At 68.5% G+C, this 112,686-nt stretch carries 116 protein-coding genes and 1 pseudogene (2 of these 117 only partly in view); 69 read left to right on the forward strand and 48 right to left on the reverse strand.

Translation table 11 applies throughout. The features are described from left to right. The 14 genes from ftsH to clpC1 all read left to right on the forward strand — a co-directional run. Positions 1-480: the final stretch of an ATP-dependent zinc metalloprotease FtsH gene (gene ftsH / locus W7S_RS02225; protein WP_014378980.1), read on the forward strand. The gene continues 1,953 nt to the left of window position 1, outside the view; the window shows 480 of its 2,433 coding nt (coding positions 1,954-2,433); the start codon falls outside the window, past its left edge; its stop codon occupies positions 478-480. Between the two features lie 16 nt (positions 481-496). Then, the gene (gene folE, locus W7S_RS02230; protein ID WP_036458135.1) at positions 497-1,111 is read left to right on the forward strand and encodes a GTP cyclohydrolase I FolE; all 615 of its coding nucleotides are present in this window, start codon (positions 497-499) and stop codon (positions 1,109-1,111) included. Next, complete coding sequence (gene folP / locus W7S_RS02235) at positions 1,108-1,959, forward strand: dihydropteroate synthase (RefSeq protein WP_085976422.1); 852 nt, start codon at positions 1,108-1,110, stop codon at positions 1,957-1,959. Before folE ends, folP begins: the two co-directional genes overlap by 4 nt. After that, a complete protein-coding gene (gene folB, locus W7S_RS02240; protein WP_008263472.1) occupies positions 1,952-2,341 on the forward strand; it encodes a dihydroneopterin aldolase in 390 nt (129 codons plus the stop codon). Before folP ends, folB begins: the two co-directional genes overlap by 8 nt. Before the next feature lie 64 nt (positions 2,342-2,405). Then, positions 2,406-2,924, forward strand: a complete 519-nt coding sequence (gene folK / locus W7S_RS02245; RefSeq protein ID WP_008263487.1) for a 2-amino-4-hydroxy-6-hydroxymethyldihydropteridine diphosphokinase — start codon at positions 2,406-2,408, stop codon at positions 2,922-2,924. After that, positions 2,924-3,400, forward strand: a complete 477-nt coding sequence (locus W7S_RS02250) for a DUF3180 domain-containing protein (RefSeq protein WP_008263488.1) — start codon at positions 2,924-2,926, stop codon at positions 3,398-3,400. The genes folK and W7S_RS02250 overlap by 1 nt, the downstream gene beginning before the upstream one ends. A gap of 86 nt (positions 3,401-3,486) precedes the next feature. Then, the gene (locus W7S_RS02255; protein ID WP_014381726.1) at positions 3,487-4,911 is read left to right on the forward strand and encodes a DUF6779 domain-containing protein; all 1,425 of its coding nucleotides are present in this window, start codon (positions 3,487-3,489) and stop codon (positions 4,909-4,911) included. A 114-nt stretch (positions 4,912-5,025) separates the two neighbouring features. Then, on the forward strand, positions 5,026-5,937 hold the full coding sequence (locus W7S_RS02260; protein ID WP_008263492.1) for a Rossmann-like and DUF2520 domain-containing protein: 912 nt from the start codon (positions 5,026-5,028) through the stop codon (positions 5,935-5,937). Further along, entirely contained in the window at positions 5,934-6,872 is a 939-nt protein-coding gene (gene panC, locus W7S_RS02265; RefSeq protein WP_008263493.1) for a pantoate--beta-alanine ligase, read from the forward strand. The genes W7S_RS02260 and panC overlap by 4 nt, the downstream gene beginning before the upstream one ends. Further along, positions 6,872-7,291 (forward strand): aspartate 1-decarboxylase, encoded by a 420-nt coding sequence (gene panD / locus W7S_RS02270; protein ID WP_008263496.1) that lies wholly within the window; start codon positions 6,872-6,874, stop codon positions 7,289-7,291. Before panC ends, panD begins: the two co-directional genes overlap by 1 nt. A 2-nt stretch (positions 7,292-7,293) precedes the next feature. Next, a complete protein-coding gene (locus W7S_RS02275; RefSeq protein WP_008263499.1) occupies positions 7,294-8,109 on the forward strand; it encodes a type III pantothenate kinase in 816 nt (271 codons plus the stop codon). A gap of 50 nt (positions 8,110-8,159) precedes the next feature. After that, positions 8,160-9,656: a lysine--tRNA ligase gene (gene lysS, locus W7S_RS02280; protein WP_008263500.1), complete on the forward strand. Its 1,497-nt coding sequence runs from the start codon at positions 8,160-8,162 to the stop codon at positions 9,654-9,656. Between the two features lie 127 nt (positions 9,657-9,783). Further along, positions 9,784-10,122, forward strand: a complete 339-nt coding sequence (gene lsr2 / locus W7S_RS02285) for a histone-like nucleoid-structuring protein Lsr2 (protein WP_008263502.1) — start codon at positions 9,784-9,786, stop codon at positions 10,120-10,122. A 336-nt stretch (positions 10,123-10,458) separates the two neighbouring features. Continuing rightward, on the forward strand, positions 10,459-13,002 hold the full coding sequence (clpC1, locus tag W7S_RS02290; RefSeq protein WP_008263504.1) for an ATP-dependent protease ATP-binding subunit ClpC: 2,544 nt from the start codon (positions 10,459-10,461) through the stop codon (positions 13,000-13,002). A gap of 24 nt (positions 13,003-13,026) precedes the next feature. Here the strand turns inward: clpC1 and W7S_RS02295 are convergent, their stop codons facing one another. Together W7S_RS02295 and mhuD are read right to left on the reverse strand one after the other, a co-directional pair. Beyond that, positions 13,027-14,391, reverse strand: coding sequence for a serine hydrolase (locus tag W7S_RS02295; RefSeq protein ID WP_014710848.1), 1,365 nt, complete (start codon positions 14,389-14,391; stop codon positions 13,027-13,029). Further along, positions 14,366-14,686: a mycobilin-forming heme oxygenase MhuD gene (mhuD, locus tag W7S_RS02300; protein ID WP_036454488.1), complete on the reverse strand. Its 321-nt coding sequence runs from the start codon at positions 14,684-14,686 to the stop codon at positions 14,366-14,368. The genes W7S_RS02295 and mhuD overlap by 26 nt, the downstream gene beginning before the upstream one ends. A gap of 61 nt (positions 14,687-14,747) precedes the next feature. Here mhuD and W7S_RS02305 point away from each other — a divergent pair, with 61 nt between their 5' ends. After that, entirely contained in the window at positions 14,748-15,518 is a 771-nt protein-coding gene (locus tag W7S_RS02305; protein WP_014710850.1) for an alpha/beta fold hydrolase, read from the forward strand. Positions 15,519-15,522: 4 nt separating this feature from the next. Here W7S_RS02305 and W7S_RS02310 read toward each other — a convergent pair whose 3' ends face one another. After that, a complete protein-coding gene (locus tag W7S_RS02310) occupies positions 15,523-16,434 on the reverse strand; it encodes an A/G-specific adenine glycosylase (protein ID WP_008263517.1) in 912 nt (303 codons plus the stop codon). Here W7S_RS02310 and W7S_RS02315 point away from each other — a divergent pair. Further along, positions 16,433-17,050: a carbonic anhydrase gene (locus W7S_RS02315; protein ID WP_008263518.1), complete on the forward strand. Its 618-nt coding sequence runs from the start codon at positions 16,433-16,435 to the stop codon at positions 17,048-17,050. The genes W7S_RS02310 and W7S_RS02315 overlap by 2 nt on opposite strands. A 138-nt stretch (positions 17,051-17,188) precedes the next feature. Continuing rightward, entirely contained in the window at positions 17,189-17,992 is an 804-nt protein-coding gene (locus W7S_RS02320; protein WP_085976473.1) for a hypothetical protein, read from the forward strand. Between the two features lie 12 nt (positions 17,993-18,004). Here the strand turns inward: W7S_RS02320 and disA are convergent, their stop codons facing one another. Genes disA through W7S_RS02335 form a run of 3 tightly spaced genes read right to left on the reverse strand, consistent with a single transcriptional unit; the run spans position 18,005 to position 21,123 of the window. Then, positions 18,005-19,087: a DNA integrity scanning diadenylate cyclase DisA gene (gene disA, locus W7S_RS02325; protein WP_008263522.1), complete on the reverse strand. Its 1,083-nt coding sequence runs from the start codon at positions 19,085-19,087 to the stop codon at positions 18,005-18,007. 16 nt (positions 19,088-19,103) lie between these two features. Further along, complete coding sequence (gene radA / locus W7S_RS02330) at positions 19,104-20,516, reverse strand: DNA repair protein RadA (protein ID WP_008263524.1); 1,413 nt, start codon at positions 20,514-20,516, stop codon at positions 19,104-19,106. Between the two features lie 49 nt (positions 20,517-20,565). Next, positions 20,566-21,123: a hypothetical protein gene (locus tag W7S_RS02335; protein ID WP_008263526.1), complete on the reverse strand. Its 558-nt coding sequence runs from the start codon at positions 21,121-21,123 to the stop codon at positions 20,566-20,568. Positions 21,124-21,401: 278 nt separating this feature from the next. Between W7S_RS02335 and carD the strand changes: the two genes are divergently transcribed. The 6 genes from carD to W7S_RS02365 are packed head-to-tail and all read left to right on the forward strand — an operon-like array spanning position 21,402 to position 26,399. Then, entirely contained in the window at positions 21,402-21,890 is a 489-nt protein-coding gene (carD, locus tag W7S_RS02340; RefSeq protein ID WP_003419482.1) for an RNA polymerase-binding transcription factor CarD, read from the forward strand. Positions 21,891-21,906: 16 nt separating this feature from the next. After that, positions 21,907-22,596: a 2-C-methyl-D-erythritol 4-phosphate cytidylyltransferase gene (ispD, locus tag W7S_RS02345; RefSeq protein ID WP_008263535.1), complete on the forward strand. Its 690-nt coding sequence runs from the start codon at positions 21,907-21,909 to the stop codon at positions 22,594-22,596. Continuing rightward, positions 22,593-23,081, forward strand: a complete 489-nt coding sequence (gene ispF / locus W7S_RS02350) for a 2-C-methyl-D-erythritol 2,4-cyclodiphosphate synthase (RefSeq protein WP_008263536.1) — start codon at positions 22,593-22,595, stop codon at positions 23,079-23,081. The genes ispD and ispF overlap by 4 nt, the downstream gene beginning before the upstream one ends. 49 nt (positions 23,082-23,130) lie before the next feature. After that, positions 23,131-24,540 carry a cysteine--tRNA ligase gene (cysS, locus tag W7S_RS02355; RefSeq protein ID WP_008263537.1) on the forward strand — a complete coding sequence of 470 codons (1,410 nt, stop codon included), beginning with the start codon at positions 23,131-23,133 and terminating at the stop codon, positions 24,538-24,540. An 11-nt stretch (positions 24,541-24,551) separates the two neighbouring features. Beyond that, complete coding sequence (gene rlmB, locus W7S_RS02360) at positions 24,552-25,484, forward strand: 23S rRNA (guanosine(2251)-2'-O)-methyltransferase RlmB (RefSeq protein WP_008263538.1); 933 nt, start codon at positions 24,552-24,554, stop codon at positions 25,482-25,484. Further along, entirely contained in the window at positions 25,485-26,399 is a 915-nt protein-coding gene (locus W7S_RS02365; protein ID WP_008263539.1) for a glycerophosphodiester phosphodiesterase, read from the forward strand. Here W7S_RS02365 and W7S_RS02370 read toward each other — a convergent pair. The 7 genes from W7S_RS02370 to W7S_RS02400 are packed head-to-tail and all read right to left on the reverse strand — an operon-like array spanning position 26,396 to position 32,683. Beyond that, positions 26,396-27,637, reverse strand: coding sequence for an SLC13 family permease (locus W7S_RS02370; RefSeq protein ID WP_008263541.1), 1,242 nt, complete (start codon positions 27,635-27,637; stop codon positions 26,396-26,398). The genes W7S_RS02365 and W7S_RS02370 overlap by 4 nt on opposite strands. Before the next feature lie 3 nt (positions 27,638-27,640). Continuing rightward, positions 27,641-28,567 carry an MBL fold metallo-hydrolase gene (locus W7S_RS02375; RefSeq protein WP_008263542.1) on the reverse strand — a complete coding sequence of 309 codons (927 nt, stop codon included), beginning with the start codon at positions 28,565-28,567 and terminating at the stop codon, positions 27,641-27,643. Further along, positions 28,567-29,325, reverse strand: a complete 759-nt coding sequence (locus tag W7S_RS02380) for a LamB/YcsF family protein (protein WP_014710851.1) — start codon at positions 29,323-29,325, stop codon at positions 28,567-28,569. Before W7S_RS02380 ends, W7S_RS02375 begins: the two co-directional genes overlap by 1 nt. A 22-nt stretch (positions 29,326-29,347) precedes the next feature. Beyond that, positions 29,348-30,058 (reverse strand): sensor domain-containing protein, encoded by a 711-nt coding sequence (locus W7S_RS02385; protein WP_008263553.1) that lies wholly within the window; start codon positions 30,056-30,058, stop codon positions 29,348-29,350. Between the two features lie 44 nt (positions 30,059-30,102). Then, positions 30,103-30,963, reverse strand: a complete 861-nt coding sequence (locus tag W7S_RS02390; protein WP_008263555.1) for a metal ABC transporter permease — start codon at positions 30,961-30,963, stop codon at positions 30,103-30,105. Further along, positions 30,963-31,784 carry a metal ABC transporter ATP-binding protein gene (locus tag W7S_RS02395; protein ID WP_008263556.1) on the reverse strand — a complete coding sequence of 274 codons (822 nt, stop codon included), beginning with the start codon at positions 31,782-31,784 and terminating at the stop codon, positions 30,963-30,965. Before W7S_RS02395 ends, W7S_RS02390 begins: the two co-directional genes overlap by 1 nt. After that, positions 31,781-32,683, reverse strand: a complete 903-nt coding sequence (locus W7S_RS02400) for a metal ABC transporter solute-binding protein, Zn/Mn family (RefSeq protein ID WP_014710852.1) — start codon at positions 32,681-32,683, stop codon at positions 31,781-31,783. Before W7S_RS02400 ends, W7S_RS02395 begins: the two co-directional genes overlap by 4 nt. 127 nt (positions 32,684-32,810) lie before the next feature. Here W7S_RS02400 and W7S_RS02405 point away from each other — a divergent pair, with 127 nt between their 5' ends. Beyond that, on the forward strand, positions 32,811-33,890 hold the full coding sequence (locus W7S_RS02405; protein WP_008263558.1) for a LacI family DNA-binding transcriptional regulator: 1,080 nt from the start codon (positions 32,811-32,813) through the stop codon (positions 33,888-33,890). A gap of 6 nt (positions 33,891-33,896) precedes the next feature. Here the strand turns inward: W7S_RS02405 and kstR are convergent, their stop codons facing one another. Then, a complete protein-coding gene (gene kstR / locus W7S_RS02410; RefSeq protein WP_008263559.1) occupies positions 33,897-34,496 on the reverse strand; it encodes a cholesterol catabolism transcriptional regulator KstR in 600 nt (199 codons plus the stop codon). Between the two features lie 371 nt (positions 34,497-34,867). On the opposite strand from kstR, the gene W7S_RS02415 reads away from it, so the two are divergent. Continuing rightward, entirely contained in the window at positions 34,868-37,015 is a 2,148-nt protein-coding gene (locus W7S_RS02415) for an acyl-CoA dehydrogenase (RefSeq protein WP_008263560.1), read from the forward strand. Here W7S_RS02415 and W7S_RS02420 read toward each other — a convergent pair. After that, positions 37,012-37,584 (reverse strand): TetR/AcrR family transcriptional regulator, encoded by a 573-nt coding sequence (locus W7S_RS02420; protein ID WP_008263561.1) that lies wholly within the window; start codon positions 37,582-37,584, stop codon positions 37,012-37,014. The two genes, W7S_RS02415 and W7S_RS02420, sit on opposite strands and share 4 nt — an antisense overlap. Positions 37,585-37,669: 85 nt before the next feature. On the opposite strand from W7S_RS02420, the gene W7S_RS02425 reads away from it, so the two are divergent. Next, on the forward strand, positions 37,670-38,563 hold the full coding sequence (locus W7S_RS02425; protein ID WP_008263568.1) for an SDR family oxidoreductase: 894 nt from the start codon (positions 37,670-37,672) through the stop codon (positions 38,561-38,563). A gap of 4 nt (positions 38,564-38,567) precedes the next feature. Here W7S_RS02425 and W7S_RS02430 read toward each other — a convergent pair whose 3' ends face one another. Then, positions 38,568-39,101: a hypothetical protein gene (locus tag W7S_RS02430; protein ID WP_008263570.1), complete on the reverse strand. Its 534-nt coding sequence runs from the start codon at positions 39,099-39,101 to the stop codon at positions 38,568-38,570. A gap of 52 nt (positions 39,102-39,153) precedes the next feature. Beyond that, positions 39,154-40,248 carry a ferredoxin--NADP reductase gene (locus tag W7S_RS02435; RefSeq protein ID WP_008263571.1) on the reverse strand — a complete coding sequence of 365 codons (1,095 nt, stop codon included), beginning with the start codon at positions 40,246-40,248 and terminating at the stop codon, positions 39,154-39,156. A gap of 158 nt (positions 40,249-40,406) precedes the next feature. On the opposite strand from W7S_RS02435, the gene hsaA reads away from it, so the two are divergent. The 5 genes from hsaA to W7S_RS02460 all read left to right on the forward strand — a co-directional run bounded on the left by hsaA (position 40,407) and on the right by W7S_RS02460 (position 44,931). Further along, positions 40,407-41,591 carry a 3-hydroxy-9,10-secoandrosta-1,3,5(10)-triene-9,17-dione monooxygenase oxygenase subunit gene (gene hsaA, locus W7S_RS02440; protein ID WP_008263572.1) on the forward strand — a complete coding sequence of 395 codons (1,185 nt, stop codon included), beginning with the start codon at positions 40,407-40,409 and terminating at the stop codon, positions 41,589-41,591. Positions 41,592-41,644: 53 nt separating this feature from the next. Next, complete coding sequence (gene hsaD / locus W7S_RS02445; RefSeq protein WP_008263573.1) at positions 41,645-42,517, forward strand: 4,5:9,10-diseco-3-hydroxy-5,9,17-trioxoandrosta-1(10),2-diene-4-oate hydrolase; 873 nt, start codon at positions 41,645-41,647, stop codon at positions 42,515-42,517. Then, a complete protein-coding gene (hsaC, locus tag W7S_RS02450; protein WP_008263574.1) occupies positions 42,517-43,419 on the forward strand; it encodes an iron-dependent extradiol dioxygenase HsaC in 903 nt (300 codons plus the stop codon). The genes hsaD and hsaC overlap by 1 nt, the downstream gene beginning before the upstream one ends. A 2-nt stretch (positions 43,420-43,421) precedes the next feature. Further along, a complete protein-coding gene (hsaB, locus tag W7S_RS02455) occupies positions 43,422-43,985 on the forward strand; it encodes a 3-hydroxy-9,10-secoandrosta-1,3,5(10)-triene-9,17-dione monooxygenase reductase subunit (protein ID WP_008263575.1) in 564 nt (187 codons plus the stop codon). A 115-nt stretch (positions 43,986-44,100) separates the two neighbouring features. Then, the gene (locus W7S_RS02460; protein ID WP_008263577.1) at positions 44,101-44,931 is read left to right on the forward strand and encodes an arylamine N-acetyltransferase; all 831 of its coding nucleotides are present in this window, start codon (positions 44,101-44,103) and stop codon (positions 44,929-44,931) included. Between the two features lie 11 nt (positions 44,932-44,942). Here W7S_RS02460 and W7S_RS02465 read toward each other — a convergent pair whose 3' ends face one another. From W7S_RS02465 to fadD3, 5 genes are all read right to left on the reverse strand, one after another. Then, positions 44,943-46,109, reverse strand: a complete 1,167-nt coding sequence (locus tag W7S_RS02465) for a pyridoxal phosphate-dependent aminotransferase (protein ID WP_008263579.1) — start codon at positions 46,107-46,109, stop codon at positions 44,943-44,945. Beyond that, a complete protein-coding gene (locus W7S_RS02470) occupies positions 46,106-47,056 on the reverse strand; it encodes an acyl-CoA dehydrogenase family protein (RefSeq protein WP_008263602.1) in 951 nt (316 codons plus the stop codon). The genes W7S_RS02465 and W7S_RS02470 overlap by 4 nt, the downstream gene beginning before the upstream one ends. Positions 47,057-47,156: 100 nt before the next feature. Then, positions 47,157-48,101, reverse strand: a complete 945-nt coding sequence (locus W7S_RS02475) for an acyl-CoA dehydrogenase family protein (RefSeq protein ID WP_008263610.1) — start codon at positions 48,099-48,101, stop codon at positions 47,157-47,159. Next, positions 48,098-49,243 (reverse strand): acyl-CoA dehydrogenase family protein, encoded by a 1,146-nt coding sequence (locus W7S_RS02480; protein WP_008263612.1) that lies wholly within the window; start codon positions 49,241-49,243, stop codon positions 48,098-48,100. The genes W7S_RS02475 and W7S_RS02480 overlap by 4 nt, the downstream gene beginning before the upstream one ends. Next, positions 49,243-50,787, reverse strand: a complete 1,545-nt coding sequence (gene fadD3 / locus W7S_RS02485) for a 3-((3aS,4S,7aS)-7a-methyl-1,5-dioxo-octahydro-1H-inden-4-yl)propanoate--CoA ligase FadD3 (protein ID WP_008263614.1) — start codon at positions 50,785-50,787, stop codon at positions 49,243-49,245. The genes W7S_RS02480 and fadD3 overlap by 1 nt, the downstream gene beginning before the upstream one ends. Positions 50,788-50,846: 59 nt before the next feature. On the opposite strand from fadD3, the gene ipdE1 reads away from it, so the two are divergent. The 5 genes from ipdE1 to W7S_RS02510 all read left to right on the forward strand — a co-directional run bounded on the left by ipdE1 (position 50,847) and on the right by W7S_RS02510 (position 55,610). Further along, positions 50,847-51,995 carry an acyl-CoA dehydrogenase IpdE1 gene (ipdE1, locus tag W7S_RS02490; RefSeq protein WP_008263616.1) on the forward strand — a complete coding sequence of 383 codons (1,149 nt, stop codon included), beginning with the start codon at positions 50,847-50,849 and terminating at the stop codon, positions 51,993-51,995. Then, positions 51,992-52,780, forward strand: a complete 789-nt coding sequence (ipdF, locus tag W7S_RS02495; protein ID WP_008263618.1) for a (5R,7aS)-5-hydroxy-7a-methyl-1-oxo-2,3,5,6,7,7a-hexahydro-1H-indene-carboxyl-CoA reductase — start codon at positions 51,992-51,994, stop codon at positions 52,778-52,780. The genes ipdE1 and ipdF overlap by 4 nt, the downstream gene beginning before the upstream one ends. Before the next feature lie 47 nt (positions 52,781-52,827). Next, on the forward strand, positions 52,828-53,430 hold the full coding sequence (kstR2, locus tag W7S_RS02500) for a TetR family transcriptional regulator KstR2 (RefSeq protein ID WP_008263620.1): 603 nt from the start codon (positions 52,828-52,830) through the stop codon (positions 53,428-53,430). Between the two features lies 1 nt (position 53,431). Continuing rightward, positions 53,432-54,592 carry a steroid 3-ketoacyl-CoA thiolase FadA6 gene (fadA6, locus tag W7S_RS02505; RefSeq protein WP_008263622.1) on the forward strand — a complete coding sequence of 387 codons (1,161 nt, stop codon included), beginning with the start codon at positions 53,432-53,434 and terminating at the stop codon, positions 54,590-54,592. A 109-nt stretch (positions 54,593-54,701) separates the two neighbouring features. After that, positions 54,702-55,610 (forward strand): endonuclease domain-containing protein, encoded by a 909-nt coding sequence (locus tag W7S_RS02510; protein WP_050989406.1) that lies wholly within the window; start codon positions 54,702-54,704, stop codon positions 55,608-55,610. Positions 55,611-55,631: 21 nt separating this feature from the next. Here W7S_RS02510 and W7S_RS02515 read toward each other — a convergent pair whose 3' ends face one another. Genes W7S_RS02515 through echA20 form a run of 6 tightly spaced genes read right to left on the reverse strand, consistent with a single transcriptional unit; the run spans position 55,632 to position 60,526 of the window. Then, positions 55,632-56,372 (reverse strand): hypothetical protein, encoded by a 741-nt coding sequence (locus W7S_RS02515; RefSeq protein WP_008263627.1) that lies wholly within the window; start codon positions 56,370-56,372, stop codon positions 55,632-55,634. Continuing rightward, complete coding sequence (locus W7S_RS02520; protein ID WP_008263628.1) at positions 56,369-57,016, reverse strand: SatD family protein; 648 nt, start codon at positions 57,014-57,016, stop codon at positions 56,369-56,371. Before W7S_RS02520 ends, W7S_RS02515 begins: the two co-directional genes overlap by 4 nt. A gap of 60 nt (positions 57,017-57,076) precedes the next feature. Continuing rightward, positions 57,077-58,150, reverse strand: coding sequence for a (3aS,4S,5R,7aS)-5-hydroxy-7a-methyl-1-oxo-octahydro-1H-indene-4-carboxyl-CoA dehydrogenase (ipdC, locus tag W7S_RS02525; protein WP_008263630.1), 1,074 nt, complete (start codon positions 58,148-58,150; stop codon positions 57,077-57,079). Beyond that, complete coding sequence (gene ipdB, locus W7S_RS02530) at positions 58,150-58,893, reverse strand: cholesterol ring-cleaving hydrolase subunit IpdB (protein ID WP_008263635.1); 744 nt, start codon at positions 58,891-58,893, stop codon at positions 58,150-58,152. Before ipdB ends, ipdC begins: the two co-directional genes overlap by 1 nt. 2 nt (positions 58,894-58,895) lie before the next feature. Then, positions 58,896-59,771: a cholesterol ring-cleaving hydrolase subunit IpdA gene (ipdA, locus tag W7S_RS02535; RefSeq protein WP_008263637.1), complete on the reverse strand. Its 876-nt coding sequence runs from the start codon at positions 59,769-59,771 to the stop codon at positions 58,896-58,898. Next, on the reverse strand, positions 59,768-60,526 hold the full coding sequence (gene echA20, locus W7S_RS02540; protein WP_008263639.1) for a (7aS)-7a-methyl-1,5-dioxo-2,3,5,6,7,7a-hexahydro-1H-indene-carboxyl-CoA hydrolase: 759 nt from the start codon (positions 60,524-60,526) through the stop codon (positions 59,768-59,770). The genes ipdA and echA20 overlap by 4 nt, the downstream gene beginning before the upstream one ends. 98 nt (positions 60,527-60,624) lie before the next feature. On the opposite strand from echA20, the gene W7S_RS02545 reads away from it, so the two are divergent. Then, on the forward strand, positions 60,625-61,383 hold the full coding sequence (locus W7S_RS02545) for an SDR family oxidoreductase (RefSeq protein ID WP_008263641.1): 759 nt from the start codon (positions 60,625-60,627) through the stop codon (positions 61,381-61,383). A gap of 14 nt (positions 61,384-61,397) precedes the next feature. Continuing rightward, entirely contained in the window at positions 61,398-62,303 is a 906-nt protein-coding gene (locus tag W7S_RS02550) for an SDR family oxidoreductase (protein WP_008263643.1), read from the forward strand. A 25-nt stretch (positions 62,304-62,328) separates the two neighbouring features. On the opposite strand, the gene W7S_RS02555 is transcribed toward W7S_RS02550, so the two are convergent. From W7S_RS02555 to W7S_RS02570, 4 genes are read right to left on the reverse strand one after another with little or no spacing between them, the layout of a single operon-like run. Then, entirely contained in the window at positions 62,329-62,826 is a 498-nt protein-coding gene (locus W7S_RS02555; protein WP_008263645.1) for a nitroreductase family deazaflavin-dependent oxidoreductase, read from the reverse strand. A gap of 39 nt (positions 62,827-62,865) precedes the next feature. Next, on the reverse strand, positions 62,866-63,318 hold the full coding sequence (locus W7S_RS02560) for a nitroreductase family deazaflavin-dependent oxidoreductase (RefSeq protein WP_008263646.1): 453 nt from the start codon (positions 63,316-63,318) through the stop codon (positions 62,866-62,868). A 17-nt stretch (positions 63,319-63,335) separates the two neighbouring features. After that, on the reverse strand, positions 63,336-63,722 hold the full coding sequence (locus W7S_RS02565; protein ID WP_008263647.1) for a hypothetical protein: 387 nt from the start codon (positions 63,720-63,722) through the stop codon (positions 63,336-63,338). 7 nt (positions 63,723-63,729) lie between these two features. Beyond that, positions 63,730-64,893, reverse strand: coding sequence for a steroid 3-ketoacyl-CoA thiolase (locus W7S_RS02570; RefSeq protein WP_008263648.1), 1,164 nt, complete (start codon positions 64,891-64,893; stop codon positions 63,730-63,732). Between the two features lie 159 nt (positions 64,894-65,052). Here W7S_RS02570 and W7S_RS02575 point away from each other — a divergent pair, with 159 nt between their 5' ends. The 7 genes from W7S_RS02575 to W7S_RS02605 all read left to right on the forward strand — a co-directional run bounded on the left by W7S_RS02575 (position 65,053) and on the right by W7S_RS02605 (position 72,023). Continuing rightward, the gene (locus tag W7S_RS02575; RefSeq protein WP_009956913.1) at positions 65,053-66,303 is read left to right on the forward strand and encodes a cytochrome P450; all 1,251 of its coding nucleotides are present in this window, start codon (positions 65,053-65,055) and stop codon (positions 66,301-66,303) included. 19 nt (positions 66,304-66,322) lie between these two features. Continuing rightward, positions 66,323-67,336 (forward strand): acyl-CoA dehydrogenase family protein, encoded by a 1,014-nt coding sequence (locus tag W7S_RS02580; RefSeq protein ID WP_008263657.1) that lies wholly within the window; start codon positions 66,323-66,325, stop codon positions 67,334-67,336. Further along, positions 67,327-68,490, forward strand: a complete 1,164-nt coding sequence (gene fadE29 / locus W7S_RS02585; protein ID WP_008263658.1) for an acyl-CoA dehydrogenase FadE29 — start codon at positions 67,327-67,329, stop codon at positions 68,488-68,490. The genes W7S_RS02580 and fadE29 overlap by 10 nt, the downstream gene beginning before the upstream one ends. Next, positions 68,487-69,449: a bifunctional MaoC family dehydratase N-terminal/OB-fold nucleic acid binding domain-containing protein gene (locus W7S_RS02590; RefSeq protein ID WP_008263664.1), complete on the forward strand. Its 963-nt coding sequence runs from the start codon at positions 68,487-68,489 to the stop codon at positions 69,447-69,449. Before fadE29 ends, W7S_RS02590 begins: the two co-directional genes overlap by 4 nt. Beyond that, complete coding sequence (locus W7S_RS02595) at positions 69,446-69,847, forward strand: MaoC family dehydratase (RefSeq protein ID WP_008263666.1); 402 nt, start codon at positions 69,446-69,448, stop codon at positions 69,845-69,847. Before W7S_RS02590 ends, W7S_RS02595 begins: the two co-directional genes overlap by 4 nt. Continuing rightward, positions 69,848-71,029 carry a lipid-transfer protein gene (locus tag W7S_RS02600; RefSeq protein ID WP_014710854.1) on the forward strand — a complete coding sequence of 394 codons (1,182 nt, stop codon included), beginning with the start codon at positions 69,848-69,850 and terminating at the stop codon, positions 71,027-71,029. A 118-nt stretch (positions 71,030-71,147) separates the two neighbouring features. Next, a complete protein-coding gene (locus W7S_RS02605; protein WP_014710855.1) occupies positions 71,148-72,023 on the forward strand; it encodes a hypothetical protein in 876 nt (291 codons plus the stop codon). A gap of 46 nt (positions 72,024-72,069) precedes the next feature. Here the strand turns inward: W7S_RS02605 and W7S_RS02610 are convergent, their stop codons facing one another. Next, positions 72,070-72,930, reverse strand: a complete 861-nt coding sequence (locus W7S_RS02610) for a MaoC/PaaZ C-terminal domain-containing protein (protein WP_014710856.1) — start codon at positions 72,928-72,930, stop codon at positions 72,070-72,072. 1 nt (position 72,931) lies between these two features. Continuing rightward, on the reverse strand, positions 72,932-74,614 hold the full coding sequence (kstD, locus tag W7S_RS02615) for a 3-oxosteroid 1-dehydrogenase (protein ID WP_014710857.1): 1,683 nt from the start codon (positions 74,612-74,614) through the stop codon (positions 72,932-72,934). A 73-nt stretch (positions 74,615-74,687) separates the two neighbouring features. Here kstD and W7S_RS02620 point away from each other — a divergent pair, with 73 nt between their 5' ends. The 7 genes from W7S_RS02620 to W7S_RS02650 all read left to right on the forward strand — a co-directional run bounded on the left by W7S_RS02620 (position 74,688) and on the right by W7S_RS02650 (position 81,082). Then, complete coding sequence (locus tag W7S_RS02620; RefSeq protein WP_008263676.1) at positions 74,688-75,473, forward strand: 2-keto-4-pentenoate hydratase; 786 nt, start codon at positions 74,688-74,690, stop codon at positions 75,471-75,473. Between the two features lie 51 nt (positions 75,474-75,524). Beyond that, a complete protein-coding gene (locus W7S_RS02625; protein ID WP_014710858.1) occupies positions 75,525-76,457 on the forward strand; it encodes an acetaldehyde dehydrogenase (acetylating) in 933 nt (310 codons plus the stop codon). Next, positions 76,454-77,512 carry a 4-hydroxy-2-oxovalerate aldolase gene (gene dmpG / locus W7S_RS02630; RefSeq protein ID WP_008263680.1) on the forward strand — a complete coding sequence of 353 codons (1,059 nt, stop codon included), beginning with the start codon at positions 76,454-76,456 and terminating at the stop codon, positions 77,510-77,512. Before W7S_RS02625 ends, dmpG begins: the two co-directional genes overlap by 4 nt. A 62-nt stretch (positions 77,513-77,574) precedes the next feature. Continuing rightward, on the forward strand, positions 77,575-77,877 hold the full coding sequence (locus W7S_RS02635) for a hypothetical protein (protein ID WP_008263682.1): 303 nt from the start codon (positions 77,575-77,577) through the stop codon (positions 77,875-77,877). A gap of 88 nt (positions 77,878-77,965) precedes the next feature. Continuing rightward, the gene (locus W7S_RS02640) at positions 77,966-79,105 is read left to right on the forward strand and encodes a hypothetical protein (protein ID WP_014710859.1); all 1,140 of its coding nucleotides are present in this window, start codon (positions 77,966-77,968) and stop codon (positions 79,103-79,105) included. Further along, a complete protein-coding gene (locus tag W7S_RS02645; protein WP_014379034.1) occupies positions 79,102-79,884 on the forward strand; it encodes an SDR family oxidoreductase in 783 nt (260 codons plus the stop codon). Before W7S_RS02640 ends, W7S_RS02645 begins: the two co-directional genes overlap by 4 nt. 52 nt (positions 79,885-79,936) lie before the next feature. Further along, positions 79,937-81,082 (forward strand): sulfotransferase, encoded by a 1,146-nt coding sequence (locus W7S_RS02650; RefSeq protein ID WP_014710860.1) that lies wholly within the window; start codon positions 79,937-79,939, stop codon positions 81,080-81,082. A gap of 194 nt (positions 81,083-81,276) precedes the next feature. On the opposite strand, the gene W7S_RS02655 is transcribed toward W7S_RS02650, so the two are convergent. Both W7S_RS02655 and W7S_RS02660 read right to left on the reverse strand, forming a co-directional pair. Further along, on the reverse strand, positions 81,277-81,729 hold the full coding sequence (locus tag W7S_RS02655; protein WP_008263689.1) for a hypothetical protein: 453 nt from the start codon (positions 81,727-81,729) through the stop codon (positions 81,277-81,279). 5 nt (positions 81,730-81,734) lie between these two features. Further along, positions 81,735-82,892 carry a Rieske 2Fe-2S domain-containing protein gene (locus W7S_RS02660; protein ID WP_014710861.1) on the reverse strand — a complete coding sequence of 386 codons (1,158 nt, stop codon included), beginning with the start codon at positions 82,890-82,892 and terminating at the stop codon, positions 81,735-81,737. A 114-nt stretch (positions 82,893-83,006) separates the two neighbouring features. Here W7S_RS02660 and W7S_RS02665 point away from each other — a divergent pair, with 114 nt between their 5' ends. Next, positions 83,007-83,531, forward strand: a complete 525-nt coding sequence (locus W7S_RS02665; protein ID WP_014710862.1) for a gamma carbonic anhydrase family protein — start codon at positions 83,007-83,009, stop codon at positions 83,529-83,531. Here W7S_RS02665 and W7S_RS02670 read toward each other — a convergent pair. Genes W7S_RS02670 through W7S_RS02685 form a run of 4 tightly spaced genes read right to left on the reverse strand, consistent with a single transcriptional unit; the run spans position 83,528 to position 87,215 of the window. Further along, a complete protein-coding gene (locus tag W7S_RS02670) occupies positions 83,528-83,935 on the reverse strand; it encodes a nuclear transport factor 2 family protein (protein WP_014710863.1) in 408 nt (135 codons plus the stop codon). The genes W7S_RS02665 and W7S_RS02670 overlap by 4 nt on opposite strands. 8 nt (positions 83,936-83,943) lie before the next feature. After that, positions 83,944-85,143: a thiolase domain-containing protein gene (locus W7S_RS02675; RefSeq protein ID WP_041297700.1), complete on the reverse strand. Its 1,200-nt coding sequence runs from the start codon at positions 85,141-85,143 to the stop codon at positions 83,944-83,946. Continuing rightward, positions 85,143-86,207 (reverse strand): thiolase domain-containing protein, encoded by a 1,065-nt coding sequence (locus W7S_RS02680; RefSeq protein ID WP_014710865.1) that lies wholly within the window; start codon positions 86,205-86,207, stop codon positions 85,143-85,145. The genes W7S_RS02675 and W7S_RS02680 overlap by 1 nt, the downstream gene beginning before the upstream one ends. A 15-nt stretch (positions 86,208-86,222) precedes the next feature. Continuing rightward, on the reverse strand, positions 86,223-87,215 hold the full coding sequence (locus tag W7S_RS02685) for a Zn-ribbon domain-containing OB-fold protein (RefSeq protein ID WP_014710866.1): 993 nt from the start codon (positions 87,213-87,215) through the stop codon (positions 86,223-86,225). Positions 87,216-87,279: 64 nt separating this feature from the next. Between W7S_RS02685 and W7S_RS02690 the strand changes: the two genes are divergently transcribed. Then, entirely contained in the window at positions 87,280-88,320 is a 1,041-nt protein-coding gene (locus W7S_RS02690) for an LLM class F420-dependent oxidoreductase (protein WP_014710867.1), read from the forward strand. Between the two features lie 149 nt (positions 88,321-88,469). Here the strand turns inward: W7S_RS02690 and W7S_RS02695 are convergent, their stop codons facing one another. Then, positions 88,470-89,192: an acetoacetate decarboxylase family protein gene (locus W7S_RS02695; RefSeq protein WP_014710868.1), complete on the reverse strand. Its 723-nt coding sequence runs from the start codon at positions 89,190-89,192 to the stop codon at positions 88,470-88,472. Positions 89,193-89,234: 42 nt separating this feature from the next. On the opposite strand from W7S_RS02695, the gene W7S_RS02700 reads away from it, so the two are divergent. After that, positions 89,235-90,458, forward strand: a complete 1,224-nt coding sequence (locus tag W7S_RS02700; protein WP_014710869.1) for a cytochrome P450 — start codon at positions 89,235-89,237, stop codon at positions 90,456-90,458. A 57-nt stretch (positions 90,459-90,515) separates the two neighbouring features. Here W7S_RS02700 and W7S_RS02705 read toward each other — a convergent pair whose 3' ends face one another. Both W7S_RS02705 and W7S_RS02710 read right to left on the reverse strand, forming a co-directional pair. Then, positions 90,516-91,352, reverse strand: coding sequence for a DUF559 domain-containing protein (locus W7S_RS02705; RefSeq protein WP_014710870.1), 837 nt, complete (start codon positions 91,350-91,352; stop codon positions 90,516-90,518). Positions 91,353-91,456: 104 nt separating this feature from the next. After that, the gene (locus W7S_RS02710) at positions 91,457-92,269 is read right to left on the reverse strand and encodes a crotonase/enoyl-CoA hydratase family protein (RefSeq protein ID WP_014379043.1); all 813 of its coding nucleotides are present in this window, start codon (positions 92,267-92,269) and stop codon (positions 91,457-91,459) included. 64 nt (positions 92,270-92,333) lie between these two features. On the opposite strand from W7S_RS02710, the gene W7S_RS02715 reads away from it, so the two are divergent. Genes W7S_RS02715 through W7S_RS02730 form a run of 4 tightly spaced genes read left to right on the forward strand, consistent with a single transcriptional unit; the run spans position 92,334 to position 97,192 of the window. Beyond that, positions 92,334-93,986: an acyl-CoA synthetase gene (locus W7S_RS02715; protein ID WP_014710872.1), complete on the forward strand. Its 1,653-nt coding sequence runs from the start codon at positions 92,334-92,336 to the stop codon at positions 93,984-93,986. 30 nt (positions 93,987-94,016) lie between these two features. Then, positions 94,017-94,784, forward strand: a complete 768-nt coding sequence (locus tag W7S_RS02720) for a fructosamine kinase family protein (protein ID WP_014710873.1) — start codon at positions 94,017-94,019, stop codon at positions 94,782-94,784. Positions 94,785-94,820: 36 nt separating this feature from the next. After that, positions 94,821-95,645 carry an amidohydrolase family protein gene (locus W7S_RS02725; RefSeq protein ID WP_014710874.1) on the forward strand — a complete coding sequence of 275 codons (825 nt, stop codon included), beginning with the start codon at positions 94,821-94,823 and terminating at the stop codon, positions 95,643-95,645. Next, positions 95,642-97,192 (forward strand): acetolactate synthase large subunit, encoded by a 1,551-nt coding sequence (locus W7S_RS02730; protein ID WP_008263726.1) that lies wholly within the window; start codon positions 95,642-95,644, stop codon positions 97,190-97,192. Before W7S_RS02725 ends, W7S_RS02730 begins: the two co-directional genes overlap by 4 nt. On the opposite strand, the gene W7S_RS02735 is transcribed toward W7S_RS02730, so the two are convergent. From W7S_RS02735 to W7S_RS02755, 5 genes are all read right to left on the reverse strand, one after another. Then, positions 97,178-97,891, reverse strand: coding sequence for a hypothetical protein (locus W7S_RS02735; RefSeq protein WP_008263728.1), 714 nt, complete (start codon positions 97,889-97,891; stop codon positions 97,178-97,180). The genes W7S_RS02730 and W7S_RS02735 overlap by 15 nt on opposite strands. Positions 97,892-97,982: 91 nt before the next feature. Beyond that, positions 97,983-98,201 (reverse strand): hypothetical protein, encoded by a 219-nt coding sequence (locus tag W7S_RS25805; RefSeq protein WP_008263729.1) that lies wholly within the window; start codon positions 98,199-98,201, stop codon positions 97,983-97,985. Positions 98,202-98,260: 59 nt separating this feature from the next. After that, positions 98,261-99,772, reverse strand: a complete 1,512-nt coding sequence (gene fadD17 / locus W7S_RS02745; protein WP_008263731.1) for a long-chain-fatty-acid--CoA ligase FadD17 — start codon at positions 99,770-99,772, stop codon at positions 98,261-98,263. 5 nt (positions 99,773-99,777) lie between these two features. After that, a complete protein-coding gene (locus W7S_RS02750) occupies positions 99,778-100,875 on the reverse strand; it encodes an acyl-CoA dehydrogenase family protein (protein ID WP_008263732.1) in 1,098 nt (365 codons plus the stop codon). 29 nt (positions 100,876-100,904) lie between these two features. Continuing rightward, positions 100,905-102,086, reverse strand: coding sequence for an acyl-CoA dehydrogenase (locus W7S_RS02755; RefSeq protein ID WP_008263734.1), 1,182 nt, complete (start codon positions 102,084-102,086; stop codon positions 100,905-100,907). A 212-nt stretch (positions 102,087-102,298) separates the two neighbouring features. Between W7S_RS02755 and W7S_RS02760 the strand changes: the two genes are divergently transcribed. The 10 genes and pseudogenes from W7S_RS02760 to W7S_RS02805 form a co-directional block, all read left to right on the forward strand. Further along, positions 102,299-102,490, forward strand: a complete 192-nt coding sequence (locus tag W7S_RS02760; protein ID WP_003877155.1) for a ferredoxin — start codon at positions 102,299-102,301, stop codon at positions 102,488-102,490. A 110-nt stretch (positions 102,491-102,600) separates the two neighbouring features. Further along, positions 102,601-103,506 (forward strand): annotated as a pseudogene (locus W7S_RS02765) (3-oxoacyl-ACP reductase); the annotation flags it as partial. 235 nt (positions 103,507-103,741) lie between these two features. Next, positions 103,742-104,506: an ABC transporter permease gene (locus W7S_RS02770; RefSeq protein ID WP_014379050.1), complete on the forward strand. Its 765-nt coding sequence runs from the start codon at positions 103,742-103,744 to the stop codon at positions 104,504-104,506. Positions 104,507-104,525: 19 nt separating this feature from the next. Then, positions 104,526-105,368 carry an ABC transporter permease gene (locus W7S_RS02775; protein WP_008263742.1) on the forward strand — a complete coding sequence of 281 codons (843 nt, stop codon included), beginning with the start codon at positions 104,526-104,528 and terminating at the stop codon, positions 105,366-105,368. Positions 105,369-105,387: 19 nt separating this feature from the next. Continuing rightward, positions 105,388-106,590 (forward strand): virulence factor Mce family protein, encoded by a 1,203-nt coding sequence (locus W7S_RS02780; RefSeq protein WP_014710875.1) that lies wholly within the window; start codon positions 105,388-105,390, stop codon positions 106,588-106,590. Continuing rightward, positions 106,590-107,645 carry a virulence factor Mce family protein gene (locus tag W7S_RS02785; RefSeq protein WP_008263746.1) on the forward strand — a complete coding sequence of 352 codons (1,056 nt, stop codon included), beginning with the start codon at positions 106,590-106,592 and terminating at the stop codon, positions 107,643-107,645. The genes W7S_RS02780 and W7S_RS02785 overlap by 1 nt, the downstream gene beginning before the upstream one ends. Then, the gene (locus W7S_RS02790; protein WP_014381763.1) at positions 107,635-108,699 is read left to right on the forward strand and encodes a virulence factor Mce family protein; all 1,065 of its coding nucleotides are present in this window, start codon (positions 107,635-107,637) and stop codon (positions 108,697-108,699) included. The genes W7S_RS02785 and W7S_RS02790 overlap by 11 nt, the downstream gene beginning before the upstream one ends. Continuing rightward, positions 108,696-110,135: a virulence factor Mce family protein gene (locus W7S_RS02795; RefSeq protein ID WP_014710876.1), complete on the forward strand. Its 1,440-nt coding sequence runs from the start codon at positions 108,696-108,698 to the stop codon at positions 110,133-110,135. The genes W7S_RS02790 and W7S_RS02795 overlap by 4 nt, the downstream gene beginning before the upstream one ends. Then, complete coding sequence (locus W7S_RS02800) at positions 110,132-111,286, forward strand: virulence factor Mce family protein (protein WP_014710877.1); 1,155 nt, start codon at positions 110,132-110,134, stop codon at positions 111,284-111,286. Before W7S_RS02795 ends, W7S_RS02800 begins: the two co-directional genes overlap by 4 nt. A gap of 11 nt (positions 111,287-111,297) precedes the next feature. Then, positions 111,298-112,686, forward strand: partial view of a virulence factor Mce family protein gene (locus tag W7S_RS02805; protein WP_014710878.1) — the 5' portion only. Its footprint extends 333 nt past the window's final position; only the first 1,389 of its 1,722 coding nucleotides appear in the window; the start codon lies at positions 111,298-111,300; its stop codon lies beyond the right edge, outside the window.

A 112,686-nucleotide genomic window follows, 5' to 3' on the forward strand; every position in this document is an offset into this window, starting at 1 on the left:
AAGGCGGCCATCGCGCGGGCCAGCGAAGCGGCACGGCTGGAGGCCGACCGAAACGCCAACGGCGGCAACGGTTCTCACGGCGGTCAGGCCAGCGGTAAGGGTGCGCCGCACGGGCCCACCCAGCCGGACTACGGCGCGCCGGCGGGCTGGCGCGCGCCGGGATGGCCGCCGCAAGCGCAGCAACCGCAGCAGCAGCCGAACTATTGGCATCCGCCGGCGCAGCCGCCACAGCAGCCCTATTGGCAGCAACCGGCGCCCAGTTATCCGGGCCCGCAGCCCTATCCCGGTCAGCAGGGCCACGCCGGCCACCAGCAGGGCTATCCGGGCGGGCAGGGTCGTTCCGGCCAGCAGGGCCAGGCGCAGCCGTCGTACCCGCCGTACCCGCCGTATCCCCCACCGGGACAGCCCGCCCAGGAGGGTGGCTCGCCCGACCGGCAGGATGACGACGTGAGCCGGTCCAATCCGCCGGCCCACGGCTGAGCAAACGGAGGATTCGATGGCTTTAAGCGGTTTGGAGCCGGACACCGCGATGTCCAAGATGCGGGTCTTCGACCAGGACCGTGCCGAGGCCGCGGTCCGCGAGTTGCTGTGCGCGATCGGCGAAGACCCGGACCGGCACGGGCTGCGGGAAACCCCGGCCCGCGTCGCCCGCGCCTACCGGGAGATGTTCGCCGGGCTCTACACCGATCCGGACAGCGTGTTGAACACCATGTTCGACGAGGATCACGACGAGTTGGTGCTGGTCAAGGAAATCCCGCTGTACTCCACGTGCGAACACCACCTGGTGTCGTTCCACGGGGTGGCCCACGTCGGCTACATCCCGGGCAACGACGGCAGGGTCACCGGCCTGTCGAAGATCGCGCGACTGGTCGATCTGTACGCCAAGCGGCCCCAGGTGCAGGAACGGCTCACCAGCCAAATCGCCGACGCCCTTGTGAAAAAGCTCAATCCGCGCGGTGTGATCGTCGTGGTCGAGGCCGAGCACCTGTGCATGGCGATGCGCGGTGTCCGCAAGCCCGGAGCGACGACCACGACCTCGGCGGTGCGCGGAATATTCAAAACGAACGCCGCTTCTCGAGCCGAGGCGCTCGACCTCATCCTGCGGAAGTGAGCCTGGCGCCTGTGCAGGTAATGGGAGTTCTGAACGTCACTGACGATTCGTTCTCCGACGGCGGCCGCTATCTCGACCCCGACAAAGCCGTGGCACACGGATTGGCGCTGGCCGCCGACGGCGCCGACATCGTCGACGTCGGGGGAGAATCCACCCGTCCCGGTGCCACGCGCGTCGACGCCCGTGTCGAGGCCTCCCGGGTCGTCCCCGTGGTCAAAGAGCTTTCCTCGCAAGGCATTACGGTGAGCATCGATACCATGCACGCCGACGTCGCGCGGGCGGCGCTGTGCAGCGGCGCGCGGATCGTCAACGACGTGTCCGGCGGCCGGGCCGATCCCGCCATGGCGCCGCTGCTGGCCGAGGCGAAAGTGCCTTGGGTGCTGATGCATTGGCGCTCCGTGTCGGCGCAGCGTCCGCACGCGGCCCCGGACTATCGTGACGTGGTCGCCGAGGTGCGCGCCGAGTTGCTTGCCAGTGTCGACGCCGCGGTGTCCGCCGGTGTCGATCCCGCTCAGCTGATGATCGATCCGGGGCTGGGATTCGCCAAGACGGGACAACACAATTGGGCGCTGCTGCATGCGCTGCCGCGATTGGTCGCCACCGGGATCCCGGTGCTGCTGGGCGCGTCGCGCAAACGGTTCCTCGGTACGTTGCTGGCCGGGCCCGACGGTTCGCCGCGGCCCCCCGACGGGCGTGAGACGGCGACCGCGGTGATTTCCGCGCTCGCCGCGCTGCACGGGGCCTGGGGGGTACGGGTGCACGATGTGCGCGCCACGGTCGATGCGCTCAAGGTCGTGGCGGCGTGGAACGACGAGACGCACACTGGGCTGGCTGAACACGATGGCTGATCGAATCGAGTTGCGCGGGTTGAAGGTTCGCGGGCAACACGGGGTTTTCGACCACGAACGCGCGAGCGGGCAGGACTTCGTCGTCGACGTCACCGTGTGGATCGATCTGGCGTCGGCCGCCGCCACCGACGACCTGACCGACACCTACGACTACGGCGCGCTGGCCCGGCTGGCGGCCGACGTCGTGGCGGGACCCGCGCGAAACCTGATCGAGACCGTCGCCGCCCAGATCGCCGATGAGGTGATGGACGACGAACGCGTGCACGCCGTCGAGGTGGTGGTGCACAAGCCGCAGGCCCCGATCCCGCAGCAGTTCGCCGACGTCTCGGTGGTGGTGCGGCGGTCCCGGCGCGGTGGCCGGGGTTCGGTGGTGCCGTTATGACGCGTGTTGACGACGATGATGCCGGCTCGGTCCTGTGCGGAGCCGGGATCGAGGAGTGGCGCGGATGACCAGAGTGGTGTTGTCCATCGGGTCCAACCTGGGGGACCGGCTGGCGCGGTTGCAGTCGGTCGTCGACGGGCTGGGGGACGCGGTGCTCGCCGTGTCACCGGTGTACGAGACCGACCCCTGGGGCCGGGTCGATCAGGCGCCGTTCCTGAACGCGGTGCTGATCGCCGACGACCCGGCCTGCGACGGGCAGGGCTGGCTGGCCCGGGCGCAGGAGTTCGAGCGCGCGGCGGGCAGGGTCCGCGGCGAGCGCTGGGGGCCGCGCACCCTCGACGTCGACCTGATCGCCTGTTACGGGCAAGCTGAGGTGACCTCGCGGGAGAACAACCTGACGCTCCCGCATCCGCTGGCCCATTTGCGGGCCTTCGTGCTGATCCCCTGGCTGGCGGTCGACCCGGACGCTCGGCTGACGGTCGCCGAAGGGCCGCGTCCCGTCGCGCAGTTGCTGGCCGAACTGGAGCCCGCCGACCGTGCCGCCGTACGGCGCTCCGACCTGACGCTCGAGCTCACAACCTGATGGGGCCCACCCGCAAGCGTGACCTGACGGCCGCGGTGGTCGGCGCCGCCGTGCTGGGTTACCTGCTGGTCAACGGCCTGTACCGGTGGTTTCCCCCGATCACGGTGTTGACCGGCCTGTCGTTGCTGGCGGTGGCCATCGGCGAGGCGCTGTGGGCGCGCTACGTGCGCGCCAAGATCGCCGACGGCGAAATCGGCCCCGGTCGGGGCAGGTTGCATCCGCTTGCGGTGGCACGCAGCCTGATGGTCGCCAAGGCGTCGGCCTGGGTGGGGGCGTTGATGCTGGGCTGGTGGGTGGGACTGCTGGTGTACTTCCTGCCGCGCCGGTCCTGGCTGCGGGCCGCCGCCGAGGACACCACCGGAACGGTGGTGGCGGCCATCAGCGCGCTGGCATTGGTGGTCGCCGCGCTGTGGCTGCAACATTGCTGCAAGTCCCCGTACGACCCGACCGAGCGCGGCGAGGGCGCCGAAACCTAGCGCCGATCGATCGGCGGATCAACCCAGGTGAGAATCGCCGGAGTAGGGCGACACGCGGATTGACCTCGCGCAGGTACAGTCAGGCCATGACCGTTCTGTCCCGCGGCGCCCGGGTGCGGCGCGGCGGCCGCAGGCCGGGGTGGGTGCTCTTGACCGCGTTGCTGGTCCTCGCGATAGGTGCCAGTTCCGCATTGGTTTTCACCAATCGGGTGGAACTCCTCAAGCTCGCTGTAATCCTGGCGCTGTGGGCCGCAGTCGCCGGCGCCTTCGTTTCCGTGCTCTATCGCCGCCAAAGCGACGCCGATCAAGCCCGCGTCCGCGATCTCAAGCTGGTCTACGACCTCCAGCTCGACCGGGAGATCTCGGCCAGGCGCGAATACGAACTGACCGTGGAGTCCCAGCTGCGTCGCGAGCTGGCCTCCGAGTTGCGCGCCCAGGCCGCCGACGATCTGGCCGAACTGCGCGCCGAGCTGAGCGCCTTGCGCACCAGCCTGGAAATCCTGTTCGACACCGACCTCGCGCACCGCCCCGCGCTCGGGACCGTCGAGAGCGAGCCGCAACCGGAGCGCGCCTACAGCGAGTGGGATCGCAACGGCGAGACCCCCCGCGACAACCCCGTCGATTGGGTGCCCAGCGATCGGGTCACTTCGGTGCCCCAGGACAACCCGCGCGGCCGCGCCGACGAGACGGCCATCATCGACGTCCCCGAAGAACCCCTACTGCCGCCCCGCCAACCGCCGCCACCCCGTCGGGAACGGCCCCGCTACCAGTACGAACCGCCCCAAGAACCCGCGTATCCGGCGCCGGAGCCGGCCTACGCCCCACCGCCGCCGGAGCCCCGGTTCGAACCCCGCCAGCAACCGCCACCGCAACCCGAACCCGAACCGCAGGCTCCGCCGGAGCCCGAACCACAGCCTGCGCCCCGGGCGGAGCGGCACCGCCAGGACTGGCAGCCGACGGCCGCGGAAGGCCAGTGGTTGCCACCCGGGACACCGGGCAGCAACTGGACCGGCGCCGACGCCCCCGGGGAACCGGCGGGCGGGCGGCGGCGCGCCCGGCATTCGGGCCCCGACGAGTCCCGAGACGAACCTCGGGACGAAGCCCGGGACGAATACCGAGACGAAGCCTGGGACGGCCTGCCCGTCGAGCCCCTGCCCCAACCGCCCTACGCCGAGTCCGGCCGCCGGGCACGGTCACGCCATTCGGCGGAGTACCGCGACTACGGGGTGCGCAGTTTCGCCCCCGGCACCGAGCCACCGGCCCCGGCGCCGCCCCCGCCGCCCGAGCCCCCGGTGCAGCAGGGCCCGCCCGCCGGCGCGCCCCCGCCGCCGCGGCTGGCGCCGCCGCCGGCACCGGAGCACACGCCCCGGCACGGCGGTGATCCCCAGCGCGAGGACGCCGGCGCCGCCGGAGAGACCACCGCCACGGGCGGCCAGTCGGTGGCCGACCTGCTGGCCCGCCTGCAGGTGCAGCCCTCCGAGGGCGGCCGGCGTCGCCGCCGCGAAGGCTGAGCTGGGAGCTTCCTCACATTGGGAAACGCCTGGTGATCGACTAGAGTCTTGGTGACCGAACGGTACCCACCTGGTGGGACCGGAACGAACAAGAAATCTGTGAGGTCGTCTGCGATGGTGCAGTTCGACGGTCTGCGCCCGGCCAGGCTCAAGGTGGGAATCATCTCCGCCGGCCGGGTGGGCACCGCGCTCGGTGTCGCGCTGGAGCGCGCGGACCACGTCGTGGTGGCGTGCAGCGCCATCTCCCATGCGTCGCGGCAGCGGGCGCAGCGCCGCCTGCCCGACACCCCGGTGGCGACGCCGCCCGACGTCGCCGCCGGCGCCGAGCTGTTACTGCTCGCGGTTCCCGACAGCGAACTCGCCGGCCTGGTATCCGGGCTGGCCGCGACGTCGGCCGTGCGGCCCGGGACCATCGTGGTCCACACGTCCGGCGCCAACGGGGTGAGCGTCCTGGCGCCGCTGGCCGCGCAGGGCTGCATCCCGCTGGCGATCCACCCGGCCATGACGTTCACCGGCTCCGACGAGGACATCAGCAGGCTGCCGGACACCTGCTTCGGCATCACGGCGGCCGACGAGGTCGGGTACGCGATCGGTCAATCGCTCGTCCTGGAGATGGGCGGGGAGCCGTTCTGCGTCGCCGAGGACGCCCGCGTCCTCTACCACGCGGCGCTGGCCCACGCGGGCAACCACATCGTGACCGTGCTCGCCGACGCCCTGGAGGCGCTGCGCGCCGCGCTGCGGGGCAGCGAGCTGCTCGGCCAACAGTCCGTCGACGACCAGCCGGGCGGCATCGCCGAACGCATCGTCGGCCCGCTGGCCCGGGCGGCGCTGGAGAACACCCTGCAACGCGGGCAGGCCGCGCTCACCGGCCCGGTCGCGCGCGGCGACGCCGCCGCGGTCGCCGGGCATCTGGCGGCCCTGGCCGGGGTCGGACCCGAACTGGCGCAGGCGTATCGGGTGAACGCCCTGCGAACCGCGCAGCGCGCGCACGCCCCCCAGGACGTCGTGGAGGTGCTGGCGCCATGACCCGAGCAAAACCCCCGGCCTTCAAGGCGGGCGAACTCAACCTGTACCCGAACCCGCGTGATGTCACCGACGTCAGCCGCGCCCTGCGCCACACCGGCCGCCGGGTGATGCTGGTGCCCACCATGGGCGCGCTGCACGACGGCCATCTGGCGTTGGTGCGGGCGGCCAAGCGGGTGCCCGGCTCGGTGGTCGTGGTCTCGATCTTCGTCAACCCCCTGCAATTCGGCGCCGGTGAGGATCTCGACGCCTATCCCCGCACCATGGACGACGACCTCGCGCTGCTGCGCGCAGAAGGCGTCGAAATCGTCTTCGCCCCAACGGCCGCCGCGATGTATCCCGACGGGCTGCGCACCACGGTGCAGCCCGGACCGCTGGCCGCCGAGCTCGAGGGCCGCCACCGGCCCACCCATTTCGCGGGCGTGCTCACCGTCGTGTGCAAGCTGCTGCAGATCGTGCGCCCGGACCGGATCTTCTTCGGCGAGAAGGACTATCAGCAGCTGGTGATGATCCGCCAGATGGTCGCCGACCTCAACATCGACGCCCAGGTCGTCGGGGTGCCGACCGTCCGGGAATCCGACGGCCTGGCGATGTCGTCGCGCAACCGCTACCTCGACCCCACGCAACGCGAACTGGCGGTGACGCTTTCGGCCGCGCTGACTGCTGGCGCCCACGCCGCGCACCACGGCGGCGCGGCCGCGCTGGACGCGGCGCGCGCGGTGCTCGACGCCGTCCCCGCGCTCACGGTCGACTACCTCGAGCTGCGCGACGCCGGGCTCGGGCCGGCGCCCGCCCACGGTTCGGCCCGGCTGCTGGTCGCCGCCCGGCTGGGCACCACCAGGCTGCTGGACAACATCGAAATGCAGATCGAAACACCCGCCGGCACCTCAGGGCCGGACGGCAATCACGAATACGCCCAATCACCTTGGAGGAATTGATGCTACGGACGATGCTCAGGTCGAAGATCCACCGGGCCACCGTCACGCAGGCCGACCTGCACTACGTGGGCTCGGTGACCATCGACGCCGATCTGATGGACGCGGCGGACCTGCTCGAAGGCGAACAGGTGACCATCGTCGACATCGACAACGGCGCCCGCCTCGTCACCTACGCCATCACCGGCGAACGCGGCAGCGGCGTGATCGGGATCAACGGTGCCGCAGCGCATCTCGTCCACCCGGGCGACCTGGTGATCCTGATCGCGTACGGGACCATGGAGGAGGCGGAGGCCCGGGCGTATCGGCCGCGGATCGTCTTCGTCGACGCCGACAACAAACCGGTCGACCTCGGCCACGACCCGGCGTTCGTGCCCGAAGACGCGGCCGAGCTGCTGGATCCCCGGATCGTTGCGCGGTAGCCGTGCTGCTGGCGATCGACGTCCGTAACACCCACACCGTCGTCGGGCTCATATCGGGCGCCAAGGAGCACGCAAACGTCGTGCAGCAGTGGCGGATCCGCACCGAATCGGAGATCACCGCGGATGAATTGGCGCTGACCATCGACGGATTGATCGGCGACGACTCCGAGCGGCTCACCGGCGCCGCCGCGCTGTCGACCGTCCCCTCGGTGCTGCACGAGGTGCGGCTCATGCTCGACCAGTACTGGCCGTCGGTGCCCCACGTGCTGATCGAGCCCGGGGTGCGCACCGGCATCCCGCTGCTGGTGGACAACCCCAAAGAGGTGGGCGCCGACCGAATCGTCAACTGCCTGGCGGCCTTTCACAAGTTCGGTCAGGCCGCCATCGTCATCGACTTCGGGTCCTCGATCTGCGTGGACGTCGTGTCGGCCAAGGGCGAATTCCTCGGCGGCGCGATCGCGCCCGGGCTGCAGGTTTCCTCCGATGCCGCGGCGGCCCGCTCGGCCGCGCTGCGCCGCGTCGAGCTGACCCGGCCCCGTTCGGTGATCGGCAAGAACACGGTCGAGTGCATGCAGGCCGGTGCGGTGTTCGGGTTCGCCGGTCTGGTCGACGGCCTGGTCGGACGCATCCGTGACGACGTGGACGGCTTTGCCGGTGACGACGTCGCCATCGTGGCCACCGGACACACCGCGCCCCTGCTGCTGCCCGAGCTGCAGACCGTCAGCCATTACGAACAGCACCTGACCCTGCACGGCCTGCGGCTGGTCTTCGAACGCAACCGCGACGCCCAGCGCGGCCGGCTGAAGACCGCCCGCTAGGGCGCCCGCCGGTCAAGGGCACCACGAGAGTTGATTTAAGCTGGCACGTCGTGAGTGCCGACGAGCCAGATATTCCCGAGCAGTACCGGATCCGCCGGGACAAGCGCGCTCGGCTGCTCGCCGAGGGGCGCGACCCCTACCCGGTCGCCGTCGAACGCACCCACACGTTGGCGCAGGTCCGCGCCGCCCACCCCGACCTGCCGGTCGACACCGCGACCGACGACGTCGTCGGCGTCGCCGGCCGGGTGATCTTCGCCCGCAACTCGGGAAAGCTCTGCTTCGCCACGCTGCAGGAGGGCGACGGCACCACGCTGCAGGTGATGGTCAGCCTCGACAAGGTGGGCCGCGAATCCCTCGACGCGTGGAAGGCCGACGTCGACCTGGGCGACATCGTCTACGTGCACGGCAACGTGATCAGCTCACGGCGCGGCGAATTGTCCGTGCTGGCCGATTCGTGGCGGATGGCGTCGAAGTCGTTGCGTCCGCTACCGGTCGCGCACAAGGAGATGAGTGAAGAGGCGCGGGTGCGGCAGCGCTACGTCGACCTGATCGTCCGCCCGCAGGCGCGCACGGTCGCCCGGCAGCGGATCGCGGTCATCCGCGCCATCCGCAACGCATTGGAGCGCCGCGGCTTTCTCGAAGTCGAAACCCCGATGTTGCAGACGCTCGCCGGCGGCGCGGCCGCGCGGCCCTTCATCACACATTCCAATGCGCTGGACATCGATCTCTACTTGAGGATCGCACCGGAACTGTTCCTCAAGCGGTGCGTGGTCGGCGGTTTCGACAGAGTTTTCGAACTAAATCGCGTGTTTCGAAACGAAGGTGCGGATTCCACGCATTCTCCCGAATTCTCCATGCTCGAGACCTACCAGGCGTACGGAACGTATGACGATTCGGCGGTTGTGACGCGCGAGCTTATTCAAGAGGTCGCCGACGAGGCGATCGGAACCCGACAACTACCGCTGCCCGACGGCAGTGTCTACGACATAGACGGAGAATGGGCTTCGATCGAAATGTACCCGTCGTTGTCGTCGGCGCTCGGTGAAGAGATCACGCCGGAGGCGACGGTGGAAAAGCTGCTCGGCATCGCCGATCGCCTCGGCGTCGAGATCCCGCGCGACCGTGGTTACGGACACGGAAAGATCGTCGAGGAGCTGTGGGAGCACACGGTGGGCAACGCGCTCGTCGCACCCACGTTCGTGCGGGACTTCCCGGTCGAGACAACACCTTTGACGCGCCAGCACCGCAGCATCGCCGGCGTCACCGAGAAGTGGGACCTGTATGTGCGCGGGGTCGAGCTGGCCACCGGTTACTCGGAATTGAACGACCCGGTCGTGCAGCGGGAGAGGTTCGCCGCCCAAGCGCGCGCGGCGGCCGCCGGCGACGACGAGGCCATGGTGCTCGACGAGGATTTTCTTGCCGCACTCGAGTATGCGATGCCGCCATGTACCGGAACGGGAATGGGTATCGACCGGTTGTTGATGACATTGACCGGACTGTCAATTCGGGAGACAGTTTTGTTCCCCATTGTTCGGCCACACTCGTAGTCGAAAAGCTCAACCCTGCAACGCCCGTACAGATTGAGTATGCTGCGTTGTTATGGCAGATTGGTGACCGGGGAGGTCGATCCAATCTGCTCAGCAACTGCTCAGGACGAAATGCGAGGGTGAGCCAATGGCAAAAAAAGTGACCGTCACCTTGGTCGATGATTTCGACGGTGCCGGCGCAGCCGACGAAACGGTCGAATTCGGGCTTGACGGGGTGACCTATGAGATTGATCTTTCGTCCAAGAATGCCGCGAAACTTCGCGGGGATCTGAAGCAGTGGGTGGAAGCCGGTCGCCGCGTCGGCGGCCGCCGGCGGGGGCGGTCCGGCTCGGGACGCGGGCGCGGCGCCATCGACCGTGAGCAGAGCGCGGCGATCCGCGAATGGGCTCGCCGGAACGGGCACAACGTGTCGACGCGCGGCCGCATCCCGGCCGACGTCATCGACGCGTTCCACGCCGCAACCTGACAGTCTTCAAACCGGCGCCCGGGCCCCAAGCCCGGGCGCCGGTTTGTCATTTCGCTCGGCGCGAAACGATGGTCGGGCGTCCCGGGAAACGAATTGGGACATTGCAACGTTTCTTGGGATACGGCGGGTAAAGCCCCAGGCAGTCGCAAGTGAGATCAGGGCCGGAACGACCGAGTTGCGTCGACAGCGAACGAGGCCGCACAAGGTTAGGTCCGCCGGCAAGCCGACCATTACAGTGGATGGCAGGTACGCGATTCCGGCCACAGGGGACCGGCAGGGTTGTTCGAAGGGCCGCTAACTAGTTTGTACCGATGTTGAGGGAGAGCAGGTAACCCGATGTTTGAAAGATTTACCGACCGTGCCCGCAGGGTCGTCGTCCTGGCGCAAGAAGAGGCCCGGATGCTCAACCACAACTACATCGGCACCGAGCACATCCTGCTGGGTTTGATTCACGAGGGCGAAGGCGTCGCGGCGAAGTCGCTGGAGTCGCTGGGCATCTCGCTCGAGGGCGTTCGCAGCCAGGTCGAGGAGATCATCGGCCAGGGCCAGCAGGCGCCGTCGGGCCACATCCCGTTCACCCCGCGCGCCAAGAAGGTTCTCGAGCTGAGCCTGCGCGAGGCGCTGCAGCTCGGCCACAACTACATCGGCACCGAGCACATCCTGCTGGGCCTGATCCGTGAGGGTGAGGGCGTGGCCGCGCAGGTGCTGGTGAAGCTGGGCGCGGAGCTGACCCGGGTGCGCCAGCAGGTCATCCAGCTGCTGAGTGGCTACCAGGGCAAGGAGGCCGCCGAGGCGGGCACCGGTGGCCGCGGTGGCGAGTCCGGCAGCCCCTCGACGTCGTTGGTGCTCGACCAGTTCGGCCGCAACCTGACGGCCGCCGCGATGGAAGGCAAGCTGGACCCGGTCATCGGCCGCGAGAAGGAAATCGAGCGGGTGATGCAGGTGCTGAGCCGGCGCACCAAGAACAACCCGGTGCTGATCGGCGAGCCCGGCGTCGGCAAGACGGCCGTCGTCGAGGGCCTGGCGCAGGCCATCGTGCACGGCGAGGTCCCGGAGACACTCAAGGACAAGCAGCTCTACACGCTGGACCTGGGCTCGCTGGTCGCGGGCTCGCGCTACCGCGGTGACTTCGAGGAACGCCTCAAGAAGGTGCTCAAGGAGATCAACACCCGCGGCGACATCATCCTGTTCATCGACGAGCTGCACACCCTGGTGGGTGCGGGCGCCGCCGAGGGCGCGATCGACGCCGCGTCGATCCTCAAGCCCAAGCTGGCCCGCGGCGAGCTGCAGACGATCGGCGCCACCACGCTCGACGAGTACCGCAAGTACATCGAGAAGGACGCCGCCCTGGAGCGCCGCTTCCAGCCGGTGCAGGTCGGGGAGCCGACGGTGGAGCACACCATCGAGATCCTCAAGGGCCTGCGCGACCGCTACGAGGCGCACCACCGGGTCTCGATCACCGACCCGGCGCTGGTCGCGGCGGCCACCCTGGCCGACCGCTACATCAACGACCGGTTCCTGCCGGACAAGGCGATCGACCTGATCGACGAGGCGGGCGCCCGGATGCGGATCCGCCGGATGACCGCGCCGCCAGACCTGCGCGAGTTCGACGAGAAGATCGCCGACGCGCGCCGGGAGAAGGAATCGGCGATCGACGCCCAGGACTTCGAGAAGGCGGCCAGCCTGCGGGATCGGGAGAAGCAGCTGGTGGCCCAGCGCGCCGAGCGCGAAAAGCAGTGGCGCTCCGGCGATCTCGACGTGGTCGCCGAGGTCGACGACGAGCAGATCGCCGAGGTGCTGGGCAACTGGACGGGCATCCCGGTGTTCAAGCTCACCGAGGCCGAGACCACGCGGTTGCTGCGCATGGAGGACGAGCTGCACAAGCGGATCATCGGCCAGGAGGACGCCGTCAAGGCCGTCTCCAAGGCGATCCGCCGCACCCGCGCCGGGCTGAAAGACCCCAAGCGCCCGTCGGGTTCGTTCATCTTCGCCGGCCCGTCCGGTGTCGGTAAGACCGAGCTGTCCAAGGCGCTGGCGAACTTCCTGTTCGGCGACGACGACGCGCTCATCCAGATCGACATGGGCGAGTTCCACGACCGGTTCACCGCGTCGCGGTTGTTCGGCGCCCCGCCGGGATACGTCGGCTATGAGGAGGGCGGCCAGCTCACCGAGAAGGTGCGCCGCAAGCCGTTCTCCGTGGTGCTGTTCGACGAGATCGAGAAGGCGCACCAGGAGATCTACAACAGCCTGCTGCAGGTCCTCGAGGACGGTCGGCTCACCGACGGTCAGGGACGCACGGTGGACTTCAAGAACACCGTGCTGATCTTCACCTCGAACCTCGGCACGTCCGACATCTCCAAGCCGGTCGGCCTGGGCTTCACCCAGGGTGGCGGTGAGAACAACTACGAGCGGATGAAGCAGAAGGTCAACGACGAGCTGAAGAAGCACTTCCGCCCGGAGTTCCTCAACCGCATCGACGACATCATCGTCTTCCACCAGCTGACCCGCGACGAGATCATCCGGATGGTCGATCTGATGATCCAGCGCGTCGGCAACCAGCTCAAGAGCAAGGACATGGCGATGGAGCTGACCGACAAGGCCAAGGCATTGCTGGCCAAGCGCGGCTTCGACCCCGTGCTGGGTGCCCGTCCGCTGCGGCGCACCATCCAGCGCGAGATCGAGGACCAGCTCTCGGAGAAGATCCTCTTCGAGGAGGTCGGTCCCGGCCAGGTTGTCACGGTCGACGTCGACAACTGGGACGGCGAGAGCGCCGGCGAGGACGCGAAGTTCACCTTCACCGGCACCCGCAAGCCGCCGGCCGAGCCGGACCTGGCCAAGGCCGGGGCGCACGCCGCGCCGCAGGGGCCGGACCCGCAGTAGCGAGCGGTTCTCGCGGCGCCGGCGCTATCGCGGCGCGATCAACGCGAAGGCCTGCTTGGCGACCTGCAGCATCCAGCCGGTCACGGTCGGCCCGTGGTCGCGCGGCCAGGTCAGCTGGAAGCTGACCACCCAGGGCTGCCGCGTCTTGTCGACGGCATACCAGCTGAACGTCAAATCACCCGGCAGGCCACCGGCTTTCGCGCCGATGTAGGGCCACACGTTGCGGTCCAGCTGGATACCCGCCACCGCGGAGAGGATTTCGCGCACCGGCGCGGCCTCGCCGACGGCGTCGGCCTGCAGCGCCGCGTGGACCCGGCAGATGTCCTCGGCGTTGCCGTACCACTCCGCGCCGTACGAGGACGCGGGTGAGTGGGCGCGCATCGGATCCGGGTCGTACGGCGTGGAATTCGCCTGCTGAAGCAGTTGGGCCCGCACCTGGGGGGACCCGTGCTCCCATTGGCCGCGCAGGTCGGGTCTGCCCCAGCCGACCGAGAAAAGCTCGTACATGGTGGGGAAGGGCGTCATGCTGGCCGGGTCGTGATGGCCGGCCGTGGCGAGCGCTTCGGAGATGGCCTGCGTGCCCAACTTTCCGATCAGCAGATCGGTGGCCATATTGTCGCTGGTGGCGATCATCTTCTCGGCGGCCTTGCGAACCGAGACGTGGGCCCCGGCGGGCAGCGCCAAACCCGACGAGCCGACGGCCCGGCTCTTGTCGGTGACGGTCAGTTGGTCATCCCAGGACACCGTGCCGTTCTTGATGGCGCTGGCCAGGGCATGCAACACGTACAGCTTGAAAATCGATGCCAGCGGCAGGGATTCGCGGGCGTTGGTGCCCGCCACCGGGTTGCAGTGGCCGTCGTCGACCTTGGCGACCTGATAGGAGTAGCGCGCGCCGGTCTTGCTCAGCACCGCGTCGATGTCCTGCCACGACTTGACCGTCGGCGCCCGGGTGTCCAGGTCGAACCGGTCCACCCACCCGCCGTCGTCGGTGTGGATCCGGATGTCTTGGCGGGCACCGTAGGACGACGTCAGGTGAAGCGTGGCCACGCTCGCACCGATGTCGACGCCGTCGAGGGTGAACGGGCGATCCCACCACAGCGCCTCCATGGTGGTCTGCACCGACTCGACCTTGTCGGCGGCGGCCAGCGTGCCGACCCCGACCGGCCCGATGGGCCAGTCCGAGTTGAGCATGTCCAACGTCTGCTGGGCGCGAATGCCGGGCGGGGTCCGGGTGTCGATCTGCCGTCCCGGATTTGCCGCGTTCGCCTGCGGTGAGGGGGAGGGGGCGCAGCCGGGCGCCGAGGTGACGATCAGTGTGGTGGCGGCGCTCAGCGCCAGCGCGCGGCGCCAGGCCGACCGCCCGCTAGCCAGCCTGCTTGTTTGCGGCAACGTCCAGCACAACCTCGAATTCCAGCAGGGACGCCCCGGTCGCCACCGGGTTGGCCCGATGGCCGGCGTGGGCCTCGATGGCCGGACCCTTCGCCCACGCCTGGAACGCCTCGTCGGACTCCCAGTGCGTCACCACGAAGTAGCGCTCCTCGCCCTGGACCGGGCGCAGCAACTGGAAGCCGAGGAAGCCGGGCTGATTCTCCACCGCGTGCGCGCGGTGGGCGAACCGCTTCTCCAGTTCGGGGCCGGCGTCGGCGGGAACTTCGATTGCGTTGATCTTCACCACAGGCGGCATGCCGCTAGGCTACCCCGCCCCCCGCGCCGTTCAACTAGGGCGGTCCACGCAAGATGGTGGCATGCCCGGCGATTTGTTGACGCGTCACGGGGGACGCGGCGAGCCGTTGGTGCTGGTGCACGGCCTGATGGGGCGCGGGACCACGTGGACGCGTCAACTGCCGTGGCTGACCCGCTTGGGCACCGTCTACAGCTACGACGCGCCATGGCATCGGGGACGCGACGTCGACGATCCGCACCCGATCAGCACCGAGCGGTTCGTGGCCGACCTGGGTGACGCGGTGGGCGAGTTGGGCGGTCGAGCCAGGATCGTCGGGCATTCGATGGGTGCCCTGCACGCGTGGTGCCTGGCCGCGCAGCGCCCCGAACTGGTTTCCGCGCTGGTGCTCGAGGACATGGCTCCAGACTTCCGCGGCCGCACCACCGGCCCGTGGGAGCCTTGGCTGCACGCGCTTCCGGTCGAATTCGATTCCGCGGAGCAGGTATTCGCCGAATTCGGGCCCGTCGCCGGGCAGTATTTCCTGGAGGCGTTCGACCGCACCGAAACCGGGTGGCGGCTGCACGGTCACACCTCACGATGGATCGAGATCGCCGCGGAGTGGGGCACCCGCGACTACTGGGCGCAGTGGCGGGCGGTGCGCGCCCCGTCGCTGCTCATCGAGGCCGGCAACTCGGTCACCCCGCCGGGCCAGATGCGGCAGATGGCCGAAAGCGGCGATGCCGCAACGTATTTGCGTGTTCCGCAAGCGGGTCACCTGATCCACGACGAAGCGCCCGGCCAATACCGCGAAGCGGTGCAGGCTTTCCTGGCCGCGCCGCATCCGCGGGCCTGATCCGCTACCCCTCGCCGGCCAACGCGAACCGGCCGTCGCGGGTCTGTGTCACCAGGCCGTCGGCGAGCAGCGAATACAGCGCCCGGTCGCGCTGCGCGGTGTCGGTCAGCCACGCCACGTCCAGCTCGGCCCGACTGGCCGGGGAATCCTTGGCGCGCAACACATCCAGCAGGCGGCCGCGAACCTGGCGGTCGGTGCCGGCATAGGTCTGGACGCGTCGCGGCGGTCCTTGCGCGGCGGGATAACCCGCGCGCCGCCAGGCGCATTGGCCCAGCGGGCACAGCCCGCATCGCGGGGTGCGCGCGGTGCACACCGTCGCTCCCAGCTCCATCAGCGCGACCGAGAACTGCGGTGCGGTCGCGTCGTCGGGTAGCAGAGCCGACACGTCGCCGTGGTCGCGGGTCGCGGACGGCGCGCCCGCGTCGGCCAGGCCGTGCACGACGCGCGCCACCACCCGGCGCACGTTGGTGTCGACCACCGGCACCCGCCGGCGATAGGCGAAGCAGGCGACGGCGCGCGCGGTGTAGCTGCCGACGCCGGGCAGCGTCAGCAGGGTATCGACGTCATCGGGGACGACGTCGTCGTGATCGCGCGCGATCACGGTGGCGCACTCGTGTAATCGCTTGGCCCGCCGCGGATAACCGAGCTTGCCCCAGGCGCGCAACACGTCCGCGGCGCTGGCCGCGGCCGTCGCCGACGGGGTCGGCCAGCGCCGCACCCAATCCGACCAGATCGGCAACACCCGGGCCACCGGCGTCTGCTGCAACATGAACTCGCTGACCAGGATCTGCCAGGCGCTCACCCCGGGTTCGCGCCAGGGCAGGTCGCGGCGTGAGGTCTCGTACCAGGCCAAAAGATTGGTAACTGATATGTATGCCGGACCCGGCGTTGCTTGTTCCGGCATGATGGCAGCCATGCCTAACACCAGTCCGGTAACAGCGTGGAAGTCACTCAAAGAGGGTAACGAGCGATTCGTCGCCGGTAAGCCGCAGCATCCCAGCCAAAGTGTTGAGCATCGAGCCAGCCTGGCCGCCGGGCAGAGTCCCACCGCGGTCGTGTTCGGCTGCTCGGACAGCCGGGTCGCCGCCGAGCTCATCTTCGACCAGGGCCTGGGCGACATGTTCGTGGTGCGCACCGCCGGGCAGGCCATCGACACCGCGGTCCTGGGTTCCATCGAGTTCGCGGTGAGCGTGCTCAACGTGCCCCTCATCGTCGTCCTGGGTCACGACAGCTGCGGCGCGATCAAGGCCGCCCTGGGCGCGATCGAAGAGGGATCCATCCCGGGCGGTTTCGTGCGCGACGTGGTGGAGCGGGTCGCGCCGTCGATCCTGATGGGCCGCCGTGACGGCCTGAACCGCGTCGAGGAGTTCGTGGAGCGACACGTACGCGAAACCGTGGCGCAGCTGGTGTCGCGGTCCACGGCGATCGCCGAGCGGATCGCCGACGGCACGGTCGCGGTGGCCGGTGTCACCTACCACCTTGCCGACGGGCGCGCGGCGTTGTGTGACCACGTCGGCGACATCGGCGAATAGCGGGCCGAATAGCGGGGCCGATCGCGGGCGAATGGGCCGCGCGGTCGGCCGCCACTAACACGGCGATTGGCCGGCAAACCTAGCGACACGCCGAGGCGGGTCAACCGAATCGGCGTGACCTGGGCCTACGCTGCGAACGTGCTCGATCTGGAACCGCGTGGCCCGCTACCCACCGAGATCTATTGGCGGCGCAGAGGCCTGGCCGTGGGCATCGCGGTCGTCGTGATCGGGATCGTGGCCGCCACCGTCATCGCGTTCATGGGGCACAGCTCGGGAGCCAAGCCCACCACCGCCGACAAGCCGAACTCGGCGCAGAGCAAGCCGGGATCGCCCGCGCCCCAGGCGCCGCCACCGGCGGGGCCCGAAAGCCCCGCCCCCGGGGCGCCGCCGGCGCAGGGCCAGAACCCCGAGACGCCCACCCCCACCGCCGCGGTGCAGCCGCCGCCGGTGCTGAAGGAGGGTGACGACTGCCCCGACTCGACGCTGGCGGTCAAGGGCCTGACCAACGCTCCCCAGTACTTCATCGGTGACCAGCCGAAGTTCACCATGGTCGTCACCAACATCGGGCTGGTCGCGTGCAAGCGCGACGTCGGGGCCGCGGTGCTGGCGGCCTACGTCTACTCGCTGGACAACAAGCGGCTGTGGTCGAACCTGGACTGCGCGCCGTCCAACGAGACGCTGATCAAGACCTTCACGCCGGGCGAGCAGGTGACCACCGCGGTGACGTGGACGGGCATGGGATCGGCGCCGCACTGCCCGTTGCCGCGGCCGGCGATCGGGCCGGGCACCTACAACCTGGTCGTCCAGCTGGGCAATCTGCGCTCGATGCCGGTGCCGTTCATCATGAACCAGCCCCCGCCGCCGCCGGGCCCGGTGCCCGGCCCGGGCCAGCCCGGCGCCGTGCCGCAGCCGGAGGCGCCGCCGATGCCCCCGGCCGGCTGACCTCAACGAGCATTAGCTCAGTGAGTCGGTGATCGTCGACTCCGCCAGCTGCGACAGCCCCTCCCGCACGTGGCGCGCCCACATCGCGCCGATGCCGTCGACCGATTGCAGGTCGCTGGCGCTGGCCGCCAACACGTTCTGCAGCGTCCCGAACGAGCGGACCAGCAGATCGGCGTGGGCGAACTGCAGCCGGGGGATGCCGGCCAGCGCGCGGTAGCCGCGCGGGCTGACCGCCGAATCCTGCGCCTCCGTCGTCGTCGGGTAGCCGAAAACCTTTGCCAGAGCGGTGAAGTCGAGCAGCTCGGTGTCCGAGAGCGCGTCCAGCTCGTCCAGCGTCGCGGTCAGCTGCGCTTCGGACAGCGGCTCCGGGCTGGCGTGGTAGTCCCGCACGATCAGCTCCCGGGCGATGTCGTTGCCGCCGAGCAGCTCGTCGAGCTGCAGCCGCAGCTGGCGCCCGTCGGTGCCGAGTTCGACGACGTCGTTGTCGATCACCTGGCCGATCCGCCGGACCAGCTCGAGGCGCTGCACCACCGTCAGGACGTCGCGCAGGGTGACGAAGTCCTCGATCTCGGCCCGCGACAGCTGCCGGCTGACCTCGTCGAGCCTGATCTTGTACCGCTCCAGGGTGGCGATGGCCTGATTGGCCCGCGACAGGATCGTCGCGGAATCGGCGACCACGTGGCGCTCCCCGCCCACGTAGACGGTCACGATGTTCATCGAGTGGCTCACCGAGATCACCGGGTATCCGGTCTGGATCGCCGCCCGCTCCGCCGACCGGTGTCGAGTCCCCGATTCGTCGGTGGCGATCGACGGGTCCGGCACCAACTGCACGTTGGCGCGCACGATGCGGCTGCCGTCGGTGGACAGCACCACGGCGCCGTCCATCTTTGCCAGCTCGCGCAGCCGGGTCGGCGCGTAGCGCACGTCCAGCGCGAAGCCGCCGTCGCAGATGGCTTCGACGTTTTCGTCGTTGCCGAGCACGATCAGCGCGCCGGTGCGGCCGCGCAGGATGCGTTCCAGGCCGTCACGCAGCCCGGTCCCCGGCGCCAGGCGGGCAACGGTGTCACGCAACGTCGGTCGGGTCACAGCGTGCATTCTGCGGCCCATCGCGTCACGCGTCCAGCCGGTACGGGTTTGCGGGGCCGCCCCGGCGCTCGGCGATGTCGATCATGTGCTGGAGCGCCGCGACGATGGTGGGCGCGCGCAGCGCGCGCATCCCGCGGGGCACGATATCGCGCCGGGGGTCGTCGCCGTCCGGGATGAGCGCGACGGTGAATCCCTGGCGCGCGGCCTCGGACAGCCGCCGCTCCATGCCGCTGACCCGCCGCAGGTCGCCGGCCAGGCCCACCTCCCCGATCATCACCGCCGTGGTGGGCAGGGGCAGATCGGCCAGCGCGGACGCCAGCGCGACCGCGACCGCCAGGTCCGATGACGGGTCGGTCAGCCGCATGCCGCCGACGGTGGACAGGTAGATGTCGTGGGCGGCGACGGGCAACTTGGCGTGCTTTTCCAGCACGGCGGTGATCATGGCGGCCCGCGAATGGTCGATGCCGCTGACGGCGCGGCGCGGCGAACCGCCCGACGGCGAGGCCAGCAGGGCCTGCACCTCGCCGATGAGCGGACGTTTGCCGTCGAGGGTCACCGTGATCGCGGTGCCCGGAACCGGCGCGGGGCGCTGGTCCAAGAACAGGTTCGACGGGTCGGCGACCCCTTCGATCCCGTTGTCGTGCAACAGGAAACACCCGACCTCGTCGGCGGCGCCGAACCGGTTCTTGATGCCCCGGACCATCCGCAGCGAGCCGTTGCGGTCACCCTCGAAGTGCAGGACCACGTCGACGAGGTGCTCGAGGGAACGCGGCCCGGCGATGGCCCCGTCCTTGGTGACGTGCCCGACCAGGATCAGCGCGACCCCGTTGGTCTTGGCCGCCGCGGTCAGCGCCGACGTCACCGCCCGCACCTGCGTGACGCCGCCGGCGACGCCGTCGGCCTCGGTGGTGGACATGGTTTGCACCGAGTCCACGATCACCAGCGCGGGCTTGACCGTGGCGATGTGCTCGAGCACGGTGTGCAGGTCGGATTCGGCGGCCAGGTACAGCTCGTCGCCGCCGCAGCCGATGCGGTCGGCGCGCAACCGGATCTGGCCGGCGGACTCCTCGCCGGAGATGTACAGCGCGCGGCGGCCGGATTCCGCCCAGCGGTGGGCGACCTCGAGCAACAGCGTCGACTTCCCCACGCCCGGATCGCCCGCCAGCAGCGTGACCGAACCGGGCACCACGCCGCCGCCGAGCACCCGGTCGAGTTCGCCTACGCCCGTCGTGCGGTGCTGGCTGGCGCCCGGCTCGATGGACGTGATCGGCACGGCCTGCGACGCCGCGGCACGAACGGCGCGGCGCCCGGCGACGGTACTGAGCACCGGGACCTCGTCAACGGTGCCCCAGGTGCCGCACTCGAGGCAGCGGCCGACCCATTTCGCGGTGACGTGCCGGCATTCCGAGCAGCGGTATTGCGAGCGCGCGGTTGCCACGTGATGACGGTATCGAGCCGCTACGACTAGCCCCCGTCACGACAGGCGGTTACCCCGCGTGATTTTGGTGCGGCGGGGTCACTCCGGCCGAAATCGGGACCAGCACGGTGGCCTGCCCGGCCTTCTCGAAGTTGAACGTGAAGTTGTAGGTCAGGCCGTTCGAGATGGGCTTGGCCAAGGTGACGGTCGCCTTGGCCGCGGTGCTGGAATCGATCGGTCCCGGCGCCACCTTCTGGCCCTCGGGCGTGCCGATGAACAGCATCCCGCCGGCGGGCAGGCGGGTGTCGCCGCTGATCGCCACGGCGCCGACGTCGCTGGTGATGCCGACGAGCCTGTCCGGGGTGGTCGGCGACTGGTTGACGGCCACCAGCACCAGGTCGACCGCCCGGCCGGGCTGCAGGAAGTCACCCGTCTGCGTGGCCTGGAGGTGGATGTTGCGCAACGCCACGTTGTTGAAGGTGACCTTGTTCCCGTTGATGGCGGGCTCCTGCACCGCCATCTGCGAAACCTGACCGGCCCCGCAACCGCTGAGCAGCGCGGCCAGCACGGCCAGCACGCCGGCCACGGCGATCGCGGGAAGGCCGAGGCGGATCTTGAAGCGGTTCACTCTCTACAGCCTCCTGCTCGGCCGGTTCGACTAATGCAACTATGCACAGTAGTAGGGACGCTGTGCACGCGGTAGCGCGGGGCGCCAGACCAGCGCAGGAGCTGTTTTAAAGGCCGCCAACCGCCCGGTCCGGGGGCGTTGGTAATGTGCTGCACTGCACGACTTGGTCCCCATGTCAACCCCTAATCTGCGCGTGTTGTGCCCCTGACCTGCATCGTTGCTTCGCGCGTGGTTAGGCGGGCGTGTTAGGATGAAGTAACGAAAGGGGCTCGAATCAGATGATCTTCAAGGTCGGCGACACCGTTGTTTATCCGCATCACGGTGCTGCGTTAGTCGAGGCGATCGAAACCCGGACGATCAAAGGGGAACAAAAAGAATATCTCGTCTTGAAGGTGGCGCAGGGAGACCTGACCGTTCGAGTTCCCGCGGAGAACGCCGAGTACGTCGGCGTCCGCGACGTCGTCGGACAGGAAGGCCTCGACAAGGTGTTCCAGGTGCTGCGCGCCCCGCACACCGAGGAGCCGACGAACTGGTCGCGCCGCTACAAGGCCAATCTCGAAAAGCTTGCCTCCGGCGACGTCAACAAGGTGGCCGAGGTGGTGCGCGACCTGTGGCGCCGCGACCAGGAGCGCGGACTGTCGGCCGGTGAGAAGCGCATGCTGGCCAAGGCCCGCCAGATCCTCGTCGGTGAACTGGCGTTGGCGGAGAGCACCGACGACGCCAAGGCGGAGACCATCCTCGACGAGGTTCTGGCCGCCGCTTCCTGAAGGTCCTGACGCTTCGGTGGCCCGACAGACGGGCACCTCGGGCAACGTAATCGCCGTCGTCCCGGCCGCAGGTTCGGGCGAACGACTGGCGGCGGGAATCCCCAAGGCATTCTGCGAGATTGCCGGCCGCACCCTGCTGGAGCGCGCCGTCGCGGGTCTACTGGAATCCGGCGTGGTCGATCACGTCGTGGTGGCCGTGCCCGCCGACCGGATCGACGAGGCCAAGCGCGTCCTCGCCGGCCGGGCCACCGTCGTCGCCGGCGGGCCCGACCGCACCCGATCCGTCGACCTGGCCTTGGCCGCCCTCCCCGTGGCCGCCGCGTACGTGCTGGTGCACGACGCGGCGCGCGCGCTGACCCCTCCGACGCTGATCACCCGCGTGGTCGACGCCCTGCGGGCCGGCCACGACGCCGTGGTGCCCGCGTTGCGGCTGCACGACACCATCAAGGCCGTGGACGCCAACGGGGTGGTCCTGGGGACGCCGGAGCGCGACGGGCTACGGGCGGTGCAGACGCCCCAGGGGTTCGCCACCGACCTGCTGCAGCGCGCCTACCGGGCCGGCGCCGGCGCGGCCGGTTTCACCGATGACGCGTCGCTGGTCGAGCACGTCGGCGGGCAGGTCCAGGTGGTCGACGGCGATCCGCTGGCGTTCAAGATCACCACTCAGCTCGATTTGTTGCTGGCCGAAGCGATCGTGCGCCGATGAGCGAGCCCCTTCCCGTCCCCAGGGTCGGCCTGGGCGTCGACGTGCACCCGATCGAACCCGGGCGGCCGTGCTGGCTGCTGGGTCTGCTGTTCGCCGACGCCGACGGCTGCGCCGGCCACTCCGACGGCGACGTGGGGGCGCACGCGCTGTGCGACGCGGTGCTCTCGGCGGCGGGCCTCGGCGACGTGGGCGCCATGTTCGGGGTAGACGATCCGCGCTTCGAGGGCATCAGCGGCGCGGACATGCTGCGCCACGTCGCCGCACTGGCGTCGGGCGCAGGCTTCCGGGTCTCCAACGCCGCCGTGCAGGTCATCGGGAACCGGCCGAAGGTCGGTCCCCGCCGCGCCGAGGCGCAGCGCGTGCTGTCGGAATTATTGGGAGCGCCGGTGTCGGTGTCGGCGACCACGACCGACGGGTTAGGGCTGACCGGACGCGGTGAGGGGCTGGCTGCCATCGCCACCGCGCTGGTGGTCCCCGCGGGCTAAGCCCGCGCAGCGCCGGGCGCCGGGGAACTACCCGGTAAGCTGGCACGTCGTGACCGATCGCGCCCGCTTGCGGCTACACGACACGGCAGCCGGTGCTGTGCGTGATTTCGTGCCGCTGCGCGAGGGCCACGTCTCCATCTACCTTTGCGGCGCCACCGTGCAGGGCCTGCCGCACATCGGCCACGTCCGCAGCGGGGTGGCCTTCGACATCCTGCGCCGCTGGCTGATCGCCCGCGGGTGCGACGTCGCCTTCATCCGCAACGTCACCGACATCGACGACAAGATCCTCAACAAGGCCGCCGCGGCGGGCAGGCCGTGGTGGGAGTGGGCGGCCACCTACGAACGCGCCTTCTCCGCCGCCTACGACGCCCTGGACGTGCTGCCGCCGTCGGCCGAGCCGCGGGCCACCGGCCACATCACCCAGATGATCGAGTTGATGCACCGCCTGATCGAAACCGACCACGCGTACGCCGCCGGCGGCGACGTCTACTTCGACGTGCTCAGCTACCCGGAGTACGGGCAACTGTCCGGCCACAAGATCGACGACGTCCATCAGGGCGAGGGCGCGGCCACCTGCAAACGCGACCAGCGCGACTTCACCCTGTGGAAGGCCGCCAAGCCCGGCGAGCCGTCCTGGCCCACGCCGTGGGGCCGCGGCCGCCCGGGCTGGCACCTGGAATGCTCGGCGATGGCCCGCACCTACCTGGGCGCCGAATTCGACATCCATTGCGGCGGAATGGATTTGGTCTTCCCGCATCACGAGAACGAGATCGCCCAGAGCCGCGCCGCCGGCGACGGTTTCGCCCGCTACTGGCTGCACAATGGCTGGGTGACGATGGGCGGCGAGAAGATGAGCAAGTCGCTGGGCAACGTGCTGGCCATCCCGGCGCTGCTGCAGCGGGTCCGGCCCGCCGAGTTGCGCTACTACCTGGGCAGCGCCCACTACCGGTCGATGCTGGAATTCTCCGAGACCGCCCTGCAGGACGCGGTGAAAGCCTATGTGGGCGTTGAGGAATTCCTGCACCGGGTGCGGGTTCGGGTCGGCGGCGTCGAGCCCGGCCAGTGGACGCCGAAGTTCGCCGACGCGCTCAACGACGACCTGGCGGTGCCGGCGGCGCTGGCCGAGGTGCACTCCGCCCGCGCCGAGGGCAACCGGGCGCTGGACTCCGGCGATCACGACGGCGCGCTGCGCCACGCCCGGGCGATCCGCGCAATGATGGGCATCCTGGGCTGCGACCCCCTCGACGAGCGCTGGGAGACCCGCGACGAGACGTCGGCGGCGCTGGCCGCCGTCGACGTGCTGGTGCACGCGGAGCTGGAGAACCGGGAGAAGGCGCGCGAGCAGCGCAACTGGGCGCTCGCCGACGAGATCCGGGACCGGCTCAAGCACGCCGGCATCGAGGTCACCGACACCGCCGACGGGCCGCAGTGGTCGCTGCAGGCCGGCCCGGATCAGTAGGGGCCACGCACATGGCCGGCAATTCGCGACGCCGCGGCGCAATCCGTAAGGCGGGCACCAAGAAGGGCCCGACCGTCGGTTCGGGCGGCCAGCGTCGCCGCGGGCTGGAGGGCCGCGGCCCCACGCCTCCCGCGCACATGCGCCCCAACCACCCCGCCGCCAAGCGCGCCCAGTCGCCGTCGCGCCGCCCCGCGCGGGGTAAGACCGACGAGACCGAGACGGTGCTGGGCCGCAACCCGGTGCTGGAGTGCCTGCGCGCCGGCGTTCCGGCGACCGCGCTCTACGTGGCGCTGGGCAGCGAAGCCGACGAGCGGCTCACCGAATCCGTCTCCCGCGCCGCCGATTTGGGCATCGCGATCCTGGAGGTGCCGCGCACCGACCTGGACCGGATGACCAACAACCATCTGCATCAGGGCATCGCGTTGCAGGTGCCGCCCTACAACTACGCCCACCCCGACGACCTGGTGGAGGCGGCGACCGGTTCGCCGCCCGCGCTGCTGGTCGCGCTCGACAACATCTCCGACCCCCGCAACCTGGGCGCCATCGTGCGTTCGGTCGCCGCGTTCGGCGGCCACGGCGTGCTCATCCCGCAGCGGCGGTCGGCCTCGGTGACGGCGGTGGCATGGCGCACCAGCGCCGGGGCCGCGGCCCGCGTCCCGGTGGCCCGGGCCACCAATCTCACCAGGACACTGACGGATTGGGCGGATCGCGGCCTGCGGGTGATCGGGCTGGACGCCGGCGGCGACACCACGCTCGACGACCTCGACGGCACCGACCCGATCGTGGTCGTCGTCGGGTCGGAAGGCAAGGGGCTGTCGCGGCTGGTGCGGCAGAACTGCGACGAGGTCGTGTCCATCCCGATGGCCGGCAATGCCGAATCGCTGAACGCCTCGGTGGCCGCCGGGGTGGTGCTCGCCGAAATTTCGCGCCAGCGCAGGGGTTAGGTGATCGCCCGCCTCGTTGCCGCGCTGCTGGCATCGGCGGTGCTTGTGGCGGCGCCGGCCGCCGCGCAGGCACCCGACTTCGACCTGCAGGCCCACCGCGGCGGGCGCGGGGAGGCCACCGAGCAGTCGTTGCGGGCCTTCGCCAGGTCGCTCGAATTGGGGGTCAGCACACTGGAACTCGACGTCGTGCTCACCCGGGACCGCCAACCGCTGGTGTGGCACGACCCGACGATCGCGGCCGAGAAATGCGCCGACACCGCACCCGCATTCGCCGGCGACCCGCAGTACCCCTACGTCGGCAAACTCGTGCACGATCTCACGCTGGCCCAGATCCGCACCCTGGACTGCGGGCGCCGGCTGGACGACTTCCCGAACGCCGAAGTGGTGCCGGGCAACAGGATCGCCACGCTGCCTCAGGTTTTCGCCCTCGCCGACTCCTACCGCGCCGACGCCGTGCGCTACAACATCGAAACCAAGGTGGACGCCGATGAACCCGAGCCGCAGGAGTTCGTCGACGTGATACTGGAAGCGGTCAGGGCCGCGGGCAAGGTCGAGCGGGTGGACATACAGAGCTTCGACTGGCGCACGCTGCCGTTGGTCCACCGGGCCGAACCGTCAATCCCGTTGGTGGCCCTCTATGACGAGCAGACTCCCGGCGATCCGCTGATCGGCGCGCTGACGGTCGGCGCCGACGCCGTCTCACCGGACTACCGGCTGGTCGCCGGCAAGCCGTACGTCGACCGCGCGCATGCGTTGGGGCTCAAGGTCATTCCGTGGACGGTCGACGATGTCGACGCCATGCGCCGGCAGATCGGGTACGGGGTCGACGGCATCATCACCGATTATCCGACGGCGTTGCGGGGTGTGCTGGCCGAGCTGTCCATGCCGTTGCCGCCGGCATACCGTCGGGGCTAGAGGCCGAGCGCCCGCGCCGACGCCCACAGCGCGAGCACCGCCACCGCCAGCGACGCGGGCACGGTGCACACCCCGAGGCGGGTGTATTCGCCGACCCCGGCGTCGACGTCGTGCTGGCGAAGCACGCGCCGCCACAACAGGTTTGACAATGACCCGACGTAGGTCAGGTTGGGGCCGATGTTGACCCCGATCAGCACCGCCAGCACCGCCACCGGCCCGGCCGGGGCGACCAGCGGCAGCAACACCAGGGTGGCGGGCAGGTTGTTGACGACGTTGGCCAGCACGGCCGCGATCGCGGCGATCGCCAGCAAGGCGGGCAGGCCCGAGCCCGACGGCAGCACCGCCGACATCGCCCGGTCCATCCCGCCCAGCATGACCGCCCGCACCACGACCCCCAGCGCCAGCACGAATACCAGGAAGGACACGTTGGCCGAGCGCACGATCTCCGACACCGACGTGTGGCGGCGGCGCAGGCTGCGCGCCGCCAGCACCGCGGCGCCGCACAGCGCCACCCAGGCCGGCGCCACCCCCACCGACTGGGCGACCGCGAACCCGGCCAGCGTCAGCGCGACGACCACCAACACGAACACCGGCGGGCGTGGTGGCGCGCCGCGTTGCTCCGGGTTCGGCTGCACCCGTAGGTCCTTGGCGAAGAACCAGCGGAAGATCACGTAGAGGGTGGCCACCGCGCCGAGCCACGGCAGCGCCATCACCAGCGTGAACTTGGTGAACGAGATGTCGGCCGTGTGGAAGGCCAGCAGGTTGGTCAGGTTGGACACCGGAAGCAGCAGCGAGGCGCCGTTGGCCAGATGGGCGGTGGCGTAGGCGTAGGGCCGCACCCGAGTGCGCTGCCGCCGCACGGCGGCGAGCACCACCGGGGTCAGCAGCACCACGGCGGCGTCCAGGCTCAGCACGGCGGTGATCCCCGACGCGATCGCGAACACCCGCCGCAGCAGCGTGCCCGACCCGACGCGTCCGCGCGCGATCGCCGCGCCGGCGGCCTCGAACAGGCCCTCGTCGTCGCACAGCTTGGCCAGCACCAGCACCGCCCCGAGGAAGGCGACCACCTCGGACAGGTCGGCGATCTCCTTGGCCGCCTGCTGGACCGAGACCGCCCCGATCCCGACCAGGACGAGGGCGGCCGGAATCGCGGCCAGCGCCTCGGGCCAGCCCCGTGGGCGCGCGACGGCGAACCCCAGGACGACGGCGAGCAGCAACAGCGCGACGGTCAGTGCCAACGTCTAGACCGCTTCGCCCCACGGGTCCTCGCGCCGCCACACCGTCGGCAGGTGCAGCGCGACACCGTCCTGTGCGGCCAGCTCATCGAGGACGCGGATGGAGACGTCGAGGTCGTCGCCCGCATAGGGCAAGGCGCGCAACGGCTTTGTCAGCGGGCGGAAGAAGTCGTCCCAGTGGATGAGGATCACCCGGCGAGCGCCCACCACGCGGACGGTCTCGGCCCAATAGTCGACCAGATACGACCGCGGCTGCAGCCCCAGCTGCCCGACGGACAGGTAGACGGCATCGGCGCGGTGGCCGGCCAGCGCCCCCTTGACGAAACCGGCGCTGCCACAGATCAGCAGCCGCCGGCCCGTCGGCCGGTGGGCCACCAGCGTCGACCACGACTCGCCGCAGCGGTACGCCGACGCCTTCACCGGGGTGATCAGCGGTTCGTCGATCACGCCGGGATACCGGTCGGGTGGGCAGTGGTGGGAGTTTACCAACGTTATCTCGTAGTCGCCCAACCGAATTGGCTGCCCGTCGACCGCGACGACGATCCGGTTCTCCGGGAGGCCGTAGCCGCGCCCGACGTTGGCCGCGGACTGGCCGCCGATCAGCTGCGCGCCGGTGCGGTCGGCGACCAGCGCGGAGTCCAGCACGTGGTCGATGTGGGTGTGCACCGGGATGACGGCGGCCAGTCGCGACACCTTGGCCCGGGCCAGGCATCCGTCGACGCGGGCCGGCGACGGCGCCACCTTGCCGGCCGCGATCTTGGCCAGGCCCGGCCGGGAGAAGTAGCCGTCGGTCATCAACGCCGACGAGCCGTCGTCGATCAGCAGCGTCGCCACGCCCATCCAGGTCACCGAGAGCCCGTCGGGCCCGGCCGCGGGGGCGTCGAATCGGTCCGCGTACCGAGCGATGTCGGGCCGCCCGAGCTTGAGCCGCATCAGCAGAACGCCCGAAGGTCGGCGCCGGCCGCCGTGAGGCGATCGCGGACCGCGGTGGCAATCCGCACCGCCCCGGGCGAATCACCGTGCACGCAAACCGATTCCACGCTCACCTCGATGTGGCTCCCGTCGATCGCGGTGATCTGGCCCGCGGTCACCATGGCGGCGACGCGCTCGGCGATCGCGCCCGGATCGTGCAATACCGCACCGGGTTCGCGGCGGGAGACCAGCCGCCCGTCCGGGCGGTAGGCCCGGTCGGCGAACGCCTCGGCCACGGTCCGCAGGCCGCGTCGGGCGGCCTCGTCGAAGAACGCCGACCCGGCCATGCCCAGCACCGGCAGGCCGTCGTCGACGAGCCGCACCGCCTCGGCGACCGCGGCGGCCTGCTCGCTGTTGGTCACGATCGTGTTGTACAGCGCCCCATGCGGTTTCACGTAGGACACGACAGAACCGCACGCGTGCGCGATCGCCTGCAGCGCGCCGATCTGATACACCACGTCGGCGATCAGGTCGTCGGCGGCGACGTCGATGAAGCGCCTGCCGAACCCGGCCAGGTCGCGGTAGCTCACCTGCGCCCCGATGCGCACCCCGCGCCGCGCGGCCGAGGTGCATACCCGCACCAGTCCGGCGGGGTCCCCCGCGTGGAAACCGCACGCCACGTTGGCGCTGGTGACGATGTCGAGCATGGCGTCGTCGTCACCGAGGCGCCAGACGCCGAAGCCCTCGCCCAGGTCGGCGTTGAGGTCGATACCGGCCACCCGCCCAGCTTATGGGGGCGGGCTATTGCCCGGCGACCTTGGCCGCGATCTGCTGGGCGATGTCGGCGGCGGACCCGCCGGCCAGGAAGGACGCGCACGTGGCGACGTCGATGGCGATGTTGTTGCGAACGGTCAGCGCCCGCTGGCACGTCCAGCCGTCGCCGCCGTCCTGAGCTGTCGACGTGCTGAGTGTGCCGCCGACTTTGTGGGCGTCGCCCGCGGTCCACACGACTTCGGGCTTGCCCGGGGGACGGTCGACGAACTTGCGGTTGGCGCAGGCGAACCACCGCCGCACCGAGGCGTCGTAGAAGGTGTTGGCCTGGCGCGCGGTGGGATAGGCGATCACGGCCTCGGCGGCGGAGTCATTGCGGACGGCGGGGTCGTCGTAGTTGTCGTCCAGTTGTTGGCCGCGCATCGCGGTCCAGCCGGTGTCCGCATACACGGCTTCCTGGGCGGGACCGTCCAGCGCCAGGCAGCTCTTGTCGCTGAAAGTCGCGCTGGAGTCCCACATCGCCTGGGTGCGGTTGCGGACCCGCATTCCCGCGGTGAGCACGGAGTTGATCTGGCCCTGGTCGAGCAGCAGCCCGTCCAGGGCGGCGACGGCCACGGGGGTCTGCGGCAGCGGGCCGGCGGTGTCTGCGGGCGCGGCGCTTCCGTCGACGACGGTGGTGCAGCCCACCGCGAGGGTGGACACCGCCGCCTGCACCAGGACCGCGATTCGCCTGCGCGCCATGGCCTCCGAGCCTTCCCCGACGTGGGCCGATCTGTGCGACCAGCTTAGGCGGACGCCTCGCGCCGGCGCCCCACCAGCCAGCAGACCAGGTAGATCAGAAACGAGATGCTGGCGACGAAGACCGACACCGGCACGCCCGGCGCAAGCGATAGCACGATCCCGCCGACCGCGGCCACCTCGGCGAACACCACCGAGGTCAGCATGGCCGCCGCCGGCGAGGTGACCACCCGGGCCGCCGCGGCCGCCGGCGTGATCAGCAGCGACATCACCAGCAGCGCCCCGACGATCTGCACCGCCTGGGCGGCCACCACCCCGACCAGCGCGGCGAACACGATCCCGAGCGCGTGGACCGGCACGCCGCGGGCGGCGGCGACATCAGGGTCGACGGTGGCGAACAACAGCGGGCGGTAACACGTTGCCAGCACCGCGATGACGAGGAGGCAAACCAGCGCCAGCATCGTCAGCCCCGTGTAGCCGACCCCGACGATCTGGCCGGTCAGCAGCGCGAAGCTGGTCGCCGTCCGGCCCGGGTAGAGGTGGATGAACAACACCGCCAGGCCCAGGCCGAACGCCAGGACCACCCCGATCACCGAATCGCGTTCCCGGGCGCGCCGGCCCAGGACGCCGAACAGCGCCGCCGCCAGGGCGCTGCCGATCAGCGCGCCCAGACCCACCCCGAATCCGACGAGCAGCGCGAAAGCGGCTCCGGTCAACGACAATTCGCTGGACCCGTGCACGGCGAACGACATTTGCCGCATCACGATGAACGGCCCGATCAGCCCGGCCACCAAACCCAGCAGCGCGGCCGCCACCAACGCCTGCTGCACGAAGTCGTGGCTGAGCAGATGCGCGGTGATGTCGAAGGAGAACAGGTGGTGTCCCACGTCGGCGAGCCGGTGCTCCATCAGCCGTGCCCGTCGGTGCGCTCGCCGGCCACAACGTAGCCGTCCCTGACCTTCACCACCTGGATGTCGGATCGATACAGCGCCGACAGCGTCTCGCTGGTCATCACCTGCTCGACGGTGCCGATCCTGAACCGGCCGTCGACCAGGTACAGCACCCGGTCCACATACGGCAGGATCGGGTTGATCTCGTGGGTGACGACGATGACCGTGGTCCCCGCCTCCCGGCGGCGCCGGTCGATCAGCGCCGACACCAGCTTCGCGTTCGCCGGGTCCAGCGTCAGCAGCGGTTCGTCGCACAGCAGCAGGGTCGGGTCGCTGACCAGTGCCTGGGCGATGCGCACCCGCTGCAGCTCGCCGCCGGACATCACGCCGACCCGGACGTCCGCCACGCGTTCGCCGTTGACCTGGCTCAGCGCGTGGGCGACGGTCGCGCGCCGCCGGGCACGGTCGCGGGACCGCAGCGGGACGGCGCCCCAGCGCCCGCCGTCGACACCCAGCCGAACCAGGTCCCGTCCCCGCAGCATCACGTCGCGGTCCAGCGGCCGATGTTGCGGCACATAGCCGATGCGCCCGCTGCCCGAGGTGATCGGCCTGCCTTCCACCAACCCGACGCCGGCGCTCAGCGGCAGCTGCCCGAGGAGCACGTTGAGTAGCGACGTCTTGCCGCTGCCGTTGGGGCCGAGCACCGCGATGAACTCGCCGCGCGAGACCGACAGGTCAAGGTGGTCCCACAGCACCCGGTCGCCGAACGCCAGGCGGGCGCCGCGCAGCGACACGGTGTCCGGGTGCCGATCGACGGCGGGCGCCGTGTCGATGCTCACGGCTGGACGGGCCGGCTCGACTGCAGCGCGGCCAGCAGCCGTTCGACCGTATTGCGTTGCCAGCTCAGGTAATCCGCCCCGTCAGGTAGGGTCTCGGCCACCTCGGTGACGGGCACACCCGCGCGACGCGCGGCGTCGCGCAGGCTGGTGATTGCGGCCGCCGAGGTCTGCGGGTTGACCACCAGCGCCGAAACCTGGCCCCGGTCGATGAGGTCGAGGACCGACGCCAGATCGGCCGGCGCCGGGTCGGTCTCGTTCTCGATCGCCGCGGCGAACGAGGGCGGGGTGCGGTTCAGCAGGCCCGTCGCCTTCAGCAGGTAAAAGGCGACCGGTTCGGTCGCCACGACCGAAGTGTGGGGGTAGGTGGCGGCGATGCCGTGTTCGGTGCCGGCGATGGCGTCGGCGCCGCGCCCGAACGTGGCGGCACTGGCCCGGTAGTCCGCGGCGTTGCCCGGGTCGATCGTCGCGAGCCGGTCGGCGATCGTGGCGGCCACCGCCTTGGCGACGCTCAGGTCGTAGAAGACGTGCTCGTTGCGGGGTTGCCCGTCGTTCTCGAGGAACGAGTAGGCGTTGACCGGCCTGGCGCCGGGCTGGCGGGCCAGCACCTCGTCGACCCATCCGTCGTAGCCGCCGCCGTTGTAGACGACCAGGGCGGCGTCGGCGATGGCGGCGGCGTCCGAGGGGCTGGCCTCATAGGAGTGCGGGTCGGTTTCCGCGCCGCTCAGGATGGACTTGACCGCCACATGGCTGCCGGCGACGGCGCGCGCGACGCTGCCCCACACGTCGGTGGAGGCGACGACGGCCGACGCGTGCGGGTGCGCGGGGTGCCCGCCGCAGCCGGACAGCACCGCCGAGCCGGCCACGGCCAGTGCGGCCGCCAGCCCACGCGTCAGTGCCATGCGCACGTCCGATTTCCTCCCGCCCGCCAGCAAGCCGATCCACAATACTAATGAAAATCGTTTCCATTACAAAGCCGCGGTCGGAAGCGCATGGGCCGCGCACCGATCCGCTGTAGCGTCACCGAACGTGAGCCCCACACCGCGCCGGCGTGCGACCCTGGCGTCGGTCGCGGACGAGCTCAAGGTTTCGCGCACGACGATCTCGAACGCCTTCAACCGCCCCGATCAACTCTCCGCCGACCTGCGTGAACGCGTGCTCGCGACGGCCAAGCGGCTCGGCTACGCCGGCCCCGACCCGGTGGCGCGCTCGTTGCGGACCCGCAAGGCCGGCGCGGTCGGTCTGGTGATGGCCGAGCCGCTGACCTATTTCTTCAGCGACCCCGCCGCCCGGGATTTCGTCACCGGGGTGGCGCAGTCCTGCGAGGCGGCCGGGCAGGGGCTGCTGCTGGTGGCCGTGGGGCCCAGCCGCAGCCTGAAAGAGGGAACCGACGCGGTGCTGTCGGCGGGCGTGGACGGTTTCGTGGTGTATTCGGTGTGCGATGACGATCCCTACCTGCAGGTGGTGCTGCAGCGGCGGCTGCCGGTCGTGGTGGTCGATCAGCCGAAGGATCTCGCCGGCGCCTCGCGGGTGGGCATCGACGACCGCGCGGCGATGCGTGAGCTCGCCGACTACGTGCTCGGGCTGGGGCATCGCGAGATCGGGCTGCTGACCATGCGGCTGGGCCGGGACCGGCGCCACGGCCTAGTGGACGCCGAGCGGTTGCGCTCGCCCGCCTTCGACGTGCAACGCGAGCGCATCATCGGCGTGTGGGAGGCGATGACTGCCGCCGGCATCGACCCGGGTTCGCTGACCGTGGTGGAAAGCTACGAGCACCTGGCCGAATCGGGCGGCGCGGCCGCCAAGGTGGCGCTGGAAACCAATCCGCGCATCACCGCGCTGCTGTGCACCGCGGACATCCTGGCCCTGTCCGCCATGGATTACCTACGGGCGCATGGCATTTACGTGCCCGGCCAGCTGACCGTCACCGGATTCGACGGCGTGCCCGAGGCCATCAGCCGCGGCCTGACCACGGTGTCGCAGCCGAGCCTGCACAAGGGGCGCCGCGCGGGCGAGCTGTTGTTGAAGCCACCGCGATCCGGTCTGCCGGTCACCGAACTCCTCGACACCGAGCTGATCCGCGGACGCACCGCCGGCCCGCCCGCATGAGCGCCGCTATTTGGAGTCTTGGTCGCCGATCAGCAACCGCACGGCCAGATCCAGCCGCTTGCTGACGTCGGTGGCCGAGGCGCGGCGGGTGAGCCAGGCGAGCAGGTTCGACAGCCACACGTCGGAGATCACCCGGGCGATGTGGTACTGGTCCTCGGTCGGTTCGCCGTCGGCCATCGCGCGCGCGAACATCGAGTCGATGAGCTTTTCGACCTGGTCGACCTCGCTGGCCGCCGACGCGTCGGCGAAGACGTAGGCGCGCGTCATCGCCTCGGTCAGCAGCGGGTTGCGTTGCATCGCGCGGTTGAGCTTGCCCACCATGAAGTTCAGCCGCTGAAAGGGTGTGCCGCCGGTCATGGCCGAGCGGTCGGTCTTGGCGTCGATGCGGCCGAACTCGCGGCCCAGCGCCGACACCAGCAGGTGCACCTTCGACGGGAAATACCGGTACAGCGTCCCCACCGCCACGTCGGCGCGATCCGCGACCGCACGCATCTGAACGGCCTCGTAGCCGCCCTTGGACGCGATGGCCATGGTGGCATCCAGGATGCGCTTGCGGCGTTCCCGCTGCGCCTCAGACCCGAGTTCGGACTCCGCCAGAACCGCCACGTTTATGACCTCACGCGGCTGCGAGTCGGAAACGCGGCTCGAACTAGCCTTGGAAGTGGCCTTGGCGTTGGCGCTGGCTGGCATGTGATGGTTTGCTCCTGTTCCGGGCGGTTCGTTTGCAAACGATACGCATTCTGCGTGTGAATTTCCCACCTCCATACCGCCGGGGACAAGCGCATGTGCTGCTGCAATGGCGTTCGACTTGACGGTCGATCACTGGCACTATTAGAACACGTTCTAGTCTTCGGTGAGCGGGTTGCGCGCCAACTGGTGGTGGGGATGTCCCCGCTCGCGCAAAGATCGGACAATCAGGACACGGGCGCCGGCCGGCCCCGTGTCACGTCGAGCCAAGGACGCGGAGGTCCTCTCAGGTGGTAGCGACCGTCACCGATGAGCAGTTTGCCGCGCGCGCCCTGGTGCGCGACTGGGCCCGCAATGCGACGTCGGGACCGGGTGGCACCGCGGCGATCCGCGAGGTCGAGCAGGGCAAGCCCGACGCGTGGCGGCCGGTGTTCTCCCGGCTGGCCGAACTGGGAATCTTCGGCGTCGCGATCCCGGAGGAATCCGGCGGGGCGGGTGGGTCCATCGAAGACCTGTGCGCGATGGTCGAGGAGGTGGCCAAAGCGCTGGTCCCAGGCCCGGTCGCGACCACCGCGCTCGCGACGCTCGTCGTCACCGACCCCGAACTGCTGGAGGCGCTGGCCGCCGGGGAGCGCTTCGCCGGGCTGGCGCTCGAAGGCGACGTCCGACTCGACGGCGCGACGTCGACGGCGTCGGGCACACTTCCGTTCGCGCTGGGCGCCTCGAACACGGTGCGCGATGGCGTGCTGCTGGCGCCCGCCGACGACAAGTGGCTGCTGATCGACGCCACCGGCGAGGGCGTGCGGGTCGAGCCGCTGCAGGCCACCGACTTCTCCCGGCCGCTGGCCCGGGTGGTGCTCAGCTCCGCCCCGGCCACGGTGCTGCCCGAAACCGGCACGCGCGTCGAGGAACTGGTCGCGACCGTCCTGGCCGCCGAGGCGGCCGGCATCACCCGATGGGCGCTCGAGACCGCCGTCGACTACGCCAAGGTCCGCGAGCAGTTCGGCAAGCCGATCGGCAGCTTCCAGGCCATCAAACACCTGTGCGCCGAGATGCTGTGCCGCGCCGAGCAGGCCGAGGTGGCCGCCTCGGACGCGGCTCGCGCCGCCGCCGACGGCGACGCGTCCCAGTTCTCCATCGCGGCCGCGCTGGCCGCCAGCACCTGCATCGCCACCGTGAAGGCCAACGTCAAGGACTGCATCCAGGTGCTCGGCGGCATCGGCTGCACCTGGGAGCACGACGCACACCTGTACCTGCGCCGGGCGCACGCCATCGGCCGCTTCCTGGGCGGCCCCGAGCGCTGGCAGCGGCGCATCACCGCGCTCACCCAGGACGGCGTGCGCCGGCGGCTGGGCATCGACCTCACCGAGGTCGAGGGCCGGCGCGCCGAGATCGCCGCGGCCGTCGCCGAGATCGCCGAACTGCCGGCCGAGAAGCGACAGGTGGGTCTGGCCGAGGCGGGCCTGCAGGCGCCGCACTGGCCCAAGCCGTACGGGCGCGCCGCATCCCCGGCCGAGCAGCTGCTGATCGATCAGGAGCTCGCCGCGGCCGGCGTCGAACGGCCGGACCTGGTGATCGGCTGGTGGGCGGCGCCGACCATCCTCGAGCACGGCACACCGGAGCAGATCGAGCAATTCGTGCCGGGCACGTTGCGCGGTGAATTCCTGTGGTGCCAACTGTTTTCCGAGCCCGGCGCGGGCTCCGACCTGGCGTCGCTGCGCACCAAGGCGGTCCGCGGTGACGGAGGCTGGCTGCTGACCGGCCAGAAGGTGTGGACGTCCGCGGCGCACAAGGCGCGCTGGGGCGTGTGCCTGGCGCGCACCGACCCCGATGCCCCGAAACACAAAGGCATCACCTACTTCCTGGTCGACATGAAATCGCCCGGCATCGACATCCGGCCGCTGCGCGAGATCACCGGCGACTCGCTGTTCAACGAGGTGTTCCTGGACAACGTGTTCGTGCCCGACGAGATGGTGGTCGGTGAGGTCAACGACGGCTGGCGGCTGGCCCGCACCACGCTGGCCAACGAGCGGGTGGCGATGGCCAACGGTACGGCGCTGGGCAACCCGATGGAAGAGCTGTTAACCCTCTTGGCGGCAAGGGAACTCGACGTCGCCGAGCAGGACCGGCTGGCGCGCCTGATCATCCTGGCCCAGACCGGCGCGCTGCTGGACCAGCGCATCGCCCAGCTCGCGGTGGGCGGCCAGGACCCCGGCGCGCAATCGAGTGTGCGCAAGCTGATCGGCGTCCGCTACCGCCAGGCGCTGGCCGAATTCACCATGGATGCCGCCGAAGGCGGCGGCCTCGTCGACCGCCGGGCCGACGGCGACCGGGCGGTGTTCGATTTCCTCAACACCCGCTGCCTGACGATCGCGGGCGGCACGGAGCAGATCCTGCTGACCGTGGCGGCCGAACGCCTGCTCGGTCTGCCGCGCTAGCCGAGATCGGCCGCGGCGGCGTGTAATTCGTGCAGCGCTTCGCATGCCATGGCGCCCAGGTCTCGGTCGTCGCCCGGTTCGCTCCAGCGTGCGTAGGCCGTCTTGAACGCCAGCGCACCGAGTTCGGCGGCCAATACCGCCGTCGGCTCGGGTATGCCGCGCGCCTGGAGTGCCTCGGCCACCGCGCGCGCCAGCCCGATTTGTTTGAGCGCGTTGCGCTCCTGGAGTTCGGTGCTGGCGGCGATCGCGGCCTTGAGTCTGGGCGCGAGCTCCCGGTTGAACGACGTGAACGCGGCCGCGGCCGATTTCAGGCCGGAGCACACGGCGGCCAGCGGCGTCGCGTCGGCCGGCGCCGTGGCGATCCCCTCGCGCAGGAGTTGCGCGATCGCGTCCTGGCCGGCCGCCAGCACGTCCCGCTTGTCCGGGAAGTGCCGAAAGAACGTGCTTTTCGTCAGGCCGGCGCGCTCGGCGATCTGCGTGACGGTCGTCTCGTCGTAGCCCCGCTCGTTGAACAGGTCGAGTGCGGCGGCGACCAGGCGTTCGCGCGCATCGGGTTCCCACCGGGCCATGGCCCCAGCCTAGTGATGCGACCATAGTCCCGTCACGGGTGTAGGGTGATGGGACAAATGTCTCATCGCGTAGAAGGAGCTGCTCGTGCGCGTATTCGTCACCGGGGCCAGCGGAGGAATCGGCTCGGCCGTCGTCACGGAACTGGTCGCCGCCGGCCATCAGGTTGTGGGCCTGGCCCGCTCGGAGGCCGCGGCGGCGACCATCGGCGGACTCGGGGGCGAGCCGCTGCGCGGCGACGTCACCGACCTCGACGTGTTGCGGGAGGCGGCCGGCGACGCCGACGGCGTTGCCTACCTGGCGTTCTCGCACGACTTCGCCGGTACCGGAGACGTGATCGGAGACGCGATCGGGGACGAGGCCCGCGCGGTCGCCGCGCTCGGCGACGCGCTCGCCGACACCGGCAAGCCGCTGGTGCTCGCCAGCGGCACCCCCGCGGTGGCCGGTCGCGCCAGCACCGAGGACGACCCGTTCAACACCGAGGGGCCGATGGCCGGGCGTGGCCGCACCGGACAAGCCGTCATCGACCTGGCCGAGCGCGGTGTCAGATCGGCCGTGGTGCGGCTGCCGCGGTCGGTCCATGACGCCGGCGGACGCTACGGCTTCGCCGGCATGCTCATTCAGCTCGCGCGCCGGCGCGGGGTGTCGGCCTTCATCGGCGACGGCGCGCAACGCTGGCCCGCGGTGCACCGCGACGACGCGGCGTCGTTGTTCCGGCTGGCCCTCGAGCAGGCCCCGCCCGGCTCGGTACTGCACGCGGTGGGTGACGAAGGCGACCCGATGCGGGCGATCGCCGAGGTGATCGGCCGCCGGCTCGGGGTGCCCGTCGAATCCGCCCCGGTCGAGGCCTTCGGCCCGCTCGGCGCCATCTTCGCCGCCGACCAGCCCTCGTCCAGCGCGCTGACCCGCCAACGATTCGACTGGAAACCCACGGGCCCAAGCCTTCTCGACGACCTCGAGACCGGCGACTACCCGGACTGAGAGATCAGGAGAAGGTGGTCTGCGCGCAGGTGCTGGGCGAGGTGATGTTGACCCCGGAGTAGACGACCTGGATGTGGGTGCAGGCGATGACGTTGTTGTCGGTCTTGGGTTGCCCCGTCTGCCAATCGGTGGAGTCGATGCGCCCGTTGGTCTGATACTTCTCCGGGGGGCCCTCACCCATGTAGATCGTGGTGATCTCGTCGGAACCCATCGACTTGTGCACCCGCTCGTACTGGCCGTCGGCGTGCGCGTCGAGGTAGGCCAGCCGGTTCGAGGAGCGGATCTCGGTGGTCTGACGGGCCCACAGGCCGGGCGGGAAACCGGTCACCCCGTCGGGCGTCAGCATGTCCGCGCCGGCGGTGAAGTCGCAGTGGCCGTCGGATTTGAAGCAGTTGAGGATCACCCGCGTCTCGAGCTGGTTGGGCCCGTCCAGCGGGAACAGCGTGGTGGCCGTGTTGCTCGCCGCCGCGCACACCCCGGCGGGCAGCAACATCGGCAGCGCCGCGACCACCGCGAATCCCGACACCAGCCGCATCATCGACGCCATCCCTTCCCCGTTGCTGACCCCAAGGATGAACCTAACCCCGCGACTACTCGTCGTAGGTCACTTCTACCGAATCAGATTCGGGGTGGGATTGACAGGCCAGGATCAGGCCCTCGTCGAGGTCCTGCTGCTCGAGAACGTCGTTGACCTCCATGTTCACCTTGCCGCTGCGCAGGGTGCAGGCGCACGCGCCGCAGTGACCCTCGCGGCAGGAGAATGGCGCGTCGAGGCCCTTGGCCAGCAGCACGTCGAGCAACTTGGCGTTGCGCGGCCATGACACCGTGTGGGTCTCGCCGTCGAGCTCCACCACCGCGGTGGCCGGCGGCTGGTCACCCTCGGGGGTGTCCTCGATCTTCACCGCGGCGAACGGATCCGATTCCAGCGACTTGAACACCTCGATATGTATTTGTGGCGCAGGCACTTTCAGCGTCTCCAGCGCCTCCTTGGCGGACTCCATGAACGCGCCCGGGCCGCAGATGTAGACGGGCCGGTCGGTGTAGGGGGCCGCCAGCTTGGCCAGCGCGGCCACGCTGGGCAGGCCCTGCAGCGATTCCAGCCAGTGCACGACGGTGAGCCGGTCGGGGTATTTGGCCGACAGCTCGCGCAGCGCCTCGGCGAAGATCACCGAATCCTCGTCGCGGTTGGCGTAGATCAACGTCACCTGTCCGCCGCCGTCGGCCAGCGCCGACTTGCAGATCGACATGATCGGGGTGATCCCGCTGCCCGCGGCCATCAGCAGGAAGTCGTCGCCGAGCGTCTTCGGCACAAAATTGCCCGACGGGGCCAGCACGTGGATGCGCATGCCCGCCCGCGCGTTGTCGCACAGCCAGTTGGAGGCGTACCCGTCGGCGGTCCGTTTGACCGTGACGGCCAGGGCGTCGTCGGTGAACGGCGAGCTGCACAGCGAATAGCAGCGCGCCACCGACCCGGTGCGCTCGCTGGGGACGCGCAACGTCAGGAACTGGCCCGGCGAGTAACGCAGCCGCTCGGGCGGGATGCCGGGGTCCCCTTCGTCGTCGGGCACCGCGAACACCAGTGACCGCGCATCGTCGGTCTCCGCGATGACCTCGGCGATCTGCAGTTCGAGGACGTGGTCACCGAGTGGCTCGTCGGGTACTTGGTCCAGATCCGCCTCGGTCAAGGCCCGTGCCTTCCTGTCGTTGCAACTAGAACATGTTACAGAAAAGTGGATTCGTATCGCTACCAGCCGCAGGAATACCCTGCTCGACACAAATCGGAACGTGTTCTAGTCTCTGGTGTAAGTCCGCTGTGTAAGTCTGGCCCAGGAGGCAAACTTAAGTGACGTCCATTCAACAGCGTGATGCGCAGTCGGTTCTGGCTGGCATCGATGATCTGCTCCCGCAGATCCGGGAGCGCGCTCAGGCGACGGAGGATCTGCGGCGGCTGCCCGACGAGACCGTTCAGGACCTGCAAGACGTGGGCTTCTTCACGCTGTTGCAGCCCGAGCAGTGGGGCGGCCTGCAGTGCGATCCGACGCTGTTCTACGAGGCGGTCCGGCGGCTGGCCAGCGCCTGCGGCTCCACCGGCTGGGTGAGCTCCATCATCGGCGTGCACAACTGGCACCTGGCGTTGTTCGACCAGCAGGCCCAGGAGGAGGTCTGGGGCGAGGACCCCAAGACCCGGGTTTCCTCTTCGTACGCCCCGATGGGCGCGGGCGTGGTGACCGACGGCGGCTACCTGGTCAACGGCGCATGGAACTGGTCCTCGGGCTGTGACCACGCGACGTGGGCGTTCCTGGGTGGCCCGGTGATCAAGGACGGCCGCCCGGTCGACTTCGGCAGCTTCCTGATCCCGCGCAGCGAGTACCGCATCGACGACGTGTGGCACGTCGTCGGCCTGCGCGGCACCGGCAGCAACACCGTCGTCGTCAAGGACGTCTTCGTGCCGCGGCACCGGTTTTTGTCCTACAAGGCGATGAACGACGGCACCGCCGGGGGGTATGAGACCAACACCGCGCCCGTCTACAAGATGCCTTGGGGCACAATGCATCCCACCACCATCTCGGCGCCGATCGTGGGCATGGCCTACGGCGCCTACGCCGCGCACGTCGAGCACCAGGGCAAGCGGGTGCGCGCGGCGTTCGCCGGCGAGAAGGCCAAGGACGACCCCTTCGCCAAGGTCCGCATCGCCGAGGCGGCCAGCGACATCGACGCGGCGTGGCGCCAGCTGAGCGGCAACGTCGCCGACGAGTACGCGCTGCTGTCGGCCGGCAAGGAGATCCCGTTCGAGCTGCGCGCCCGCGCCCGTCGCGACCAGGTGCGCGCCACCGGCCGGGCCATCGCCTCCATCGACCGGTTGTTCGAGGCGTCCGGCGCCACCGCCCTGGCCAACGACCAACCGGTGCAACGGTTCTGGCGCGACGCCCACGCCGGCCGGGTGCACGCGGCGAACGACCCCGAGCGGGCCTACCAGATCTTCGGGAACAACGAGTTCGGGCTGCCACCCGGCGACACCATGGTCTAGCCATGCGCGCCGACGACGATGCAGAGCGAAGCGATGAGGAGGAGCGGCGCTAAGTGACCGCAACCGAGGAGATCACCTTCGAGTCCACCTCGCGCTTCATCGAGGTCGACGTCGACGGGCCGCTCAAGCTGCACTACCACGAGGCGGGGGTCGGCAACGACCAGACGATCGTGCTGCTGCACGGCGGCGGTCCCGGGGCGGCGAGCTGGACGAACTGGTCGCGCAACATCCCGGTGTTGGCCGAGCGGTTCCACGTGCTCGCCGTCGACCAGCCCGGTTACGGGCATTCGGACAAGCGCGCCGAGCACGGGCAGTTCAACCACTACGCGGCGAGGGCGCTCAAGGGCCTCTTCGACCACCTGGGCCTGGGACGCGTTCCGCTGGTGGGCAATTCGCTGGGCGGCGGCACCGCGGTCCGGTTCGCCCTGGACTACCCCGACCTGGCCGGGCGCCTGGTCCTGATGGGGCCGGGCGGGTTGAGTATCAACCTGTTCGCCCCCGACCCCACCGAGGGCGTCAAGCGGCTGGGCAGGTTCTCGGCCGAGCCCACCCGGGAGAACCTCGAGGCGTTCCTGCGGGTGATGGTCTACGACCAGAAACTGATCACCGACGAATTGATCGGCGAGCGGTTCGCGTTGGCCAGCACGCCGGAATCGTTGACGGCGACGCGGGCGATGGGAATGTCGTTCGCGGGCGCCGATTTCGAGCTCGGCATGATGTGGCGCGAGGTGCACCGCCTGCGCCAGCCCGTGCTGCTGATCTGGGGGCGTGAGGACCGGGTCAACCCGCTGGACGGGTCGCTGGTCGCGCTCAAGACCATCAAGCGTGCGCAGCTGCACGTTTTCGGGCAGTGTGGGCACTGGGCGCAGGTGGAGAAGTTCGACGAGTTCAACAAGCTCACCATCGATTTCCTGGGAGGTGCGTGATGAGCATCCGTTCGCTGGGCTATCTGCGCATCGAGGCCACCGACATGGCGGCCTGGCGTGAGTACGGGTGCAAGGTCCTCGGCATGGTCGAGGGCAGCGGCAACACCGAGGGCGCCCTGTATCTGCGGATGGACGACTTCCCCGCGCGGCTGGTGATCGTGCCCGGCGAGCGCGACCACCTCATGGAGGCCGGCTGGGAGTGCGCGAACGCCGAAGGCCTGCAAGAGATCCGGGACCGCCTCGACGTCGAGGGCGTCCCCTACAAGGAAGCCACCGCCGCGCAACTGGCGGACCGCCGGGTCGTCGAGATGATCCGGTTCTCCGACCCGTCGGGCAATTGCCTGGAGGTCTTCCACGGCGTCGCCCTGGAACACCGCCGGGTGGTCAGCCCCTACGGGCACAAGTTCGTCACCGGTGAGCAGGGCCTGGGGCACGTGGTGTTGTCCACCCGCGACGACGACGAGGCGCTGCACTTCTACCGCGACGTGCTCGGGTTCAAGCTGCGCGACTCGATGCGGATGCCGCCGCAGGTGGTGGGCCGCCCCGCCGACGGGGCGCCCGCCTGGTTGCGATTCTTCGGCTGCAACCCGCGCCATCACAGCCTGGCCTTCCTGCCGCTGCCCACACCGAGCGGCATCGTGCACCTGATGATGGAGGTCGAGGACGTCGACGACGTGGGGCTGTGCCTGGACCGGGCGCTGCGCCGCAAGGTGCCCATGTCGGCCACCATGGGCCGTCACGTCAACGACCTCATGCTGTCGTTCTACATGAAGACACCCGGCGGATTCGACATCGAATTCGGTTGCGAGGGAAGGCAAGTCGAAGACGACGACTGGGTCGCCCGGGAAAGCACCGCGGTCAGCCTGTGGGGCCACGACTTCACGGTCGGCATGCGCGGCTGACCATGTCGGCGCCCATCGATCCGCGGACCTTCCGGCAGGTGCTGGGGCAGTTCTGCACCGGCATCACCATCATCACCACCGTGCACGACGACGTCCCCGTCGGCTTCGCCTGCCAGTCGTTTGCGGCGCTGTCGCTGGACCCGCCGCTGGTGCTGTTCTGCCCGACCAAGGTGTCGCGGTCCTGGAAGGCCATCGAGGCCTCCGGCCGGTTCTGCGTCAACATGCTGACCGAGAACCAGAAGCACGTCTCGGCCCGGTTCGGCTCCAAGGAACCCGACAAGTTCGCCGGCATCGACTGGCACCTTTCCGATCTCGGTTCACCGATCATCGACGGGTCGCTGGCCTACATCGACTGCACCGTGGCCTCCGCGCACGACGGCGGCGACCACTTCGTGGTGTTCGGTGCGGTGCAATCGCTTTCGGAGGCCCCCAAGATCAAGCCGCGGCCGCTGCTGTTCTATCGCGGGGAGTACACCGGCATCGAGCCGGACAAGACGACGCCGGCGCAGTGGCGCGACGACCTGGAAGCCTTCCTCACCACCACCACCCAGGACACCTGGCTGTAGGGGTTCTCACGGGCGTAACGCCACGGCGACTTCGCGGTGCGTTTTTCCGCCGTGGCGTTACGCCCGCGGGACACCCGGGCGCCGTAACGCCCCGCCTGGGGCCCAGAATGGTTTCATGACGCTGGATCTGGGCGCGTACTTCGATCGCATCGACTACCGCGGTGCCGCCGAGCCGAATCTCGAGGTGCTGCAGGATCTGATGACCGCGCACACCGGGTCGATCCCGTTCGAGAACCTCGATCCGCTGATGGGGGTGCCGGTCGACGACCTGAGCCCCGAAGCCCTCACCGACAAGCTGGTGTACCGGCGCCGGGGCGGCTACTGCTACGAGCAGAACGGCCTGATGGGTTACGTGCTGGCCGAGATCGGGTTCCGGGTGCGCCGCCTGGCCGGGCGGGTGGTCTGGATGCAGCCGCCCGACGCGCCGCTGGGAGCCCAGACGCACACGGCGCTGGCTGTGACGTTCCCGGGCTCGCAGGGCTCCTATCTGGTCGACGTCGGTTTCGGTGGCCAGACGCTGACGTCCCCCATCCGCTTCGAGACCGGAAACGCCCAGCAGACAACGCACGAGCCGTACCGGCTCAACGACCGCGGCGACGGCCTGGTGCTGCAAGCCCTGGTCCGCGACGAGTGGAAACCGCTGTACGTGTTGGGCACCCAGACCGTGCCGCAGATCGATCTGCGGGTGGGCAGCTGGTACGTCTCGACGCACCCCGAGTCGCACTTCGTGACCGGGCTGATGGCCGCCCTGACGACCGCCGACGCCCGCTACAACCTGGCCGGCCGCTACCTGAGCGTCCACCGCGCCGACGGCAGCGAGAAGATCCGCCTGGACGACGCGGCGGCGGTCGTCGACGTGCTCGGTGAGCGATTCGGCATCGATGTGGCCGGCATCGGCGAGCGCGGTGCGCTCGAGGCGCGCATCGGGCAGGTGCTGGACGCGTAGGCGCGGCGCGGCTAGCGGGCCGAAAGCCACGGGCCGAGCCGTCGCACCGCTTCCTCGATGTCGGCGGTGGGCCCGGCGAACGACAGCCGGACGAACGAATTGCCGCGGGTGGTATCGAAGTCGATGCCGGGCGCGATGGCGATGCCGGTCTCTTCCAACAGTTTCGAGCAGAACTCCATCGAGTTGTCGGTGAAGTCCGAGACGTCGGCGTACACGTAGAAGGCGCCGTCGGTGGGGGCCAGGCGCTCGACACCGATGCCGCGCAGCCCGTCGAGCAGCAGCGAGCGGTTGGTCGCGTAGTGGTGCAGGTGGCCGTCGGCTTCGGCGGTGGCCTCCGGGGTGAAGGCCGCCACCGCGGCCAGCTGCGAGAGCACGGGCGGGCAGATGGTGAAGTTGCCGGTGAGGCGATCCACCGCGCGGCGTAACTCGGCCGGCACCAGCAGCCAGCCCAGCCGCCAGCCCGTCATCGCGTAGTACTTCGAAAAGCTGTTGACCACCACGGCATTTCGCGATGTCTGCCACGCGCAGCTGGTCTGCGGCGCGCCCTCGTAGACCAGCCCGTGGTACACCTCGTCGCTGATCAGCCGCGCCCCGGAGGCGTCGCACCAGGCGGCGATCGCGGCCAGCTCCTCCGGCGCGATGACCGTTCCGGTGGGGTTGGCGGGGCTCGCCACGATGACGCCCTGCACCGGGGGGTCGAGCTCGGCGAGCATCCGCGCGGTGGGCTGGAAGCGAGTCTGCGGCCCGCAGGGGATCTCCACGACCTCACATCCCAAGGCCGACAAGATGTTTCGGTAGCACGGATAGCCGGGGCTGGCCAGGGCCACCCGGTCGCCGGCGTCGAAGCAGGCCAGGAAGGTCAGCAGGAAGCCGCCCGAGGAGCCCGTGGTGATCACCACGGCGTCGGGTTCGACGTCGAGGCCGTGCTGGCGCCGGTAATCCGCGGCGATCGCGGCACGCAGCTCGGGGGTGCCCAGCGACACCGAGTAGCCCAGCTGGTTGGAATGCACGGCCGCCGCGGCGGCCGCGCGCACCGGCTCGGGCGCCCCGACGCTGGGTTGGCCCGCCGACAGGTTGACCAGATCGCCGTGGCTGCGCTGGCGTTCGGCGGCCGCCAACCAGACATCCATCACGTAGAACGGTGGGATGCCCGCGCGCAGCGAGACACGATCGGTCACGGCGTGTTGAGTACCTCGGATTCCAGCCGGTTAAGCAGCTCCTGCGGCGTGTCCAGCAGGTGCGCGCTGCCGTGGGCGCGTTTGAAGTACAGGTGCATGTCGTGTTCCCACGTGATCGCGATGCCGCCGTGCAACTGGATGCCCTCGGCGGCCACCGTGTTCAGCGCCTCGGTGGCGGCCAGCCGTGCCGCGGCGGCGTTGGTGGGTGAGGGGTCCTCACACGCGTCGGACACGACGGCCTTCGCCGCGGCGACCGTGACATACAGGTCGGCCATCCGATGCTTGAGCGCCTGAAAGCTGCCGATCGGCCGGCCGAATTGCACTCGGTCCTTGGCGTATTCGACGGTCAGCTCCATACAGCGCTGCGCGGCGCCGATCTGCTCGGCGGCCAGCAGGACGGCAGCCTTGTCCGCCAGGCCGGGGTCCGCGCCGATCGCCTCGGCCTCCTGCGGTTGCACCCGGGCCAGGCGCCGGGTCGGGTCCATGGTGGTGACGGCCTGCGCGCTGAAGCGGGTCCACCTGCTCAGCCGGCCGTCCTCGACGGCAACCACGACGTCGGCGATGTCGCCGTTGACCACGTAGTCGGGATCGAGCACCAGCGCGCCGATCGCGGTGCCCTCGGCCAGGCCCTCCAGCGTCGCGGCGTCCGGCTCGGGGGCGCTCAGCAGCGCCAGCTCGGCCAGCGTGGTGCCCAGCAGCGGGGAGGGCACCAGGGCGCGGCCCAGCTCCTGCAAAACCGCTGCGGCGTCGGCCAATTCACCGCCGGCGCCGCCCAGTTCCTCCGGTATCACCAGGGCCGCGGCGCCGACCTGCTCGCACAGCAGCCGCCAGAGCGATTCGTCGTAGCCTCGGTCGGACTCCATGGCGGCGCGCACCGCCGCCGGGCCGGCGTGCTTGGCGACCAGCGCGGCCACCGTCTCGCGGAGCAGCTCGCGTTCTTCAGTCATTGGCGCCGCTCCTTCTCATCGCTAGGCTCTGCATCGTCGCGGCGCGAGTCATGGGTGCCGCTCCTTCTCATCGCTAGGCTCTGCATCGTCGCGGCGCGAGTCACAGCGCCTCCAGCACTCGTCGCCGATGTTCTTCCGGTGTGCCCCAGGAGGATCGCAGCGCCTGCACCCGCAGCAGCAACAGCGACAGGTCGTGTTCCTGGGTGAACCCGATCGCGCCGTGGGTCTGCAGCGCCGACCGCGCGGCCAGCAGGCCCGCGTCGGAGGCCGCCGCCTTGGCCGCGCTCACGTCGCGGGGGTCCAGCGTCAGCGCCGCGCCGTGCACCAGCGGCCGGGCCAGTTCGATGGCGATGTGCACGTCGGCGAGCTTGTGCTTGATCGCCTGATACGAGCCGATCACCCGGCCGAACTGGGTGCGTTGCTTGGCGTAGTCGACGGCGGCGTCGCGCAGCGCCTCGGCGGCGCCGACCAGTTGCGCGGCGGTACCCAGCGCGGCGAACTCGTAGGCGCGCTTGACGTCTGCTTCCCAAGCGGCGCCGGTCGGGGTCACGTCATACAGGTGGCGGCTGGGGTCGACGGACTCGTGCTCTTCCCCCGCGGTGGCTTCGGTGACCCCCTCGTCACCGGCCAGCAGCACCAGGTTCGCCACGTCGGCGTCGACGGCCCGCAGCACCCGCGGCGGCAGTGCGACCGTGGCGATCAGCTCGCCGGCCGCGAGCCCGGCGCACCGCTCGGCGTGATCGTCGGAGTCCAGCAATACCGGTGCCACCGCGATGGATTCGACCACCGGGCCCGGCACGCACCAGCGCCCGAGGCGTTCGAGGGCGACGACCAGGTCGATCGGGTCCGCCCCGATGCCGTCGAATTTCTCCGGCACGGCCAGGGCGGTGACACCCAGATTGGCCAGGTGTTCCCACACCTTGCGGCCCGGCGCGGTGTCGCCCGCCGCCCACGCCCGCACGGCGCTGGGCAGGTCCGCCGAGCCGAGCGCGGCGTCGATGCTGGCCGCGAAGTCTCGCTGCTGTTCGTCTAGCGCAAATCTCACTTCTTGCCCCCGGACTTCTCGCGCGGCAGGCCCAGCAACCGCTCGGAGATGATGTTGCGCTGAATTTCGTTGGTGCCGGCATAGATCGGGCCGCCCAGCGCGAACAGCAGACCTTCGGTCCACGGGCCGGCGAGTTCCCCGTCCGCGGCCAGGATGTCGAGCGCGGTCTGGTGCAGTTCGACGTCGAGGTCGGACCAGAACACCTTGGTCACCGACGATTCGGCGCCCAGCTCACCACCGAGGGCCAGCCTGGTCACCGTGCCGAAGGTCTGCAGCCGGTAGGCCTGCGCCTTGATCCAGCCGTCGGCGACCCGGTCGGCGAACGCGGCCGGTGCGCCGGCCTCCTTCCAAAGCTGCACCAACCGTTCCGCCGTCGCCAGGAAGCGGGCCGGGCTGCGCAGCGACATGCCGCGTTCGTTGCTCGACGTGCTCATCGCCGCCCGCCAGCCCTCGTGCGGGGTGCCGATCACGTCCTCGTCGGGTACGAAGACGTCGTCGAGGAAGATCTCGCCGAATCCGGTGTCGCCGCCCAGTTGGACGATCGGCCGCACCGTCACGCCCTTGGCCTTCAGGTCGAACATGAAGTAGGTCAGCCCGTTGTGGCGCTCGGCGCCGGGGTCGGAGCGGAACAGCCCGAATCCCCGCTCGGCGAACGGCGCACGCGAGCTCCAGATCTTCTGCCCGTTGAGCAGCCAGCCGCCGTCGGTCGCCGTCGCCGTGGAGCGCAGCGACGCCAGGTCGCTGCCCGACTCGGGTTCGGACCACGCCTGCGCCCAGATCTCTTCGCCGCTGGCCATTTTGGGCAGGATCCGGTCGCGCTGCTCCTCGGTGCCGTGCGCGAACAGCGTCGGGGCCAGCATCGAGGTGCCGTTGGCACTGGCCCGGCCGGGCGCCCCGGCACGGAAGTACTCCTCTTCGAACACCACCCAGTGCAGCAGCGGCGCGTCGCGGCCGCCGTAGCGCTTCGGCCAGGTGATCACCGAAAGCCCGGCATCGAACAGCACCCGGTCCCAATGCCGGTGCTGCTCAAAGCCTTCGGCGTTGTCGTATGACTTCGTCGGGATCGACTCGGCATTGGCCGACAAGAATTCCCGGACCTCGGCCTGGAAAGCCAAGGTGTCGTCGTCTAGATCCAGATCCATCAGTCCAGCTCTCGCAGTTGTGGTTTGAGCACCTTGCCGCCGGCGTTGCGCGGCAGCGCGTCGACGAACCGCACCGATCTCGGTGTCTTGAAGTTCGCCAAATGCTCACGGGTGTATGCGATCACAGATTGTTCGTCGAGTTGTGCCCCCGGGCGGGTGACCAGAAACGCCCGGCCGACTTCGCCGAGGCGCTCGTCGGGGACCCCGATCACGGCGACGTCGGCCACACCGTCGAGCCGGGCCAGCACCTGCTCGATCTCGGCGGGGTACACGTTGAATCCCCCACAGATGTACATGTCCTTGAGCCGGTCGGTGATGCGCAGGTTGCCGGCCGCGTCCAGCACACCGATGTCACCGGTGTGCAGCCAACCGTCGGCGTCGATGGCGGCGGCGGTGGCCGCCGGGTCGTCGAGGTAGCCCAGCATCACATTGGGCCCACGCAGCAACACCTCGCCCGATTCGCCGGATTGTGGCGCGTCGATGCGCAATTCGAAGTCGGCGAACGGGCGCCCGCAGGTGGTGGCGACGGTGACCGCGTCGTCGTCGGCGCGGCACATGGTGCCCATGCCGTTGGCCTCGGTGAGGCCGTAAGCCGTCAGCACGATGTCGATGTCGAGTTCGGACTGCATGCGCTCGACCAACACGACCGGCACGGTGGCCGCCCCCGTCACCGCGAAGCGCAGCGAGCTCAGGTCGTAATCGCCACGAGCCGGATGATCGAGCAGGGTCTGGTAAATCGTTGGCGGACCGGGCAATACGGTGATGCGGTGTTGCTCGATCGCCTTCAGCGCGCGCAGCGGATCGAAGGTGAGGTGGGGGATCAGCGTCGCGCCGGTCTGCAGGCACGCCAGGATGCCGGCCTTGTAGCCGAAGTTGTGAAAGAACGGGTTGATGCACAGGTAGCGGTCGTCGGCGGTGATCTTGCCGTTGGCCGCCCACGACGCCGAGGCCGACAGCGACTGCCGGTGCGCGCACAGCACGCCCTTGCTGCGGCCGGTGGTGCCCGACGTGAACAGGATGTCACTGACGTCGTCGGGCGTGACCGCCGCGGCCCGGGCGGCCACCGCGTCGAGATCGGTGCCGCCGGCGATGAATTCGTCCCAGGTGCCAGCCCCCGTTTCCCGGGCATCGATCGGTATCCGCACGATGTGCCGCAGCGCGGGCAGCGCCGCCCGATCCAGGTCGGCGACGCGGTCGTTGCCCAGGAACTCGCCCATGCCGAACAGCACCGGCGCCTCGACGCGGGCCAGGATGTCGCCGGCCTCCGCGGCGGTGTAGCGGGTGTTCAGCGGGACCATCGCGGCGCCGGCGTGGTGGATCGCCAGGCAGGCCACCACCCAATGCCAGGTGTTGGGGGACCAGATCGCCACCCGGTCGCCGGGCTGCACGCCCAGCGCGATCAGCGCCGCCGCCGCCCGGTGCACCTCGTCGCGCAACGCCGCGGCGGTGAACGACCGGTCCTCGGTGACCAACGCGTCGTGATCGGGGAGTTGGCGCGCGAAACGATCCAGCGCCGCGGGCACGGTGCGGGGATCGGTGGTCATCGGCGCTTCTCCTACGGCGGCCTAACAAAGCAAGTGCTTGGTAGGTTAGCCTACAAGGCATGCAGGACGTCGAGGAGTTCCGGGCCGAGGTCCGCTCTTGGCTCGCCGACAATCTGGTCGGTGAATTCGCAGCTCTCAAGGGTCTCGGGGGCCCCGGCCGCGAGCACGAGGCCTTCGAGGAACGCCGGGCCTGGAACCAGCATCTCGCCAAGGCCGGACTGACCTGCCTGGGCTGGCCGGTCGAACACGGCGGCCGCGGCCTGTCCACCGCGCACCGGGTGGCGTTCTACGAGGAGTACGCCCGCGCGGACGCCCCGGACAAGGTCAACCACTTCGGCGAGGAGCTGCTGGGGCCGACGCTGATCGCGTTCGGGACACCCGAGCAGCAGCAGCGTTTCCTGCCCAAGATCCTCGATGTCACCGAGCTGTGGTGCCAGGGCTATTCGGAGCCCGGCGCCGGCAGCGACTTGGCCAACGTGGCGACCACCGCCGAACTCGACGGCGACCACTGGGTGATCAACGGCCAGAAGGTCTGGACGTCGCTGGCGCACTGGGCGCAGTGGTGCTTCGTGGTCGCGCGCACCGAGAAGGGCTCCAAGCGGCACGCGGGGTTGTCGTATCTGCTGGTGCCGCTGGACCAGCCGGGCGTGGAAGTGCGGCCGATCATCCAGCTGACCGGCGACTCGGAATTCAACGAGGTGTTCTTTGACGACGCCCGCACCGAGGCCAACCTGGTGGTCGGCGAGCCCGGTGACGGCTGGCGGGTCGCAATGGGCACGCTGACGTTCGAGCGCGGCGTCTCGACGCTCGGGCAACAAATCCGTTACGCCCGTGAGCTTTCCAACCTCGCCGAGCTCGCCCAGCGGACCGGCGCGGCCGACGACCCGTTCATCCGCGAGCGGCTGACCCGGGCGTGGACGGGCCTGCGGGCCATGCGTTCGTACGCGCTGGCCACCATGGACGTCGAGCAGCCGGGCCAGGACAACGTGTCGAAGCTGTTGTGGGCCAACTGGCATCGCGATCTGGGCGAGCTGGCGATGGACGTCGTCGGCAAGCCGGGCCTGACCCTGGCCGACGGCGAGTTCGACGAGTGGCAGCGGCTGTTCCTGTTCAGCCGCGCCGACACCATCTACGGCGGGTCCAACGAGATCCAGCGCAACATCATCGCCGAGCGGGTGCTCGGCCTACCCCGAGAGGTTAAGGGATGAGTCTGTCCGAAGCTCCCAAAGAGATTGCCGGACATGGACTTCTGCAGGGCAAGGTGGTGGTCGTGACGGCCGCCGCCGGCACCGGGATCGGCGCGGCGACCGCGCGGCGGGCGTTGGCCGAGGGTGCCGACGTGGTGATCTCCGACCACCACGAACGGCGCCTGGGCGAGACGGCCGAGCAGCTCGCCGCGCTGGGGCAGGGCAACGTCGAGCACGTGGTCTGCGACGTGACCTCGACCGCTCAAGTCGACGCCCTCATCGCGTCGACCACCGCCCGGATGGGCCGGATCGACGTGCTGGTCAACAACGCCGGTCTCGGCGGACAGACGCCGGTCGTCGACATGACCGACGAGGAATGGGACCGCGTCCTCAACGTCACGCTGACGTCGGTGCTGCGTGCCACGCGCGCGGCGCTGCGCTACTTCCGCGAGGCACCACACGGCGGCGTCATCGTCAACAACGCCAGCGTCCTGGGCTGGCGGGCACAGCACTCGCAATCGCACTACGCGGCCGCCAAGGCCGGCGTGATGGCCCTGACCCGGTGCAGCGCAATCGAAGCCGCCGAGTATGGGGTACGGATCAACGCGGTGTCGCCGAGCATCGCGCGGCACAAGTTCCTGGAGAAGACGTCGTCGGCCGATCTGCTCGACCGGCTCTCGGCCGGCGAGGCCTTCGGCCGCGCCGCCGAGCCGTGGGAGGTCGCGGCCACCATCGCCTTCCTCGCCAGCGACTACTCCAGCTACCTGACCGGCGAGGTCATCTCGGTATCCAGTCAGCACCCGTGAGAGCCGGCCCGCTGGCCAAGCAAGCGCTTGGTTGATACTCTGGTCGGGTGGACCGAGTGACCGGTCAGGCCAACAGCCGGCGAGACGAGTTGCTGGAGCTTGCCGCGACCATGTTCGCCGAGCGCGGGCTGCGCGCCACCACGGTGCGCGACATCGCCGACAGCGCCGGCATCCTGTCCGGCAGCCTGTACCACCACTTCTCGTCCAAAGAGGAGATGGTCGACGAGCTCTTGCGCAGCTTCCTGGACTGGTTGTTCGCCCGGTACCGCGAGATCGTGGACGGCGAGGCCAACCCGCTGGAGCGGCTCAAGGGGCTGTTCATGGCGTCGTTCGAGGCGATCGAGCACCGGCACGCGCAGGTCGTCATCTACCAGGACGAAGCCCAGCGGCTGTTGTCACAGCCCCGGTTCTCCTACATCGAGGACATGAACCGGCAACAGCGCAAGATGTGGCTCGAGCTGCTCCATCAGGGCGTCGACGAGGGCTACTTCCGTCCCGATCTCGACGTCGACCTTGTCTACCGCTTCATCCGTGACACCACGTGGGTGTCGGTGCGCTGGTATCAGCCCGGCGGTCCGCTCACCGCGCAGCAGGTGGGTCAGCAATACCTCGCCATCGTTCTTGGCGGGATCACCAAAGAAGGAGTCTGAAATGCCAGAGGCCTACGTCATCGACGCCGTGCGTACCGCGGTCGGCAAGCGCGGCGGATCGCTGGCCGGAGTGCATCCGGTCGACCTGGGTGCGCTGGGATGGCGCGGACTGCTCGACCGGGTCGACGTCGACCCCGCCGCCGTCGACGACGTGATCGCCGGCTGCGTCGATGCCATCGGCGCGCAGGCCGGCAACATCGCGCGCCTCTCCTGGCTGGCCGCGGGCTACCCCGAAGAGGTGCCCGGCGTCACCGTCGACCGCCAGTGCGGCTCCAGTCAGCAGGCCATTTCCTTTGGCGCACAGGCGATTCTGTCCGGCACCGCCGACCTCATCGTCGCCGGGGGGGTGCAGAACATGAGCCAGATCCCGATCTCGTCGGCCATGACCGTCGGCGAGCAGTTCGGCTTCACCTCCCCGACCAACGAGTCCAAGCAGTGGCTGCATCGCTACGGCGACCAGGAGATCTCGCAGTTTCGCGGCTCGGAGCTGATCGCCGAGAAGTGGAACCTGTCGCGCGAAGAGATGGAGCGATACGCGCTGACCAGTCACGAGCGCGCGTTCGCGGCGATCCGGGGCGGCCACTTCGACAACGAAATCATCACCGTGGAAACCGAATCCGGGCCGTTCCGGGTCGACGAGGGCCCGCGCGAATCGTCGCTGGAGAAGATGGCCGGCCTCAAGCCTCTGGTCGAGGGCGGCCGGCTGACGGCGGCCATGGCCAGCCAGATCTCCGACGGGGCCAGCGCGGTGCTGCTGGCGTCCGAGCGGGCCGTCAAGGAGCACAACCTGACACCGCGGGCCCGCATCCACCACATCAGCGCACGCGCGGCCGACCCGGTCTTCATGCTGACCGGGCCGATTCCGGCGACCCGCTACGCGCTGGACAAGACCGGGCTGTCGATCGACGACATCGACACGGTCGAGATCAACGAGGCGTTCGCCCCGGTGGTCTTGGCCTGGCTCAAGGAAGTCAAGGCCGACCCGGAGAAGGTCAACCCCAACGGCGGGGCGATCGCGCTCGGGCACCCGCTGGGCGCCACCGGCGCCAAGCTGTTCACCACCATGCTCAACGAGCTCGAGCGCACCGGCGGCCGTTACGGCCTGCAGACGATGTGCGAGGGCGGGGGCACCGCCAACGTCACCATCATCGAGCGGCTCTGACCTTCTTCCTCTGCCCGCCGAGTGTGAATCCTGCGACGCCACAAAGGCGTGTCGCGTCGTAGGATTCACATTCGCGGAGTTGTCGGTGCGGGTGGGCACCATCGGCGGCATGACGGAGCTCTTCCTGGGCAGTGAGGCCCTGGCGGCAAAGGTGTTGCCGGAACGGGCGATGCGCTCCCTCTACGAGCCCGTCCACCCGGGTGTCTACCGCCCCGCCGGCATCGCGCTGACGGCGCGAGAACGCGCGCAGGCGGCATGGCTTTGGTCACGACGCAAGGGCGTCATCGCGGGGAACTCGGCGGCCGCGCTGCTCGGGGCGAAGTGGGTAAGCCCGACGCTCGATGCCGAGTTGATACACGGCAACCGGCACCCACCCGCCGGCATCGTCGTGCACAGCGAGACACTGCTGCCCGGCGAGGTCGTCGAAGTCGACGGCATGCCGGTGACCAGTGTGGCGCGTACGGCTTTCGATGTGGGCCGGTGGGCGTCGTCGCGGTTGTTTGCGGTGCAGCGGCTCGACGCGCTGGCCAACGTCACCGGCGTCAAAGTCAAGGACATCGAAGCCGTGATGGCCGAGCATCGCGGCACGCGCGGTCTGGTTCGACTCAAAGCCGTGCTGCCCCTCATGGACAGCGGGGCGGAGTCTCCACAGGAGACCCGCACCCGGCTGGTGCTGATCGACGCGGGTTTGCCTGTGCCACAGACACAGATCCGAGTCTGCGACGACTACGGCGACTTCGTGGCGCGCATCGACATGGGGTATCGCGAGCTGCGGGTCGGCATCGAGTACGACGGACCGCAGCACTGGACGGATGCCGGGCAGCGTGATCGTGACATCGACCGGTACACCGCATTGGCCGACTTGGGCTGGGCGATCATCCGGGTCAGCAGCGATCTCCTCCGTTACCGCCAGGGCACCTTCGTTGCTCGTGTCGTCGCGGCCATGCGCGCTGCGGGGTGGCGCCCCGTACCGCCGAGTGTGAAGTTTCCGACGGACCGCCGGCGTGTCGCGTCGTGAAATTCACACTCGGCCAAGCTCTTAGCGGGTCGCCAGAACGAGGCCGATGCCACCCAGGGCGAGCAGCCAACTGGTGAAGCTGCCGACGAGGAAGTACTCGGTGACCTCGTCGATGCCGACGTCGCCGTTACCGCCCTTCTGCGCGTTCAACTCCGGGAAGCGGATGATCCCCTTGGCGGCGACGACGGCGCTCGCCGCGGCGACCTGCCCGCCGACACCGAGGCTCAGGATCAGCAGGCGTTCCATCGGTCCCAGCAGTCTGCCGCCCTTGAGCCGGTCCGACGGCTGCGGCTGACCTTCCGGGCGCATCGCGCCCACCGAGGCAAGAACCAAGCGCACCAACTGATTTGCGGTGGCGAACTGGGCCAGGACGACGCCGACGATCATCAGCAGCCGGGTGGGCGTGACGTGGGTGAGCGGCAGGTGCACCCAGGACGACCATCGAGCGATCGCGCCGTTGGTCGGCGACGACCACCCGGACAGCAGCATCAGTAGTGCGAGCGCGGCGCCGAACACCGCCAGGGCCGCGCCTTGCCGGCTACCGCTGTGTTCGCTTCGCGCGCACAGCCATTCCCAGGCCACTACCGCCGCGGCGGCCAGCACCAGCAAGGGGATGTCGCCGGCATGCCAGAGGGCTCCCGCTGCGGCGCACGCCACCACCACGACCGGCCCGATCACGAGCGACGGCCATACCGTGCGGAGCGCTCGCCGACCGAGATCGGCGACTGCGAGCGCCGTGAGGAATACCGCGACGGCGCTCACGGCAGACTCCGAAGATAGTGGCTGGCAAGGACAATAAGATCCAAACCATCGCGGCTCGCGCGCTGAGACACCGCGGATGGACTGATGCCCTCGTCCGCGGCGAGCTCCTTTTTGGTTCGGCCCGTCATCAAGCCCCTCACGATCCGCAACGATCTTTCATCGAGCGATCCAAGCAGATGGTCCCGACAAATCAGCGCCGCGTTGACCGCCGCGGCGTCGGTGCGTGTGTCACCGTCCGCCCGGAACGTCGTGCGTACCAACGCGAAGCCGGGTTGCCGCTGGGCCTCTGCGGTCTGCTGGATGGCCGCCCGTGCGCTCCACCAACCGGGCCCGTCCTGAATTCCCGCGTCGGCATCGAGGATGGTGACCGCGCCCCATCCGATGCCGAAACGGACGTCGGTGTCCGGGGCGAGCAGCAGGCGGACGGTCAATGCCGCCTCGATGGCGGCCCCGACGGTGGGGTAGCTGCCCTGGAACTCGTCGCCGACGGTGAAGGCGGGCGGGTCGATCGCGCCGTCGCCCACTTCCCGCAGAGCCGCGGACAGGGCGCGGTGCAACCCGGAGCGATCGGCGGCGCGCCGGGAACCGACGACATCACCGATCAGCGTCGCGCGAGATGAAGGCTGTGGCTTCATCCGACCCATTTGAAGAGTATAGCTTAATTACATCCAAATTCAGCAAATAGCTTCACAAGCGGCGCGTGGCTACTCGTGCACCAGGGCGGATGCCGCCCGCAGGTGCTCGATGGCGTCCCGCACGATCGAATCGATCAGCTCGGCGCACGACGGCAGATCCTCGAGGATGCCGGCCACCTGCCCGGAGGCCAGCACCCCGGCCTCCGTATTGCCGTCCACCAGACCGGCTTTCAACAGCATCGGGGTGTTGGCCGCCATGACGACCTGCGACCAGGTCAGCTCCTTGCCGTGCCGCATCGCCAGGCCGTCGCTGATCATCGACCGCCACGTCATCCGTGACATGTGCTTGAACTTGGCGGCGTTGCGCACCGCGGCGGTCAGACCCCGCACCGGCGAACCGTTTTCCAGCTTCTCGACCAGGCCGGTGCGCAGGACCCGGTGCGGCATGCCGTCGACGCGGGTGGTGACGACGGTGCCGTCCAGCGCCGCCTCCAGATAGCGCCGCTTGACCGCATCGGGCACGGTCGAATCCGAGGTCAGCAGGAAACGCGTGCCCATCGCGACGCCGGCGGCGCCGTAGCTCAGGGCGGCCGCCAACCCGCGCCCGTCGAAGAATCCGCCCGCGGCGATGACGGGAATGCCGGTGCCCCGCACGGCGTCCAGCACCGAGGGCAGCAGCAGCGTGGTGGCGACCGGACCGGTGTGCCCGCCACCCTCGCCGCCCTGCACGATCATCGCGTCCGCACCCCACCCGGCGACCTTGCGGGCGTGCTTGGCCGCACCGATCGACGGAATCACCACCGCGCCGGCCTCTTTGAGCCGGGCGATGAGCTCCTGCTTGGGCGCCAGGGCAAAGGACGCCACCTTGACGCCTTCGCGGATCATCAGATCGACCCGGTCGCCGGCATCGGCCGCGTCGGCGCGGATGTTCACGCCGAACGGCTTGTCCGTGGCGGCCTTGACCTTGGCGATGGCCGTCGCCAATTCGTCCAGCGTCATGGTGGCCGACGCCAAAATGCCCAGCCCGCCCGCGTTCGCGGTGGCCGACACCAGGCGCGCCCCGGCCACCCAGCCCATCCCGGTTTGCACCACCGGGTGCTCGACACCGACCAGCTCGGTCAGCGGCGTGCGCAACCTGGTCATCAGCGTATCTCTCGGTCGCGCAACGACTTCGGATCGATCGTTTCGCGGATGAGGCGCAGTTCGTCCTCGGTGGGCAGCCGGGTCTCCTCGGCGTCCTCGAGCCCATGGATCTCGAACGAGGTGGCCTCGCGCACCTCGTCCGGCGAGACCCCGGGGTGCAGGCTCAGCGCCCGCATGGTCCGGTCGGGGCCGCCGAAGTCGAAGACGCCGAGGTTCGACACGACCCGGTAGGTGTTGGCGAACCGAAACGCCGGATTGTCGGCATCGACGTTGTCCCAGCCGATCCCGCAGACCACGTCCACCTTCTCGCTGAACACCCGCTTGGAGTGGTTGCCCACCCAATAGCTGGTGGCGTGGTTGATGGCGTTGCCCGGGGCGCCGCGCACGCCGAACATCTGACGCTTGGGTTGCTGCAACGGGCCGAACGCCGAGATGTTCTGATTGCCGAACCGGTCAACCTGATTGGCGCCCATCACCACGTGGCGACGCCCCCAGGCCAGCGTCTCGAACACCCGTCCGAACGGCATCCAGCCCTCGACGGCACCGGTCGCGCCGAGCGCCGGGGTGTCGGCCAGCAGTTGGGCCTCGCCGTCGGTCAGCAAGATGTCGGGGGAGAAGGTCAAGCGGGCCAGCCGCGCCCCGACGGAGGCCATGTTGGTCATCGGGCTGACCATGATCTCGCCTGCGTCCCTGAACAATTCGGCACACGCGACTGCGCACACTTCGGCGCGGGTGCTGCTCACTTTCAGGCCTCCTCTGCGAATGCGCGAACCGCCGCCTGGTAGTCGTCTTCGGTGCCCGACAGGTAGGTCTGGGTGAACTTCTGCCAGCCCTCGTCGGTCGACGCCGCCTCGGCGTAGTGCCGCTGGAACTTCTCGTCGCGCCCGTAATCCGGTGCCGCGGTGGTGAAGTGGGCACCGCCCGGCGCCTCCACGACGCTGTCGACCATCATCCGATTGACCAGCACCGCCTGCGGCGGCACCGCCTTGATCAGTTCGTCGGTGGATACGATGCGCTCGACCGACAGGTGGCGCCTGTCGGCGGCCATCAGGAACAGATCGTCGAAGTAGGGGTCGATCCCGGTGTAGGCGGCGTTGCCCCGGCTGTCGCCGAGGTTGAGGTGGACGAATGCGGCGTCCAGGCGCAGCGCGGGCATGGCGATCAGCGTTTCGCGTCCGCCGTCCGTGGGGTACGGCGAAGTGACGGTCTGCAGTTCACCCTCCCAGAAGTCGGGCACCGAACTGCCCAGCCCGGCCCGTATCGGCAGGAAGGGCAGGCGTTGCGCGGCGGCCTGTAACCCGCAGCGCAGCATGCCCTCGTCCATTTCGCGGGCCTCGATCGCCCCGGCCGCCCGGGCCTTGGCGAACCACGGGTCGTAGAACGGCGGGGAGTCCAGCGAGACGAACCCGTAGTAGACGCGCTTCACCTTGCCGGCCGAGCACAGCAGCCCCAGGTCGGGCCCGCCGTAGGTGACCACGGTCAGGTCGGTGACATCGGTGCGCAGCAGGGCGCGCACGAATGCCATTGGCTTGCGCCGAGATCCCCATCCGCCGATGCCGATGGTCATGCCGCTGCGCACCTGCGCGACGGCCTCGTCGAGGGTGGTTCTCTTGTCGCTCACGCGTCCTTGCCCTTCGTCGTGCCGGCGAACGCGTCGCGGTGCTCGTCGGCCACCCCGGCGAGATTGAGCTCGAACGTAAAGCCTTGCTCCATGCGGTAACTCGAGTTGACGCGTTGCACGTCGATGAGGTTCAGCGCCTCCTTGGCCGCCCGGATGACCCGGGTGTCCTTGGCGGCGATGTCGCGCGCGACCCGTAGCGCGGCCTCGTCCAGCTGATCGCGCGGCACCACCTCGTGCACCGAACCGAAGTGGTGCAGGGTGGCGGCGTCGACCGTGGCGGCGGTGAAGAACAGCCGTCGCATCAGGTGCTGTGGCACCAGCCGGGACAGGTGGGTGGCCGCGCCGAGCGCGCCGCGTTCCACCTCGGGCAGCCCGAAGGTGGCGTCCTCGGAGGCGACGATGACGTCGGAGTTGCCGACCAGGCCGATGCCGCCGCCGACGCAGAATCCGTTCACGGCCGCGACGACCGGCACCGCGCATTCGTAGACCGCGCGGAACGCGGCGAAGCAGCCGCGGTTGGCGTCGATCAGCGCGGTGAATCCCTCGGTGCGCTGCATCTCCTTGATGTCGACCCCGGCGTTGAACCCGCGGCCCTCGGCCCGCAGGATCACGACGTGGGTTTGCGGGTCCTGGCCGGCCGCGGTGACGGCGTCGGCCAGTTCGAACCAGCCGCGCGACGGGATGGCGTTGACGGGCGGGTAGTCGACGGTAACTGCGACGATGCCCGGTTCGGTGGTGGTGGATGTGATGGTCAAGGTGCCACTTCCTCGTGGGGTAACTACCTAAGCAAGCACTTGCTTGGTACGCTAGCACAGTGACTCGCGCCGAAGCATGCCCCCCATTTGCAGAAGCCATGAACTTGGGGCTGGCCGGGCGGGTGGTTCTCGTCACCGGCGGCGTTCGCGGGGTGGGCGCGGGCATCAGCGCGGTTTTCGCCGCGCAGGGCGCCACCGTCGTCACCTGCGCGCGACGGCCGGTCGAGGGATCGCCGTATGAGTTCCACTCCTGCGACGTCCGCGATGACGACGCGGTCAGGGAATTGATCGACACCGTCGCGGACCGGCACGGCGGCCTCGATGTCGTCGTCAACAACGCCGGGGGATCGCCCTACGTGCTGACCGCGGAGTCCAGCGCCAAGTTCAACCGCAAGATCATCGAGCTCAATCTCATTGGCGCGCTGTCTGTTTCGCAGCACGCGAACGACAAGATGCAAGCCCAGCCGCGCGGCGGGTCGATCATCAACATCTGCAGCCTGTCCGGGCGTCGGCCCTCCCCGGGTACCGGCGCGTACGGGGCGGCCAAGGCGGGGCTGGAGAGCCTCACCCAGACCTTGGCCGTGGAATGGGGGCCCAAGGTCCGAGTCAACGCCTGTGTGGTCGGCATGGTCGAGACCGAACAATCGGAACTGTTCTACGGCGACGCGGACTCGATCGCCGCGATCTCGAAGAATGTGCCGTTGGGCCGGCTGGCCAAACCCGAGGACGTCGGTTGGGCCGCAGCGTTTTTGGCCTCGGACGCGGCCTCCTACATCAGCGGGGCCTCGTTGGAGGTGCACGGCGGCGGCGAGCCGCCGCACTATCTGTCCACCACGACCGCCAGCGCGGTCAAGTAGAGGAGACAAGGACTATGGGAGTGGTTGACGGCCGCGTCGTCATCGTCACCGGGGCGGGCGGCGGCATCGGCCGCGCGCACGCGCTGGCCTTCGCCGCCGAGGGTGCGCGGGTGGTGGTCAACGACATCGGGGTGGGCCTGGACGGGTCACCGGCGGGCGGCGGCAGCGCCGCCCAGGGCGTGGTCGACGAGATCATCGCCGCCGGGGGGGAAGCCGTCGCCAATGGTTCCAACGTCGCCGACTGGGACCAGGCTGCCGAACTGATTCGGACCGCCGTCGAAACCTTCGGTGGCCTGGACGTTTTGGTGAACAACGCCGGCATCGTGCGCGACAGGATGATGGCCAACACCAGCGAGGAGGAGTTCGACGCCGTCGTCGCCGTGCACCTCAAGGGCCACTTCGCCACGATGCGGCACGCCGCGTCGTACTGGCGTGGGTTGTCCAAAGAGGGCAAAACCGTGGACGCCCGGATCATCAACACGAGCTCGGGCGCCGGCCTGCAGGGCAGCGTCGGGCAGGGCAACTACAGCGCCGCCAAGGCGGGCATCGCGGCGATGACGCTCGTCGGCGCGGCCGAGATGGGCCGCTACGGCGTCACCGTCAACGCCATCGCTCCCTCGGCGCGCACCCGCATGACCGAGACCGTCTTCGCCGAGATGATGTCCACCCAGGACCAGGATTTCGACGCGATGGCCCCGGAAAACATTTCCCCCCTGGTGGTTTGGCTGGGCAGCGCCGAATCGCGCGACGTGACCGGCAAGGTGTTCGAGGTCGAGGGCGGCAAGATTCGCGTCGCCGAGGGCTGGGCGCACGGGCCGGAGATCGACAAGGGGGCGCGGTGGGATCCCGCGGAGCTGGGACGCGTCGTCGCCGACCTGCTCGCCAAGGCGCGCCCGCCGGTCCCGGTCTACGGCGCCTGACGCGGCGCCCGCGCCGAACGCGCACTCACGGCGATGATTTCGCCGAATCTTCGCCGTCGGTGCACGCTCGCCGAGGGGGTTCGCACACCACGAGCGGGATGACCCGGTCAGCGGCTTCGCGGTACTTGCGGTAGGGCGGGTACATCCGCATCAGCGGCGGCCAATAGCGTTCGCGCTCGGCGTCGGTCGCGTCGCGCGCGATCAATTCCAGGCGCTGGGCCCGGATCTGCACCCGCACCTCGGGATTCTCCCGAAGGTTCAGATACCACACCGGGTCTTCGTCGCGGCCGCCGAACGACGCGGGCAAAATCACCCGTTCACCGTCGCGCAGGTAGAGCGTCGCGGTGGTCCGCGGCCGGTTGGACTTGCGTCCGGTCGTGGTCAGCAGCGCCGCCGGGAATCGCAGCAGTTTCGCGCCGAGCCTGCCGTTGGTTCGGCGGTACACCCAGATGTGGGCGCGCGCGAAGTACTTGAGCAGCAGCGCAATCGGGCGCGAGTTGCGGATCCAGCGACGCTCGGACATCTTGCCCAGGATGGTTCCCCATCCGGGCGATTTGAAACTCTAGGGGTCGCAGATGACGACCGGGATCACCCGATCGGTCCAGGACCGGTAATCGTCGAACGAGGGATACATGGCGTCCAACTTCGGCCAGTACTCGGCCCGTTCCGCCTCGGTGGCGTCGCGGGCCTGCAGGTGAAGCACCTCGTCCTTGATCTGCACGGACACTTTGGGATTGGCCTTGAGGTTGAGGTACCACAGCGGGTGCTTGTCGCTGCCGCCCTTCGATGCGACCAGTACCACCCGATCGCCCTCGCGTAGGTAAAGCAGCGGGCTCACCCGCGGTTCGCCGGTCTTGCGTCCCGTCGTGGTGAGCAGCGCGACGGGGGCCTTCTGGAAGGTGCCGCCGAATTTTCCATTGCTGCGTCGGTATATCCATGCGTTGCCCTTGGCCATCCACTTGATGATGAAGGCGACCCAGGGTGAGTTCAGTGCGCGTGGCTTCGGTTTCGGCATGATGTTCCTCGACGTCCCTAACGCTGGATGAAGGGGTGGAAGCGAACCTTGATGTGGTGGATTTCGGCTTTCCCGCTTGCGCTTTCGGCCGGAATGACGAAGGTCTCGGTGACGTGCGCCGCGAGCCGACGCCCGCCCAACGCCGCCTTGGTCAGCACCAGGTACGCGGCGTGCACGTCGTCGCCGTCGATGCGGTACTCCGGCGTCGTCGTGTGCGCCAGCAGCCGATACTGCGGCCCACGATTCAGGCTGCGCCGCAGGTGATTTCCGGAGAACCCGTTCTTGATGCCCTGCTCGATGCGGGTGCAGCCGGCCGCGAACGGGACCGTGTCGCCGTCGTGGCTGACCAACGCGTCGATATAGGACTGCGCCGCGGCGATGCGGCTCTCTTCGGAGACGAGCAAGGGGGAACTAGATGCGCTCGATGATGGTGCCGGTGGACAGGGCGCCGCCCGCGCACATCGTGATCAATGCGGTGGTCTGGTCGGTGCGCTCCAGCTCGTGCAGCGCGGTGGTGATCAGCCGGCTGCCGGTCGACCCGACCGGGTGGCCGAGCGCGATGGCGCCCCCGTTGACGTTGACCCTGGCCATGTCCGGCTCGTGCACCCGCGCCCAGGACAACACCACCGAGGCGAACGCCTCGTTGATCTCGACGAGGTCGATGTCCCCCATCTTCATGCCGGCCTTCTCCAGCACCTTGGCCGTCGACTGCACCGGTCCGTCGAGGTGGTAGTAGGGCTCGGCGCCGACCAGCGCCTGGCTGACGATGCGGGCGCGCGGCCGCAGGCCCAGAGCCTTGGCCTTGTCCTCGTCCATCCACAGCACGGCCGCCGCGCCGTCGGAGATCTGCGACGACGTTCCCGCCGTGTGGATTCCGCCCTCGAGGACGGGCTTCAGCGCGCTCAGACCCGACAGGGTCGTCTCGCGCAAGCCCTGGTCGCGGGAGATGGTGACGCGCTCCGACGTCGGCTGCTTGTTCTCGTCGAGCGCCGGGGCCTCGATCGGGGAGATCTCACGGTCGAAGCGGCCCTCGTCCCAGGCCTGCTTGGCCCTGGCCTGCGAGTTGAAGCCGAACTCGTCGATCTCCTCGCGGGTGATGCCACGCCGCTTGGCGATCCGCTCGGCGGCGGTGAACTGGTCGGGCAGGTCGATGTCCCACGACGCGGGCCGCAGGATGCTGCGGTCGGGGCCCGCGTTGGCGCCGAGGCCGACGCGGCTCATGGCCTCGATGCCGCACGCGATACCGATGTCGATGGCGCCGGCGGCGATCAGCCCGGCGACCAGGCCGTTGGCCTGCTGGCCGCTGCCGCACTGGCAGTCCACGGTCATGGCGCCGACGTGTTCGGGCAGCCCGGCCACCAGCCAGCTGACCCGGCTGATGTTGTTGGACTGTTCGCCGTACTGCGTGACGCAGCCGCCGATGACCTGTTCGACGTCGCCGGCGTCGATGCCTGCCTTCTCCACCAGCGCCTTCTGCACCGCACCCAATAGCTCGGTGGCGTGCAGCCCTGACAACCATCCGTTGCGCTTGCCGATCGGGCTGCGGGTGGCTTCGACGATTACCGGGTTACCCATGACGCCAGGCTAGAACACGTTTCATTACTATGACAAGCGAGGATGCGTCGCCGCCTTTTGTCTGCGGTGGAGGCATGTTTTACTGGCACCAGAGCATCACTAGGACAGCTAGTGTCCTGGGATCGCGAGTCATCGAGGACTGTAGTTAGGAGAAGTAGCGTGCCCAGTCCGAATCTTCCGCCCGGGTTTGATTTTCTCGATCCGGACGTCAGTGTCAAAGGCCTCCCGGTCGCGGAGTTGGCCGAAGTGCGCAAGTCCGAGCCGATCTTCTGGGTAGACGTCCCGGGCGGCACGGGCGGTTTTGGCGACAAAGGCTATTGGGCCATCACCAAGCACAAGGACGTCAAAGAGATCTCTGTGCGCAGTGACATCTTCTCGTCTCAGCAGGACTGCGCCATCCCGGTGTGGCCGCAGGAGATGACGCGCGAGCAGATCGACCTGCAGCGCAACGTCATGCTCAACATGGACGCCCCGCACCACACCCGGCTGCGCAAGATCATCTCGCGCGGCTTCACCCCGCGGGCCATCGGACGGCTGCGCGACGAGTTGGACGCCCGCGCGCAAAACATCGCGAAGACGGCCGCCTCGTCGGGCTCCGGCGACTTCGTCGAGCAGGTCTCCTGTGAGCTGCCGCTGCAGGCCATCGCGGGTCTGCTGGGCGTTCCGCAGGAGGATCGGGACAAGATCTTCCGCTGGTCCAACGAGATGACCGGCAACGAAGACCCCGAGTACGCGCACATCGATCCCGCGATGTCCTCGGCCGAGCTGATCATGTACGCGATGAAGATGGCCGAGGAGCGCGCCAAGAACCCCGGCGACGACATCGTCACCCAGCTGATCCAGGCCGACATCGACGGCGAGAAGCTCTCCGACGACGAATTCGGGTTCTTCGTGGTCATGCTGGCCGTCGCGGGCAACGAAACCACCCGGAACTCGATCACGCACGGCATGATCGCGTTCGCGGACAACCCCGACCAGTGGGAGCTGTTCAAGAAGGAGCGCCCGGACACCGCGCCCGACGAAATCGTCCGGTGGGCAACGCCGGTCACCGCGTTCCAGCGGACCGCGCTGGAGGACTACGAGCTGTCCGGTGTGCAGATCAAGAAGGGCCAGCGGGTCGTGATGTTCTACCGCTCGGCCAACTTCGACGAAGAGGTCTTCGAGGATCCGCACAGCTTCAACATCATGCGAAACCCCAACCCGCACGTGGGCTTTGGCGGCACCGGTGCCCACTACTGCATCGGCGCCAACCTGGCCCGGATGACGATCAGCCTGATCTTCAACGCCGTGGCCGACCACATGCCGGACCTCAAGCCGATCTCCGCGCCCGAGCGGCTGCGGTCGGGGTGGCTCAACGGCATCAAGCACTGGCAGGTCGACTACACCGGCAAGTGCCCGGTGGCGCACTGATATGGCGGCCGAAGCCACGATGGATTTCGATCTCACCGCGACACAGCAGGCGGTCGCCGACGTCGTGACGTCGGTGTTCGAGCGCGAATTGAGTTGGGAGGCTTTGGTCAACGGCGGCGTGACGGCGCTGCCGGTGCCCGAGCGCCTCGGCGGTGACGGGGTGGGATTGCCCGAGGTCGCGACCGTGCTGACGGAGATCGGTCGCCACGGCGCGATCACGCCGGCCCTGGCCACCCTGGGTTTCGGTGTGGTCCCCCTGCTTGACCTGGCGTCCGAGGACCAGCAGGACCGGTTTTTGGCGGGCGTCGGCAAGGGCGGCGTGCTGACCGCGGCGCTCAACGAGCCCGGCGCCGCGTTGCCGGACCGGCCGTCGACCACGTTCGCGGGCGGCCGGCTGTCGGGCACCAAGGTCGGCGTCGGCTATGCCGGACAAGCGGATTGGATGATCGTCACCGCCGACAGCGCGGTGGTCGTGGTGTCGCCGAAGGCCGGCGGCGTCGAGGTGGTCCAGACGCCGACCTCCAATGACTCCGACGAGTACACGGTCACGTTCACCGACGTCGCCGTCGAGGACGCCGACGTCTTGGCCGGCGCCACCGCGCAGCGCGTCAACCAGCTGGTGCTGGCTTCCATCGGCGCCTACGCCGACGGGCTGGTGGCCGGGGCGCTGCGGCTGACCGCCGACTACGTGGCCAACCGCAAGCAATTCGGCAAGCCGCTGTCGACCTTCCAGACCGTGGCCGCACAGCTCGCCGAGGTCTACATCGCCTCGCGCACCATCGATTTGGTGGCGAAATCGGTCGTGTGGCGGCTGTCGGAGGGGCGGGATGCCGACGACGACCTCGACGTCCTGGGGTATTGGGTCACCTCGCAGGCGCCGCCGGTGATGCAGCTCTGCCATCACCTGCACGGCGGCATGGGCATGGACATCACCTATCCGATGCACCGGTACTACTCCACGATCAAGGACCTGACCCGGTTGCTGGGCGGTCCTTCTCATCGTCTCGATCTGGTGGGAGCGCAATGTTCATAGACCTGACCCCGGAGCAGCGCCAGCTGCAGGCGGAATTGCGGGAATACTTCTCGAACCTGATCTCGTCCGACGAGATGAAGGCGATGGAGCAGGACCGTCACAACGAGGCCTACCGCGCGGTGATCCGCCGGATGGGCCAGGACGGCAAGCTCGGCGTCGGGTGGCCAAAGGAATTCGGCGGCTTGGGTTTCGGCCCGATCGAGCAGTCGATCTTCGTCAACGAGGCGCATCGCGCCGACGTGCCGCTGCCCGCGGTCACGCTGCAGACGGTCGGTCCGACCCTGCAGCAGTTCGGCAGCGAGATGCAGAAGAAGAAGTTCCTGCCGGCGATCCTCGCCGGCGAGGTGCACTTCGCGATCGGCTACACCGAGCCCGAGGCCGGTACGGACCTGGCCTCGCTGCGGACCACCGCCGTGCGTCACGGCGACGAGTACATCGTCAACGGGCAGAAGGTCTTCACCACCGGAGCCCACGACGCCGACTACATCTGGCTGGCCTGCCGCACGGACCCCGAAGCCGTGAAACACAAGGGCATTTCGATCCTGATCGTCGACACCAAGGATCCCGGTTACTCCTGGACGCCGATCATCCTGTCCGACGGCGCCCACCACACCAACGCCACGTATTACAACGATGTGCGGGTGCCCGCCGACATGCTGGTCGGCGAGGAGAACGGCGGGTGGCGGCTGATCACCACCCAGCTCAACAACGAACGTGTCATGCTCGGCCCGGCCGGGCGTACCGCGGGCATCTACGACCGGGTGCACGCCTGGGCGTCCAAGCCGGGAAGTGACGGGGTCACCCCGATCGACCACGCCGACGTCAGGCGCGCGCTCGGCGAGATTCACGCGATGTGGCGCATCAACGAGCTGCTCAACTGGCAGGTGGCCGCCGCCGGGGAGGACATCAACGTCGCCGATGCGGCGTCGACCAAAGTCTTTGGTACCGAGAAGATTCAGTACATCGGTCGGCTCGCCGAGGAGATCGTCGGCAAGTACGGTAACCCCGCCGATTCGGACACCGCTGACCTGCTCAACTGGCTGGACTCCCAGACCAAGCGCAACCTGGTGATCACGTTCGGGGGCGGTGTGAACGAGGTGATGCGCGAGATGATCGCCGCGGCCGGACTCAAAGTGCCGAGGGTGCCTCGATGACCGATATCAAGGAAGCGGTTGCGGAGATCACCGCCACCGTCGTCGCTGCCCCGCGCGAGGCCCGGGATCCGGTGAACCAGCCGACGATCAACAACTGGGTCGAGGCGCTGGGTGACCGCAACCCGATCTACGTCGACGAGGCCGCGGCCAAGGCGGCCGGTCATCCCGGAATTGTCGCCCCGCCGGCCATGATTCAGGTCTGGACGATGTTCGGCCTGGGCGGGGAACGCCCGACCGACGACCCCATGGGCCCGATCATGCAGCTGTTCGACGAGGCCGGCTACATCGGCGTGGTCGCCACCAACTGCGAGCAGACCTACCACCGGTATCTGCGTCCCGGCGAGCAGGTCACCGTCGTGTCCGAGATGCGCGACGTGGTCGGTCCCAAGCAGACCGGGCTCGGCGAGGGCTGGTTCATCAACCAGCACATCACGTGGCGGGTCGGCGACGAGGATGTCGCCGAGATGGCCTGGCGGATCCTGAAATTCAGGCCCCGCGAGGATTCCGGCGCGACCGCATCGGTCCCTCAGGACCTGGACGCCGACGCCATGATGCGTCCGGCGGTCTCACGCGACACCGCCTTCTTCTGGGAGGGTGTGGCGGCGCACGAGCTGCGTATCCAGCGCCTCCCCGACGGCGCCCTGCAGCACCCGCCGGTGCCCGCGGTGTGGCAGGACAAGGCCGAGCCGATCGATTTCGCGGTCGCCAGCGGCCGGGGCACGGTGTTCAGCTACGTGGTGCACCACGCACCGAAGGTACCCGGGCGCACGCTGCCGTTCGTGATCGCACTGGTCGAACTGGAAGAGGGCGTCCGGATGCTCGGCGAGCTGCGCAACGTCGACCACGCCGAGGTCAAGATCGGAATGCCGGTCCGGGCAACCTATATCGACTTCCCGGCCGGTGAATCCGGGCCCGAGTGGAGCCTCTACGCCTGGGAGCCCATGGGAGACGAAGCATGAGCGCACCCGTTGTCGAAGTGGGCACCACGTTGCCCGAACTCAAGCTGCATGGCACGCCGACGTTCATCATCTCGACGGCCCTGGCCACCAGGGACTTTCAGGACGTGCACCACGACCGGGACCTGGCGCAGGCCAAGGGTTCCAAGGACATCTTCGTCAACATCCTCACCGACACCGGGCTGGTGCAGCGCTACGTCACCGACTGGGCGGGCCCGACGGCGCTGATCAAGTCGATCGGCCTGCGCCTGGGTGTGCCGTGGTACGCCTACGACACCGTGACGTTCTCCGGTGAGGTGACGGCCGTCGACGACGGCCTGATCACGCTGAAAGTGTTTGGCCGCAACAGCCTTGGCGATCACGTCATCGCGAACGTGACGCTGACGATCGGGGGCGCATAGATGTCAGCGGGCTTATTGAACGGCCGAGCCGCGATCGTCGGGATCGGCGCTACCGACTTCTCCAAGGACTCCGGCCGCAGCGAGCTGCGGTTGGCCGCCGAGGCGGTCCTGGATGCCCTGGACGACGCCGGGCTGAGCCCGTCCGATGTCGACGGGTTGACCACCTTCACGATGGACACCAACAACGAGACCGCTGTGGCACGCGCGGTCGGCATCGGTGACCTGACGTTCTTCTCGCAGATCGGTTATGGCGGCGGCGCCGCCTGCGCGACCGTTCAGCAGGCGGCGCTCGCCGTGGCCACCGGCGTGGCCGACGTCGTCGTCGCGTACCGGGCGTTCAACGAGCGATCCGGCATGCGGTTCGGTCAGGTGCAGACCCGGTTGGTGGGAAACGCCGGCGTGCAGGCTGATTCGACGGCGGCGGACAACTCGTTCTCCTACCCGCACGGGCTGTCCACGCCCGCCGCACAGGTCGCGATGATCGCCCAGCGCTACATGCACCTGTCCGGGGCGACCAGCCGGGACTTCGGCGCGATCTCGGTGGCCGACCGCAAGCATGCGGCCAAGAACCCGAAGGCCTACTTCTACGAGAAGCCGATAACGATTGAAGACCACCAGAATTCGCGGTGGATCGCCGAGCCGCTGCGGCTGCTGGACTGCTGCCAGGAGACCGACGGGGCGGTGGCGATCGTGGTGACGTCGCCCGAGCGGGCGAAGGACCTCAAGCAGCGGCCGGCGATCATCGAGGCGGCGGCGCAGGGCTCCAGCCCCGACCAATACACGATGGTCAGCTACTACCGGCCCGAGCTCGGTCTGCCCGAGATGGGGGTCGTCGGGCAGCAGTTGTGGGCGCAGTCGGGGCTCAAACCGAGCGACATCCAGACCGCCGTGCTGTATGACCACTTCACTCCGTTCACGCTGATTCAGTTGGAGGAGTTGGGATTCTGCGGTCGCGGTGAGGCCAAGGACTTCATCGCCGACGGGGCGATCGAGATCGGCGGCCGGCTGCCCATCAACACCCATGGTGGCCAACTCGGCGAGGCCTACATCCACGGCATGAACGGCATCGCCGAGGGTGTGCGGCAACTGCGGGGCACCTCGGTGAACCCGGTGCCCGATGTCGAGCACGTGCTCGTCACTGCGGGTACGGGCGTGCCCACCTCGGGCCTAATCCTCGGCTAAGGCGCGCTTCGCCCCCGCCGAGCGCCCGGCTGGCCGGGCGTTCGACGCCCAACGCCCGTCTGGCCGGGCTTTGGACAGCTGAAGTGACGCGGCTGGTTTAGCATGCGACGCTGCGGCGATGGGCGAGCCATTTGTCGGAAGTGAAGCCGTTGCGGGTGGACTGCTGACCAAAAGTCAACTGGAAGCCCGCTACGTCAGGCTGTTTCGAGACGTCTACATTGATCGCGACGCCGAGCTCACCGCGGCAGTGCGCGCCAAGGCCGGCTGGCTGTGGACAGGCCGACGGGGGATTGTGGCGGGCTTCTCGGCGGCCGCGCTGTACGGGAGCAAATGGATCGACGACCGAAGAGCTGTGGAGGTGATCCACGACAATCACCATGTCGCGGCGGGGATACAGCTGCACAGAGACACCGTCGAAGCGGACGAAATCGAGACGATCGACGGCGTAGCGCTTACATCACCGACGCGGACAGCGCTCGACCTCGGCTGCTGGTACCCGACGATGACCGCCGTGGCAGGTATCGATGCGCTTGCACGAGCGACGGAGATCAAAGCCGCTGATATCGAGCTGCTCGCCCGAAGGTACACCGGACGCCGAGGCATTGCGCGAGCGCGGCGGGCGGCGGAGCTATTCGATGCCGGCGCCCAGTCGCCCAAAGAGTCATGGCTGCGCGTTGTCTTGATCCAAGCCGGCTTGCCGAAGCCGCAGACACAGATCCCGGTGCTCGACGAATTCGCCAGCCCGATGGCCTATCTGGACATGGGCTGGGAGGACATCATGGTCGCCGTCGAGTACGACGGCGACCATCACCGCAGCGATCATTCACAATTCGGCTGGGATATTCGGCGCTTGGAGCGGCTGCAACGCAAAGGCTGGATCGTAGTCCGGGTGGTCGCTGGTGATCGGCCCGCCGACATTGTCCGCAGGGTTCTCGCCGCGCGTGCCGGCCGAACTCCCGTCCACGCGGGCGCTCGCAATCGAGCGCCCAGCTAGCCGGGCGCTCGCCGCAAAGCAAAAGAGAAAGGCGCGCCCCAAGCCGTTAGGCCGGGACGAGTTCGACCCCGGAGAGCACGACGGCGTTGTCGCGCGAGGGCGCGACAACGCTGGCCAAAAAGCGGCCGCCCTCCTTCCAGATGCCGACCTTGAGCGTTTCGCCGGGGAATGCCACCCCGGCGAAACGCGCACCGTAGGCGGCCACCGCGGCGGTGTCACCGTCGAGCAGCGCGTCGGTGATAGCCTTGCAGGTCATGCCGTACGTGCACAGCCCGTGCAGGATGGGCTGCGAAAAGCCTGCGGCAGCGGCGAATTCGGGATCGGAGTGCAGCGGGTTGCGGTCGCCACACAACCGGTAGAGCAGCGCCTGCTGAGGCAGGATCGGCACATCGACCTCCAGGTCGGGGGCCCGCTCGGGCGCGGCGTCGCCGCCCGACGGGCCGCGCTCACCGCCGAAGCCGCCTTCGCCACGGGCGAAGATCGACCGTCGCTGCGTCCACAACAGCGTGCCGTCCGGCGCGGTCACCGTCGTCTCGCTCCAGATCACCGCGGCCTTGCCCTTGTCCCAGATGTCGGTGAACCGGGTGACGGCCTTGGCCGAGCCCGACGGCGGCAGCGGCCCGGGCACCTCGACCCGCTCGCTGGCGTGCAGCACCTTGCTCAGCTCGATGTCGATGCCCGGGAACTGCACGGTCGGCGGTTTCGTGGCGTGGAAGGTGGCGGCCACGTTGCCGAACGTGGGCAGCACCTGCGGGGTGTCGTCGACCAGGTAGCGCAGCTCGCGCGGATCCATCGGGTCCGCGCCCGCGCCCAGGCCGAGGTGATAGAGCTGCACATCGCTGCTGGCCCAAGAGAATTCGATGGGGTCCAGCTCGGCGTTCAGCGCGACGTCTACGTCGATGGGCATGTCAGTTCTCTCCCGCTATGTGCAATGCCGCCAGGTAGCCGAACGTCATGGCCGGGCCGATCGTGCCACCCGGACCGGGGTACGTGTGGCCCATCACCGGCGCGCTGACATTGCCGGCGGCGTAAAGGCCTTCGATGATACTGCCGTCGTCGCGCAGCGCCCGCCCGTGGACATCGGTCCGGATGCCGCCCTTGGTGCCCAGGTCGCCGGGCACCATCTTGGCGGCGTAGTACGGCGCGTGGCTGATCTCGCCGAGGTTGGGGTTCGGCTTGTTGGTCGGGTCGCCGTAGTACCTGTCGTAGGCGCTCTCGCCGCGGTGGAAGTCCGCGTCGACGCCGGAGCGCGCGAAACCGTTGAAACGTTCCACGGTGGCGGTGAATTCGTTCACCGGAAGGCCGGCCTTCTGGGCCAGCTCCGCGAGCGTGTCGGCCGTGATGATGACGCCCGACTCCAGCCACTTGCGCGGAATGCGTTGTCCGGGCTGCAATCCCGCAAAGATGTAGCGGTCGCGGTACTGCTGGTCGAAGACCAGCCACGCCGGGATGTTCTCGCCCGGCCCGGGTCCCTGGCCATATTCGCCGCCGTACATGTGGTGGCAGGCCTCGACGTAGGGCATCGACTCGTTCATGAATCGCTTGCCGGACATGTTGACGATGATCGATCCCGGGGAGTTGCGCTCCGATAGCGCGAACCACGGCGCGCCGACCAGCGGGACGGTCGGGCCCCACCAGGCATCTTCCATCAATTCCAGTCCGGCGCCCAACTTTTCGGCGGCGACGATGCCGTCGCCGGTGTTCGCCACCGCGCCCACCGTCCATTCGGTGGTGATGGGGGCGCGCTGGTATTTCACCCGCATTTGTTCGTTGTGCTCGAACCCTCCCGACGCCAGGATCACCCCGCGTCGGGCCCGGATCAGCCTGGGCTCACCCGATTCGGCATCAGCGGCGCCGCGCACATAGACCCCGCGCACGACGCCGTCTTCGACGTACAGGTCGGTCAGCGCGGTGTTGAGCACCACCGGAACGCCGGCGCGCTGCAAGCCGATCCGCAGCGGTCCGATCAGTGCGCGCCCCATGCCGACGAGGTTCTTGCCGGTCGCCTTGGCCCACATCGTGCGCGCGCCGACCTTCAGGCTGCGCAGCACGCCGCGCGGGTGACGCTTCAGTTGGTTCAACCGCACGTAATCCTGTTGCATCACCACAACGTTGAGCGGCACTTTGCCGTACGCGGGCTCCAGGCCGGACTCGTCGGCGCCGAGCTTGCGGGCATCGAACGGCTTCGGCTCGATCGACCGGCCTTCCGCGCGCCCGCCGGGCGACTCGGGGTAGTAGTCGGAATACCGCGGCACCCAGCACATCTTCAGCGGTGTGTGCTTGAGCACGAACGACAACATCTCGGGCCCGCGCTCGAGGTAGGTGTCGATGCGTTCGGGCTCGACGACGCTGCCGACGATCCCGTGCAGATAGGTGCGGGCCGCCTCGGCGGTGTCCTTGACCCCGTCACGCTTGAGCACTTCGTTATTTGGGATCCAAACGCCGCCGCCCGACCGCGCGGTCGAGCCGCCGAAGTGCGGGGCCTTTTCGATGACTATGGTGGAAAGACCCCGGTGAGCGGCGGTAAGGGCGGCCACCATGCCGGCCCCGCCGCTCCCGACCACGACGACGTCGTACTCCTGCGCTGACATGTAGAACACGTTATAGAATTGCCCGGGGCGGCCGCTACTGGCCCGGGTCGACCGTACGAGGAGACGTAGAGAAATGCTCAGTGTTGCTACCCGCGACGAGCTGGCTGCGGACTTGGCGCAGGCCGAGCGGAGCGGTGAGCCGATCGCCCCGCTGACCGCGGCCTACCCGGACATCGACGTCGTCGACGCCTACGAGATCCAGCTGATCAATATCCGGCAGCGGGTCGCCGAGGGGGCGCGGGTGCTGGGCCACAAGGTGGGGCTGTCGTCGAAAGCCATCCAGCAGATGATGGGCGTCGACGAGCCGGACTACGGGCATTTGCTCGACGAGATGCAGTTGTTCGAAGACACGCCCGTCAAGGCGAACCGCTACCTGTATCCGCGGGTGGAGGTCGAGGTCGGCTTCATATTGAACGCCGACCTGCCGGGAGCCGGTTGCACCGAGGACGACGTGCTGGCGGCGACCGAGGCCTTGGTCCCGTCCATCGAGTTGATCGACACCCGGATCACCGACTGGAAGATCGAGCTGTGCGACACCATCGCCGACAACGCGTCGTCGGCCGGTTTCGTGCTCGGCGAGGCCCGGGTTTCCCCCCGCGACATCGACGTCAAGGGGATCGACGCGGTGCTGCGCTGCAACGGCGAGGTCGTCGCGGAGGGCCGCACCGACGCGGTGCTGGGCAACCCCGTCACCGCGGTGGCATGGCTGGCCCGCAAGGTCGACGGGTTCGGTGTGCGGTTGCGCAAGGGCGACGTGGTGCTGCCCGGATCGTGCACGCGAGCCATCGACGCACACCCGGGCGACGAGTTCGTCGCCGACTTCGCGGGCCTCGGTTCGGTGCGTTTATCGTTCGAATAGGCTCGAATTAAAACGACTAACTTAAATCTCAGCAGTTCGAAAAGGGGCATCATGCCGTCTAAGGCGAGTGTGGCCATCGTCGGGTCGGGCAACATCAGCACTGACCTGCTTTACAAGTTGTTGCGATCGGACTGGCTGGAGCCGCGCTGGATGGTCGGCATCGACCCCGAAAGCGAGGGCCTGGCGCGGGCCCGCAAGCTGGGTTTGGAGACCACCCACGAGGGCGTGGACTGGTTGCTGGCGCAGTCGGACAAGCCCGATCTGGTGTTCGAGGCGACCAGCGCCTATGTGCATCGCGACGCCGCGCCCAAGTACGAGGCCGCCGGCATCCGGGCCGTCGACCTGACGCCCGCCGCGGTGGGTCCCGCGGTGATCCCGCCGGCCAACCTGCGCCAGCACCTGGATGCGCCCAACGTCAACATGATCACCTGCGGCGGGCAGGCCACCATCCCGATCGTGTATGCGGTGTCGCGCGCCGTCGCCGACCTCGGTGGGGTGCCGTACGCCGAGATCGTCGCCTCGGTCGCCTCGCTGTCGGCGGGGCCGGGAACCCGGGCCAACATCGACGAGTTCACCAAGACCACCAGCAAGGGCGTGGAGACCATCGGTGGCGCCAAGCGGGGCAAGGCGATCATCATCTTGAACCCCGCCGATCCGCCGATGATCATGCGCGACACCATCTTTTGCGCCATTCCCGAGGACGCCGACCGCGACGCGATCGCCAAGTCCATCCACGACGTGGTGGCCGAGGTGCAGACCTACGTTCCCGGCTACCGGCTGCTCAACGACCCGCAGTTCGACGACCCGTCGATCAACTCCGGCGGCCAGGCGCTGGTCACCACGTTCGTCGAAGTCGAGGGGGCCGGCGATTACCTGCCCCCCTATGCGGGCAACCTGGACATCATGACCGCCGCGGCTACCAAGGTCGGCGAGGAGATCGCCAAGGAATCCTTGACCGCGACGGCCGGAGGAGCGCAATCATGACTACCGACATCTTCTTCAACCCGGTCTGGGACGTGCGGATGACGGACACGTCGCTGCGCGACGGCTCGCACCACAAGCGCCACCAGTTCACCAAGGACGAGGTCGGCGCGATCGTGGCCGCCCTGGACGCTGCGGGTGTGCCCGTCATCGAGGTCACCCACGGCGACGGACTGGGTGGCTCGAGCTTCAACTACGGGTTCTCCAAGACCCCCGAGCAGGAGCTGATCAAGCTCGCCGCCGAGACCGCCAAAGAGGCCAAAATCGCCTTCTTGATGCTGCCCGGCGTGGGCACCAAGGAAGACATCAAAGAGGCCCAGAACAACGGCGGTTCGATCTGCCGGATCGCCACGCACTGCACCGAGGCCGACGTCTCGATCCAGCACTTCGGCCTGGCCCGCGAGCTCGGCCTGGAAACCGTCGGCTTCTTGATGATGAGCCACACCATTTCGCCGGAGAAGCTGGCCGCCCAGGCCCGCATCATGGCCGACGCGGGCTGCCAGTGCGTCTACGTGGTCGACTCGGCCGGGGCGCTGGTCCTCGAGGGCGTGCGGGACCGGGTCGCGGCGCTGGTCGCCGAACTCGGTGACGACGCCCAGGTCGGCTTCCACGGGCACGAAAACCTCGGACTCGGGGTGGCCAATAGCGTCGAGGCCGTGCGCGCCGGCGCCAAGCAGATCGACGGCTCGTGCCGCCGCTTCGGGGCCGGGGCGGGCAACGCCCCCGTCGAGGCCCTGATCGGGGTGTTCGACAAGATCGGCGTCAAGACCGGCATCGACTTCTTCGACATCGCCGACGCCGCCGAGGAGGTCGTCGCCCCAGCCATGCCCGCCGAGTGCCTGCTCGACCGCAACGCCCTGATCATGGGCTACTCCGGGGTGTACTCCAGCTTCCTCAAGCACGCCATCCGCCAGGGTGAGCGCTACGGCGTCCCGCCGCATGAGCTGTTGCACCGGGCCGGCCAGCGCAAGCTCATCGGCGGCCAGGAGGACCAACTGATCGACATCGCGCTGGAGATCAAGCGCGAGCGAGAAAGCGGCGCCGCCGCCGCGCGCTGACCTGCCGCTTCACCCAGAGCGCGCACAGGCTACGCAAAGGTAGCGCGCGTAGCCTGGTGGGCATGAGCACATCCAAGACAGTCGGTACTCGTGGCCGCGGACTCTTCGGCCTGCTCGCCGGGGGGTTACTGACCGCGACCGCCGCGACGATGATCGCGCTGCCAGTGGCCAGCGCGGATCCCGGGTGCAATCAGGACGTGGGCAGTTCCATCGACTCGTACCTGCAGCGGCACCCCGACCTCCATCAGCAGCTGATCGACAAGTCAAAGGGCGAGGGTGGCAACGGCAGCGTGATCGACTACCTGAACCGGCATCCCGACGTACGTCAGCACCTGATTCAGCTGTCCCACGCGTGCCCGCCCTAGCGAACCCGCATCGTCGTGCAACCCCGCAGCCGACGCGCGGGAATGTTCGCCATTGACGAAAAAGTAGAACACGTTCTAGCGTCTAGGCGTGTCCGTAACTTCCTTTTCCGGCCCGCTCACCCACGCGATCGCTGAGGCCGAGGAGCTGGTGGCCGCCGCGCCGCACATCGAGTCCGAAGCCGACCTGCTCGAAGGGCTCCAATATCTGGCCGGCTGTATCGCGGCCTGCACGCATCTGGCCTTCGACTACGACCGCGACCACCCCTTTCTGCAGTCGGGGACCGGGCCGTTCACCAAGATGGGCCTGGACAACCCCGACACGCTGTACTTCGGCACCCGGGTGCATGCCAACCACGATTACGTCGTCACCGGCAGGCGTGGCACCACCACCGACCTGAGCTTCCAGCTGCTCGGCGGCGAGTACACCGACGACAACGTGCCCGTCAGCCAGGCCGCGTTCGACGACCGGGAGCTGCAGATCGCCCCCGACGGCAGCTTCGAATGGCGGTTTCGGCCGACCGACCCCGGACAGCTGGTCATCCGCGAGGTGTACGGCGACTGGGCCGCGCAGCGCGGCACGCTGGCCATCTCCCGGCTGGACACCGCGGGCACCGCGCCGCCGCCGCTGAGTCGCGAAGCCATCGAAAAGCGTTTTGCCACAGCGGGAAAGCAGCTGGTTAACCGGGTGAAGACGTGGCTGCAGTTCCCGCAGTGGTTCTACTTCAACATCCCGGTCAACACGATGGTCGCGCCACGGTTGACGCCCGGCGGCCTGGCGACCCAGTATTCGTCGGTGGGGCACTACGAGCTGCGGCCCGACCAGGCGCTGGTGATCACCATCCCGGCCACCGACGCTCCCTACCTCGGCTTCCAACTGGGCAGCCTGTGGTACATCTCGCTGGACTACATCAACCACCAGACCTCGCTGAACAACACTCAGGCGCAAGCGGATCCGGACGGCAAGGTGCGCATCGTCGTCGCCGACCAGAACCCCGGCGTGACCAACTGGGTGGAGACCCTCGGACATCGGAAGGGCATCCTGCAGTTCCGGTGGCAGCGGGTGTCGCGACAACTCACCGACGCCGACGGCCCCACCGTCGAGCTGGTCGACATCGACGCCGTGCCGGCGGCGCTGCCGTATTTCGAGCACAACAAGATTTCCGAGGACGAATGGCGTGCGCGGATTGCGCTGCGCCACCAGCAGATTCAGGCAAGGATGTTGGGATGACGAAGTTGCTCGACGGCAAGGTGGTGGTGATCAGCGGCGTCGGCCCGGGTCTGGGCACGACGCTGGCGCACCGATGCACACGGGAAGGCGCCGACCTGGTGCTGGCCGCCCGCACGCCGGAACGCCTGGACGACGTCGCCAAACAGATCGCCGACCTCGGAGGCCGGGCGACCACGGTGCGCACCGACATCACCGAGGACGATCAGGTGAGCAACCTGGTCGATGCCACCTTGGAGGCCTACGGCAAGGTCGACGTGTTGATCAACAACGCGTTCCGCGTACCGTCGCTGAAGCCGTTCTCGGGCACCAGCTTTCAGCACATCCGCGACGCGATCGAACTCAGTGCGCTGGGCGCCCTGCGGCTCATCCAGGGATTCACGCCGGCGCTGGCCGAGTCGAAGGGCTCGATCGTCAACGTCAACTCCATGGTGCTGCGGCACTCGCAGGCGAAGTACGGCGCCTATAAGATGGCCAAGTCCGCGCTGCTGTCCATGTCTCATTCGCTGGCCACCGAGCTGGGCGAGCAGGGAATCCGGGTCAATTCCGTTGCACCCGGCTATATCTGGGGCGAGACGCTGCAGGGCTACTTCAACCACCAGGCCGGCAAGTACGGCACCACGGCCGAGCAGATCTACCAGGCCACCGCGGCGGGCTCCGACCTCAAGCGGCTGCCGACCGAGGACGAGGTGGCCTCGGCGATCTTGTTCATGGCGAGCGACCTGTCCAGTGGCATCACCGGGCAGACCCTCGACGTCAATTGCGGGGAGTACCACACCTGATGTCCGGCGCTGACGATGCAGAGCGATGCGATGGGGAGGAAGCGGCGCAACGATGACTGAGCGTACCGACGTCGGCACCGTTGAAGACCTGAAGGCGTCGGCCAGCAAGATGATCGGGCTGGACGATTTCGGCAGCAACGACGACAACTACCTCGAAGCGCTGGAAGTGCTGCTCGACTCCTACCGCCGCGACGCCGACTTGACGCCGTTGGGCAGCAAGATGAATCGGTTCTTTTTGCGCGGTGCGCTGGTGGCCAGGCTGCTGTCCGAAGCGGCCTGGAAGCAATACCCGCAGCACGCGGACGTCGTCATCGAGCGGCCGATCTTCGTCACGGGACTGGTGCGCACCGGCACCACCGCCTTGCATCGGCTGCTGGGCGCCGATCCCGCGCACCAGGGCCTGCATCTGTGGTTGGCCGAATTCCCGCAGCCGCGCCCGCCTCGTGAAACCTGGGATTCCAACCCGTTTTACAGCCAACTGAACGCGCAGTTCGAGAAGCATCATGCCGAAAACCCGGACTACACGGGTCTGCATTTCATGGCGGCGTACGAGCTGGAGGAGTGCTGGCAGCTGCTGCGGCAGTCGCTGCATTCGGCGTCCTACGAGACGCTGGCGCACCTGCCCACCTACTCGCAGTGGCTCTCGCGGCAGGACTGGACGCCGTCGTATCAGCGGCACCGCCGCAACCTTCAGCTGATCGGACTCAACGACGCCGACAAGCGGTGGGTGCTGAAGAATCCCAGCCACCTGTTCGCGCTGGACGCGCTGATGGCGACCTATCCCGACGCGTTGGTGATCCAGACCCATCGTCCGGTCGAGACGATCATGGCCTCGATGTGCTCGCTGGCGCAGCACACCGCCGAGGGATGGTCGACGTCGTTCACCGGCGCCCAGATCGGCGCTGACGCAATGGAAACGTGGTCGCGGGGCCTGGAGCGGTTCAACACCGCGCGGGCCAAATACAGCCCGTCGCAGTTCTACGACGTGGACTACAAGGAGCTGATCGCCGACCCGATGGGCACGGTGGCCGACATCTACCGGCACTTCGGCATGACGTTGACCGAAGAGGCCAAGGCGGCCATGGAAAAGACCCACGCCGACAGCCAGTCCGGCGCGCGGGCGCCCAAGCACTCGTACTCGCTGGCCGACTACGGCCTGAGCGTCGAGACGGTCAAGGAGCGGTTCGCGGGGCTGTAGAAATCACAGGCGCCACAGGAGTTTCCGGTCCGATGGACGCGCCTTTTGCCCACCTCCGAGCGACAAAGCCGCGAATCCATCCGCGCCAATCCATCCGCGCCCCCTGCCGGTTGTCGCTCGGAGGTGGGCATAACGCCCATGGCTTCCGGGTGCCGGCTCGGTTCCGACGGGCTATGACGAACCGCGACCGTCGCTCAGTGCTCGTCTGGCTCGTCTTCGAGGTAGCCCTCGGCGACCGCATGCTCGATGCTGTCGCTCAGTTTGGGGCAGGACCGGGTGCGCGCGGTGTCACCGCCGGACTCGCGCACCTCGGTGAAGTGCGCGCAACGCTGCCAGGCCTCGGTATTCCATTGCACCGCAGTGTGTCCCGGCCCGAGCCTGCGCACCGTGACGCGGACGTGGCAGAAACGGCAGTCCACCGGCAACAGACCCGAGTTGAGATAGCGCTCGCGGTCAGCGCGGCTGGCTGCGGCCACGGCGGCCGCGCGCTGGGGATCGTTGGCGAAATCCCTTGACTTCGACCACGATCGGGACCCCCCGCCGTTGCCGGCGGGCTTCTCCTCGTGGTCGTGATGATCGCCGTGCAGCTGCAACATCGACCGCGCGAGCCGATCGACGTCAGGTACCTGCGGCTGATCGTCGGCCATGATGCCTAGTGCTGCTCGGCCGGAACGTCCTCGGATTCCTTGGCCTTGAGGTTCTCGGAGACCTCGGAATTCCAGTACTCGTTGGCGCGGGTGGTGTCGACCTCGATCTCGAAGCGTTCCACCATTTCCGGCTCGATGTCGGCGACGTCGACATAGAACTGCTGATACCAGCGGCGTAGCTGGTAGACGGCTCCGTCCTCTTCGACGAGCAGCGGATTGTCGATGCGAGTCTTGTGCTTCCAGATCTCGACGTCCTGCAAAAAGCCCTTGCTGACGCCCTCGGTGAACACCTTCGACAACTTCTCGGTCATCTTTTCGTCCATGCCCTTGGGCTTTTCGACGATGACACCCCACTGCAGCACGAACGAGTTCTGGGTCACCGGGTAGTGGCAGTTGATCAGGATCGACTCGGCCTTGTAGCCGCCGTAGCTGTTGTGCAACCAGTTGATCATGAACGACGGCCCGAAGTAGGACGCCTCGGAATCCAGGTGCGCCTCACCGTACGACGTACCGAGATCGTTCACGTCGGGCCGGCCCACGTTGTGCAGGTACTGCGACGCGATATGACCCTCGAAGACGTTCTTGAAGTACGTCGGCAACCCGAAATGGATGTAGAAGAAATGCGCCATGTCGGTGACGTTGTCGATGATGTCGCGGCAGTTGGACCCCTCGATGAGGATGCTGTTCCACCGCCACTCGGTCCATTCGTCACTGTGGGCCTCCGGGATGTCCGGAATCTGCACGGCGGGGTCCGGCGGGTTGTTCTCGTGGTCGTGCCAGACGAACAGCAGGCCGCCCCGCACATCGGTCGACCACGCCCGGGTCCGCGCCGTCTTAGGCGTGCGCTTGGCGTAGGGCACCAGCTTGCAGCGGCCGTCGCCGCCCCAGCGCCAGTCGTGGAACGGGCAGGCGACCTCGTCGCCCTTGATGGTGCCCTCCGACAGATCCCCGCCCATGTGCCGGCAATAGCCGTCGAGGACCTTGATGTCCCCGTGGGAGTCGGCGAAGACCACCAGCTTGGTGCCGAAAGCCTCGATCGAATGCGGCTTACCGTCCTGGAAGTCCTTCGCGACGCCCAGGCAGTGCCAGCCGCGGGCGTACCTGGTCGGCAAGTCGCCGGGATCGATTTCCCGGATGCCGACCGCCTTGGTGTCGGTACTCACCTGTCACCTCCAACTCATAGCCCTCTAACTAGAACACGTTACAGTTTTGCGGTGGGGGCGCGCAACGAAGGCGAGCCTGGCTGGGATATATGCGTGCTGGGGTATATGTAGACGATGCCGCTGTTTGCATTCGAGGGCCGCGCGCCACGGGTCGATCCCACCGCTTTCGTGGCCCCGACGGCCACCCTGATCGGTGACGTCGTCGTGGAGGCCGGGGCCTCCATCTGGTTCAACGCCGTCCTGCGTGGCGACTACGGGCCCATCGTGGTCCGGGAGGGCGCCAATGTGCAGGACGGATCGGTGTTGCACGCCCCTCCCGGTATCCCGGTGGACATCGGTCCCGGCGCGACGGTGGCGCATCTGTGCGTCATCCACGGGGTGCACGTGGGGCCCGAAGCGCTGATCGCCAACCACGCCACCGTGTTGGACGGCGCGGTCGTCGGCGCGCGCAGCCTGGTCGCCGCGCACTCACTGGTCACCGCCGGCACGCAGATCCCGGCCGGCATGCTGGCGGTCGGCGCCCCGGCACAGATCAGGGGGCCGGTCGCCGGAACGGGCGCCGAGATGTGGGTGAAGGTGAATCCGCAGGCCTACCGCGACCTCGCCCAGCGGCATCTGGCCGGGCTGGAACCGATCTAGACCTTGCGCGTGTTGGCCGCCGCTCGGTCCATCTCCCAATAGGCGCGCAGGGCCACCAGCTTGCCCTCGGCGTCGGCCTTGTAGGTGAACACGCCCTCGGCGGTCGTCTGGTAGTCACCCGTCGTGATGAGGATGTGCCCGACGTTGGCTTCCTCGTTGCCGCACTGATAGGTGTCGCGGAAAACGAACTCGATCTTCGTGGTCGGGGCGATCGCCTTGTCCCAGAACGCCGAAATCGCATCGCGGCCACGGTGGCCCTTGCCCTCGGGGTCGAACGCGGAGGGGCCGATCGGGTCCTCGACGATCGCGTCGTCGGCGAACACCGCCAGCCAGGCGTCCTTGTCCCGGGCCGCCACCGCCTCGCGGGAGCGGCGGCCGGCCTCGTGCGCGGGATGCTCGGTCATCGGCGCGCTTACGCGTCGACTTTTTGGGCGGCGGGTTTGTCGGCGCCGACCACCCACATGGAGTAGTACTGCGAGCCGCCGCCGTAAGCGTGTCCCAACGCCTTTCGCGCGTTGGGCACTTGGTGGTCGCCGCCCTTGCCCATGACCTGAATCGCCGCTTCGGCGAAGCGGATCAGGCCCGAGGCGCCGATCGGGTTCGACGACAGCACGCCGCCCGACGGGTTCACCGGCAGCCGGCCGCCGATCTTGGTCTCGCCCGCCTCGGTGAGCTTCCAGCCTTCACCCTCGGGCGCAAACCCGAGGTTTTCCAGCCACATCGGCTCGAACCAGGAGAACGGGACGTAGATCTCCGCGGCGTCGATCTCGTCGATGGGGCTCGTGATGCCGGCGGCCTTCCACAGCGCGGCGGCCGCGTCGCGGCCGGCCTGCGGGCTGACCTGGTCGCGCCCGGAGAACTGCAGCGGTTCGGTGCGCAGCGCGGTGGCATGGATCCATGCCACCGGATTGCCTTGCGCCAGGCGCGCTTCGGCGGCCTCCTCGTTGCCGATCACCACCGCGGCCGCGCCGTCGGAGGACGGGCAGGTCTCGTCGTAGCGGATCGGGTCCCACAGCATGGGGGATGACATCACCTTCTCCACGGTGATGTCGGGCTGGTGCAGGTGCGCCAGCGGGTTCTTGGCGCCGTTGAGCCGGTCCTTGACCGCGACGATGGCGCCGATGTTCGTCGGCGCCCCGGACCGGCGGATGTAGGAGCGCACGTGCGGGGCGAAGTAGCCGCCCGCGCCGGCGCCCACCGGCTTGATGAAGGGAATCGGAATCGACAACGCCCACATCGCGTTTGATTCCGACTGCTTCTCCCAGGCCATCGCCAGCACGCGCCGGTACTTGCCGGACTGCACCAGACTGGCGGCCACCACGCCGGTGGAGCCTCCGACCGAGCCCGCGGTGTGCACCCGGATCAGCGGCTTGCCGGTGGCGCCCATGGCGTCGGCCATGAACAGCTCGGGCATCATGACGCCCTCGAAGAAGTCCGGGGCCTTGCCGACCACGACGGCGTCGATGTCGTCGAACGTGCAACCCGAGTCGGCCAGCGCCCGGTCGATCGCCTCGCGCACCAGGCCGTTCATCGAAACGTCCTGGCGCTTGGCGACGTACTTCGTCTGTCCGGTACCTAGTACCGCAGCGATGTTTGGCCCTGCACCGGCCATCAGTTCTTTCCTTCCATGACCGCGACCAGGTTCTGTTGTAGCGCAGGCCCGCTGGTGGCGTGCGCCAGTACCCGCTCGGCCGAACCATTCCAGATGTGTTGTGCTGCAAAGCCGATGCGCTCGAGGCCGGCGACGAACATGGGGTTGGCCGCCAGTGCGCCACCGGACGGGTTGACCTTGGTCGGTCCCGGTATCCGGATGGCTTCCTCGAGGATCAGGTGCTGGTGGGTGAAGGGCGCGCAGATCTCGGCCACGTCCAGGTTGTCGGTCCGGCCGCCGGTGGCCACGTGGGCCGCGGCCTTGGTCGACGGGGACTCGGTGAGGTCGCGCGCGCCCAGCGACGGGGTTTCGATGCGGTGCTCGATTCCCGTGATCCAGGCGGGGTTTTCGCGCAGCTCGCGCGCCCGGTCGCCGGCCGCGAGCACGATCGCCGCGGCACCGTCGGTGATGGGCGCGATGTCGTGGCGCCGCAGCGGGTCGGCGTAGAACGGCCGTTCGAGCAGTTCGGCCACACTGATCGACCCCTCGACCTTGTCCACCCGGCGCGCGTTCGCAAAGGAGTCGAAGGCCACGCGCGCCATCTGCTCCTCGGTCCACTTGCCGGTGTCGAGACCGATGCGGGCCTGCAGCCCGGCCATCGAGATCGAATCGGCCCACAAGGGTGCGACGGTATAGGGGTCGGTCTGCCGCGTCAGGATCTGGCGCAGGATCCCGGCCGAGGACTTGCCGAAGCCGTACACCAGTGCGGTGTCGACCTCACCGGTCAACAGCTTGATGTAGGCCTCGTAGAGGGCCCAGGCAGCGTCCATCTCGACGTGCGATTCGTTGATCGGCGGAACGGCGCCGATGGAGTCGATCGCCGAGATGAACGAAAAGGCCCGTCCGGCAAGGTAATCGGACGATCCGGAACACCAGAAGCCGATGTCGGTCCGCTCGATGCCGAGCTCCTCGTAGAGCTGGGCGAAGCACGGTATCAACATCTCGACGCCGTTGGTGGTGCCGTCGGTGCGGCGGACGTGTGGTGCGTGGGCGAAGCCGACGACCGCAACGTTGCGAGCGCTCATAGGTAGGTAAGCCCTTTACAGGTGGTGCTTGTAGGTGTCGTAGTCGGCGTCGGGTTCGCCGGTCGGCCGGAAGTACTCGATGTTGTCGATGCCAAAACCCCACTCGTCGCGGGGTTTCCACACCGCTTCGACGCGCATGCCCATCCGGACCTCGTGCGCGTCGATATCGGCGACGAGATGCAGGAACGGGATGTCGGCGCCATCGAGCAGCACATAGGCAGCCACGTAGGGCGGCTTGATGCGCTGGCCCTGGAACGGGATGTTGATGATCGCGAACGTCGTCACGGTGCCCTTGTCCGGCAGCTCGACGAAGTCGGTGGTCGGCTGGCCGGTGGCCGGGTCCGCGCCGTGCGGCGGGAAGTAGACCTTGCCGTTCTCGCCCGTCTTCGCGCCCAGCAGCTTGCCCTGAGCGATGGCCCGCAGGTAGGCGCTCTCCTCGTGCGAGGCGCTGTGCTGGATGGTCAGCGAGACCGGCGTGACGATCATGGTCACCGGGTCTTTGTCGCCGTCGGACTCCGCGACCTCCTCGGCGTCCTCCCCGAGCGCGAAATACGCGATGTCGGTGATGGCGCCCACCGGCTCGTCGACCCAGTGCACACGCACCCGGGTGCCGGACTTGATGGCGGAGGGATCGCCCGCGTCCACGGCATGGATCAGCGGGGTGTCGGCGCCGTCGAGCTTGATCAGCGCCCAGGCGAACGGCCGGTCGAGCGGCTGGCCCTCCATCGGTTCGGGCTGCCAGGCCCACGACACGACGGTGCCGACGCTGGATACCGGTACCATCTCGCCCAGCGGCTCGTAGGTGACCGGGTCATATTCCGGTGGCGGCACATGCACCCGGCCATCCGATCCGCGCACCCCCAGGACGTGGCGGTCACGCAGCGCGGTGAAGAACTTGCTCAGCGTGGGGCCGACCGAACGGGTGTAGTCGAAGGCCAACGTCAGTGGCGCGGAGAGCGGTGGCTCAGGGTGATCCATCAGGGGCGGGCTACTCGAGCTGGCTGTCACGCCATCGAGTAGAACAGGTTCTAAGAACGGATTCAACATCGGGTCTACCGGAAGGGCGAGAACGATGAAGCTGGGACTGCAGCTGGGATATTGGGGCGCTCAGCCGCCGCAGAACCACGGTGAGCTCGTCGCCGCGGCCGAGGAGGCCGGATACGACGCCGTCTTCACCGCCGAGGCGTGGGGCTCCGACGCCTACACGCCGCTGGCCTGGTTGGGTTCGTCGACGTCCCGCGTGCGGCTGGGCACCTCGGTGGTTCAGCTGTCCGCCCGCACCCCGACCGCCTGCGCGATGGCGGCGCTGACGCTCGACCACCTGTCCGGCGGCCGGCACGTGCTCGGCCTCGGCGTCTCCGGCCCGCAGGTGGTCGAGGGCTGGTATGGCCAGTCGTTCCCCAAGCCGCTGGCGCGCACCCGGGAATACATCGACATCATCCGGCAGGTGTGGGCGCGCGAGGCGCCGGTGACCAGCGACGGTCCGCACTACCCCCTGCCTTTGACGGAGGGAGTCCGGGGGCCGGCAACGGGTCTGGGCAAGCCGCTCAAGCCGATCACCCATCCGCTGCGGGCCGACATCCCGATCATGCTGGGCGCCGAGGGGCCGAAGAACGTCGCGCTGGCCGCCGAGATCTGCGACGGCTGGCTGCCGATCTTCTACACGCCGCGCATGGCCGACACCTACAACGAGTGGCTGGACGAGGGGTTCGCCCGGCCGGGCGCGCGCCGCAGCCGCGAGGACTTCGAGATCTGCGCGACGGCCAACATCGTCATCACCGAGGACCGGCCCGCCGCGTTCGCCGCGATGAAGCCCTACATCGCGCTCTACATGGGCGGGATGGGCGCCGAGGACACCAACTTCCACGCCGACGTCTACCGCCGAATGGGTTACTCCGAGGTGGTCGACGACGTGACGAAGCTGTTCCGCAGTGGACAAAAGGACAAGGCCGCGGAAATCATCCCGGACGAGGTGATCGACGACGCCGCGATCGTCGGCGACGTGGACTACGTGCGTAAGCAGATCAAGGCCTGGGAGGCCGCCGGCGTGACCATGATGGTGGTGTCCGGGCGCAGTACAGAGCAGGTCCGCGAGCTGGCGAGCCTGATCTGACCCCGGCCCACCGCGGACTAGAACACGTTCTACTTTTCTTGCCAGCGGCCGAGAACGCGTTCTAGATTGTCCGGATGACAGGCCCGACGACGATGCAGAGCGCGCAGCGCGATGAGGAGGAACCGGGCAATGGAGGCCGGCCCGGCCGGTCAGCCGAGCGGGTGGGCGTCGCCGAATGTCATCTCGACGTGGCCGACGGATCCAGAGATCATCGCCTTCTTCGGCAGGCCCAGCGACGCCAGCTCCTTGGCGTAGGCGTGATCGCCCAGTCGCAGCGTCGCGCCGCCGAGCTGACCGCGCAGCCCGCGCACCCGCATCTCCCACGGCACCTCCCGGGTGACGCCGTCGGCGTAGGTGTAGGTCTTGAGGACCTGCGGACGCGAGGTGAACAGCGACGGCACCGGCAATCCGCGGCCGAAGTCGATGCCCGCGATGTGCGCGCCGTCGGCGCTGACGTCGAATCCGAACCGGCCCTGCTCGCGAACGGTGAAGTCGGCCATGATCTTCGGGAACCCCCAGATGGAGCGTCCCGCTTCCAGGGTGAAGCTCTGGTCGACCGGCAGGTGGTGGATGAATGCGGCCGCGTCGCCCAGCGCCCGCCAGCCCCGCGCCGTCGAGCCGGGGGGATTGACCATTACGCAGGTGCCGAATTCGTGGTAGGACCCCAGGTCGCCGTCGATGTAGCGGGCCAGCATCAGGTTGACTACCGCCCGGCCCGGGCGGTGCTGGCAGACCCGCAGGCCGCTGTAGTCGATAAGGCGTTGCGCCGCTTGAGCATCCACCGAAAACATCGCGGTGTGCACGTCCGCTTTTCGTATCCGCACCGGCATGGTGAGGACCGTCCCCGCAACGATGTGTTGTGACTCAGCCATGCCGGTTACTGTAATCCGTTCGTCAACACTTGGAGGCTGTAGATGACTTCGACCATCCCGGAAGCAATCTCGAACATCGACCTGACCGACGGCAATTTCTACGCCGACCGTCACACCTCGCGCGAGGCCTATCGCTGGATGCGCGCCAACCAGCCGGTGTTTCGTGATCGCAACGGCCTGGCCGGCGCCACCACCTATCAAGCCATCCTCGACGCCGAACGCAATCCGGAGTTGTTCTCCAGCACCGGCGGCATCCGGCCCGAACAGCCGGGCATGCCCTACATGATCGACATGGACGATCCCGCACATCTGTTGCGGCGCAAGCTGGTCAACGCCGGCTTCACCCGCAAGCGGGTGAAGGAGAAGGAGCCGTCGATCGCCAAGCTGTGCGACACCCTGATCGATGCCGTGTGTGAGCGCGGCGAGTGTGACTTCGTCCGCGATATCGCCGCCCCGCTGCCGATGGCGGTGATCGGCGACATGCTGGGCGTGCTGCCCACCGAACGCAGCATGCTGTTGAAGTGGTCCGACGACCTGGTCTGTGGGCTGAGTTCGCACATCGACCCCACATCGGAGACGGCGCAGGCGGTGATGGCCGCGTTCGCCGCCTACACCGAATTCACCACGAGCATCATCACCAAGCGGCGCGCCGAGCCCACCGACGACCTGTTCTCCATCCTGGTGAACGCCGAGGTGGAGGGGCAGCGGATGTCCGACGACGAGATCGTCATGGAGACGCTGCTCATCCTCATCGGCGGCGACGAGACCACGCGCCACACGCTGAGCGGGGGGACCGAGCAGCTGGTGCGCCACCGCGACCAGTGGGAAGCCCTGGTGCGCGACCCGTCGCTGCTGCCGGGCGCGATCGAGGAGATGCTGCGCTGGACGTCGCCCGTCAAGAACATGTGCAGAACCCTGACCGCCGACACCGAATTCCACGGCACCTCGCTGCGTGAGGGCGAGAAGATCATGTTGCTCTTCGAGTCGGGCAACTTCGACGAGTCGGTGTTCGAGGATCCGGACAGCTTCGACATCCGGCGAAACCCGAACAGCCACATGGCGTTCGGCTTCGGCACCCACTTCTGCCTGGGGAACCAGCTGGCCCGCCTCGAGCTGTCGATGATGACCGAGCGGGTGCTCAAGCGATTGCCGGACCTGAGGCTGGCCGACGACGACTCGACCCTGCCGCTGCGGCCGGCGAACTTCGTCAGCGGCCTGGAGGCGATGCCGGTGGTGTTCACGCCGAGCGCGCCGCTGCTGGGGTAATCTCTTGCGCCGAGCGTGATCTCACGGCGAGATCTCGTCTGATTTCCCGCCCTGAGATCACGTTCGGCGCGGCCACGCCGCTGACACCCTGGCGATGACGCCGCCCGCCGTGTCCGCGGCCGTGACGCGAACGACGGTCCAACCGATCTCCGCCAGGGTCTCCGCGCGTCGAATGTCCTTGTTGAATTGCCGCTGATCGGTGCGGTGGTGGTCGCCTTCGTACTCGACGGCCAGTTTGATGTCCTGCCAACCCATATCAAGACAGGCGATCAGAGCACCGTAGTCATAAACCGGTATTTGAGTCTGCGGCCGCGGGAAGCCCGCGCGGATCAGCAGCAGCCGCAGCCATGTCTCGCGGGGAGATTCGGCGCCCTTATCGACAAGCGGCAGCGCGACGCGCGCACGCGCGATGCCCCGTCGGCCTCGGTAACGCTCGCCGAGTGAGCCGACCTCGCTCACCTTGAGATCGGTTGCGCGCGCGAGCGCGTCGATGGCTGCGACCGCCCGATCGACGGGATATCGGCAGGCGAGGTCGAGAGCCGTCCGTGCGGGGGTCGTCACCCGTAGGCCGGCGATCGTTTGTATCTCGTCCTCGGACAGCGAATCCGACCACGTGTTGATACCGGCCGGCGGGCGGCGGTGTTGATAGACCAACTGCGCGGGCGCCCGGTGGTCGATCCATTTGGCCCCATGCAGTGCCGAGGCGGAGCGCCCTGCGACGATGCCCCGTCGCCGCGACCACAGCCACGCGGCGCATGCGCGTCTTGTGGCGGTCAGTTCCGTGGCGGGGTCCATGTAGACGTCGGGGTGCAACGCGACGAACCGGCTCCGCAGCCGGTACCGGGTAAGGGTGCCGGCTGCGAGCGCCTCGCTGCCGATGAAGGGTTCGCGCACGCAAGCAGTGTGGCGTCAAGGACTGACAGCGACGCCGAGTGTGACGTCAGGGCGAAAAATCGGCCGAAAAGTCGCCGTGACTTCACGTTCGGCGGAGAGGGGACCTAGCGGTTTTGGAAGTTGGGCTTGCGCTTCTCGGCGAACGCCCGGGGGCCCTCCTTGGAGTCCTCGGACAGGAACACCGGTATCCCGTTTGCGGTATCGGGCTTGAAGGCCTCTTCCTCGTGCATCCCCTCGGTCTCGCGGATCGTCTTGAGGATCGCCTGGACGGCCAGCGGGCCGTTGTTCTCGATGACCTCGGCGATTTCGAGGGCCTTGGTCAGCGCCTGCCCGTCGGGAACGACGTGGCCGATCAGGCCCATGTCCTTGGCCTCGGCGGCGGTGATGTGCCGTCCGGTCAGCAGCAGGTCGCACGCCACGGTGTAGGGAATCTGGCGCACCAGTCGCACCGCGGACCCGCCCATCGGATACAGGCTCCACTTGGCCTCGGAGATGCCGAATTTGGCGCTCTCGCCGGCCACCCGGATGTCGGTGCCCTGCAGGATCTCCGTACCCCCGGCGATGGCCGGGCCCTCGACGGCGGCGATCAGCGGCTTTTTGAGCCGGCGGCCCTTGAGGAGGGCGTCGATCCGCGACGGGTCGTAGCTGCCGTCCTTGAATGACTCACCCGGCGGCTTCTGGGTCGCGGCCTTGAGGTCCATGCCCGCGCAGAAGTAGCCACCGGCACCGGTCAGGATGCAGCAGCGGATGTCGGGATCGTTGTCGACGCGGTCCCAGGCCTGGACCATGATTTCCATCATTTCCGTGCTCAGGGCGTTGCGGCGGTGCGGCCGGTTCATGGTCACGATGAGGGTGTGACCACGCTGTTCCACGAGCGCGTCAGGACCGGTTTCCTCGTTTGCTGGCGCCTCGGTCACGGTTACCGCCTTTCCCTCGACAATGGTCACGAGCTTGCCTCGAAATGTAACACGTTCTAATTTGGTGGCCGTGGCCTTGAATATTGCCGATCTTGCAGAGCACGCCATCGACGCTGTGCCCGAGCGTGTCGCCCTGATCTGCGGCGACGAGAAGTTGACCTACGCCCAACTGGAGGAGAAGGCCAACCGCCTTGCTCACTACCTGCTCGGGCAGGGGGTGAAAAAGGACGACAAGGTCGGCCTCTACTGCCGAAACCGCATCGAGATCGTGATCGCGATGCTCGGCATCGTCAAGGCGGGCGCCATCCTGGTGAACGTCAACTACCGCTACGTCGAGGGCGAGCTGCGCTACCTGTTCGACAACTCCGACATGGTCGCGCTGGTCCACGAGCGCCAGTACTCCGACCGCGTCGCCAACGTGCTGCCCGAGACCCCCAACGTCAAGACGATCCTCGTCGTCGAGGACGGGAGCGACAACGACTTCGGCCGCTACGGCGGTGTCGAGTTCTACTCCGCGATCGCGCAGAGCTCGCCCGAACGCGACTTCAGCCCGCGCAGTGCCGACGACATCTACCTGCTGTACACGGGCGGCACGACCGGGTTCCCGAAGGGCGTGATGTGGCGCCACGAGGACATCTACCGGGTGCTGTTCGGCGGAACTGACTTCGCCACAGGCGAATTCATCAAAGACGAGTACGACCTCGCCAAGGGCGCGGCCGCCAATCCGCCGATGGTCCGCCACCCGATTCCGCCGATGATCCACGGCGCCACCCAGTCGGCGACCTGGATGTCGATCTTCTCGGGCCAAACCACGGTGCTGGCACCGGAATTCAATGCCGACGAGGTCTGGCGCACGATTCACGACCACAAGGTGAACCTGCTGTTCTTCACCGGCGACGCGATGGCGCGACCGCTGCTCGACGCGCTGCTGGCCCACCAGGACGAGGGCAACCAGTACGACCTGTCGTCGCTGTTCCTGCTCGCCTCCACCGCTGCGCTGTTCTCGCCCAGCATCAAGGAGAAGTTCCTCGAGCTGCTGCCCAACCGGGTCATCACCGACTCGATCGGATCGTCGGAGACCGGATTCGGCGGCACCAGCATCGTCGCCAAGGATGCGCCGCACGCCGGCGGCCCGCGGGTGACGATCGATCACCGCACCGTCGTCCTCGACGAGGAGGGCAACGAGGTCAAGCCCGGTTCCGGTGTGCGCGGCTTCATCGCGAAGAAGGGCAACATTCCCGTCGGCTACTACAAGGACGAGAAGAAGACCGCCGAGACGTTCAAGACCATCAACGGCGTGCGCTACGCCATCCCCGGCGACTACGCGACGGTCGAGGAGGACGGCACCGTCACGATGCTGGGCCGCGGCTCGGTGTCGATCAACAGCGGCGGCGAGAAGATCTACCCCGAGGAGGTCGAGGCCGCGCTCAAGGGACACCCCGACGTCTTCGACGCCCTGGTGGTCGGTGTGCCCGACGCCCGCTACGGCCAGCACGTCGCGGCCGTCGTCCAGCCGCGGCCGGGAACGCGGCCCCCGCTGTCGGAGCTGGACGCCTTCGTGCGTTCCGAGATCGCGGGATACAAAGTGCCGCGCAGCCTGTGGCTGGTCGACGAGGTCAAGCGCTCGCCCGCCGGCAAGCCCGACTACCGCTGGGCCAAGGAGCAGACCGAGGCGCGCCCGGCCGACGACGTGCACGCCGCTCACGTAACTGCATGACGCGCTCCAAGCGCTAGGACCGCACGCGGCGTGACCGACTTCGTCAAGCACAACCCGGACGCGCCCGCCCGCTTCTTCGCCGCGGAAGCCGCTGGCCTGCAATGGCTTTCCGGCGCCGACGGCGGCGTGCCCTGCGCGCAAGTCGTCTCCGTCACGATGACGAGCCTGACGCTGCGCCGCCTCGACTCGGTGAACCCGACCCCCGAGGCGGCGCGTGAGTTCGGTGCCCGACTCGCCGCCACGCACGACGCCGGCGCCGCCGGCTTCGGCGCCGGCCCCGACGGATGGGACGGGCCCGGCTTCTTCGGACCTCTGTCGCATCCCCTGCCGATGTCGCTGCGACCGCACCGACGCTGGGGCGAGTTCTACGCGCAGGAGCGGCTGGCCCCGATGGCCGAACTCGCCGCCGCGCGGCTCGACTCGTCGACCCGCGAGGCCGTCGACGCCGTCGCGGCGCGTTGCCGTGCGGGCGATTTCGACGACGACGACCCGCCGGCCCGCCTGCACGGCGACCTGTGGAGCGGCAACGTGATGTGGACGCCCGCCGGGGTGGTGCTGATCGACCCGGCCGCGCACGGCGGTCACGGCGAGACCGACCTGGCGATGCTCGCGCTGTTCGGCTGCCCGCATCTCGACGCCGTCATCGACGGTTACCGGCGGGTGCGGCCGCTGCGACCCGGCTGGCGCGACCGCGTCGGGCTCCATCAGCTCTTCCCGCTGCTCGCCCATGTCGTGCTGTTCGGCGGCGGGTACGCGCGGCAGACCGACGCCGCCGCCCGCGCCGCGCTGGCCGCCTGAGCACCGCCCGCGGCGGCCGGGCTACTGTCGATCCCGATGACGATCGACGTCTGGATGCAACACCCGACGCAGCGGTTCCTGCGCAGCGACATGCTGGCGTCCCTGCGCCGCTGGACGGGCGGGTCGATCCCCGACACCGAGATCCCGATCGAGGCGACGCTGGCGTCGATGGATGCCGCCGGCGTGCAGCTGGGCATACTCAGCGCCTGGCGCGGCCCGAACGGCCAAGACCTCGTCTCCAACGACGAGGTGGCGCAATGGATTGCCGCGCACCCGGACCGGTTCGCCGGGCTCGCCACCGTCGACCTCGACCGCCCGATGGAAGCGGTCCGGGAGTTGAGACGGCGCGTCGCAGAAGGATTCGTCGGCCTGCGGGTGGTGCCGTGGCTGTGGAACGCCCCGCCCACCGATCGCCGCTACTATCCGCTGTTCGCCCAGTGCGTCGAATCCGGCGTGCCGTTTTGCACCCAGGTCGGCCACACCGGCCCGCTGCGCCCCTCGGAGACCGGGCGCCCGATTCCCTACATCGACCAGGTCGCCCTCGACTTCCCGGAACTGGTGATCGTCTGCGGCCACGTCGGCTACCCGTGGACCGAGGAGATGGTCGCGGTGGCCCGCAAGCACGAAAACGTCTACATCGACACCTCGGCGTACACGATCGCGCGCCTGCCCGAAGAACTCATCATGTTCATGAAAACCCGTACCGGACAACGGAAGGTGTTGTTCGGCACCAATTACCCGATGATCGGCCACGAGCACGCGTTGGCGGGGCTGGACGACCTCGGGCTGTCCGACGAGGCCCGCCGAGACTTCTTGCGCGGCAATGCCGAACGACTGTTTCGATTGGAGGCAACCACGTGAATGGCGCCCAGGCCCTGATCAACACCCTGGTCGACGGCGGCGTCGACGTGTGTTTCGCCAACCCCGGCACGTCGGAGATGCACTTCGTCGCGGCCCTGGACAGTGTCCCGCGGATGCGCGGCGTGCTGGCCTTGTTCGAGGGGGTCGCCACCGGCGCGGCCGACGGTTATGCCCGCATCGCCGATCGGCCCGCGGCCGTGCTGCTGCACCTGGGCCCCGGATTGGGCAACGGCCTGGCCAATCTGCACAACGCGCGCCGCGCCCGGGTCCCGATGGTGGTGGTGGTCGGTGACCACGCCACCTATCACAAAAAGTACGACGCCCCACTGGAATCCGACATCGACGCCCTCGCCGGCACCGTCTCGGGTTGGGTGCGCCGAACGGGTGACGCCTCCCAGGTCTCGGCCGACGCCGTCGAGGGCATCGCGGCCAGCCGGTGGGGTTCACAGATCTCGACGCTGATCCTGCCCGCCGACGTGTCCTGGTCCGACGGCGCCCAGCTGTTCTCCAACCTGGACGCACAGCCGGCGGGCGCCGACCCGTTGCTGGCCCCGGAAGTGGCCGAGGTGCTCGGCTCCGGAGAACCGACGGTGATCATGGTCGGCGGCGACGCCACCCGCCACGCCGGCCTGGCCGCGGCCACCCGGATCGCCGCGGCCACCGGCGCGCGGGTGCTGTGCGAGACCTTCCCCACCCGGCTCGAGCGCGGCGCCGGGATCCCCGCCGTCGACCGGCTGGCGTACTTCGCCGAGGCCGCCACGGCCCAGCTGGACGGCGCCAAACATCTGGTGCTGGCCGGCGCCAAGTCGCCGGTGTCGTTCTTCGCCTACCCCGGCATGCCCAGCGACCTGGTGCCCGCCGGTTGCGAGGTGCACGTGCTCGCCGAACACAGCGGCGCGGCGGATGCGTTGACCGCCTTGGCGGATCAGGTGGCGCCGGGAACGGTGGCGCCGGTGGCGGCCGCGTCGCGTCCCACGCTGCCGACCGGCGCACTGACGTCCGCGTCGGCGGCCGACGTGATCGGGGCGCTGCTGCCGGAACGGGCGATCGTGGTCGACGAGTCGAACACCTCCGGCCTGCTGCTCGCCCAGGCCACCGCCGGGGCGCCGGCGCATGACTGGCTGACCCTGACCGGCGGGGCGATCGGCTACGGCATTCCCGCGGCGGTCGGTGCGGCGATCGCCGCCCCGGATCGCCCGGTGCTGTGCCTGGAATCCGACGGCTCCGCCATGTACACCATTGCGGGGTTGTGGACCCAGGCGCGGGAGAACCTCGACGTCACCACCGTGCTGTACAACAACAGGGCCTACGACATCCTGCGCATCGAGCTGCAACGGGTCGGCGCCGGCTCGGCGCCCGGGCCCGAAGCACTGTCCCTGCTCGACTTAGCCGATCCCACAATGGATTTCGTCAAGATCAGCGAGGGCATGGGGGTGCCGGCCCGGCGCGTCACCACCGCTGAGGAGTTCGCCGACGCGCTGCGCGCCGCGTTCGCAGAAGCCGGACCGCACCTGATCGACGCCGTGGTGCCGTCAATAACGGGCTAGGGTCGGCAGCCGGCTCAGCAACCAGTCCGTCATCGTATTGACCACGTCGACGCCGGTCTCGAACGCGCCGTCGTGCGCGTCCGCCGCCAGTGCCACACCCCACTGCCCGGACGGGGTGGGGACGATCCCGAATTGCCGGACCAGGTACTCGCCGTGCACTCCGGGCCCCCAACCCCCTTTCGCGGCAATCCCTTTGGCGGCCAGCCCCCATTGGTCACCGCTGCTGAGTCGTTGCATCAGGTCGATCACCTCGGCGGCGTCGGGGATGGTCGGCAGCTCCGCGGCGAACCGCGCCTGGCGCTGCAGGTTCCACTGGGTTTGGCCGAAAGCGGTGAAACCACGGCGAAGTCGGCGCGATTCGACCACCGTCGCGGTGTCACCGCCCTCGGCCACCACCGCCTGAACCTGCCGTGCCGCGTCGGCCGGCTCGCCCAACTGCGACCACAACTGCTCGGATGCGCGATTGTCGGATTCGGTGATTGCCTTCACGGCAAAATCGCGGGCGCCCAGCCAATCGTTGCGCAGCGCCGCCACCGCCAGGGGCACTTTGATCGTCGACCATGCCACACCCGACCACCAGCTCCCCAGCGAAAATGTCCGGTCCGGCCGGGCGATCGCGATGCCGACGTTCGCCGGCGCCGCGGCGGAAAGCTGTTCGAAGCTGGCTTCCAGCGCGAGCTCGAGAGGCCGAGCCGTCATGCGCCGGTTCCGCTATCGGCGCGAATGACCGCGGCGCCGGGACGGGGGACCGGCGCATCAACCATCGCGTCTCCTTGTCGTTGCGGCATGTTCAGCGCGGCGGTAGCGGCGCGCCCTCCTCCGGCGGGGGAGGAGCTTCCCACGGTTCGGGGTCCGGCGTCGGCGGTGACCACACCAGCGGCGGGGGTGGCGGTGGCAGGGGAGGCGGCGGGGGCGGGTCCGCCGCGGCGACACCGGCACCCAGCCCGAGCGCGGCCCCAGCCAGCGACCCGACCAGGAGCGAGCGGGCGATCATTTCGCGGATTTTCATCGAGCGCTGAGTTTACTGCCTGGACGCCCACATCCCGCGATAACGCCCGTCCCGGGGCCCTAGCGGTGGATCTTCCAGACCGGATCGCCGCAGTCGACGCCCTGAGCGGCCAGTTGCCGCTTGAGCACCTTGAAGGTCACCGTGCGCGGGAGTTCGGTGCTGACCCGTACGTATGACGGCCATTGCTTGGGTCCCAAGTCCGGTTGCTCGGCCAAGAAGGTGCGGAACTTCTCGTCGTCGAACTCGGTGCCCGGCGCCATCACCACCGCGGCCATGACTTGGTCGCCGACGATCGCGTCGGGCACCGGGTACACCGCGACCTCGGTCAGGTCGGGGTGGCGCAGCAACACCCGCTCGATCGGCGCGGCGCCGAGGTTTTCGCCGTCGACGCGCATCCAATCACCCAGCCGCCCAGCGAAATACGCATAACCGGCGTCGTCACGGTAGGCGAGATCGCCGCTGTGGTAGACCCCGCCGGCCATCCGCTCGGCCTCGGCGGCGGCGTCGTTGTAATAACCCTCGAAACGGCCCGGCCCGGCGACGTTCACCAGTTCGCCGACCACGCCCGGTGGGCATGACGCGCCGGTGTCGGGATCGACGATGTCGATGCCCGGCGGGAGGGGGCCCAATGAACCCGGCGGTGTGTCCGGCGTGCGCGCGATGGCCACGCCGCCCTCGGTGGAACCGAACCCGTCCTGCACGACACACCCGAATCGGCGGGCGAAGCGCTCGATGTCATCGGGCGCGCCTTCGTTGCCGTACACCGCGCGCAGCGGGTTGTCCGCATCGTCGGGCCGCTCGGGCGTGGCCAGTACATACGACAACGGCTTGCCGACGTAGTTCGCGTACGTGGCGCCGTAGCGGCGGACGTCGACGATGAAGTTCGAGGCGGAGAACTTGCGCCGCAAGGCCATTGAGCCCGCACACGCCGCCGCCACCGCCCAGCCGACCAGCACCGCGTTGGAATGAAACAGCGGCATCGACACGTAGCAGACGTCGTCGGGGCCGAGGCCGAAGCGCTGCGACATCGTCACGCCCGCGATCGCGACCTTGCCGTGGCTGCACTTGACCGCCTTGGGCTCGCCGCTGGTACCCGACGTGAAGATCAACATGAACAGATCCGCCGGCGCGGCGTCCTGAAAAACGATCGGGGCGTCGCGGTGCGCGGCCAGTTCGTCGGCCCACGCGACGGAGTCGGCGTTCAGGTGCTCGATATCACCCAGCGTCTCAGACGATTTGGAGTCGGCGAGCACCAATTGGCAGTCGGCCCGGGCGATGTCGCGCTGCAGCGCCTCGCCGCGGCGCACCGGGTTGAGCCCGACCGGCACGATCCCCGACATTCCCGCCGCGACCAGCATCGCCGAGAAGAAGGGCGTGTTCTCCAGCAGCACTCCGACGTGGGGTGGCCGGGTGGGGTCGAGCCGCTTACGCAGCGCCGCGGCGATCGCGGCACCCTGCTGCAGGTGATCGCGCCAGCTGGTGAACGAGTCCTCGAAGTAGATACCCCGGTCGTCGATCTCGGTCAGCGGCGCCAGCAGCTTGGTGACCGTCAGGTCGTCGGTGAGCTCCATTTCGCCTAGGCGGGCGTCTCCGCCAGCTCGCGCCCGATGCGGCGCAGCTGCCCGGTGGCACCGCCCAGCGCGAACTCAATCTCCTTGGCGGCCAGGAAGTATCGGTGCGCGGGGTGATCGGTGTCGACGCCGACGCCGCCGTGCACGTGCACGATGGTGTGCGCCACCCGGTGACCGGCGTCGGCGGCCCAAAACGCCGCGCTGGCGACGTCGATCTCCGCCGGAATGTCCTCGGAGACTCGCCAGGCCGCCTGGGTGAGCGTCAGCCGCAACCCCTTGACGTCGATGTAGCCGTCGGCCAGCCGCTGCGAGACCGCCTGGAAGCTGCCGATCGGCCGGTCGAACTGCTCACGTTCGCGCGCGTATTCGGCGGTCATCTGCAGGCCACGCTCGAGCACCCCGAGCTGGAAAGCGCTGCGGCCCAACGTGCCCAGCGTGCCGAGCCAGGTCGCCACCTCGGCGCCGCCGACCCTGCGGCCGCCGTCCACCTCGGTGCCGTCCAGTGCGAGGTGCCCGACGCTGCCCAGGCCGGTGGTCTGCAGGGCCGTCACCGTGACGCCGGGATCGTCGGCGGCAACCAGGAAAACCGCCGTGCCGGCATCCGTTTCGGCGGGGACCAGGAACGCGTCGGCCACCGGGCCGAAACCGACCTGGGTGCGCGTGCCGGTCAGCCGGTAACCGGCGCCGGCGCTTAGCGCCTGCACCGGGCCCTCGCCCATCTCGCCGTCGAGCGCGATGCTCAGGGTCTTCTCGCCGTTGACCGCCGGCACGCCCCAGTTCTGCTGCAGCTCTTCGGAGCCGAACCGGGCCAGCGCCCCGGCGCCCAGCACCACCGACTCCAGGTAGGGCACCGCGGCCAGCTGATGGCCCAGCGCGACCAGGATCGCGATCTGCTCGAGCGCGCCGAAACCGTCGCCGCCCAGCGATGACGCCGACGCGCTGGACAGGATGCCGGCGTCGATCAGCTTTCGCCACAGGTCGCGATCGAACCGCTGATCGAGCCCGTCCAGCTCGCGCTGGTGTTCGGGGGTGCACACCGAGTCCACGATCGTGTCGACCAGGTTGCCGAGGTCGTTCGCCGCTTCGGTTGTCGTGAAATCCATGAACGTCCGTCCTTCTATTACGTAGCGGCTCAGCGGTTGCGGGGCAGACCGAGGGCGACCATGCCGATGATGTCGCGCTGAACTTCGTTGGTGCCGCCTCCGAAGGTCAGGATCAGGCAGGCCCGGTGCATCCGCTCGACCCGGCCCCGCAGCAACGAGCCCGGCGAATTCTGGCGCACCGTCGCCGCGGTACCCAGCACCTCCATCAGCAGCCGGTAGGCCTCGGTGGCCAGCTCGGTGCCGTAGACCTTGGCCGCCGACGCGTCGGCGGGTGACAGGTCCTCACTCGCGGCCGAGGCCAGCTCCCAGTTGATCAGCTTGAGGACCTCGGCCTTGGCGTGCACCCGGGCCAGGTTGAGCTGCACCCACTCCGAGTCGATGAGCCGGGCGCCCCCGTCGTCCTTGGTGTTCTGCGCCCATTCGCGAACCTCGCGCAGGGCCAGGAAGATCGGTTGCGGCGACACCAGGGCGACGCGCTCGTGGTTGAGCTGGTTGGTCACCAGCTTCCAGCCGCCGTTCTCCTCGCCGATCAGGTTGGTCACCGGGACGCGGACGTCGGAGTAATAGGTGGCGCTGGTGTCCACACCGGCCATCGTGTGCACCGGGGTCCAGGAGAAACCCTCCGCGGTGGTCGGCACGGTCAGCATCGAAATCCCGCGGTGCTTCTTGGCGTCGGGGTTGGTGCGCACCGCCAACCACACCCAGTCGGCGTAGGCGATCAGGCTGGTCCACATCTTCTGGCCGTTGATGACGTAGTCGTCGCCGTCGCGCACCGCGGTCGTGCGCAGGTTGGCGAGGTCGGTGCCGGCGCCGGGCTCGGAGTAGCCGATCGAGAAGTGCAGCTCGCCCGCGGCGATCTTGGGCAGGAAGAACTTCTTCTGTTCCTCGGTGCCGAACGCCATGATGGTCGGCGCGACGCTGTTGATCGTCAGGAACGGCACCGGCACGCCGGCGATGGCGGCCTCGTCGGTGAAGATCAGCGAGTCCATCGGCGAGCGGTCCTGGCCGCCGTACTCCTTGGGCCAGTTCAGGGTGAGCCACCCGTCTTTGCCCATCTGCGCGACGGTGTCGCGATACGCCGTGCCGGTACCGACCTCGCCGCCCCCCGAGGAGGTCAGCGCCTCGCGACGCTCCGGGGTCATCAGGTTGGTGAAGTACGACCGCAGCTCGCGACGCAGCTCTTCTTGCTCAGGGGTGTAACTGATGCGCATTTCAGCCGTCCTTCAAGTCAACGACGTTTCCGAATACAACCCGCGTCACAGGCTGCAGCTCGACCAACGGCTACCCATTCGTCTTCCCGGTTGTAACACGTTCTAGTCTGGGAATCCAGCGACCGTTTCCCCAGCGGTGTCGGGGTCTTATGGTGGACCTACATACTGATGAGGCGAGTCCTGCGGTGAAGGCCAGGTTCAAGGAGGGTGCTGTGCGGGTGATCGTGGACCGTGACCGGTGCGAAGGTAACGCAGTGTGCTTGGGAATTGCCCCCGATATCTTCGACCTCGACGACGAGGATTACGCCGTGGTGAAGCTCGACCCGATTCCCGCCGATCAGGAGCAGTTGGCCGAGCAGGCGATCGCCGAATGCCCGCGCGCCGCGCTGTCCCGCGGCGACTGATCCGAGCCTAGAGCGCGCAACCCGAAACTAGAGGTATTCATAAATTGACTAGGCCTTATGACCCGGCTTCTCCTCAGACCGCTGCGCGGTCAGCATCGTCGCCGGGCGCTAGCACGAACGCGACCGATCTCTCCGGAAAGGTCGCGGTGGTCACCGGTGCGGCCGCGGGCCTGGGACGGGCCGAGGCGCTCGGCCTGGCACGCCTCGGAGCGACCGTCGTCGTCAACGACATCGCCGCCGCGTTGGACGCCTCCGACGTCATCGACGAGATCAACTCCTCCGGTTCGAAGGCCGTTGCCGTGGCGGGCGACATCAGCGAACGCTCCACCGCCGACGAATTGGTCGCCCAGGCCGACGGGCTGGGTGGGCTCGACATCGTGGTCAACAACGCCGGCATCACGCGCGACCGGATGCTGTTCAACATGTCCGACGAGGAGTGGGACCAGGTCATCGCCGTGCACCTGCGCGGCCATTTCCTGCTGACCCGCAACGCCGCCACCTACTGGCGCTCCAAGGCCAAGGAGGCGGACGGCAAGGTCTTCGGCCGGATCGTCAACACCGCATCGGAGGCCGGCCTGGTCGGCCCCGTCGGGCAGGCGAACTACGGCGCCGCCAAGGCGGGCATCATCTCGCTCACCCTGACCGCCGCGCGGGCGCTCGGCCGCTACGGCGTGTGCGCCAACGCCATCTGCCCCCGCGCGCGCACGGCGATGACGGCCGACGTGTTCGGCGATGCACCGGAGGTGGAGGCCGGCGGGGTCGATCCGCTGTCGCCAGAGCACGTCGTCAATCTGGTCAAGTTCCTGTCCTCGCCGGCGGCTGCGGAAGTCAACGGCCAGGTGTTCATCGTCTACGGTCCGCAGGTGACACTGGTCGCTGCCCCGACGGTCGAGCGCAAATTCAGCGCCGACGGCGCCGCTTGGGACCCTGCACAGCTGAGTGCGACGCTGCAGGAATACTTTGCTGGACGTGATCCTGAGCACAATTTTTCGGCGAGCGCACTGATGGATCAATAGCCATTTGGGGCTAGTCGATCGGGGGGAATCGGCAGGTAGAACGTGTGTCAGTTTGACACGTGACAAGTGCGTCTGACCTGGCGAATTAACGGTTGGGATAAGAAATGCTGTTCATTGACATGGTGAACTTGTTCTGAGTTAATATGATCCGGCTCACACCGAGCCCCATGCGACCGTAGACAACGCAAAGGCCAGCCATAGACTTCGCCGAGACCAGCCGAGGGGGGACACCGAGTTGAGGGAGCAACTTGCCGTTCCCGCCCGCGCCGTCGGCGGATTCTTCGAAATGATGATGGACACCGGCCGGGCAGCTTTTCGCCGGCCGTTCCAGTTTGGCGAGTTTCTCGATCAGACGTGGATGATCGCCCGCGTGTCGCTGGTCCCGACGCTGCTGGTGTCCATCCCCTTCACGGTGCTGGTGGCCTTCACCCTCAACATCCTGCTGCGCGAGATCGGCGCCGCCGACCTGTCCGGCGCCGGGACGGCGTTCGGCACCATCACCCAGCTGGGTCCGGTGGTGACCGTGCTCGTCGTCGCCGGTGCCGGCGCCACCGCGATCTGCGCCGACCTGGGCGCGCGCACCATCCGCGAGGAGATCGACGCGATGCGCGTGCTCGGCATCGACCCGATCCAGCGGCTGGTGGTCCCCCGTGTGCTGGCGTCCACGGTGGTGGCGCTGCTGCTCAACGGCTTGGTATGCGCCATCGGGCTTTCCGGTGGCTATGTGTTCTCCGTCTTCCTGCAGGGCGTCAACCCGGGCGCGTTCATCAACGGCTTGACCGTGCTGACCGGACTGCGCGAGCTGGTACTCGCCGAAGTCAAGGCGCTGCTGTTCGGTGTGATGGCCGGGATGGTGGGCTGTTACCGCGGCCTGACTGTCAAGGGCGGGCCCAAGGGCGTCGGCAACGCGGTCAACGAAACCGTGGTCTACGCCTTCATCTGTCTGTTCGTGATCAACGTGGTGATGACCGCCATCGGCGTGCGAATTTCGGCGAAGTGATGAGACGGGTGAGCACGCGATGAGTTACGACGCCACACTGCGGTTTCGTCGCCTCTTCTCGCGGCTGCAGGAGCCGGTCGACGACTTCGGCGAGCAGGCGTTGTTCTACGGGCAGACCGTGCGCTACGTCCCCAACGCGCTCACCCGATACCGCAAGGAGACGGTCCGGCTGATCGCCGAGATGACCATGGGCGCGGGGGCTCTCGTGATGATCGGCGGCACGGTCGGTGTCGCGGCGTTTTTGACCCTGGCCTCCGGCGGTGTCATTGCCGTGCAAGGGTATTCGTCGCTGGGCAACATCGGCATCGAGGCGCTGACGGGATTCCTGTCGGCCTTCCTGAACGTCCGGGTGGTCGCCCCGGTGATCGCCGGCATCGCGCTGGCGGCCACCATCGGCGCCGGCGCCACCGCCCAATTGGGCGCCATGCGGGTGTCCGAGGAGATCGACGCCGTCGAGTGCATGGCGGTGCACTCGGTGTCCTACCTGGTGTCGACCCGCCTGATCGCCGGCCTGATCGCGATCATCCCGCTGTACTCGCTGTCCGTGCTGGCCGCGTTCTTCGCCGCCCGCTTCACCACGGTGTACATCAACGGGCAGTCAAAAGGCCTCTACGACCACTACTTCAATACGTTCCTGATCCCGTCGGACCTGTTGTGGTCGTTCCTGCAGGCGATCGTGATGTCCATCGCGGTCATGTTGGTGCACACCTATTACGGCTACAACGCCAGCGGTGGTCCCGTCGGCGTCGGCATCGCAGTCGGCCAGGCCGTGCGGACCTCGTTGATCGTCGTGGTCGTCATCACTTTGTTCATCTCGCTCGCTGTGTATGGGGCGTCCGGTAACTTCAACCTCTCCGGCTAAGAGGACCGCTTAAAAAGACATGGCAGACACAGGCGCGCGACGCACGACCGTCCGGCTGGCAGCAGCAGTGCTGGCCGGCCTGATGGTGGCTTTCGCTGTGCTGACTTACCTTTCCTACACGGCCGCCTTCGCGTCGATCGACACCGTCACCGTGTCGGCGCCCCGGGCGGGGCTGGTGATGGAGAAGGGCGCCAAGGTCAAATACCGGGGCATCCAGATCGGCAAGGTCGAGACCATCGACTACTCCGGCGACCAGGCGCGCCTGACGCTGGGCATCAACAGCGACGACATGCATTTCATCCCGTCCAACGCGGCGGTGCACATCGCGGGTAACACCATCTTCGGTGCCAAGGCGGTGGAATTCATTCCGCCGCAAACGCCGTCGCCGACCTCGCTACGTCCGGACGCGCACGTCGCGGCCTCGTCGGTGCAGCTCGAAGTCAACACCTTGTTCCAGTCGCTGATCGACCTGTTGCACAAGGTCGACCCCGTCGAACTCAACGGGACGCTGAGCGCGTTCGCCGAAGGCCTGCGTGGCCACGGCGATGACCTGGGCGGCATCCTTTCGGGACTGAATACGCTGACGCGCCAAGCGAATCCGAAGCTGCCCGCCTTGCAGGAAGACCTCCGCAAGACCGCGGTCGTGGCGAACGTCTACGCCGACTCCGCCCCCAATCTGAACACCGTGTTCGACAACCTGCCGACGATCAACAAGACCGTCGTGGACCAGCAGAAGAATCTCGACAAGACCCTGTTGGCCACCATCGGCCTGTCGAACAACGCCTATGACACGTTGGCGCCGGCCGAGCAGGACTTCATCGACGCCATCAACCGGCTGCGGGCCCCGCTCAAGGTGGCCGCCGACTACTCACCGGAATTCGGCTGCCTGTTCGCCGGAATCGAGCGCGGCATCAAGGAATTCGCCCCGCTGCTCGGCGTCCGCAAGGCCGGCCTGTTCACGTCGTCGAGCTTCGTGCTGGGCGCGCCGTCGTACACGTACCCGGAGTCGTTGCCGATCGTGAACGCCTCCGGCGGCCCGAATTGCCGTGGGCTGCCCGACATCCCGACCAAGCAGACCGGCGGCTCGTTCTACCGGGCGCCGTTCCTGGTCACCGACAACGCCAACATCCCGTACGAGCCGTTCACCGAGCTGCAGTTCGACGCGCCCTCGACGCTGCAGTTCTTGTTCCACGGCGCCTTCGCGGAACGGGACGATTTCTGATGCCGGACAGTTCGGGCATGCCGTCGCACCGCGAGATGATGATCAAGGTCAGCATCTTCGCCGTCGCCATGCTGCTGGTGTCGGCCGGGCTGGTGGTGGTGTTCGGTGACTTCCGGTTCGGACCCGAAAGCACCTACCACGCAACGTTTACCGACGTCTCGCGGTTGAAGGCCGGTCAAAAGGTGCGCATCGCCGGGGTGCCGGTCGGTGCTGTGTCGGACATCAAGCTCAATCGCGACAACACCATCGACGTGAAGTTCGGGGTCGACAAGCGCTACACGCTCTACTCGTCGACGCGCGCGGTGATCCGCTACGAAAACCTCGTCGGTGACCGATATCTGGAGATCACGTCCGGCCCGGGAGAGTTGCGAAAACTCCCCGCCGGCGCGACGATCAACAGCCAACACACCCAGCCCGCACTGGATCTCGACGCGCTGCTGGGCGGGCTGCGGCCGGTCCTCAAAGGCCTCGACGCCGACAAGGTCAACACCATCAGCAGCGCGGTCATCCAGCTGCTGCAGGGCCAGGGCGGCGCGTTGTCGAACGTGCTGGCCGACACGAGCGCGTTCTCCTCGGCGCTGGGCCAGCGCGACCAGCTCATCGGCGACGTGATCAACAACCTCAACACGGTGCTGACGACCGTGGACCAACGCAGCGCGCAGTTTTCGACAAGCGTGGACCAGTTGCAACAACTGATCACCGGGCTGGCCGAACACAAGGACGACATCGCGGGTGCCATCCCCCCGCTGGCCTCCACGACGACGGATTTGACCCAGCTGCTGAAGAATTCGCGCCGCCCGCTGCAAGGCGTCCTGGAGAACACCCGTCCGCTGGCCACCGAGCTGGACAACCGCAAGGCCGAGGTGAACAACGACATCGAACAGCTGGGCGAGGACTATCTGCGGTTGGCGGCCCTCGGCGCTTACGGGTCGTTCTTCAACATCTATTTCTGCTCCGTGACGATCAAGATCAACGGCCCCGCCGGTGGCGACATCCTCCTGCCGCTTGGTGGCCAGGTGGATCCCAGCAAGGGGAGGTGCGCTTTTGCCAAGTAACGCAACACATGAGCGCGATCCGCTGCGCACCGGCATCTTCGGCGTGGTGCTCGTGGTCTGCGTCGTGCTCATCGCATTCGGGTATTCCGGGTTACCGTTCTGGCCGCAGGGCAAGATCTACGACGCCTACTTCAGCGACGCGGGCGGAATCAATCCCGGCAATGCCGTTTACGTCTCGGGTTTCAAAGTCGGCAAGGTGACCTCCGTGGGTCTGGCCGGCGACAGCGCCAAGATCAGCTTCAGCGTCGACCGCCACGTCGCCGTCGGCGACCAGTCGCTGGCCGCGATCCGCACCGACACCATCCTCGGTGAGCGCTCCATCTCGGTGACCCCGGCCGGTGGCGGCAAGGCAACCACCATCCCGCTCAGTCGCACCACGACGCCGTACACGCTGGCCGGCGCGCTCGAGGACTTGGGTTCCAATGCCAGCAACCTGAACAAGCCGCAGTTCGAAAAGGCGCTGAACGTGTTGACCGACACGCTGCACGACGCCACCCCCGAGCTGCGCGGTGCGCTGGACGGCGTGACGTCGCTGTCTCGCACCCTGGACCGACGCGACGAGGCGTTGCAAAGCTTACTGGCGCACGCGAAGTCGGTCACCGGCGTGTTGTCACAGCGCGCCGAGCAGGTCAACAAGCTGGTCGACGACGGTAACGAGTTGTTCGCCGCGCTCGACGAACGCCACCGCGCGCTGGGTCAGCTGATCTCGGGCATCCAGGAGCTCTCGGCGCAGATATCCGGCTTCGTCGCCGACAACCGCAGGGAATTCGGGCCCGCGCTCAACAAGCTCAACGATGTGCTGTCCAACCTCAACGAACGCCGCGACTACATCACCGAGGCCCTCAAGCGGCTGCCCACCTACGCCACCGAGTTGGGCGAGGTGGTCGGCTCGGGTCCCGGCTTCAACGTGAACGTCTACGGCGTCATCCCGGCGCCGCTGCTCGCGACGATGTTCGACTTCTTCTATCAGCCCGGCAAGATGCCGGCCAGCCTGGCCGACTACCTGCGCGGGTTGATTCAGGAACGCTGGATCATCAGGCCGAAGTCACCATGATGCAGCGGATCATCCGCAGCAGGGGGCTGCGCTACGCCACCATCATCGCGCTGGTCGCGGTGCTGGTGGGCGGCGTGTATGTGCTGTCGTCGCAAGGGAATAACCGCAAGATCGTCGGCCACTTCGCGTCGGCGGTCGGGTTGTATCCCGGCGACCAGGTGCGCATCCTGGGTGTCCCGGTCGGCACCATCGACACGATCGAGCCGCGACCCTCCGACGTCAAGATCACGATGTCGGTGTCCAAGGACGTGAAGGTCCCCAAGGACGCCAAGGCCATCATCATGTCGCCAAACCTGGTGGCGGCCAGGTTCATCCAGTTAACGCCGGCCTACACCGGCGGGCCGGAGATGGCCGACGGCGCCAGCATCGGCCCGGACCGCACCGCGGTCCCGGTGGAGTGGGACGAGGTCAAAGAGTCGCTGACCAAGCTGGCGGTCCAGCTCGGCCCGACGGCCGGATCGCTGCAGGGCCCGTTGGGCGCGGCGATCAACCAGGCCGCCGACACCTTCGACGGCAAGGGCCAGTCGTTCCACAGCGCCCTGCGCGAGCTCTCGCAAGCCGCTGGGCGACTTGGGGATTCGCGCGGCGACATCTTCGGCACGGTCAAAAACCTGCAGGTCGTGGTCAACGCCCTGTCGTCCAGTAACGAACAGATCGTCCAATTCGCCGGTAGCGTCGCCTCCGTGTCGCAGGTGCTCGCCGACAGCTCGCGCCATCTCGACAGCACCCTGGGGACCCTCAACACGGCGCTGTCGGACATCCGTGGGTTCCTCCACGAACACAACTCGACCATCGTCGACACGGTCAACAACCTCAACGATCTCGCGAAGACACTGAGCGACGAGAGCGACGACATCGAGCAGGTGCTGCACGTGGCGGGCCCGGGTATCGCCAACTTCTACAACATCTACGATCCCGCGCAGGGCACGCTCAACGGTCTGCTGTCGATACCGGAATTCGCCAACCCCGTGCAGTTCATCTGCGGGGGATCCTTCGAGACCGCGGCCGGGCCCAGGGCGCCGGACTACTTCAAGCGCGCCGAGCTCTGTCGTGAGCGGCTGGGGCCGGTGCTGCGCCGGCTCACCGTGAACTACCCGCCGCTGATGTTCCACCCGCTCAACACGATCACGGCGTACAAGGGGCAGATCATCTACGACACCCCGCAGACTCAGGCCAAGGCGGCGACCCCGGTTCCGGAGCTGACGTGGGTGCCGGCCAAGGGCGCCCAGACGCCGGCCACGCAGAACCCGGCGGATCTGCAGGCGCTGCTCGTCCCGCCGGCCCCGCAGGCCGGTCCGGGGCCCGGCCCCGCGCCGGCCGGCGCCGCTCCGGCCCCCGGTCCCGCTCCCGGAAGCGCGTTCGGGCCGCGGCCGGGGCCTGCTCCGGCCCAACCCGCGCCCAACGGGCCCGCGGCCGGCTTGGGCGGTGGCGGATGAACCGAATGTGGTTGCGCGCCAGCGGATTGGCCGCGGGGAGCGTGCTGCTGGCCGGTTGCCAATTCAACGGCCTGAACTCGTTGGCGATGCCGGGCACCGCTGGCCACGGCAGCGGCGCCTACTCGGTGACCGTCGAGCTGCCCGACGTGGCGACGCTGCCGCAGAACTCGCCCGTCATGGTCGACGACGTCACCGTCGGAAGCGTTGCCGGCATCGCGGCCGAACAGCGCGCCGACGGATCGTTCTATGCGGCAGTCAAATTGGCGCTGAACAAAAACGTCGTCCTGCCCGCCAACTCGACCGCGACCGTCGCCCAGACGTCGCTGCTGGGTTCGATGCACATCGACCTGGCCCGGCCGAAGAACAAGCCGGCCGTGGGCCGGCTGACCGACGGGTCGAAGATCACGGAGGCCAACACCGGCCGCTATCCCACCACCGAAGAGGTGCTCTCGGCGCTCGGCGTTGTGGTGAACAAGGGCAATGTCGGTGCGCTGGAAGAGATCACCGACGAGACCTATCGGGCCGTCGCGGGCCGGCAGGACCAGTTCGTCGACCTGATCCCCCGGCTGGCGGAATTGACCTCGGGGCTCAACCGCCAGGTCAACGACATCATCGACGCGGTCGACGGATTGAACCGCTTCTCGGGCGCACTGGCGCGCGACAAGGACAACCTGGGCCGGGCGCTGGACACGCTGCCCGAGGCGATTCGCGTGCTCAACAAGAACCGCGACCGCATCGTGGAGGCCTTCGGCGCGCTGCACAAACTGGCCAACGTCACCTCGCACGTGCTGGCCAAGACCAAGGTGGACTTCGCCGCCGACATGAAGGACCTGTACTCGGTCGTGAAGACCCTGAACGACAACCGAAAGAATTTCGTCACCTCACTACAGCTGTTGCTGACGTTTCCGTTCCCCAACTTCGGGATCAAGCAGGCGGTGCGGGGTGACTATCTCAACGTGTTCACCACCTTCGACCTCACCCTGCGCCGGCTCGGTGAAACGTTCTTCACGACGGCCTATTTCGACCCGAACATGGCTCACATGGACGAGATCCTCAACCCGCCGGACTTCTTGACCGGCGAATTGGCCAACCTGTCCGGACAGGCCGCGGATCCGTTCAAGATTCCGCCCGGCACGGCTTCGGGACAGTAGGGCGGGCGCACATGCATGACAGACTGACCAGGATCCAGCTGGCGATCTTCGCCGTGATCACGGCGATCACCCTGACTGTGATGGCGATCTTCTACCTGCGGCTGCCCGCGACCTTCGGCATCGGAACCTACGGTGTGAGCGCCGATTTCGTTGCCGGCGGCGGCCTGTACAAGAACGCCAACGTCACCTACCGCGGCGTTGCCGTCGGCCGCGTCGAGTCGGTCGGGCTGAGCCCCAACGGCGTCATCGCCCAGATGCGGCTGAACAGCGAGACGGCCATCCCGTCGAACGTCACCGCCACCGTCAAGAGTGTGTCGGCGGTCGGCGAGCAGTACATCGACCTGGTGCCCCCGAGCTCGCCCGCGGCGAGCAAGCTGACCAACGGTGCCCGCATCGAGCGGCAGAACACCCGGATCGGCCAGGACGTCGCCGATCTGTTGAAGCGGGCGGAGACACTGGTCAACAGCCTGGGTGACACCCGGTTGCGTGAACTGTTGCACGAGACGTTCATTGCGGCCAACGGGTCAGGCCCCGAGCTCGCCCGGCTGTTCGAGTCGGCCCGGCTGCTGGTGGACGAGGCCAACGCCAACTATCCCCAGGTGTCGCAGCTGATCGATCAGGCCGGGCCGTTCCTGCAGGCCCAGATCCGCGCCGGTGGCGACATCAAGTCGCTGTCGGATGGGCTGGCGCGGTTCACCTCCGAGGTCCGTCAGGCCGACCCCCAGCTCCGCGACACCCTGGCCACGGCCCCCGGCGCCACCGACGAGGCCAGCACCGCGTTCTCGGGCATCCGCCCCAACTTCCCGACCCTGGCCGCCAGCCTGGCCAACCTCGGCCGGGTGGGCGTGATCTACAACAAGTCGATCGAACAGCTGCTCGTCGTGTTGCCGGCGTTGTTCGCGGCCATCACCACCGCCGCGGGCGGCGGGCCGCAAGACGAGGGCGCCAAGCTGGACTTCAAGCTCGACCTCAACGACCCGCCGCCGTGCGCCGTCGGCTTCCTGCCGCCGCCGCTGATGCGCACCCCGGCCGACGAGACGGTGCGCGAGCTTCCGAGGGACATGTACTGCAAGACCGCGCAGAACGATCCCAGCACCGTGCGCGGCGCGCGTAACTACCCGTGCCAGGAGTTCCCCGGGAAGCGCGCCCCCACGATTCAGCTCTGCCGCGACCCGAAGGGCTACGTGCCGATCGGTCGCAACCCGTGGCGCGGCCCGCCGGTGCCCTACGACACCCCGATGACCAACGGGCTGAACGTGTTGCCGCCCAACCACTTCCCGTACATCCCGCCGGACGCCGACCCAGATCCGGGCACTCCGATGGTCGGGCCGCCCCCGCCGGGTGTGGTCCCTGGACCCGGTCCGGCGCCGCACCAGCCGGCCTTCGCCCCGCCGCCGCCC

The organism is Mycobacterium sp. MOTT36Y (genome assembly GCF_000262165.1).
In the GTDB taxonomy this organism is placed as follows: domain Bacteria; phylum Actinomycetota; class Actinomycetes; order Mycobacteriales; family Mycobacteriaceae; genus Mycobacterium; species Mycobacterium intracellulare.

Bases quoted from the DNA above. Each gene is read 5' to 3' on its own strand.
- W7S_RS02755 (WP_008263734.1), bottom strand. From the start codon at position 102,086: ATGCGCATCAGTTACACCCCTGAGCAAGAAGAGCTGCGTCGCGAGCTG.
- W7S_RS02700 (WP_014710869.1), top strand. From the start codon at position 89,235: ATGACTTCGACCATCCCGGAAGCAATCTCGAACATCGACCTGACCGAC.
- W7S_RS02650 (WP_014710860.1), top strand. From the start codon at position 79,937: ATGACTGAGCGTACCGACGTCGGCACCGTTGAAGACCTGAAGGCGTCG.
- W7S_RS02795 (WP_014710876.1), top strand. From the start codon at position 108,696: ATGATGCAGCGGATCATCCGCAGCAGGGGGCTGCGCTACGCCACCATC.
- W7S_RS02670 (WP_014710863.1), bottom strand. From the start codon at position 83,935: ATGACCGAGCATCCCGCGCACGAGGCCGGCCGCCGCTCCCGCGAGGCG.
- fadD3 (WP_008263614.1), bottom strand. From the start codon at position 50,787: ATGACCACCGATCCCCGCACCGTGCCCGCGGCGCTGGATCGTTTCGCG.
- W7S_RS02635 (WP_008263682.1), top strand. From the start codon at position 77,575: ATGAGCACATCCAAGACAGTCGGTACTCGTGGCCGCGGACTCTTCGGC.
- W7S_RS02750 (WP_008263732.1), bottom strand. From the start codon at position 100,875: ATGGATTTCACGACAACCGAAGCGGCGAACGACCTCGGCAACCTGGTC.
- W7S_RS02250 (WP_008263488.1), top strand. From the start codon at position 2,924: ATGGGGCCCACCCGCAAGCGTGACCTGACGGCCGCGGTGGTCGGCGCC.
- W7S_RS25805 (WP_008263729.1), bottom strand. From the start codon at position 98,201: ATGAAAATCCGCGAAATGATCGCCCGCTCGCTCCTGGTCGGGTCGCTG.
- W7S_RS02385 (WP_008263553.1), bottom strand. From the start codon at position 30,058: ATGGCGCGCAGGCGAATCGCGGTCCTGGTGCAGGCGGCGGTGTCCACC.
- kstD (WP_014710857.1), bottom strand. From the start codon at position 74,614: ATGTCAGCGCAGGAGTACGACGTCGTCGTGGTCGGGAGCGGCGGGGCC.
- folE (WP_036458135.1), top strand. From the start codon at position 497: ATGGCTTTAAGCGGTTTGGAGCCGGACACCGCGATGTCCAAGATGCGG.
- folB (WP_008263472.1), top strand. From the start codon at position 1,952: ATGGCTGATCGAATCGAGTTGCGCGGGTTGAAGGTTCGCGGGCAACAC.
- W7S_RS02510 (WP_050989406.1), top strand. From the start codon at position 54,702: ATGACGGAGCTCTTCCTGGGCAGTGAGGCCCTGGCGGCAAAGGTGTTG.
- folK (WP_008263487.1), top strand. From the start codon at position 2,406: ATGACCAGAGTGGTGTTGTCCATCGGGTCCAACCTGGGGGACCGGCTG.
- W7S_RS02595 (WP_008263666.1), top strand. From the start codon at position 69,446: ATGAGCGCACCCGTTGTCGAAGTGGGCACCACGTTGCCCGAACTCAAG.
- fadD17 (WP_008263731.1), bottom strand. From the start codon at position 99,772: ATGGAGCTCACCGACGACCTGACGGTCACCAAGCTGCTGGCGCCGCTG.
- W7S_RS02260 (WP_008263492.1), top strand. From the start codon at position 5,026: ATGGTGCAGTTCGACGGTCTGCGCCCGGCCAGGCTCAAGGTGGGAATC.
- W7S_RS02780 (WP_014710875.1), top strand. From the start codon at position 105,388: ATGGCAGACACAGGCGCGCGACGCACGACCGTCCGGCTGGCAGCAGCA.
- clpC1 (WP_008263504.1), top strand. From the start codon at position 10,459: ATGTTTGAAAGATTTACCGACCGTGCCCGCAGGGTCGTCGTCCTGGCG.
- fadE29 (WP_008263658.1), top strand. From the start codon at position 67,327: ATGTTCATAGACCTGACCCCGGAGCAGCGCCAGCTGCAGGCGGAATTG.
- ispF (WP_008263536.1), top strand. From the start codon at position 22,593: ATGAGCGAGCCCCTTCCCGTCCCCAGGGTCGGCCTGGGCGTCGACGTG.
- W7S_RS02590 (WP_008263664.1), top strand. From the start codon at position 68,487: ATGACCGATATCAAGGAAGCGGTTGCGGAGATCACCGCCACCGTCGTC.
- W7S_RS02655 (WP_008263689.1), bottom strand. From the start codon at position 81,729: ATGGCCGACGATCAGCCGCAGGTACCTGACGTCGATCGGCTCGCGCGG.
- W7S_RS02390 (WP_008263555.1), bottom strand. From the start codon at position 30,963: ATGGAGCACCGGCTCGCCGACGTGGGACACCACCTGTTCTCCTTCGAC.
- carD (WP_003419482.1), top strand. From the start codon at position 21,402: ATGATCTTCAAGGTCGGCGACACCGTTGTTTATCCGCATCACGGTGCT.
- W7S_RS02375 (WP_008263542.1), bottom strand. From the start codon at position 28,567: ATGCGGCTCAAGCTCGGGCGGCCCGACATCGCTCGGTACGCGGACCGA.
- W7S_RS02620 (WP_008263676.1), top strand. From the start codon at position 74,688: ATGCTCAGTGTTGCTACCCGCGACGAGCTGGCTGCGGACTTGGCGCAG.
- fadA6 (WP_008263622.1), top strand. From the start codon at position 53,432: ATGCCAGAGGCCTACGTCATCGACGCCGTGCGTACCGCGGTCGGCAAG.
- ipdC (WP_008263630.1), bottom strand. From the start codon at position 58,150: ATGACCAGGTTGCGCACGCCGCTGACCGAGCTGGTCGGTGTCGAGCAC.
- W7S_RS02775 (WP_008263742.1), top strand. From the start codon at position 104,526: ATGAGTTACGACGCCACACTGCGGTTTCGTCGCCTCTTCTCGCGGCTG.
- W7S_RS02305 (WP_014710850.1), top strand. From the start codon at position 14,748: ATGCCCGGCGATTTGTTGACGCGTCACGGGGGACGCGGCGAGCCGTTG.
- W7S_RS02610 (WP_014710856.1), bottom strand. From the start codon at position 72,930: ATGCCCATCGACGTAGACGTCGCGCTGAACGCCGAGCTGGACCCCATC.
- W7S_RS02690 (WP_014710867.1), top strand. From the start codon at position 87,280: ATGAAGCTGGGACTGCAGCTGGGATATTGGGGCGCTCAGCCGCCGCAG.
- W7S_RS02545 (WP_008263641.1), top strand. From the start codon at position 60,625: ATGAACTTGGGGCTGGCCGGGCGGGTGGTTCTCGTCACCGGCGGCGTT.
- hsaC (WP_008263574.1), top strand. From the start codon at position 42,517: ATGAGCATCCGTTCGCTGGGCTATCTGCGCATCGAGGCCACCGACATG.
- W7S_RS02470 (WP_008263602.1), bottom strand. From the start codon at position 47,056: ATGACTGAAGAACGCGAGCTGCTCCGCGAGACGGTGGCCGCGCTGGTC.
- W7S_RS02460 (WP_008263577.1), top strand. From the start codon at position 44,101: ATGACGCTGGATCTGGGCGCGTACTTCGATCGCATCGACTACCGCGGT.
- W7S_RS02520 (WP_008263628.1), bottom strand. From the start codon at position 57,016: ATGGGTCGGATGAAGCCACAGCCTTCATCTCGCGCGACGCTGATCGGT.
- W7S_RS02725 (WP_014710874.1), top strand. From the start codon at position 94,821: ATGACGATCGACGTCTGGATGCAACACCCGACGCAGCGGTTCCTGCGC.
- W7S_RS02600 (WP_014710854.1), top strand. From the start codon at position 69,848: ATGTCAGCGGGCTTATTGAACGGCCGAGCCGCGATCGTCGGGATCGGC.
- ipdF (WP_008263618.1), top strand. From the start codon at position 51,992: ATGAGTCTGTCCGAAGCTCCCAAAGAGATTGCCGGACATGGACTTCTG.
- panC (WP_008263493.1), top strand. From the start codon at position 5,934: ATGACCCGAGCAAAACCCCCGGCCTTCAAGGCGGGCGAACTCAACCTG.
- lsr2 (WP_008263502.1), top strand. From the start codon at position 9,784: ATGGCAAAAAAAGTGACCGTCACCTTGGTCGATGATTTCGACGGTGCC.
- W7S_RS02430 (WP_008263570.1), bottom strand. From the start codon at position 39,101: ATGATGCGGCTGGTGTCGGGATTCGCGGTGGTCGCGGCGCTGCCGATG.
- hsaB (WP_008263575.1), top strand. From the start codon at position 43,422: ATGTCGGCGCCCATCGATCCGCGGACCTTCCGGCAGGTGCTGGGGCAG.
- W7S_RS02785 (WP_008263746.1), top strand. From the start codon at position 106,590: ATGCCGGACAGTTCGGGCATGCCGTCGCACCGCGAGATGATGATCAAG.
- W7S_RS02580 (WP_008263657.1), top strand. From the start codon at position 66,323: ATGGATTTCGATCTCACCGCGACACAGCAGGCGGTCGCCGACGTCGTG.
- W7S_RS02555 (WP_008263645.1), bottom strand. From the start codon at position 62,826: ATGTCCGAGCGTCGCTGGATCCGCAACTCGCGCCCGATTGCGCTGCTG.
- W7S_RS02420 (WP_008263561.1), bottom strand. From the start codon at position 37,584: ATGGCCCGGTGGGAACCCGATGCGCGCGAACGCCTGGTCGCCGCCGCA.
- W7S_RS02625 (WP_014710858.1), top strand. From the start codon at position 75,525: ATGCCGTCTAAGGCGAGTGTGGCCATCGTCGGGTCGGGCAACATCAGC.
- rlmB (WP_008263538.1), top strand. From the start codon at position 24,552: ATGGCCGGCAATTCGCGACGCCGCGGCGCAATCCGTAAGGCGGGCACC.
- W7S_RS02550 (WP_008263643.1), top strand. From the start codon at position 61,398: ATGGGAGTGGTTGACGGCCGCGTCGTCATCGTCACCGGGGCGGGCGGC.
- W7S_RS02800 (WP_014710877.1), top strand. From the start codon at position 110,132: ATGAACCGAATGTGGTTGCGCGCCAGCGGATTGGCCGCGGGGAGCGTG.
- W7S_RS02570 (WP_008263648.1), bottom strand. From the start codon at position 64,893: ATGGGTAACCCGGTAATCGTCGAAGCCACCCGCAGCCCGATCGGCAAG.
- W7S_RS02695 (WP_014710868.1), bottom strand. From the start codon at position 89,192: ATGGCTGAGTCACAACACATCGTTGCGGGGACGGTCCTCACCATGCCG.
- mhuD (WP_036454488.1), bottom strand. From the start codon at position 14,686: ATGCCGCCTGTGGTGAAGATCAACGCAATCGAAGTTCCCGCCGACGCC.
- W7S_RS02255 (WP_014381726.1), top strand. From the start codon at position 3,487: ATGACCGTTCTGTCCCGCGGCGCCCGGGTGCGGCGCGGCGGCCGCAGG.
- W7S_RS02735 (WP_008263728.1), bottom strand. From the start codon at position 97,891: ATGACGGCTCGGCCTCTCGAGCTCGCGCTGGAAGCCAGCTTCGAACAG.
- W7S_RS02560 (WP_008263646.1), bottom strand. From the start codon at position 63,318: ATGCCGAAACCGAAGCCACGCGCACTGAACTCACCCTGGGTCGCCTTC.
- W7S_RS02675 (WP_041297700.1), bottom strand. From the start codon at position 85,143: ATGGCCGGTGCAGGGCCAAACATCGCTGCGGTACTAGGTACCGGACAG.
- disA (WP_008263522.1), bottom strand. From the start codon at position 19,087: ATGCACGCTGTGACCCGACCGACGTTGCGTGACACCGTTGCCCGCCTG.
- W7S_RS02665 (WP_014710862.1), top strand. From the start codon at position 83,007: ATGCCGCTGTTTGCATTCGAGGGCCGCGCGCCACGGGTCGATCCCACC.
- W7S_RS02480 (WP_008263612.1), bottom strand. From the start codon at position 49,243: ATGGATCTGGATCTAGACGACGACACCTTGGCTTTCCAGGCCGAGGTC.
- W7S_RS02605 (WP_014710855.1), top strand. From the start codon at position 71,148: ATGGGCGAGCCATTTGTCGGAAGTGAAGCCGTTGCGGGTGGACTGCTG.
- ipdE1 (WP_008263616.1), top strand. From the start codon at position 50,847: ATGCAGGACGTCGAGGAGTTCCGGGCCGAGGTCCGCTCTTGGCTCGCC.
- W7S_RS02400 (WP_014710852.1), bottom strand. From the start codon at position 32,683: ATGGCACTGACGCGTGGGCTGGCGGCCGCACTGGCCGTGGCCGGCTCG.
- W7S_RS02315 (WP_008263518.1), top strand. From the start codon at position 16,433: ATGCCTAACACCAGTCCGGTAACAGCGTGGAAGTCACTCAAAGAGGGT.
- panD (WP_008263496.1), top strand. From the start codon at position 6,872: ATGCTACGGACGATGCTCAGGTCGAAGATCCACCGGGCCACCGTCACG.
- W7S_RS02680 (WP_014710865.1), bottom strand. From the start codon at position 86,207: ATGAGCGCTCGCAACGTTGCGGTCGTCGGCTTCGCCCACGCACCACAC.
- W7S_RS02645 (WP_014379034.1), top strand. From the start codon at position 79,102: ATGACGAAGTTGCTCGACGGCAAGGTGGTGGTGATCAGCGGCGTCGGC.
- dmpG (WP_008263680.1), top strand. From the start codon at position 76,454: ATGACTACCGACATCTTCTTCAACCCGGTCTGGGACGTGCGGATGACG.
- W7S_RS02310 (WP_008263517.1), bottom strand. From the start codon at position 16,434: ATGGCTGCCATCATGCCGGAACAAGCAACGCCGGGTCCGGCATACATA.